The following is a 115343-nucleotide window of genomic DNA, read 5'->3' on the forward strand; positions in this document are numbered from 1 at the left end:
AGGTGTTGTCCCGGTATGCCGTGACGGTCAGCGCCCAGCCGGCGTTCGACGCCGCCTGGGGAAACCCGGGAGGTCTCTATGAGCGGCGCCTGGGGGAGCGGAGCCGGTCCATGAACCCGTTTGCTTCGCTCTACGCAGCCGGCGTGCCCGTATGTTTCGGCAGTGACAGCCCCGTGACGCCACTGCGCCCCTGGTCCAGCGTCAGGGCGTGCCTGGAGCACCATAACGAAAGTGAACGGATTTCCGCCCGCGCGGCTTTCCTGGGCCACACCCGGGCGGGCTGGCGGGCAGCAAGGTACGCCGACCCCATGGCCGGCCAGCTCGTACCAGGCGCTCCCGCAAGCTTCGCTGTATGGGAAGTGGAGGAACTGATGGTCCAGGTTGCCGACGGCCGGGTCCAGTCCTGGAGCACCGACCCGCGGGCGCGCACGCCGCTGCTGCCTGCCCTGGATACCGGCACCGACCCCGTGTGCCTGCAGACGGTCCGCAACGGCGTCGAACTTTACGCAAGTCCGGCGCTGCGGTCCTGACCGGAGCGCGGCCGACCTATAATTGATAGTTGCGCCCTCCGCCGATCCGTTCGCAGCCGGGCGCACTGACCATTTCCCCCAGGAAAGGCCCCCTGTGCGCGTCCTCACCATCATTCCCACCTACAACGAACTGGAATCGCTGCCCAAGACCCTTCAGCGGCTTCGCACGGCAGTTCCGGCGTCGGATGTGCTGGTGGTGGATGACAACAGCCCTGACGGTACCGGGCAGCTCGCGGACGGCTTCGCCGCCGAGGATTCCCAGGTCCATGTCCTGCACCGGAAGGGCAAGGAAGGCCTCGGTGCGGCGTACATCGCCGGGTTCAGGTGGGGCCTAGACGCCGGTTACGACGTCCTCGTGGAAATGGACGCGGACGGTTCCCACCAGCCGGAGCAGCTTCCCCAGCTGCTGGAAGCTGTTGAGCAGGGCGCTGACCTTGCCATGGGTTCCCGCTGGGTTCCCGGCGGGAAGGTAGTTAACTGGCCGCTCTACCGCCAGGCCATTTCCCGGGTGGGAAGCACCTACGCCCGCCTGATGCTTGGGCTGAACATCAAGGACGTCACCGGCGGGTACCGTGCGTTCCGCAGGACAACGCTGGAAAAGCTCAACCTGGACCAGGTCGACTCCGTCGGCTACGGCTTCCAGGTGGACCTCGCCTTCCGCGTGGCCCGGATGGGGCTCCGCATCGAGGAACGTCCCATCACTTTTGTGGAGCGTGAACTTGGAGCCTCAAAGATGAGCGGCAACATCGTGGTGGAAGCCATGATCAACGTCACCAAGTGGGGTCTGCAGGCCCGCTGGAACACGCTGACCCGCAAGAAGGCAGCCGGCCAGCCCTAAGGCTGTACGCACCGCCGCCAGGGCGGACCGCTGAAACAGCAAAAAGGGAGCCGCCCCTGCACGAAGGTGCAGGGGCGGCTCCCTTTTGCTGTCAGGGCGACAGGCCGGAACCTTTACGCGGAGCGGCGCTCTCCGCGGCGTTCGCGCAGGATGGTCAGCCGGTCTTCGAGGATCTGCTCAAGCTCGGGGAGTGAGCGGCGTTCCAGGAGCATGTCCCAGTGCGTACGGACAGCTTTATCGTTGCTGGTGTCCGGCCGTTCGCCATCAACCAGGAGCGCTTCCTTGCCGGTCTTGGAAACCCAGACAGGCGGGATTTCTGCCTCTGAGGAGAAGGTGACGAAGACCTGCTCGCCGTCCTCGCACCGGTACTCGACACGCTGGCGCGGAGCCGGCTCTACTCCGGACTCGGTCTCCATGCTCTGTGCACCAAGGCGCATGCCCCGCAGGCTGCGATCGCTCATGATTTCTCCCTCTGGTCGGTTCGCGGTGTACAACACCGCTCTAGCCGGTGGCGGCAAAGCGCCGCCGGACTACTCTGTGCTCTGTGCTGCATCTTATGATTCAACGCATCGCGAAGCTCTGTTGTTCCAGCGGATCTGCTCCGGCCGGACAAATACACAATTATACCGGCAGCCCGCCAGAACAGCCAAAAGGAGGGACCCGCCGAAGCGGATCCCTCCCTCACAGCCGGTCAGGATGATGAATCCCGGGTGCTGTCCCTGTGCTTAGTGTTCGGACGCTTTCGCGCCGACTTCATCAAACAGCCCGCCGGCGGATTCCGGTGCGGTCCCGCCCAGGGCGCTGCCGATTCCCTTGAGCGCTTCGCCCACCTCACTGGGGATGATCCACAGCTTGTTGGAGGAGCCCTCCGCCAGCTTGGGCAGCGTCTGCAGGTACTGGTAGGCCAGCAGCTTCTGGTCCGGGTTGCCCTTGTGGATGGCGTCAAAGACTTTCTGGATGGCCTGCGCTTCGCCGTCGGCACGGAGGATGGCGGCTTTGGCGTCACCTTCAGCCGCAAGGATCGAGGCCTGGCGCTGGCCCTCAGCGGTCAAAATGGCCGACTGCTTGGTTCCTTCGGCAGTCAGGATGGCCGCGCGCCGGTCGCGCTCGGCGCGCATCTGCTTCTCCATTGAATCCTGGATGGAGTGGGGCGGATCGATGGCTTTGAGTTCCACCCGGGAAACCCGGATTCCCCACCGGCCGGTGGCTTCGTCCAGGACACCGCGAAGCTGGCCGTTGATCTGGTCGCGGGAGGTCAGTGCCTCCTCCAGGTTCAGTCCGCCCACCACGTTGCGCAGCGTGGTGGTGGTCAGTTGCTCCACGGCCTGGATGTAATTGGCGATTTCGTACGTTGCCGCGCGCGGATCAGTCACCTGGAAATAGACGACCGTGTCGATGGAGACCACCAGGTTGTCCTCGGTAATGACCGGTTGGGGCGGGAACGAAACCACCTGTTCACGAAGATCCAGCAGAGGCAAAAGCCGGTCAACGAAAGGTATCAGGATAGTCAGTCCGGGGTTCAGCGTCCGTTGATACTTGCCCAGCCGCTCAACAACGCCTGCGCGGGCCTGCGGGATGATCCTGACCGCACGGACCAGAACGATTATCACAAACACGATCAGGACCACCAGCACTATGGCCAGTGCGGCTCCTCCTGCGTTATCCATACATCTCCTTTTTCCCCAAGTGTTCAGGCTGTATCAGGACTTGCCGTCGGCGTCCGAGGCCGCTGAAACGACGGCGGTGGCGCCGTCTATCGCGGCTACGACTACTTTTTCTCCGGCGGGCAGGACCCCCGCCGCGGAGCGTGCACTCCAGATGTCCCCGCCGATTTTAACCAGGCCGCCGTCGGACGAGACGGACTCCATCACTACTGCCTGCTCGCCGATCAGGCGGTCGACGTTGGTCCGCTGCTCGGACGGCCCCTTCTTCAGGTGCGAGAGGGCCACAGGCCGGACAAACGCAATCATGAGGAGGGAGACGACGCAGAAAACCACGATCTGCAGCCAGGGATCAGCACCAGCGAAGTCCGCCACCAAGGCGGCGAGGGTACCTCCGCCGAGCATGATGAAAAAAAGGTCAAGGGTGATCATCTCGATCACTGCAAAAGCGAGGAAAGCCGAGAGCCACAGTGCCCACCAGTTTTCGCCCAACCATTCGAACATCGTGCTCCCCCTTCGCTACGGGAAGGCCCATTTTGGGCCCGCCAGTAACTGTCCTTCCATCGTAGTGCTGGCACCCGGCTTATGGGGGTTACTGCACTTTTGTGGGGGGATAGTGGCCAAGTCGTTACGCTGGCAGGGTTTACGCCGGCCGGAAGACTGTGAGCCGGAACCTTGCCTCGGAGTGGATGATCCCGGGGTGGTTTTCAAGGCGGCCGGCGATGTCGCTCCGCTCGAGGTGGTGCCCCGCCGGTCCCATGAAGGCAAGGTCTGTTGCCTCCTCGCGGGTAAGCGACAAGGGGAAGCCGATGTCGTGGGTTTCCGTCACCGTGAAGTGGGGGGCCATCGCCCCGGTCAGCCGGCTCTCCTTGTCCTCTTCGATGTGGAGCATGCCCGTGATGCCGGCAAGGGAGCCGAGGTGTCCTGCACGTGGTGTGACAACCACCAGGCGGCCTGTTGGTTTCAGGACGCGTGCGAACTCCGGCGCATTGCGCGGAGCGAAAATGACGGTAACGGCATCAACTGACGTGCCGGCCAACGGCAGTGGCTGCCACACGTCCCAGGCCAGGTTCAGCGCTTCACTGTTAAGCCGGGCAGCGCGCCGCAGGGCAAACTTGGAGATGTCCATGCCCACGGCTGCGACATCCCGGCCGTCTGCTGCCGCATGGTCCAGCAGGACCCGCAGGTAATGTCCGGTTCCGGTTCCGGAGTCCAGGACGACGGCGTGGTCCCTGGGCAGGCAGGGAACGACGGCGGCAGCTACAGCATCTGCGAGGGGCCGGTAGTGCCCGCTGCCCAGGAAGTTGAACCGGGCGTCCACCATCCCGGGGGTGTCAGCCTCGAAGGCGGTGCCCTTGCCCACAAGGAGGTTGTAGTAGCCCTGCCTGGCCGCATCGAAAGTGTGCCTGGAACCGCAGGCAAGGCGCGCCCGGTCCGCGGGGTCCGGCCCTTCCCGCTCCAGCGGCCGGGAGCATACGGGACACAGCAGCGGGAGGTCCGCGGGGGAAGGCATAGGCACTATCTTAGGGCTGTCCACCGGCTTCCAGGCTGGCAGGAGCAGTGGCCCTTGGTTGTGCACGGCTCTGCGTTGCCGGACCTGGATCAGGGGAGGGCGGTGGGGCCGTCGCCGAACCCGAGCCCCTCACGCGCTTTTGCTATTCCGGGCTCCGCCCACCGGGCGGCGTACTCGGCATTGCTGCTGAGCGAGCGCAACTGGGCACGGTCCACGTACAGCACGCCGTTCAGGTGGTCTGTCTCGTGCTGCACAATGCGGGCCTGCCAGCCTGCGAACTCCCTCTGCACGCGTGAGCCCTCCGGCACCTGGAATTCCAGCAGGACTCTTTCCGGCCGGGCAACCACTGCCTGCAGTCCGTTCAGGGAAAGGCAACCCTCGTAAAAGGACGCCAGTTCCGTGCCCACCGGGGTGTAGGTCGGGTTGAGGAGCGCCATGAATTCCAAGGGACTCCGCTTCCGCAGGGCAGCAGCCTCGGGGTCGACATCGAACTGGTCCTCCACGACGGCGATCTGGAGGGGTATGCCAAGCTGCGGTGCTGCCAGCCCCACACCAGGGGCCTCGTGCATCACCTGCCGCATGAGCGCGATGAGCCGGTCCAGCTCCTCGGGGGAAAGCTGGCCGTCAAAGGCGGCCGCGCGCTGGCGCAGGGCGGGATGCCCGGCTTGCACGATGGGCGGCAGTGCCCCGGCCGACAGGATCCGCTCCACGGTTTCCCTGATCTGTTCGTCGCTGAGGGTGGTCTCCGGCGGATTCTGGCTCATGAAGAAAAGCCTACTGGCGGCGGGAGATCCGGCCCGCCTGCCTGGGCTAGTGTCTTTCCCATGGCTGAACACCCTTCCCCGAGCACCCCTGCCCTGGACTGCGTCCTGGGTTTCCTCCGCGTCCTGGAATCAGGTGGAGGATCCGCTGGGATCCGGCCCTTCCTGGCGGAGGCCTTCGTGCTGGTCGAAGCGCCGCACCTGCTGGCGCCGGAAGGTTCCACCCGGACGCTGGCCGCTGTCCTTGCCGGTGCCGACCAGAGCGCGGAGGTGGTGGCAGGCCAGGCGTTCAACATCAGGCGCACCACCTGTGAAGGCGGGAGGGTGGCGGTGGAGGCGGACTGGTCGGCAACAGTCCTGATGGATTTGCCTTACTGGGACAGGGGAGAGACCATCCGCGCCAGGACGTCGTCGGTCTTCGAGGTCAGGGACGGCAGAATTGTGAGCCAGGACAGCTACGACTGCTATTTCCGGGGCGGTTCCTGACCGCCGCGCCTTCAGCGCAGGCCGCTGCTACTGCATGGTGAAGCGCCTGGCGGTCCACTGGTTTATGGCTGGAACCGAGGCAGCGCAGCCAATGGCCAGGTTTCGCAGCTGGAGGAAGGGTGCCGGCAGGGGACGGCCCAGCATCATATTGACCTCGGACTGGCGCCTGGCGATGACGGCGGCGCGCCACCGGCCGGCGTCGAACTCTTTCAGCTGTCCTTCAACTGGCTCTCCAGCCACACCCCTGCGAATCAGCGGCGACAGGGCGTGGGCAGCCATCCAGCCTAGATTCATGCCCTGGCCGCCGATTGGGCTGATCTCGTGCGCAGCGTCGCCGATCAGCAGCACCCGTCCCGCCACGGTGCGGCGGGCAAGCGTGGACCTTACGCTGAAAGCGCTCACCATGGTGTTCGTCTCCACATCGGGCAGGATGCCCGTACGCTGCAGCACCAGGCCGGCCAGCCGATCGGCGTCAGCCGCCTCCGCCGGCGTGCGGAGCCGTACCACCCACCGCCGCAGGCCGCCCGGCAGCGGAAAAGATTCAACGATTCCCCCTGCTTCAAGGAACAGGACAGCCGTCTGCCCCTGGTCGCCGGAATCAGCAAAATCGCCCATCAGGTAGTGGTCCGGATACGCCTTTGTGCGGACAGGCACGTCAAGCGCCTTCCGCAGCTGCGACCTCGCACCGTCTGCGGCAACCACAAAGGATGCGCGGAACTCCCGCTGACCTGCACCTCCGGCAGAAGGTTCGACGGCGACGGCGGCCCTTCCGCCGTCGTCGTACAGTCCTGTGACCCTCGCGCCCCTGACGATGGCTCCGCTGTCCAGGGCAAGGACGCGATCCTCCAGGAGCTGTTCGGTCCGGTGCTGGGGGAGGGCCAGCACAAAAGGAAAGGCCTCCGAAACGGCGTCGAAGGTCATGCTCGCCACCGTTTTCCCGCGGCTGACCGCAAGGCCTGTACGGATCGGCACGCCCTCCTGCACCATGGCGGCGGCCAGCTGTACCTGGTCCAGCGCGTTGAGGGCAGGCGGATGGATTCCGATGGCCCGGCTGTGGAGGTTCCGTTCAGTCCTCTGCTCGAGGACGCGGACCGAGATCCCCTCCTGGAGAAGGGACGCGGCCAGGTACAGTCCCACGGGACCGGCGCCAACGATCACCACGTCTGTGGCCATGTCAGTTTCCCTGGTATTCGAGGACCTGGTGGAAGGCGCTGCCGGTCCGGACCGCCCAGCCCGGGGGAGCGAGGGCCTTCAACTCCCCGTGCGTGTAGCTCCGGCGGATGGAGGTCAGCCCGTCCGCGCGGATGAACGAGTGGCGGAAAGGAAGGGCCGCAGCGCTGAACAGGGCGTAGGCGGCCGGGCTGCGGCGCAGATCGTTGTGCAGCGCCGCTTTCCGGGCGAGCAACTCTGAGTGTGCCAGCAGCTCCTGGAGTTGCCCGCCGCCAAGATGGTGCAGGACATGGTTCGAGATCACGAAGTCGTACTGCCGGCCCTCCTGCACAAGATCGGTGCTGTGGGCCTGCCGGAAACTGACGCCGGGCACGCCAGCCCTGCGGAGGGCGAAGGCGGCGGCGCGGGGATCCGGATCGATGCCCGTGATGAGCAGGGTGAGCCGGTCCCGTGCCGCCCAGCGCGCCAGCATGACGGCAAGGTCGCCGCCACCCGACCCGATATCCAGGACGGTTGCCGGCCGGGAAGTGGCAGCAAGGAACGGGCGCAGGTCCCGCACGTACAGCCGCCGCCATCCCGACAGCACCCGGTTCACCACGGCGAACTGCCGGTACGTGTTGTCCAGCGCCTCAGGGTCACAATCCGGCAGGTCCATGATCTCTGTGGCGCCGGCATCGCGCTGCCGCAGCAGGAAGTCCACGGGGTTCAGGCCACCGGAGCGTCCGCCGGTATCCGTTCCTGCCCCGTGTGCCCGGCCGGGATAACGCCTGGAGCCTGCCGGAGTTTGGTGAACAGTGCGGTTTCCACCGTGAGTCCTGGGCCGAACGCCATGGAGCAGATCCGTTCGTCGCCGGGTTCGGGGGCCTGCTCCAGGATGCGTTTGATGACAAACAGGACTGTTGCGCTGCTCATGTTGCCGTAGTTCCGGAGGATTTCGCGGGCCGGAACCAGTTGCTCCTCCGTCAGGCCGAGCCGCGACTCGACTTTGTCCAGGATGCTCCGGCCCCCGGGGTGGATGGCCCAGTGGCGGATGGATGAGTAGGGGAGTGCAGCCAGTCCAGGGTCCCGGGCCAGGAGCGGCTCCAGCGCCCCGACGATGTGGTCGTCAATGATATGCGGGACGTAATTGCCCAGGACCATTTCAAATCCGTTGTCGCCGATGTTCCATGCCATGGAGTCTTCACCGACGGGCGTGAGGACTGTTTCGAAATGGTCCAGTTGCAGCAGGGCGGTTTCCTCGGCACCTGGCCTGGCTGTCACGATGGCGGCCGCGGCACCGTCGGCGAACAGCGCCGATCCCATAATGGTGTCCGGATCGTTGGAGGTGCGCACGTGCAGCGAGCACAGTTCCGCACAGACAACCAGGACCACCGCGTTGGGGTCGGCCTCACAAAACAGCTTTGCGGCCCGGAGGGCTGGAAAGGCCGCATAACAGCCCATGAAGCCGAGGTGGTACCGCTGAACGGCGGGATCCAGGCCGAGTTCGCGCACGATCTTATAGTCCGGCCCGGGGTTGAAGAATCCGGTGCAGGAGACGGTCACCAGATGAGTTATGTCAAGTAAATCGAGTTCCGGGCAGGCTTCCACGGCGGCACGGGCGGCGGCGACGAACAGCTTGGTGGCCTCGCGGCCGAAGATTTCATTGCGCACTTTGGTGCTGGGATTCAGCAGCAGGCCGGTGGCGGCATCGTAGAACTGCGGGTCTTCAGCCTGGAAATCGTTGGTCATTTCCTCAACGGCAGTAAACCTGGTGTCAATGGCTGCAGCGTCGAAGCATGTGCCCACCAGGCGCGAGCCGAGCCGGGTCAGGCCGGGCTGCGCCGCAAAAACATCCCGGGCCTCGGACTGGATCAGCATCGTTTTCGGAACTGCGGTTTCAAGGGAACGCACGTAGACCGTCATTGGTTCATTCTTGGCGAGTGGCGGCATATTGGCAACGGTGTGCGACGCGCTGACCTGCAGACTTGCCTGTGCAGTTGTCAGCAGACTTGTCTCGGTGCGTGTCCGAACTGTGGAGGAATGCGGCCGCTTCTGCGCTCCTGCCTAAAACGCCGATAATCTACATTATGTAAAGTAATCGTTTGGAGCGGACCCCCGGCCCCTCCCTCTGCCTGGCCCCAGTACCCACGCTCCACACCTCTGTCCGGATGCGCCGCCCGCTAATGTTTTACCCTGACGCCCTTCACAGCAGGACACGGCCGCCAACGACTGCACCAGCAGGCGCCCATGGTGGCAACGTTCCGCCGTCGTCATGCCCACCAGTCCGCGAGCCTGCCAGCGGCCAGGTAGCACCAGCGTAGCCGGCCGATATTCCTGCCCCTACGCAGGGCACGTTCCAGGACTCAATAACCCGCCGCTTCCGCCGCTCCCCCGCGGGAGACGAGGACGGTGCTGCGGCCAGGATCGGGTGCGCCGGCGCGTTTCTAGAAAACCAGGGTCCGGGGGGTCACGGTGAGGTTGATCCCGGCATTCGGGCCCAGCAGATCCTTCGCAAATTCCGGAACAGCGATGTGTCCCCGCCAGCGGGCCGGCGTGTCGTCAACATCCCTGAGCTGGTCTTTGTCCTCGGGATTCCAGTCTCGGACAGCCGTTGAAATGCCACTGTTCCAGGCGGCCCATGCTTTGGGCAGCGGCCGGTCTCTGCCGGGAGGTTCAATATCGACCACCAGGGTGTCCTGCCAGTCCTCTGTTTGCTCCAAATGGTCGTCAAAGAAGAAATGTCCCTCCTTTTCCCTGATGGACATCAGCCGCAGCCTGAGCGCGTGGCGCAGCCGCGGCACTTCCCGGCCGCCCACCCGGGGCCGGGGTGCTTTCGAGGAAAGGAAAGTGGTCAGCAGCGGCAGCGGCGAGTCGATCGGGTCCCCTTCTTTCCAATGCTCAATCTGGACTGGACAGAAGTGCGCGGCGCTCTGTTCATGGACCATGACCGGCAGCCCCCGAATGGCCAGCCCCACATCAAGCTGGAACTCCACCTCCGGGGGTGCAGCTTTGCCAACGGTGAAGCCTGCCAGTTCGACCTCAATCTTGAGGTCGCCGAAGAGGAAGCGCTGGAGGTTCTGGTAGCCCTCCTCGGAATTGACGATGCCGTAGCGGCCGCTGTGGCTCCGGTGCACCACAGCCAGCGGCGCGCCGTGGACTGCGGCGTTGTCTATCTGGACCAGGCCATCGCTTCTTGCTCCTACCGCTTTCGACGAAAGGCCCAAGGCAACGTCATAATCGCCAGGATTCGAGCCGACAAGGCAGAACAGCTCATCCAGCGGGAACCCGTCGTCGGGCATCTGCGTTCCTACGAAGGCCTCGCGGGTCCGCGTCCGCCTGAGGGCTGGCGGAGTGAGGTAGTCATACATCCTGTCCGGCCCGAAGATGTTCGCCCCTTGAACGCCAAGGACGTCGCGGATCTTCTCCAGGAGGCCGAAACCGACGGCGAAACGGATTCCACCATGGGGTGTCGCATAGGTGAACACCCGTGCCACGTATCGTGCCCCGGCCGCAGGGTCGATGGTGCCCTCCTCGCCGGCAAGTGTTTCCGGTATGACCCGCTGCAGCAGCGAGCGGCAGATCAGGCCTCCCATTGAATGGGCCACCAGGAAGACCTTGGGGGCGCCGGTCCTATCAAGCACCAGCTTGATGAGCTCGAACAGATCCCGCGCGGCGTCCTCGAACGAGAAGCTCTCCCCCTCCTCGCCGAAGGTATCCGCGGAGTCATCGTAGAAACGGTGGATCCATACGGATGCCGGGTTTACGGAGCCGGAATCCACGCTGTTCAGGAAGGCCCACTGATCGCCATGGACCGGAACCTCGTACTTGTGGTCGGAAACAAGCCGCAGCATCGGGGACTCGAACTGGTGGAACTTGGCCCGTCCGTTTCCGTCGGCCCGCACGTGGACGGAGCCCTGGCTGAACCCGTAGAACGGATCATCAACGGCATTGTTGATGGCAGAGCCTGTCCCCGCGAATCCGCGCACATAAATCACCGGCAGCCTGCCATCATCGCCGGGGAACCCCATGTCATGTCCCTCCTACGCCACGAAAACAGATCCTTTTGAGTAAGAGGTGCTGTCCCCCTGTTCCGGGCAGTAGACCATTGCGGGCGTTACTGGCGCGTTACGGCTGTGCCGATTTCCTTGTATTCCCGGCCTCAGGCGGTGATAACGCGGCCGTAACGGCACCACAGTGTACTGGTCTGAAGTGACCCGCTTCCAAGGAGCCAGCCATGGATGACCGAGTAGCCGCGAAAAGCCAGCCAGCTGGTCCGCACTGTGACGTAAAGCCGCAGACGCGCCCGGTTCTGCCCCCGGATCTTTCGACCCGCAGGGAGCGCCTGATCCGCCTGCTGAGGCTCAAATGGGTCAACGGTACTGTGCTGCACTACTGGTTCCTGGATGCTCCGGTTCCACAAAAGGAAGCGGTCCGCAAGGCGTTCAAGGAATGGAAGGACCTCGGCATAGGCCTGGAATTCTCCGAAGTGGAAGACCGCAGTGAGGCCGAAGTACGCATCGCCTTTGACCAGGGCGATGGCTCGTGGTCCTACGTCGGGCGCGACGTCCTGGGGATCAGCGCCAACGAGCCCACCATGAATTTCGGCTGGGACCTCACCGACGACTACGGCCGCACCACTGCCCTCCACGAGATCGGCCACACCCTGGGCCTGCCGCACGAACACCAGAATCCTTTCTCCGGTATCGTCTGGGACGAAGCCAAAGTCTATGAATACTTTGGCGGCGCCCCCAACCACTGGCCGCAAGAGCAGACACTGCACAACGTTCTGCGGAAGATTGACGCCAGTGAAGTCGAGGGATCCTCGTGGGACCCTGATTCCGTCATGGAATACTGGTTCCCCGCCGGGCTGATCAAGGAACCTGCCCGTTTCCAGGCGGGGCTCAATCCGCCCGGAGGCCTGTCCCCCGCGGACAAGGAATGGGTGCGGAAATTCTTTCCTGCACTGCACCCCCAGCTTCCCGTTCTCCAACCCTTCCAATCGGTGCCGCTTGCGCTGGTTCCAGGCGGCCAGGCCGACTTTGCGCTGGAACCCCAGGCATCCCGCAAATATGAAATAAGCACATTTGGCGCGGCCGACACCGTTTTGGTCCTGTTCGAGGAAGTGCAGGGCGAGCTGCGCTTCGTCGCCGGAGACGACGACAGCGGGGAAGACCGGAACTCACGGGTGTCCGCCAAGCTCTTTCAAGGCAGGCGGTACGTTGTGCGGGTACGGCTCTACTGGGCCGGCGAGTCCGGACAGACCGCAATCATGCACTGGTGACCGGGCCAGCCATTCTTGCGCCAATATTTCGGAAACGCGAGCGAACTCCTGATTTTCCTCCAGCAAGATCAGATCACCTGAGAAGGACGCATCCCGCCAGGGAAAGCCAGCTCCAGGCAGCTTGGGGAGGCCGGGCCCAGCCCGGCCTTCCCCAGGCATTCAATTAAACCGGGAGGGGCCGAGCGCAACGATGCAAGAGCACAACTGGTCCGAACCGGCCGGGCCCGGCGACCATCCGGATGCCCCCTCCACAGGCCTGCTCATCATCCGCACCTGGCATGAGCCGGGCCATCCCCAGGGCTTCAGGGCACGAATTACCTACTCCCAGAAATCCGGTAGCCGACAGGAAACGGTTGCCACCGCGGACCCAGCCGAGGTACTAAAAGTGGTTAAGCGCTGGCTGGCCACCCAGCCAGGAGTCACCGGCCGAAACTAGGCGTTCCTTAACCAGGTTCTGCTGCCGTTCAAGGACGACAGCCAGGAGCTCCCTGACCGGTTCCGCAGGCAATAACCCCATGTCTTCCTGCAGCTGCTCCCGGTAGCGCTCATAGGCCCGCAGCGCGGCCGCGGGATTGCCTCGCCGCAGTTCGGCCCGGATCAGGAGGGCGACGGCATTCTCATAAAGCGGTTCTATGCCCACCGCAGCCTCAGCGGCCTCCCCTGCCGTCCCGCAGTCGCCCAGGGCGAGCGACCGCGCGGCAATATCCGTGAAGATCCGCAATCGGTCCTGCTGCAGGTGGCTCTGTTCAAACACCACCCAGTCCTCATACCAGCCGGGAAGCAGTTGCGCGTCACGCAATTCGTCCATCAGAGAGGCGGCCCCAGCGCCGAAACCCGCCTGCCCCAGCGCCCGCGCCTGTGCCCGGACCCGGTTCAAATCGACATCAACCTGGTCGTTCAGGGACAGCAACCTGCCTTCGTTGACGATCAGGCCAGGCACCTGGCGCGATGTTAAGTGGACGCTGACCCTCAGGCTTTCCAGGGCTTTCGAATCCGGGTACTCGGGCCACAGCAGTCCTACCAGATAGCTGCGAAGGCGTGGGCCCTTTATGGCCAACGCGGCGATGAGCCGCTGCTGCCGTGTTGCGACGCGGACGACAACGCCGTCATGGCGTAGGCACCAGGACCCGAGCAGGTCCAGTGTTATTTCTCCATAGCCGTCGTCGTCCATGGGAACCTGATTTCGGTACAACTAAATGTGGTGGATCAGTAGAACTGAGGATCCACAATTCGATTGCCCTTGTCAATGCATTCTGTCCCCTTTTTCCAAGAGGAGAGGCCACTATCGGTAGGGCTTCGGCGGGCTGCCAGGGCAACAGCACGGGATGCACGCAAAAGCATGGGCAGAGTCAGCGCGAGGACCCGATCCCGGCCCCTACCAGCGCCCCGACTCCCAGGCCCAGCGCAAAACCGAGGAATGGGCTGTCGAAGACCGCCAATCCAAGCGTTATGCCCACAGCAGCGCCGAGCAGCGAACAAATCCAGAGCGGCTTATTCACATGTCTCCCACTGTCATTGCTGCACCGGCGGCGTCACCCGGCATAGGCCCTTTGCAGTTCCGCGATATCCAGCTTTTGCATGCCCAGCATTGCCTGCATGGCACGATGCGAGCCGTGGGGGTCCGGGCCGGCGATCAACGAGGGCAGGATCGCGGGAACTATCTGCCAGGACACTCCAAAGCGGTCCTTCAACCAGCCGCACTGGCTTTCAGTGCCGCCGTCGGTCAGCGCCGCCCAGTACCGGTCCACTGCGGATTGGTCCTCGCAGTCCACCACAAACGAGACCGCTTCCGTGAAGCTGGAGCCCCTGGCGCCGTTCAGTGCCGTGAACCCTCGCCCTTCCAGTTCAAAGTCGACGGCGATTGCCTCACCGGCGGCCCCAGGTCCGCCCTCGCCGAAGCGCGAAACATTAATGATCCGTGAGTCGTCGAAAACGGACGTATAGAACTGCGCCGCTTCTTCCGCCTGGTTCTCGAACCACAGGCAGGTCCCAATTTTCCGTGGCATACGTGGCTCCCTCCCGGCTCGAGCCTAATGCCGTGATCCACCCCGCACAACGGCTGGCATTAGGCTCGAATCCATGAGTTCCCACACCGTGAAATCTCCACAACCGCCCGCACTCCCCCTTCTGCTGGGAGCCGCAGCAGCGGATGCAGTCCTGATCACGGTGTTTGCCGCCGTGGGACGCGACGCACACCAGCGCGGCGACATCCTGACCGGCGTGCTGCTGACGGCATGGCCGTTCCTGGCCGGCGCGGCCCTTGGTTGGTTGGTGGCCAGGGCATGGCGTGATCCGCTCTCGGTGCGCCGGGCAGGGCTTGCCGTCTGGCTCGGCAGCGTCGCGGGCGGGATGGTTCTGAGGGCCGTGACTGGGCAGACTGTAGTGCTCCCGTTCGTCATTGTTGCGTTGCTCACCCTGGGGCTCCTGCTGGTTGGCTACCGCCTTCTGCTTGCAGGCGTGAGGCGACGCGGCCGTGTTGCGGCACGCGACCGGCCTAATGCCTGACCTGTGCCGGTCCCGAGGCTTGGTGGATGTAATAGGCTGGCAGCAGAAGTCTGCCGGGCATTCCCACGGCGCAACAGATCCGAAAGGGTTCAACGTGATCACCGCATTCGTCCTGATCAAGACTGACGCTTCCCGCATCCCCGAGACGGCTGAGGAGATCTCCGCGATCGAGGGCATCAGCGAGGTGTATTCCGTAACCGGCGAGTGGGACCTGATTGCCGTCGCCAGGGTGCCCCGGCACGAGGACCTGGCCGACGTCATCGCAGACCGGCTTTCAAAGGTCCCGGCCGTTGTCCACACCACCACGCATATTGCTTTCCGCGCCTACTCCCAGCATGACCTGGACGCGGCGTTTTCCCTGGGTTTCGAACAGTAGGAAGACCGAGGCAACCCCTTAGCGGGCGGTGAGGGAAACCCACTTTTCGAGGACGGCTGCAGCGGCGCCGGTATCAATTGATTCGGCTGCGCGGGCAAAGGCTGCCTTCATACGGTCCACGAATGGCCCGTCGGCGGATTCGTCGAAGGCCACGAGTCCGGCAGCAGCGTTAAGCAGGACGGCGTCCCGGGCGGGGCCTTCCTTGCCGGCAAGGACGTCCCGGACAACTGCGGCATTTACCTCGGCGTTGCCGCCGCGCAGCTGCTCCACCGTTGCCAGGCTGATGCCAAGGTCCTGTGGCGAGAACGTCATTTCGCTCACAGCACCGTCCCGGATTTCCCAAACGGTGGACGGACCGGTGGTGGTGAGCTCATCAAGGCCGTCATTGCCCCGGAAGACCAGTCCCCTGCTCCCCCGCTGCGCCAGAACGCCCGCCACCAGCGGCGCCATCCTGGCGTTTGCGACGCCGACAGCAGAGGCCTGCACCTTTGCCGGGTTGGTGAGGGGGCCCAGGAAATTGAACGCCGTCGGAACAGCCAGCTCCCGCCTGGGGACCGCGGTGTGTCGGAATGACGGATGGAACACCTGCGCGAAGCAGAAGGTGATCCCCGCCTCCTCGGCGTTGCGGGCAACTTCCTCGATTGTCAGGTCAAGCCGGACCCCCAAAGCCTCCAGCACATCGGCAGAACCGGACGACGACGACGCCGCGCGGTTGCCGTGCTTGACCACCTTGGCGCCGGCTCCGGCGGCTACAAGGGCCGCCATCGTGGAGATGTTCACCGTATTGAGCTGGTCTCCGCCGGTACCCACGATGTCCAGTTTTTGGCCCGAAATGCCGATGGGTTTTGCGTGGGCCAGCATGGCATCCACCAGGCCGGAAAGCTCCTCAACGGTCTCGCCTTTGGCGCTAAGGGCTACGAGGAATCCCGCGATCTGTGCCGGCGTGGCCTCCCCGGACATGATGGTGTCCATAGCCCAGGACGTGTTCCCGGCAGTAAGGTCGGTCCCGCTGATCAGTGCCGAGATCACGCGGGGCCACGAATTGGCGGACGGTGCGGAAGCCTGTGAAGTCACCTCCTGATGCTATCTAGGGTTGGCGGGGACTGACCAATATGAACCCCCGCGGGAACTTTTCCGCGCGAATTCGCGTCTTTGTAGAAAAAGTCCCCCAAAAAGGCGGTTTGCGTTGGGCAGCACGGACTTTTACAGACATAATGTCTATGTGACATCTGCGACCCATGCCCCCAGTACCCCGGCGCACCCCACGCTGAACCGCCCCAACATGGTTTCCGTTGGAACCGTTGTGTGGCTGTCAAGTGAGTTGATGTTCTTCGCCGGTCTCTTCGCCATGTACTTCACGCTGCGCTCAACGAGCGCACAGATGTGGGCGGACGAGACAGCCAAGCTCAACTTCCCGTTCGCGCTCGCCAATACGATCGTCCTCGTGGCCAGTTCCTTCACTTGCCAGATGGGCGTCTTCGCTGCGGAGCGCCTGCAGCCGCGAAGGACCGGGGGTGTGTTCCAGTTCGCCCGGTGGGGAATGAATGAATGGTTTACCCTCACGTTCCTCATGGGCGCCTTCTTCGTTGCCGGACAGGCCACCGAGTACGCGATGCTGGTCTCCGAGCACGTATCGCTCTCCTCCAACGCCTACGGTTCCGCGTTCTACATGACCACCGGCTTCCACGGCCTGCACGTCATCGGCGGACTGGTCGCCTTCCTGCTCATCATGGGCCGGTCTTTTGCGGCGAAGAAGTTCGGGCACTTTGAAGCCACTTCGGCGATTGTCACCTCTTACTACTGGCACTTCGTGGATGTCGTATGGATCGGCCTCTTCCTGGTCATCTACGTACTCAAGTAGCCAGCTTTGATTCTTTTTCTACAAGAGGCAGAATTTCAGGTAGCGGCTCCCGGAGCCGGCGCAGGATCGAATAAAGGAACCACCACGTGAAGGCACTCTCACAAAAGCGGCGTCACCCACTTGCAGCAATAGCGCTGCTTCTGATGGGGCTCCTCATCACGGGTGGGCTCTACGCCGTGGCTACCACCGTCAACGAGGCCAAAGCCTCCACTACCTCTTACAGCGCAGATGACGTCGAAGAGGGCGGCAAACTTTTCGAGGCCAACTGCGCTACTTGCCATGGCATGGGCGCCAGTGGCACCGAGGCTGGTCCGTCACTGGTTGGCGTGGGAGCAGCCGCTGTTGACTTCCAGGTGGGCACCGGCCGCATGCCGATGCAGATGAACGGTCCCCAGGCGATGAAAAAGCCTGTCCAGTTCAACGATGAGCAGACCAACCAGCTCTCAGCCTACGTCGCGTCCCTGGGCGCCGGCCCGGCGATTCCTGAAGAAGGCCTGCTTGACGAAGGCGGCGATGCCGCCGCCGGTGGCGAGCTGTTCCGCGTCAACTGCGCCATGTGCCACAACGCTGCCGCTGCCGGCGGCGCCCTGACCCGCGGCAAGTTCGCACCTGCCCTCGCAGACGTTTCGGGCAAGCACATCTACGAGGCCATGGTGACCGGTCCCCAGAACATGCCTGTGTTCAGCGACTCCAACATCACCCCCGAAGACAAGCGCGACATCATCACCTTCCTGAAGCAGATCGAGAGCAGCGGTTCCCCCGGCGGCGCCGACCTCGGTTCGCTGGGTCCGGTAGCTGAAGGCTTGTTTGTATGGGTCGCCGGCCTTGGCGTCATCATCGCCTTCACGATCTGGTTGACCTCCCGGACGTCCTGACATCCGCGTCACCGCACACTTCTGCTGATCCGTCAGCAGCTTGATATTAGAAACTAACCCGGTATCCGCCGGGACGAGAGAAGGATGAGGCGAATTATGGGCAACCATAGTGACGGCAGTCCGAACCACTCGGGCACCGTAGCTACGGCTGGTCAGAATGAGGTGGAGAAGTTCCAGGATCCTGGAATTCCTCCGCACCGTTTGCGCCTGGCTGACACGGACCCGAAGGCCGCAAAGCGGGCAGAACGGCAGGTCGCCTTACTATTTGGCATCTCTGTTGTTGGAACCCTGATCTTCCTGGTGGCGTACTTCGCCATCGATCTGGGAGCCGGGGAGTCGAGCATCGACGCCATCCGGCTGCAGAACATGCTCCTGGGGCTGGGGACCGCGTTCGCGATGCTCGGCATCGGTACCGGCATTGTTCACTGGGCCAAAGCCCTTATGCCGGACCACGAGGTTTCCGAGGAACGCCACGCGATCCGATACGAAGAGGACCGCCAGGCCGCGGTACGCATCGTCGACGACATCGTTGAAGAGACGGGCATCAAGCGCCGTCCTCTGATCCGGAACACCCTTCTGGGTGCTGTCGCCCTTGCGCCCCTGCCGGCAGTTGCCATCTTCGGCGACCTCGGTCCGCGTCCGGACAACAAGCTGGCCCACACCTTGTGGGCACCCCAGGAAGGCAAGCTCAAGCGTCTTGCCCGAGACCCCGACGGTACGCCGATCAAGGCATCCGATGTAACCATCGGATCGGCATTCCACGTTATCCCCGAAGGCCTGAACGACCTCCACGAGGGCAAGCTCAACGAAAAGGCCAAGGCCGTTGTGCTGCTCATGCGGTTGGATCCGGCGTCGCTGAACCCCTCAGAAGGCCGCGAGGACTGGGGTTACAACGGCATCGTTGCTTACTCGAAGATCTGCACCCACGTCGGTTGCCCCGTTGCTCTGTATGAGCAGCAGACGCACCACCTGCTGTGCCCGTGCCACCAGTCCACCTTCGATCTCACGCAAGAGTGCAAGGTGATCTTTGGCCCCGCCAGCCGGCCTCTCCCCCAGCTGCCCATCGCAGTTGATGACGAGGGCTACTTGGTCGCTACCAGCGACTTCAAAGAACCTGTAGGACCAAGTTACTGGGAGCGTGATATGCATGAGCGCAGCATCAACAGCTGAGCCCGCTTTCGTCGCCAAAACCAAGACAGGCCGGTTTACCGACTTCGTCGACCAGCGTGTTGGCGGTTCCGGAATCCTCCGCGAATTCGGCCGCAAAGTCTTCCCCGACCACTGGTCCTTCATGTTCGGCGAAGTGGCGCTGTACTCTTTCGTCATCCTGCTGCTCTCCGGCACCTTCCTGACGTTCTTCTTTGATCCGTCCATGGCGGAGACGCACTACGACGGTTCGTATGTTCCGTTGAAGGGCGTGGAGATGTCCGTGGCCTACAGCTCGTCCCTGGATATCTCCTTTGATATCCGTGGCGGACTGTTCATGCGCCAGGTCCACCACTGGGCCGCCCTGCTGTTCGTAGCCTCCATCGCAGTGCACATGCTGAGGGTCTTCTTCACCGGAGCCTTCCGCAAGCCCCGTGAGATGAACTGGGTTGTGGGCGGGGTACTGCTCATCCTGGCCATGGCTGCCGGTTTCACCGGCTACTCCCTGCCGGATGACCTGCTCTCCGGTAACGGCCTGCGCATCATTGACGGTGTCATCAAGTCCATCCCGGTCATTGGTACGTACATCTCGTTCTTCCTGTTCGGCGGCGAGTTCCCGGGAACGGCTGTGATCGGCCGGCTTTACATGCTGCACATCCTGCTGGTGCCCGCACTGATCCTGCTGATGATTGTGCTCCACCTCTTCATGGTGGTCGTCCACAAGCACACCCAGTACCCCGGCCCCGGCCGCAATGACAACAACGTCGTCGGTTACCCGCTCGGACCTGTCTACGCTGCCAAGGCCGGCGGATTCTTCTTCATCGTGTTCGGCGTCCTGGCCCTCATGGCAGGCTTCTTCACGATCAACCCGATCTGGAACTACGGTCCTTACGATCCCTCCCCCGTGTCCGCCGGTACCCAGCCTGACTGGTACATCGGTTTTGTTGACGGCGCCCTGCGCCTCATGCCGGGCACCTTCGGGGATTGGCAAGTGGAGCAGACGTGGCTTGGCTTCGTCTTCTCGTTCAACGTCCTGCTGCCGGCACTGGTCCCGGCCGGAATCCTGTTCACCGTGATGTTCATGTACCCGTGGATTGAACGCTGGATCACCAAGGACGATCGCGAGCACCACGTGCTGGACCGTCCCCGCAACGCCCCTACGCGGACTGCCATCGGTATGGCGGGCTTCGTCTGGTACTGCGTCATGTGGGCCGCCGCCGGTTCTGACCTCATCGCCACGCACTTCAGTGTCTCTCTGAACGACGTTACGTACTGGCTGCGGGCGCTGTTCTTCGTAGGCCCGATCATTGCCTTCATCGTGACCAAGCGCGTTGCCCTGGCCCTTCAGCGGAAGGACCGCGAAATCGCACTCCACGGACGGGAAACGGGCCGCATTGTCCGCCTCCCGCACGGCGAGTTCATCGAGGTGCACGCTCCGCTGGACGAGTACAAGCGCTACAAGCTCGTGGGCTTCGAGTCCCCTGAGGTTCTCCCGGCCTTGCCCAACGAACACGGTGTGGTGACCCGCAAGGAGAAGCGCCGTGCGTTCCTCTCCAAGTGGTTCTTCGAGGACCGCGTGGCTCCGGCCACCCCTGCCGAGCTGGAAGCCGCCCACGGCCACGGCCACGAGGCTGTGGAAGCACCGGAAGCAACCAAGAGCCTGTCCCACTAGGTTCTGACAACCGACGAAGGCCCGGTCCGCATGGACCGGGCCTTCGTTCTTTAAGTTTTACTTGGGAACGGCACCCTTCGAGCGGGTTCTCCTGGCCAAAGCCGCAGACGCCTAGTGGTTTCGCGCCCTGCGGGCACCGGGGCGCTGCAGCGGAACCCACAGCTTGTACCTGTCAGCGCGGTAATACGACACGGAGTAGTCCACCATCGCGCGGGCAACAAAGGCATGGCGCTGGATCTTCAGCAGTGGCGAGCCCACCTCAACGTTCAGCAAGCGGGCAGTCGAGGGCGAGGCAGCCGTGGCCTCAATCATGTCCTCTCCCCACTCCATCACCAGGCCGAACTGTTCGCTCAGGACGTTGTACAGCGACGTGGGCGGTTCCCCGTCCAGCAGCCCCGGCACGCGGTGCGCGGGAATGAAGTTCTCATCAACGCTCATCGGTTCCCCGTCAGCCAGCAGCAGGCGGCGGAACCGCACCAGCGGCGTTCCCTCATCCAGCTGCAGTTCCCGGGCCAGGAACGCACTCGCGGCTATCTGCTCAAAGCTCAGCACCTTTGCAGCCGGGACCATCCCGCGCCGCTGCATCTCTTCGCTGTAGGACGTCAGCTTCACCTGGAGATCAAGCTTGGGCCTGCGGACGAACGTCCCCAGACCCACAACCCTCTCGATCACCTCTTCACCAACCAGGGCATCGATTGCCTGGCGGACGGTCATTCGCGCCAGGCCGAACCGCTCGGCAAGATCACGCTCCGACGGCAGGGCCGATCCCGGCGGGCAAGACTCGGCAATATAGGAACGGAGGATCTCACGGAGCTGGACATAGATCGCCGTTCCGCTGGTCCGGTCGATCTCGCCGGCGATCGCTGCCGCGCTAGATGCCATGGCGGGTCTCCCCTGCGTTGAAGTTCACCCTCCAATTTTAGGTCAGGTCTAGACCAGTAAGGACCGCGCTCCCGCCGCTTGGCAGTGCGGGCCGCCGCACGGCTATATTTGTCAGGCACATGTCATTTGGCGGCAGAAGGCCGCTACAAAGAAGGAGTCCCGTTGCCAACACTCAAGGCAGTGGTCAGAGCCTCGGTGGGACTGCACGCACGTCCTGCCGCCGTCTTCGTACGGGCTGTCACGGAAACCGGCCTTCCAGTGACCATCGCCAAGGACGGTACACCGCAGGTTGATGCGCGGTCACTTCTCCAAGTGATGACGGCAGACTTCCACCACGGCTGCGAGGTGGAACTCGGCATCAGTGAGTCTGCGCTGGAGGGCGCACAGAGCCGTCGGGATGCTGAGGAGGCCCTCCGGGGGCTTAGCGACCTTTTGGAGTCGCAGGGCGCCTCCTGAGACCCGCCGAGACGGTTCAAACAAAACGACGTCGGGCCCCACCTTCTGGTGGGGCCCGACGTCGTTGTTTTGTACTTGTTTGTTGCTAGTGTGCGTGGTCGCCGCGGCTGTACTCGTAGACCCAGCCAATGAGGGCAACAACGGCCATGCCCGCGGCGATGTAGACGATCCAGAAGCCCACTGCAAGGCCCAGGAAGCCCGTGGCGCAGGAGAGGCCCAGGACCAGCGGCCACCAGCTCCAGGGGCTGAAATGCCCCTGCTCGCCGGCGCCTTCATGGATCTCGGCATCGCTGCGGTCCTCGGGGCGGAGGCCAACGCGCTTGCCGGTGAACCCGAGGTATCCGCCGATCATGCCGGCCAGGCCGCCAACGAGGAGAATGCCGAGGATGCCCACCCACTCGCCCCAGTTGGTCAGGAAGCCGTATACCAGGGACACGGGAACGAAGAAGAAGACTCCGGCACCAAAAATCCAGGATTCAATTTTCATTGTCAGTTATCCCTCTGGTCTGCGTTTCCGAGCGTCTGGGCTGCGGGAGCGGGTGACTCAACGGTGTGGACCTGGCGAAGTTCAGGGTGGTGCAGGTCCAGTGCCGGGCGCTCCGAACGGATCCGGGGCAGCGAAGTGAAGTTGTGCCGCGGCGGCGGGCAGGACGTGGCCCACTCCAGCGAGGCGCCGAAGCCCCAAGGGTCATCCACCTGCACCTTCTCCGCGCTGCGCCAAGTGATGTAGACGTTCCAGAAGAACGGGATCAGCGATGCGCCCAGGACAAAGGAGGCAACCGTGGAGAACTGGTTCATCCAGGTGAAGTTGTCTTCCACCAGGTAGTCGGCGTAGCGGCGCGGCATGCCCTCGACGCCCAGCCAGTGCTGGATCAGGAAGGTGCCGTGGAAGCCCAGGAACAAGAGCCAGAAGTGGATCTTACCGAGGCGTTCGTTGAGCATCTTGCCGGTGAACTTAGGCCACCAGAAGTAGAACCCGGCAAACATGGCGAACACTACGGTGCCGAACACCACGTAGTGGAAGTGGGCCACCACGAAGTAGGAGTCCGACACATGGAAGTCCAGCGGCGGCGAGGCCAGGATGATGCCGGTCAGGCCGCCGAACAGGAACGTGACCAGGAAGCCGATGCTCCAGAGCATGGGGGTTTCGAAGGTCAGCGAACCGCGCCACATGGTGCCGATCCAGTTGAAGAACTTCACGCCGGTGGGCACTGCAATCAGCATGGTCATGAACGCGAAGAACGGCAGCAGCACCGAGCCGGTGACGTACATGTGGTGCGCCCACACGGTGACCGAGAGTGCGGCAATGGCAATGGTTGCGTAGACCAGGCCCTTGTAGCCAAAGATCGGCTTGCGGCTGAACACCGGGAAGATCTCCGAGACAATGCCGAAGAACGGCAGCGCGATGATGTACACCTCGGGGTGGCCGAAGAACCAGAACAAATGCTGCCAGAGGACCGCACCGCCATTCTCCGGATCGAAGATGTGGGCACCGAAACGGCGGTCGGCACCGAGGGCAAACAGGGCCGCGGCCAGCGGCGGGAACGCCATGAGGACCAGGATGGCCGTCACGAGGATGTTCCAGGTGAAGATCGGCATCCGCCACATGGTCATGCCCGGGGCGCGCATGCAGATGACGGTGGTGATGAAGTTGACGGCACCCAGGATGGTTCCGAAGCCGGACAGCGCCAGGCCGAACACCCACAGGTCACCGCCGATGCCGGGGCTGAAAGTGGTGTTGGACAGCGGAGCGTAGGCGAACCAGCCGAAGGACGCGGCGCCCTGCGGGGTGATGAAACCGGATACCGCAATGGTGGAGCCGAAGAGGAAGAACCAGAAAGCCAGCGCATTGAGCCGCGGGAAAGCCACGTCCGGAGCGCCGATCTGCAGCGGCATGATGACGTTCGCAAACCCGGCAAACAGCGGGGTGGCGAACATCAGCAGCATCACGGTGCCGTGCATCGTAAAGAGCTGGTTGTACTGCTCCTTGGTCTGCAGGATCTGCATGCCCGGTTCGAACAGCTCGGCGCGGATGAGCAGGGCCATCACGCCGCCCAGGCAGAAGAACACAAACGACGCGATCAGGTACATGTACCCGATGGTCTTATGGTCGGTGGAGGTGATCCAGTTGACGACAATGCGTCCCTTGGACTTCGGAACCACGGGAGCTGGAAGGACTCCGGTGGGTGCGGATTGAGTGTACGTAGCCACGTCGCTCCCCTTACTTAATTTCGTTCACGTTCGGGTTGCGGTCGTACTCATTGCCGAGGAGACCCGTGTTGCCTGCTTCGCGCAGTTCGTCCATGTGGGCCTGGAATTCGGATTCCGACACCACCTTGACGCGGAACAGCATTTCGGAGTGGTACTCGCCGCAAAGTTCGGCACACTTGCCGTCGTAGGTGCCCTCTTTGGTGGGGGTGAACCTGATGTAGTTGGTCTTGCCCGGGATCATGTCGCGCTTCTGCAGGAAGGCGGGAACCCAGAAGGAGTGGATCACGTCGCGTGCGTTGAGCTCGAGGTCAACGGACTTGTTCACCGGCAGGTACAGCGTGGGGAGCTGCTCCATGTCAATGGTGTTTCCGGTGAGGTTCGTCTGCACGCCGGCTTCGTAGACGTCCTCTTCAATGACGTCGCCGGCCTTGTAGTTGAAGTCCCAGGCCCACTGCTTGCCGCGGACGTCAACAACGACGTCGGCCGGCTCGGAGCGGTTATCGATGGCCTGCTGGTCGCGGTCGGTGAAGTAGAAGAACACCACAACCATGAACAGCGGGATGGTCAGGTAAAAGACTTCCAGGGGGAGGTTGAAGCTGGTCTGCCGCGGGAACCCGACGGTGCCTTTGCGGCGGCGGTAAGCGACCAGGCACCAAACGATCAGGCCCCAGGTAATGATGCCCACAACCAGGGCGGCAATCCATGAGTTGACCCAGAGGTCCATGATGCGGTCGGTGTTGCTGGTGGTGCCACGTTCCGTGGGCAGCCACCCTTTCTCTACCTCTGGCGAACATCCGGTCAAAACCAACGCGCCGGCAATTGCCAAGCTTGAGATCGTTGTGATCGTTTTGCGTCGGCTGCCGGTTCGGTTCTGCGAACTCACAGACGGCCCTTCCTACTTGTTGCTGCTGTCCGGGAAGACTCGGCCGCCCCGGGCACACTAAAAGTTTTACTACTCGGTGTAGAGCTTACCGCTCCGCCGGGCGTTTCGCCCACATGTCGGCGCCGCGCCCCCATACCGTTATTTTCGGCAGGTGGCCCGGCGCCGGCATCGGGCGAAATAACCGGCTTAGTGGAACGAATCCCCACAGGCGCAGGAGCCGCCGGCGTTCGGGTTATCGATGGTGAACCCTTGCTTGGAGATGGTGTCCTCAAAGTCAATGGACGCACCGCTCAGGTACGGAACGCTCATCTTGTCCACAACAACTTCGACGCCGTCGTAGTCCCGGACTGCGTCTCCGTCCAGGAGCCGCTCATCGAAGTACAACTGGTAGATCAGCCCGGAGCAGCCGCCGGGCTGCACGGCAACCCGGAGGCGCAGGTCCGTACGGCCTTCCTGCTCGAGAAGGCTGCGCACCTTGCCTGCTGCGACGTCGGTCAGTTTGACCTCGTGGACGGGCAGTTCTTCACTGGCCGTGCTGGTGGTACCGGTGCTGTTCTCATTTGTTGCGGTGCTCATTGGCCTACCTTCTTAGGACGGTCTGGCGGCGCCGCGCTGGCGGTGCCTGCCCCTACGGTTTCGGTATGGGCTATAGCTACATGCTACGCGGGGCGGACGTGTAGCTCTAACTCCTGACGTAACCATGGGTGGTCCCTCCTTGTTCCCGGGGAAAGCCCTTAATTTGGTCCCGGCAGCCCCGGCCGGCGGAGAGCTTAGAGCCCCTGCTCATTGATCCGGGCGAGGAGCAGCGCCTCGGCCAGGATGGCTTTGCGGAAGTCGCCAAGGTGCAGGGATTCGTTGGCGCTGTGCGCGCGGGAGTCCGGATCCTCCACACCCGTCACCAAGATGTGCACGTCCGGATACAGTTCCGTCAGGTCTGCGATGAAGGGGATGGAACCACCTATGCCGGTCTCCACGGCCGGTACTCCCCAGGCCTCCCCCAGCGCCCACATCGCCAGTGAAGCCGCAGGCGATGAGGTGTCGGTCAGGAACGCGTTTCCGCTCTCCCCCGGCGTGAATGTCACCCTTGCACCGAACGGGGCATTCGCCTCCACATGCCTGCGCACGGCATCCATTGCCTCGGCGGGGACCTGTCCAGGCGCCAGCCGCAGGCTGAACTTCGCCCGCGCGCGTGGCAGCAGGGTATTCGAGGCTTCGTCCACCGACGGAGCGTCAAACCCGATGATGGACAGGGCGGGCTTGGTCCAGAGCCGCGAGGCGATGCTGCCCGAGCCCGCCAGCCGGACGCCGTCGAGCACGGATGCGTCAGCCCGGTAATCCTCCTCCGGAAGGTCCACGGCGGCGGTGTCCTTGGCCACCAGGCCCTCGATTGCAACGTTGCCCCGGTCATCGTGAAGCGTGGCGATAAGGCGGGACAGCAGGGTGGGCGCATCCAGCACGGGACCGCCGTACATGCCCGAGTGGACGGCGTGCTCAAGGACCTGGACTTCGATGGTCCCGTCAACCAGGCCCCGAAGGCTGGTGGTCAACGCGGGAACGCCCACCTTCCAGTTGCTCGAATCGGCCACCACGATGACATCGGCGCGCAGCAGCTCACGGTTTTCCTCCAGGAATGACCGGAAGGTGGGGGATCCCGCTTCTTCCTCGCCTTCAAAAAAGAACGTCACGCCCAGGCCGAGTGCGCTGCCGAGCACCTCCGAAACTGCCGCGTAGGCGGCAACGTGTGCCATGATTCCGGCTTTGTCATCCGCTGCGCCCCGGCCGTACAGGCGCCCGTCCTTCTCGACGGCGGTGAACGGATCGGTCTCCCACAGGCCGGTGTCCCCCGTGGGTTGGACGTCGTGGTGGGCGTACAGGAGGACCGTCGGCCTGCCGTCCGCGGCGGGCCTGCGTGCGACGACGGCGGGGCCGCCCGGGGTGCCGTCCGGCTTGTCGCAGGCCAGGATCTGCACATTGTCCAGGCCAACGCCGCGCAGCAGGTCCGCTACGGCTTCGGCACTGCGTTCCAGGGGTTCGCGGTCGAAGCTTGGCCACGCAATGCCGGGGATGGCGACCAGCTCTTTGAGCTGTTCAAGGGTTTGGCCGAAGGACGCGTCGATGGCGGTACGGAGATCGTCCGTCGAGCTGTTTCCGGCAAAGCCCGGGGATGGGCGGGCACTGGGATTCTGCGGCATGGCCGTGGGCGATGAAGTCATGGCCAAAACATTACCCGCGTCACATCCGCCGCTGCGGGGCGCGGCGATGGCCAGGCATCAAATCCGCAGCCCGCCGCAAGGTATTCTGTTCAGGTGTTCGGACGTAAAAAGGAAGCGCCCTCGGCGCAGCAAACAGTAGACCAACAGGCTGCAGAGGCCGCGGCGCGGGCCAACCAATTGAGCGGCAAGGGGGCCCCGACTCCCACCCGCAAGGCACAGGAAGCAGCCCGCAGGCGCCCGCTGGTCCCGGAAGACCGCAAGGCATCGAAGGCTGCCGAGCGCCAGGCCATCCAGGACCAGCGCCTCAAGATGCGCCAGGCGCTGGATACCGGCGACGAGAAGTTCCTGCCCCTGCGCGACAAGGGCCCGCAGAAACGCTTTGCCCGTGATTTTGTCGACGCCCGCTTCAGCCTGGGTGAATACCTGATGTTCGGCGCCCTGGTTTTCGTGCTGGTGTCCCTGGTGGTCCCGGCTTCGAGCGACATGATGATCTATGTGCTGGGCGGATTCTGGGTGATGTTCCTGGCCGTCTTCGTGGACGTGTTCATCCTGTCCCGCCAGCTCCGCAAGCGTCTGACTGCCAAATTCGGCGAGGTGGAGCGCGGAACCGTCTGGTACGGCTCCATGCGCTCCCTGCAGTTCCGCAAACTCCGCCTTCCCAAGCCCCAGGTCAAGCGCGGGCAGTACCCAGCCTGACCGGCAGAGGTTCCATTAACGCGAAACCCCGGCGGTTGATCCGCCGGGGTTTCGCGTTTAAAAGGAGGGCGCAGGGGCGCCGAGTTCCATCAGTCAGGGCCGGCGCTTCTTCGCGAGTTCCCGGTTGATGCCCGCCGCCCAAAAGGGTCCTTCGTAAAGGAACGCAGTGTAGCCCTGGACCAGGGTTGCTCCGGCGTCGAGCCTGTCCTGGACGTCCTGAGCTGTTTCCACGCCACCCACTGCCACCAGGGTAAGGGCGTCGCCGGTGACATCCTTGAGCCTGCGCAGCACGGCAAGGGAACGCTGCTTCAGCGGGGCACCGGAAAGCCCGCCCGCACCGCACTTCTCAACCTGCTCCGCCGGCGAAGCCAGCCCGTCCCGGGCGATGGTTGTGTTGGTGGCGATAATGCCATCCAGCTTGAGGTCGAGCGCGAGGCGGGCGACGTCGTCGATATCCTCGTCGCTGAGATCCGGTGCGATCTTCACAAGCAGGGGCACGTGGCGCCCGGCAGCCCGGTCAGCTTCTTCACCCACGGCGGCCAGCAGGGGCCGGAGCGACTCCACATCCTGGAGCAGGCGCAGTCCGGGAGTGTTGGGCGAGCTTACGTTGACCACCAGGTAATCGGCGGCGGGCGCAAGGCTGCGGGCACTCACAAGATAGTCACCAACGGCGTCGGCCAATTCAACTGCTTTGGTCTTGCCGATATTGACACCGATGACCGGGCGCACGTCCGGGTGCCGGCGCTGCAGTGCGGCACGGGCAGCCTTGAGGCGCGGGGCCACAGCCGTTGCGCCGTCGTTGTTGAACCCCATCCGGTTGATGACGGCGCGGTCCTGGACCAGGCGGAAGAGCCGCGGCTTCTCGTTGCCGGGTTGGGCCTGGCCGGTGATGGTACCCACCTCCACGTGGCCGAACCCGAGTTCGGTCAACGCCTCGATGCCGTGCCCTTCCTTGTCGAACCCGGCAGCAAGCCCGAACGGGGACGGGAACGTTAGGCCGAATGCCGTGGTCTGGAGGGATGGTGCGGGCGCAGTCAGCTTTTCCAGGACTTTTCCCGCGCCGGTACGGTGCGCGAGCCTGATGGCCTTGAACCCGATTTTGTGGGCGCGCTCGGCGTCCATCCATGAAAAGGCAAGCCTGAAGAATGTGGGGTAAACGCGCATGCCTCTAGTTTTCCGTCTCGGAGGGCCCAGACCAAAATGAGCCGGCCGAACTGGGAGCGGATTAGCATAAAGCCATGGAGTGGCAGAAGGACATCCTGGGCGGGGACTTCGAGTCGCACGCCTTCCAGGCCAGGGGTCCGGACGGCGTGGAACGCACGGCCACCCTTGTCCGCTTCCGACCTGCCCTGAAGAGTTTGCCCGCCTCATCCGCGCGCCGCAGGGTGGTCCTTTTCCTGCATGGCTGGAGTGACTATTTCTTCAATGTGGACCTGGCGCGCTTTTGGTCGTCTGCCGGATACGACTTTTACGCGCTGGACATGCACAACCATGGCCGAAGCCTGCGTCCGGAATCACCGGGCGGGTATGTCTCGGACCTTGGGGATTATGACGCCGAAATCGACACCGCGTGCGGGCTGATCGGCCAGGACGGGGCGGACCCGTCCTTGACCCTGATGGGGCATTCGACGGGAGGGCTGGTGGCCGTGCTTTGGGCAAGCCGGCATCCCGGCAGGGTGTCACGCCTGGTGCTGAACAGTCCTTGGCTTGAGATGCACGGCAGTTCATTGGTACGCCGTGCAACGGCGGGGATGGTGGGTCCCGTGGCCCGGTTCCGCCCTGAGGCAGTGCTCCGGCTACCGGAGCGTGGCTTCTATTGGCGCACCATCAGCAGTTCGGCCGACGGCGAGTGGACGCTGGATGACCGCTACCGTCCCCCCATGGCCTTTCCGGTGCGGGCGGGATGGCTCAGTGCCGTGCTGGCCGGGCACGCACGGGTGGCGCGGGGCCTCAACATCGAGGTGCCCATCCTTGTCCTGCTGTCCAGCGGCAGCGCCAACGGGCTCTTCTGGTCTGAAGAGATGCGGCGGACGGACGCCGTCCTCGACGTCAACATCATTGCCGCCCGCGCCCTGACCCTGGGCCGCACCGTCACCGTGGAGCGGATTGACGGCGCCTTGCATGACGTGTTCCTCTCCCCCGCCGCCGTGCGCGCGGACGCCTACGCCAGGCTGGCGCGCTGGCTTCGGGCCTATGGGGACGAGGAACCGGAACCATCCGGCAGCCGGGACAGCGAATGAGCGGCACACAGGTGGGCAGGGAGACGGATGAGGCTCTGTGGACGGCCGACATCCTGGGCCCGCGCTTCGAGCAGCGGGTCCTTCCCCTTGCCCCGGATGACGAGGGCGACGTCTGTGCGACCCTCGTCCGTTGCGGCGCCACGCGGCCGGGGCCTATACCGGCGACGGCAGGGCGGCCCGCCATCAACGTGGTCCTCTACGTCCACGGCTGGGCTGACTACTTCTTCCAGGCGGACGTGGCAGAGTACCTGACCGACGCAGGGTTCCCCTTTTACGCCGTGGACCTGCGCAAGTTCGGCCGCAGCCTCCGCCCTTGGCAGACGCCGGGTTTCACCGAAGATCTGGCTGTCTATGACGAGGACCTGGCCGCCGCCCTCGCGGCGATCAGGGAAGACGTCACCGAACTCCTGGGGCCGGGGGTTGAACCTACCGTCCACGTTCTGGCCCATTCCCTGGGCGGGCTCATCACGGCACTGTGGGCTGACCGGAACCCGACGGCACTGGGCACCCTGATCCTGAACGCCCCGTGGCTGGAACTGCAGGGCAGCAGTATCATCCGCACCATTGCCATGCACCTGGTGGATCCGCTGTCCAGGGCCGACCCCCGCCGTCCCTTGTGGCTCCCGGAGATGCCCGGATACTGGCAAAGCGTCAGCGACGAGGCCCACGGCGAATGGCACTTCGACCCCCGGTGGCGTCCCAGGGCATCATTTCCCATCAGGGCTGGCTGGGCCAAAGCGGTCCTTGCCGGCCATGCCGCGGTGGAGCGCAGGCTGGACATCAGGGCCCCGGCGCTCGTCCTGCTCTCGAACCGCACGCGCATCCAGATCGAGTGGTCCGCGGAGATGATGGAGGCCGACGCCGTGATCGACGTCGAGGAAACGGCCCACCGTGCGCTGCGCTTGGGACGGCGGGTGGCCGTCTTCCGCTATCCGGGCGCCATCCACGACGTATTCCTGTCCCGCCGCGCGGTGCGGGAGGAAGCCTGCCGTGACCTGGCAGCGTGGCTCAGGGCGTACTCAACCTGACGGGTGCCGGCAGGGCCCTGCCGTTTCAAGGGCTTACCTTGACCAGTGGACCCGGGAATCAGGACCCAACCGGTGCGGCCGCATCCACGGCACCGCCATAGCGGCGGTCACGCCGGGCGTATTCCTCAACGGCGGCCCAAAGCGTCCGGCGGTCCACCTCGGGCCACAGGGTATCCATGAACACGAACTCTGCGTACGCGGACTGCCAGAGCAGGAAGTTGGACAGCCGCTGCTCCCCGGAGCTGCGGAGGAACAGGTCCACGTCCGGCAGGTCCGGCTCGTCAAGGTACTTCTGGATGGTCCGCTCGGTAATGGCGCCGGGCTTCAGCCTGCCGGCAGCCACCTCCGCAGCAATGGCGGAAACGGCATCCGTGATCTCTGCCCGGCCGCCGTAATTAACACACATGGTCAACGTGCAGGTGCTGTTGCCCGCTGTGAACTCCTCTGCTTCCTCAAGCTCGCGGATGACCGAGCCCCACAGCCGTGGCCGCCGTCCAGACCACCGTACCCGGACTCCCCAATCATCGAGCTGGTTCCGTTGCCGACGCAGCACATCCTTGTTAAATCCCATCAGGAAACGGACTTCTTCCGGTGACCGGCGCCAATTCTCGGTGGAGAAGGCATACACGCTGACGTACTCGATGCCCAGCTCGATGGCCCCTGCCATCACGTCCAGCAGGGCGGGCTCCCCGGCCTTGTGCCCTTCAATCCTCGGCAGGCCGCGCTGGTTTGCCCAGCGGCCGTTTCCGTCCATCACGATCGCAACATGGCGGGGAATGAACTCCGCGGGGATGGAGGGCGCCACGGCGCCCGAGGGGTGCGGATACGGGGCAACCACCGGGTGGGTGCGCTTCCGTGAGGCGGTGTTCTTCTTCCCGAGTGCCACTGTCAGCTACGCTCCACATGTTTGAGGGACTTCAGCACCCGTTCGAGGTGCCATTGCAGGTATGCGGCCACCAGGCCGGCGGCTTCTTTCCGGTGCAGCGGAAGGGAGCCGTCCGCCGTTGTCCAGTCCCCGGTCAGCAGCGCCGCCAGCAGGACCACCGTCTCCGCCGCCGGAGCCGGCGAGCCAGGGGGCCTGCATGCGCTGCAGACCATTCCTCCCAGCGGAGCGGAAAAGGCGCTGTGGGGGCCCGGCATGCCGCACCGGGCGCAGTCCGTGAAGCTGGGTGCCCAGCCGCCGGTGGCCAGGGCCCGGAGAAGGTAGGAGTCAAGGATCAGGCCGGCGGCATGTTCATCCCTGCTGAGTGAAGCCAACGCACCCACCAGCAGGTTGTACTGTGCTGTTCCGGCCTCGCCGTCCACGTCCGTCAGTTTCTCGGCCGTTTCGGTCATGGCGGCGGCCACCGTGTAACGGCCGTAGTCCGCGGCGATGTTTCCCCCGTACGCCCCTTTGGCCACGGCCTGGGTCACGATGTCCAGCGTTTTGCCGGACACAAGCTGGAGGTCCGCCACCATAAAGGGTTCCAGGCGCGCCCCGAACCGGCTGCTGGTGCGGCGCACCCCCTTCGCGACAGCCCGGACCTGGCCATGGTGCTTGGTCAGCAGGGTGATGATCCGGTCCGCCTCACCCAGCTTGTGGGTACGCAGCACGACGGCGTCGTCCCGGTATGCGCGGGAGGCGAAAGAGTGTTGGGCCACGCCTTTTATCTTCCCATTCTTTGCCGGCCCAGCCGTGCCGCGTGCCGCCGTGCCGCCGGCAGCTTCCTGCGGCACGGCAGTGTGGGGGTCAGGCCTGGGCGTCCCGGATGGCGCGGTTCACGGCGGAGATGACCGCCTTCAGGGAGGACATGCTGGTGTTGGCGTCGATGCCGACACCCCAGAGCACGCGCTCCCCCACGGCGCATTCGACGTAGGCGGCTGCCATGGCATTGCCGCCCTCGGAGAGTGCATGCTCGCTGTAGTCCAGGACCCGGACATCCACGCCGTCTTCCCGCAGGATGCTCAACAGCGCAGCGATGGGACCGTTGCCGGTGCCCGTCCGGCTGACCTGTGCCCCGTCAATGGTGAGGGACGCGTGAAGCGTCATCCCGCCGTCGTCGTCCGTTTCTGTCTTGACCGAGCCGAGGGAATATTGGCCCCACTGGCCGTCCGTCTTGCCTGAGGGCAGGTACTCGTCCTGGAAGACCTGCCACAGCTGGGCACCGCTGACTTCGCCGCCCACCGTGTCCGTGCGCTTCTGTATAACACCGGAGAATTCGATCTGGGCACGGCGCGGCAGGTCCAGGCTGTGCTCATTCTTGAGCAGGTAGGCAACGCCCCCCTTGCCGGACTGCGAGTTGACCCGGATGACGGCCTCGTAGCTGCGGCCCAGATCCTTTGGATCAACCGGCAGGTACGGCACCTGCCAGGTGAAATCGGCAACGTCCTTGCCTGCGGCTGCGGCGTCCCGCTCAAGGGCTTCGAAGCCCTTCTTGATGGCGTCCTGGTGGGAACCGGAGAACGCCGTGAACACGAGGTCGCCGCCGTACGGTGAACGCTCCGGCACGGGCAGCTGGTTGCAGTACTCAACGGTCCGGCGGACGTCGTCGATATTGGAGAAGTCGATCATGGGGTCGATGCCCTGCACGAAGAGGTTCAGGCCAAGGGTCACCAGGTCCACGTTGCCGGTCCGCTCGCCATTGCCGAAGAGGCAGCCTTCAATCCGGTCCGCTCCGGCCATGTAGCCCAGCTCGGCGGCGGCGACGCCCGTTCCACGGTCATTGTGGGGGTGCAGGGAGAGGATGATGCCTTCGCGCGGGTGCAGGTGGCGGCTCATCCACTCGATGGAGTCCGCGTAGACGTTCGGCGTTGCCATTTCCACGGTGGCGGGCAGGTTGATGATGACCTGGCGGTCCGCGGAGGCTTCGAAAACGTCGGCGACGGCGTTGCAGACCCGCACCGCATATTCCAGCTCCGTGCCGGTGAAGGACTCCGGGGAGTACTCGTAGGTCACGTGCGTGTCCGCGAGGGTTTCCTCGTACTTCCTGCACAGCCGGGCACCCTGGAGCGCGATGTCCAGGATTCCGTCCTCATCCTGGTTGAAGACAACGCGGCGCTGCAGAACGGAGGTGGAGTTGTAGAGGTGGACGATGGCCTGCTTGGCGCCGACCAGCGACTCGTAGGTGCGCTCGATCAGGTGCTCCCGGGCCTGGGTCAGGACCTGGATGGTGACGTCGTCCGGGATGTGGTTGCCCTCAATCAGCTGGCGGACAAAGTCGAAGTCCGTCTGCGAGGCGGAGGGGAACCCGACCTCGATCTCCTTGTAGCCCATGCGGACCAGCAGATCGAACATCTTCATCTTGCGCGCCGGGCTCATCGGATCGATCAGGGCCTGGTTGCCGTCGCGGAGGTCCACTGCGCACCAGCGGGGGGCCTTGGTAATGACCTTGTCCGGCCAGGTGCGGTCCGGCAGTTCAACCTTGATCTGGTCCTGGAACAGCGTGTAGCGGTGGGCAGGCATTCCTGAGGGCTTCTGTGCGTTTCGCATTACTATCGGGGCCTTTTCTGTGGTTCTACGTTGAAAGGGTGGCCGGGCAACACAAACTCCGCAGCGAGGGTGGGCCTTGCGCTAGATCGCGTCTGAGGCCTCGCCGCGGCAGCTAAGAAGAAGGAGCTCTGCACGCACCTTTTGAGAGTAACACGGGTGCGTAAGATGAAAGGGCACTACCGTCAGTAAAGTCCACCATGCAGACGCCGCGCGCTGTGTTTCCTGCCGCCGCTCTCCATAAGAAGGAGTTTCAGTGCCCATTTCGGGGATCGACCTGTCCACCATTGATCACACGGTCCGGCCGCAGGATGACCTTTACCAGCACGTTAACGGCGCATGGTTGAAAGCCACCGAAATTCCCGATGACCGGCCGCTCGAGGGCACGTTCACCGCCCTCCGGGACGGTTCGGAGATCGCTGTCCGCGACATTATCGAAGAAGCGGCAGCAAAGGGCGGGGCCGCCAACGGGATCGAACGGAAAATCGGGGACCTCTACAACAGCTTCATGGACGAGGCCGCCGTAGAAGCGAAGGGCCTTGAGCCGATCCGCCAGCGCCTTGCCGAGGTCTTCGCCACCAACACTGTGGAAGAACTTGTGGCGCTTGCAGGGCGGTTGTTCCGTGCCGATGTCGGCGGTCTCTTCTACATCTACCCAGCGCCGGATGCGGGTAACCCCGACCGGATCCTCCTGTACACCGGGCAGGGTGGCCTTGGGCTTCCCGATGAGTCCTACTACCGGGAAGAAAAGTTCGCTCCGATGGTTACCGCCTATGCCGCGCACGTGAAGACGATGCTCGGCCTGGCCGGCGTTGTTGATGCCGGCGCAGCCGCCGGGCGCGTGGTGGCACTGGAGACCAAGCTCGCGTCCCACCATTGGGACAACGTCACCCTTCGGAATCCGCAAAAGACGTACAACCTGAAGACGGCGGACGAGGCCTCAACACTGTTCCCGCTCCTGTCCACCTGGTTTGAGGCCGCCGGCATCGATGCCGGCAAGCGGCAGGAGATCGTCATGAGCACGCCTCCGTTTTTTGAAGGCGCCGCTGCCCTCCTCGGGTCCGAGCCGCTGGCCCACTGGCAGGAATGGCTGGCGATGCGGGTGGTCAGCGCGGCGGCGCCGTACCTTTCCTCGAATGTCGTGGACGCCAACTTCGCCTTCTACGGCACCACCATCAGCGGCACGCCCCGCAACAAGGACCGCTGGAAGCGCGGGGTGGGCGTCGTCGAGGCCGCTTTGGGAGAGGCCGTGGGGCAGATCTACGTGGCCCGGCATTTCCCCGAGACCCACAAAGCCAGGATGCAGGCACTCGTTGCCAACCTCACTGAGGCATACCGCCAGAGCATCAGTGCCGTCGGCTGGATGGGTGACGCCACGAAGGCCGAGGCCCTGCGGAAGCTGGAGGGCTTCCGGGCCAAGATCGGCTACCCGGACCAGTGGATCGACTACTCCGCCGTCGAGATCGATCCCACCGACCTTTTGGGCAACGTTGAGCGGGCACACAATGCCGACGTCGACAGGCACCTTGACGAGGTAGGCAAGCCGGTGGACCGCAACAAGTGGCTGATGACACCGCAGACGGTCAACGCTTACTACCACCCCATGATGAACGAGATTGTGTTCCCTGCCGCGATCCTGCAGCCGCCGTTCTTCACAGCGGATGCCGATGACGCCGTGAACTACGGCGGAATCGGCGCGGTCATCGGGCACGAGATCGGCCATGGGTTTGATGACCAGGGCTCCCAGTTCGACGGCGGCGGCGCCCTCCGGAACTGGTGGACGGAAGAGGACCGGGAGGCGTTCGAAAAGCTGACCTCGAAGCTGGTGGCACAGTACGATGCCCTTTCCCCCTACGCAGCCCCCGGGCATACCGTCAACGGACGCCTCACCCTCGGTGAGAACATTGGCGACCTGGCTGGCTTGGCGATCGCCTACAAGGCGTACCGGATCAGCCTCGACGGGAAGGAACCGGACGTGCTGGACGGCCTCACCGGGGAACAGCGCTTCTTCGCGTCCTGGGCGGCCGGCTGGCGCCAGGTCATCCGGCCCGAGGAAGCCGTCCGCCGGCTCGCAACGGACCCGCACTCCCCCAACGAGTTCCGCACCAACGCCATCGCGAAAAACCTGGATGCCTTCCACGAGGCCTTTGAGGTCACCGAACAGGACGGCATGTGGATGCCGCCGGAGGAACGCGTCAGCATCTGGTAGCACGACGTAAAGCGGGGCCCACCGAATTGAACCGGTGGGCCCCGCTTTATGTCGTTTACCAACGCTCTCCTGGCGCTGTTTCCGCTCCGTGCCGGGCGGCTAATCCTGGACGATGAGCGCAGGATTGGCCTGCTGGCAGGACGCATCCTTCGCCGTCTGGTTGACGATGTCCTCCGGAAGCGCGGCAGGAGCCCCGTACGTCACTCCCGTGGTGAAGTCGGTGCCCAGGTACACCTGGACGCCCGCGACATTGGGGGCCGGCAGCATCTGCGCGGCAGGGATTCCCAGCACCGCGGCGACGTCCGCAGCCACGTCCGCGAAGTCCGTGCCGTAATAGACCACCGACTGCTCCACAGCTGTGGCCTCGAACTGGCCGGCCTGGGTGAAGCCGCCCGAGACCAGGGCCTGCACGATTTCCTGGGCGCGTCCGGGGACGCCGCTTCCGTTGGCCACGGTGACCGGCTGCAGGGATTTGTCGTAGGGCGGCAGCTGGGGTGCGGTCTCGGTGGGGGTGGCTGTGGGGGGTGCAGGCGATTCAGTGGGCGGCTGTGTAGGTGCCGTGGGATCAGTCAGATCCACGTCCTGCCGGAGGGCGGCAAACAGTTGGGAACCATCGGGCTCGGCAATCTGCAGCCTGTTGGGGTCAGCCAGCGCCGGAGCGGTGGGCACGGCCACGAAGGCCACCTTGCTGATGTCGATGTCCTTGAGCCGGTTGCCGATGGTGAGCAGGCTGGGGACCGAGGCCAGCCCTTCGTCCACGGTCAGGTTCTGGGTCACGACGTCGGCGATCTTGAGCATCCGGCCCGGATCGGACAACGTCCCGTCGTCCTTGATTTTGCGGGTCAGGGAGGACAGGAAGCCCTGCTGGGCTTTGATCCGGCCCAAATCGCCGCCGTCGGCAAATGCATGGCGCGTCCGCAGGAACGCGAGGGCCATCTCACCCTGGACTGCCGAGGTGCCCGCAGGCAGCCGAAGGCGGGAATCAGGATCGTAAACAGCGTCACTGATGCAAACCTCAACACCGCCAACAGCGTTGGACAATTCCTTGACGGCGGTGAAGTCTGCCATCATGAAGTGGTCCACTTCCAGGCCGGTGAGCTGGTTGACTGTGTCCACGGCGCAACCGATGCCGGCTTCAGCCATGGCCTCGTTGATCATCACGCCGCTGCGGGCGGGATAGACCTGGTTAGTTTCTTCATCCTTGCATTCCGGAATGTCCACCAGCAGGTCCCGGGGGAAACTGATGACGCTGACGCGCTTGTTGTCCTCGGAGATGTCCATCATCATCATGACGTCCGACTTGCCATAGCCCTTGGAATCGTCCGCTGTGCCGTACTCGGCGTTTTCGCCGTCGCGGGTGTCCGAGCCAAGGATCAGGATCTGCATCCGCCCGGTGGCGTCGCTCACCTGCTCGTTGTTGCCGCCGCCGGCGTTCAGCGGAGCCCTGGAGATGTTGTTCTGAAGGCGCAGGAACCAGAAACCGGCGAAGGCGATCCCGCCAATCATGGCCACGGAGACCACGGCGGTGACGACCTTCAGCCACACCGGCATGCCGTGAAGGGACCCAAGGTGGCGGGCGGCTCCGAGGGTGCCCTCCTCCGCATGCCGTGACGCGGGTCCCCCGGTTGACACTTCAGCTCCGTCGTCGCGCTTATCGCGGCCTAGCCCCACGTGGTGAACCTTCCTCTAAATTCGAAATCCGGCCCATTTTAGTGGTCCAGGCTGGGAAATTGCCGGGCGGCCCAACGGCCGCGCCTCATGAAGGGCTCAGAAACCCAGCTTCACCAGCTGTTTCGGGTCCCGCTGCCAGTCCTTCGCCACCTTCACATGGAGGTCCAAGTAAATGCGGGTACCCAGGAGGGCCTCGATGCCTTTACGCGCATTGGTGCCGACTTGACGCAGCCGGCTGCCGCCCTTGCCGATGATGATCGCTTTTTGGGAGGGGCGCTCCACGTAGAGGTTGACCCGGACGTCGAGCATCGGGCTGTCCTCCGGCCGGTCCTCGCGGGGAACGATTTCCTCCACCACCACAGCGAGGGAGTGCGGAAGCTCGTCACGGACGCCTTCGAGTGCCGCTTCCCGGATGAGTTCCGCCACCATTACGGCTTCGGGCTCGTCGGTGAGTTCACCGTCCGGGTAGAGCGGCGGCGACGGCGGCATGTGGCTGATGAGGACGTCAGCGACGGTGTCCACCTGGAAGCCGTCGGTAGCCGAGACGGGAACAATGTCCTTCCAGCCTTCCTCCCCGAGCACTTCCCGGCCCAGGGCGGCCACGGCCAGGAGCTGTTCCGTCAGGGCCTGGCGGTCTACAGTGTCGGCCTTGGTGACAATGGCGATGACGGGTATGCGGCCCACTGCGGCCAGCTGGGCGGCAATGAACTTGTCCCCCGGGCCGATCTTTTCATTGGCCGGGAGGCAGAACCCGATCGCATCCACTTCCGCCAGCGTGTCCGCAACGAGGTCGTTCAGGCGTTTGCCCAGGAGCGTGCGGGGGCGGTGGAGCCCTGGCGTGTCCACAAGGATCAGCTGCGCGTCCTCGCGGTGGACAATGCCGCGGATGGTGTGCCGGGTGGTCTGGGGCTTGGCGGACGTGATGGCCACCTTCTTGCCCACCAGCGCGTTGGTCAGGGTGGACTTGCCCGCATTGGGCCGGCCCACCAGGACCGAGAACCCTGCGCGGAAACCGCCGAAATCGTCGGGGCTTTCGGCCTTATTTTTCTTGCTCACGTGGAACTCCCTGCTGGGTTGCTTCCGCCTCTTGGAAGAGGTCCTCAAGGTCAGTGTCTTCTTTTGCCACCCGCGCCGCAATGATGTGGCTGACTCGGTTCCGGCGGCCTTCGAGCCTGTCGGCCCGCAGGGACACGCCCTGCACTTCCACCGTGCTTCCCACGATGGGTACACGGCCCAGCGCTTTAGCGAGCAGGCCGCCTACGGTGTCCACTTCGTCATCGTCCAGTTCAATGTCGAAGAGCTCACCCAGGTCATCGATGCCCATGCGGGCGCTGACCCGGTAGGAACCGTCACCAAGCTCCACGGCTTCGGCGCTTTCGGTGTCGTACTCGTCCACGATTTCCCCCACGATTTCCTCGATGAGGTCTTCCAGGGTGACCAGTCCGGCAGTTCCGCCGTATTCGTCGATCACGATGGCCACGTGCGTGGACTCCTTCTGCAACTCGCGGAGCAGGTCGCTGACCGGCTTCGATTCGGGAACGTACCGCACCTCCCGGGCAAGCGACTCCACCAGCGGCGGTTCCTCGTGGGGCGCGAGTTCGTGGATGACGGCGGCAACATCCTTCAAATAGATGATGCCCAGAATCTGGTCCGTGCTTTCGCCAATGACCGGAATCCTGGAGTAGCCGGAGCGGAGGAACAGGGACATCGCCTCGCGCAGGCTGGAGCCCGCCTCAATGGTGAGGATGTCCGTTCGTGGCACCATGACAGCGCGGACCAGCGTGTCACCGAAGTCGAAGACGGACTGGATCATTTCCGCCTCGGTGTCCTCGATCATGTCGGACTCACTGGCGCGTTCCACGAGTTCGCGGAATTCCTGCTCGCTGAAGAACGCCTCGTCTCCGCCGGGCGCCCCGGGCGCGGCCGTGCTGCCGAGCGTGACCAGCCAGCCGGGGATTGGCCCCAAAACCCAGGTCAGGAAGCGGATCATGGGGGCGGTGGAGCGCACAACGGCCGCTGAGTGGAGCCTGCCGAGCTGGCGCGGGGAAACACCCACGATCACGAAACCCAGCAGCGCCATGATGCCGGTAGCGGCAAGGCCTGCCAGCCAGACGTTGTCCAGCAGGCTGTAAAGCAGGACGGCGACCGCAACGGCGGACGCCATCTCAAACCAGATGCGCCAGAACCGCAGTGCCCGGATGTGGGCCACCGGGCGGGAGAGGATCTGCCGCAGGGCGGTCCCGCGGCTCTTCAGCAGGGCTTCTTCCGCGTCGTGGCGCGGAATGAAGTTGAAGGCGGCCTCGGCCGCGGTCAATACAGCCGCAACAGCCAGGAAAGCCAGGGCCATTGCGACAAGGAGCAAAGGCGTCACTGGGTGGTCTCGGCGGGCGCTTCTTTGCCGGTGAAGCCGGACAGCAGCTCACGCTGGAGCCCGAACATCTCGGCCTTCTCCTCGGGTTCTGCATGGTCGTATCCGAGGAGGTGGAGGATTCCGTGCGTGGTCAGCAGGAGCATCTCGTCCTGCAGGGTGTGGCCCGCGTTCTTGGCCTGCACCCGGGCAACCTGGGGGCAAATGGCAATGTCGCCGAGCATGCCCTGGGGGGTGGGCCGGTCCGGTGTTCCGGGGGTCAGTTCATCCATGGGAACGGACAGGACATCCGTGGAACCGGGCTCATCCATCAGCTCGATGTGAAGCTTTTCCATTGCGGGTTCGTCCACCAGCAGGACGGAAAGTTCGGCCTGCGGGTGGATATACAGCTGCTCAAAAATGTACCGGGACAACGCCACGATTTCCGCTTCGTCCACCTGGACGCCGGATTCATTGTTGACCTCGATGCTCACGCGTGTTCCCCCCGTTTGGCGGCGCCGGCCGAGTGCTTCACCCGGCTGCGCTGGGTTTCATCCCAGATGCTGTAGGCGTTGACGATATCGCCTACGAGCCTGTGCCGGACGACGTCTGCCGCGTCCAGGACCGAGAAGCTGACGCCTTCGATGCCCTGGAGGATTTCCTCGACGATGCGGAGTCCGGATCGGGTGCCGAAAGGCAGGTCCACCTGGGTGACGTCGCCGGTGACCACCATCTTTGACCCGAAGCCGAGCCTGGTAAGGAACATCTTCATTTGCTCCGGCGTGGTGTTCTGCGCCTCGTCAAGGATGATGAAGGCGTCGTTGAGCGTCCGCCCGCGCATGTAGGCCAGGGGCGCCACTTCGATGGTGCCGGCCGCCATCAGGCGGGGAATGGATTCAGGATCCATCATGTCGTGCAGGGCATCGTAGAGCGGGCGCAGATAGGGATCGATCTTGTCGCTGAGGGTTCCGGGAAGGAAACCCAGCCGCTCCCCCGCCTCTACAGCGGGACGGGTCAGGATAATGCGGCTGACCTCTTTCTGCTGCAGTGCCTGGACGGCCTTTGCCATCGCGAGGTAGGTCTTGCCGGTTCCTGCCGGACCGATGCCGAAGATGACCGTGTTGGTGTCGATGGCATCAACATAGGTTTTCTGGTTCAGCGTCTTCGGGCGGATGGTTTTTCCGCGGCTGGACAGGATGTCGTGGGTCAGCACGTCCACGGGGTTCTGCAGGGACTGGGTGCGGAGCAGCGCGACAAGCTGTTGCAGCACCGCCGGGCTGATGACCGTGCCGCGGGCCACGAGGCCGCGGACCTCGTGGAGGAGGCGCATGATGCGGGGCACGTCGCTGGCGGGCCCGGTGATGGAGAGCTCGTTGCCGCGGACATGGAAGTTGACGTCCGGGAACTGTTCCTCGATGTACCGCAGGGCCTCATCGTGGCTGCCAAGGGACTGGACCATCTGGTCGGAGTTGTCGAAAAGGACTACCTCGGTACGGCTGCCGGGGAGGGTATGGGGAAATTCCCCCGCAGCGCCTTCTCCCGTGTTGAGCCGGCGCTTGCCATTCGCTGATTCAGTCATAGTGATGGCCCGCAGGCCCGTGATCCCCTCAAAGTCCGGAACAATTCCCGCTGCCGGCGGCCGGACGTTGTACTTGGACGATGTACCGGTTGCGCCTTGACCAGCGATCCTTCCATCTTACGCCAGGACCGCATCAACGACTGAAAAGGGAATGGCCGGCGGCTTCCGGCAACATGGCAGGGCCGTTGGTTCCGCCATTAGGTATCAACTTCATATCGGCCTCATATCGTTCCCGTTGCAGTTCCTCCCCGCGGCCCGATTCCGGCCCTTCAGCTCCAGGCCCTGTGCCATGCTGGAAATCCAGCCACTGCTGGATCTGCCGCTTGGGGAGCGGCCCGTCATTCATTGAAAGGACAGGCAACAAACGTGCCGGAATCTGCTGCGCCCCGCAGGGCAGGACGACCTGGCGGCACTGTGCGCCCTGGCGTCCTGGCAGTGGTTCTGATGGTGGCTCCGCTCCTGGCGGGCTGCCTGGCCGAGCCGAGTCCCTCACCCACCAGCGCGCTGGGCTCCGTCCCCGCCGCGACCGGGACCGCGCCTTCCACGAGCGCGCCGCTGGAGACGACGCAGTCGTCCAACAAAGCGCCCGTCTACTGGATTGGCCGGAGCAATAGCAGCGTCTTCCTTTACCGTGAATTCCGGGATGTGCCCGAAAATGAGAACCCGGTGACGCGGGCCTTGCGGGCGATGATGTCGGACAAGCCCCTTGACCCGGATTTCTTTACCCCGTGGCAGAGCCCGGGCCAGCTGGCCACGTCCATCTCGGGAAAGGACGTCATCACCGTGGATGTCTCCGAGGACGCTTTCAACAGCAACCTCGACGCCGACATGGCCGGCCGCGCTGTCCAGCAGCTGGTGTACACGGCCACCGCCGCTGCGGCGAGTTCAGGGCTTATCGATTCCGGGCAGCAGATCCGGGTGCGGATCCTGGTGGATGGGCACACCGATTACGTCGCTTTCGGCCACATCCAGCTGGGTGAGCTGATGACCAGGGCCAGCGGCATGGTGGCCCCTGTCTGGATCATTGATCCGCAGGAAAACTCAGAAGTGGCCGCCGGGAGTGTCAAGATCACCGGCCGCAGCACGCTTTCCGGGGGGAAGCTCCGCTGGCAGATCCTGCGGGCGGAAGAGGACGGCACTAAGGTGCCGTTCCTGACCGGGGAGACGACGGCGGCAGCGGAGCCGGGCCAGGCCGGCCTGTTTTCGCTTGCCCTCACGCTGCCGGCCGGCGACTACGAACTGAAGGTGGCCCAGGCCGGCGCCGGCGATCAGCCGGACCAGAATGAAGACTCCCGGGCCTTTAAGGTCCGGTAGCTGCCCAGCCGGATAAAAACCGGCAGGTTTAGGGCAGGGGTGCGGTCCAACGGCCTAAGACGTCGCTGGCAAGGACAACGGCGGCCGGCCCGGCGGTTGATGAGCGCAGGACATGGTGCCCCAGCAGGGCGGTGAGGGCGCCCTTGCCGCAGAGCCTTGTTACTTCCCTGGGGCTGATGCCGCCTTCCGGCCCGACGATCAGCAGCACTTCGCACGGTTCCGTTCCATCCCGGCCCTGCCAGGTTTCCAGTACGGTGCGCAGGGGGCGCACGGCGTCTTCATGGAGGATAATGGCCAGCCCTGCGGCCTCTACGAGTCCGGCCAGCGCGGCAGTGTCAACGGCGGGCCGCACCTCGGGGACCCACGCCCGGCGTGCCTGCTTGGCTGCCGCCGCCACAACGGACTGCCACTTTGCGTGGGCCTTAGCTGCCCGGTCGCCCTTCCACCGCACGATGGACCGTTCGGACTGCCAGGGTATGACGGCGTCGATTCCGAGTTCGGTGGCCGTTTCGATGGCGAGTTCATCCCTGTCGCCCTTGGCCAGGGCCTGCACCAGCACCAGCCTTATGGCCGGCCGCTCCTCCACAGCAAGGGAGGTGCACTCCACCTCGAGGGCGGCGGGCGACGCCGTAAGCACCCGTCCGCTCATCCGCGTCCCCGCGCCGTCAACAATGTCGACGGGCTCGCCCGGGGCGAGCCGCTTGACCGTGACGGCGTGCCGCGCCTCGGTCCCGTCGAGGACAAAGGCCCGCCCCGCCGTCATGTGGTCCAGGGACCCGGGCGGGGTGAAGAAGACAGGGTTGCTCACCGCTACAGGTTACCGAGCCGGTCCCGGAGCTTGGCGAACATGCCGCCGCTGGCTGCAAGCTTGCCCTCGGTGATCTGCTCACCGCGCATTTTGGCCAACTGCCGCATGAGCTCTTCCTGCGCGGCATCAAGCTTGGCGGGTGTTTCAACCTGCAGGTGAACCTTGAGGTCGCCGCGGCCGTAACCGCGCAGGTGGGTCACGCCAAGTCCGCGAAGGGTAATGATTTCGCCGGACTGGGTGCCGGGCTTGACGTCGATTTCCTGTGGCCCGTCGAACGTTTCCAGGCTTACTTCGGTGCCCAGGGCGGCGGCCGTCATGGGGATGTGGAGGGTGGCGTGGAGATCGTCGTTGTCGCGGACGTAGGTGGCGTCGTTGTTGACGCGGATCTCAACGTACAGGTCACCGGAAGGTCCGCCGGCCGGGCCTGCCTCCCCCTGGCCGGAAAGCTGGATGCGCGTTCCGGTGGCTACGCCGGCGGGAACCTTGATGGTCAGCGAACGGCGGCTGCGGATGCGCCCCTGGCCGCTGCATTCGTTGCACGGGTCCTTGATGACGGTGCCGAAGCCTTCACAGGTTCCGCATGGGGCCGCGGTCATGACCTGTCCCAGGATGGAACGGACGGCGCGCTGGACCTGGCCGCTGCCGCCACAGATGTCGCAGCGTTCCGGATGGCTGCCGGGCTGGCAGCAGGAACCCTCACAGGTTGGGCACGTGACCGCAGTGTCCACTTCGAGCTTCTTATTGACACCGAAGACAGCGTCGCGCAGTTCGATCCGCACGCTGATGAGGGCATCCTGCCCGCGCCGCACGCGGGAAGCCGGGCCGGTGGAACCGCCGGCGCCAAAGAAGGTGTCGAAAATGTCCTGGAACGCGAACCCCTGGCCGGCGTAGCTGCCTCCGCCGAAGCCGTTGTCCGTGCCGTTTTCGTTGCCTGTGGTGTCGTACACCCGGCGTTTCTGCGGGTCGGACAGGACTTCATAGGCATGCGTTACAGCCTTGAAGCGGTCCGACGCATCCTCACCCGGGTTGACGTCCGGGTGCAGGGTGCGTGCCAGCTTGCGGTAGGCCTTCTTGATCTCTTCTCCCGTGGCCTCCGGTGAGACTCCAAGGACGTCGTAGTGGCTGCTCAAAGTTCGTATCTCTTCCTTGTTGTACTGCCTGCAGTTGGACTGCTGGAAATGCTGTGGGTGTCCAGTGGCCCGGGATGGACCTCAGGGGCCCAGGATCCGGGAAAGGTAGCGGGCAACTGCCCTGACGGCGGCCATGGTGGTGGGATAGTCCATGCGTGTTGGCCCGAGCACGCCGATTTTCGCTGCGCTGTCCGGGCCGTAGCCTGTGGCTACAACCGATGCCTCGGCCAGCCCGTCGTAGGGATTCTCGCGGCCAATGCTGACAGCCACCCCGCGGTGGTCCTGCGCCATCTCGCTCAACAGGCGGAGCATAACAACCTGCTCCTCAAGTGCTTCCAGCACTGGGCCGATGCTGAGCGGGAAGTCCACGTTGGACCTTGCCAGGTTGGCTGTGCCCGCCATGACCATGCGTTCCTCGCGGCTGCTCTGTGCCAGCGCCTCCAGGCCGATAGCGAGGGCCTGGGCCGCCTGCCGCTGCCCCGGGGCGGCCATGGCCACCACCGCTGGCAGGGACTGGGACAGATGGCTCAGTGGTGTTCCGGCAAGCGAGCCAAGGAACCGGGACCGAAGAGCCGCCAGGGCTTCGTCCCCCAGGTCCTGTCCGACGTCGATAACACGTTGCTCCACCTTGCCGCTGTTGGCGATCAACACCACCAGCACCTTCCGCGGGGCCAGGAGGACGAATTCGATATGCCGGACCAGTGCCCTGCTCAGGTGCGGGTACTGGACCACTGCAACCTGGTTGGTGAGCTGCGACAGCAGCCGGACGGTCCGGTCCAGGACGTCGTCCAGGTCATCCGATCCTTCCAGCAGGGACTGGATGGCGCGGCGCTCCGCTTGGGACAGCGGCTTGACGGCGGAGATCTGGTCGACGAACAGCCTGTAACCCTTGTCCGTGGGGATCCGGCCGGCGCTGGTGTGCGGAGCCGTGATCAGGCCCTCTTCCTCCAGGGCCGCCATGTCATTCCTGATGGTTGCGCTGGACACACCGAGATGGTGGCGCTCCACCAGGGCTTTGGACCCCACGGGCTCGCGGGAGTGGACGTAGTCCTCCACGATGGCACGGAGTACTTCAAGTTTGCGTGGCTCGCTCACACTCCACCTCCATCCAGGGTTCGGGGCGGCCGCGCCGCCCGCGCTGTGCCGCTCATCGTTTAGCACTCGACATGCCCAAGTGCTAACAGTTTATTATGCCTCTCCCCGTTGCTAGCATTGGTACCGCTCCGGGCGAAATTCCGGACCTGTGATCGAGCGCTAGGCGGAGTGAATCATGCAGTACCAGAACTGGGGTCCCCAGGACATGTCCGCTCCGTCAAAGGCTGAACTGCCTGAAGTTCCTATTGAACGGGGAATGGTGCTGGAGGACGTCCAGTCCGGCTGGGTGGGCGCCGTGACACGCGTGGAGAAATCCGGGGGCATGCATGTGGTGGCTCTGGAAGACAGCCGCGGCAAATCAAGGTCTTTCCGCCTGGGCTTCGGCTTCCTCCTCGAAGGCCAGGCCATTAAGCTTCTTCCCCCGGCGCCGCGGCAGGCACCCGCCGCCACCGGCAGGACAGCATCAGGTTCAGTCCGGGTGGCCGGCCAGCGCGCGCAGGTGGCCAAGGCCAGCCGGATCTGGGTGGAGGGAAAGCACGACGCCGAACTGGTGGAGAAGGTCTGGGGAGACGACCTTCGGGTGGAAGGCATCGTCGTCGAACCCCTCCACGGCATCGACGACCTTGCCGCGGCAGTGGCAGACTTCAGGCCCGGTCCGGGCCGGCGCCTGGGCGTCCTGGTGGACCACCTGGTGCCGGACTCCAAGGAGTCCCGCATTGCGGACGCCGTGATGGCCTCACCGGGGGCTGCCGGGAACGTGCTGATCGTGGGCCACCCCTACGTGGACGTCTGGCAGGCGATCCGGCCTGCCGTGCTGGGCATCGAAAAATGGCCGGTGGTGCCGCGCGGGCAGGACTGGAAGACCGGGATCCTTGCCGCGTTCGGCTGGCCCCACGCCACCAAGGAGGATATTGGGCTTGGGTGGCAGAAGTTGCTGGGTGCTGTCCGCACCTACGCGGACCTGGAAGCCTCCCTGCTGGGGAGGGTGGAGGAAGTCATTGACTTCCTGACGGTTCCCTGACCGGACCGCCGCGCCGCCGTGCGCGGAGCCCCGGACCAGCATCCGCGCCTCCAGCCAGTATTCTTGGTACTGCGGATCTGCGTCATTTGCAGTCCGTCTCAACTGATATGCATTCTTAGCCAGCACCATTGCACTTTTAGAAGGAACAGACTGTGGCAGAAAACGCACGCGATCACAGGGACACCCAGGGCGGCCAGGGCCGTTCGGAATACCATGGCGTTCCGGCGAATGCGCTGCCCCTGACAGCCAGCGAAGACCGGCAGTGGGCCACCATGGCGCACTTTGGCGGAATCCTTGGCTGCGTTCCTGCTCTTCTGATCTACCTCATTTTCCGGGACAGGGGCCCTTTCACGGCGCAGGAGTCCAAGGAAGCGCTGAACTTCAGCCTGCCTCCCACCATCGCCGCCGTGGTGGCGAACATCCTGGTGTTCGTTCCGGTGATCGGCAACATCTTCGCCGTGATTGCCACCCTCATCTGGATTGCCCTGACCTGTTTCTCCGTGGCGGCCGGCATCCATGTGAACAAAGGCCAGCCGCACCGTTACCAGTACAACCTGCGCTGGATTAAGTAGTCCCCTCCGGCTCCCAGCACTCGCAAGCTCGTGCCGGGGCCCTCGCCGGCGTGGGCCCACCGCCCGCAGCCCAGCACTGAAACTGCTAGTCCGGCAGGACCCGGCGCACCACGGCGTCAGCCAGCAGCCGGCCTTTCAGCGTGAGGACCAGGCGGCCTGCGAAGGCGGCGGCGGGATCAATCAGTTCCTCCGCGATGAGCCCGGCCACCTCGCGCCGTCCTGCGGTGCCCAGCGAGGAGATCTCGAGGCCGGATTGAAGGCGGACCTCAAGCATCACGCGCTCCATGTTCCGTGTTTCCGCATCCAGGGTTTCCCTGCCGGCCGCCGGTGACACTCCCTGCGCCAGGCGCCCCGCGTAGGCAGTGGGGTGCTTGACGTTCCACCACCGCACACCGCCCACATGCGAGTGGGCCCCCGGCCCAATCCCCCACCAGTCGTCGCCGCGCCAGTAGGCCAGGTTGTGGCGGCAGGCCTGTCCGGGCGTGCGCGCCCAGTTGCTGACCTCGTACCAGCCCAGGCCGGCCTTGGTGATCAGCTCATCGGCGAGCTCGTACTTGTCGGCGTGGTCGTCGTCGTCGATCCCGGGGACTTCACCACGGCGGATCTGGGCGGCAAGCTTCGTTCCGTCTTCGATGATCAGCGCGTAGGCGCTGATGTGGTCCGGCTGGTAGGAAAGCGCCGTCTCGAGCGAGTACCGCCAGTCCTCCAGGGACTCCCCGGGCGTGCCATAGATGAGGTCCAGGCTGACGGCCAGTCCGGCGTCGCGGGCCCACTGCACAACCTGCGGCACGCGGCTGGGCGTGTGGGTCCTGTCCAGGACCTTGAGGACGTGGGGAACAGCTGACTGCATGCCGAACGAGATCCGGGTGAAGCCGGCGTCCTTGAGGATGGCAAGGGACTCGGGGGTGACGGAGTCCGGGTTCGCCTCCGTGGTGACCTCGGCGCCCTCCTCGATCCCCCACAGGTCGATGGCGCGTCCCAGGATCAGGGCCAAGTCCTCCGCGGGAAGCAGGGTTGGCGTGCCGCCCCCGAAGAACACCGTGCTGAGCGGCCGCGCGGGCAGGCCTGATTCCGTGAGGACTCTGGCTGCCAGGGACACTTCCGAGGCCGCGGTGGCGGCATAGGCGTCCTGGGAGGCACCGCCGCCAAGTTCCGTGGCGGTATAGGTGTTGAAATCGCAGTACCCGCAGCGGACCGCGCAGAACGGGATGTGTACATAAAGCCCGAACGCCCGCTCCGCCGCACCATCGGCTGCCTGGTGGGGCAGCAGACCGTCCGACGGCGCCGGGTCGCCAAGGGGAAGAACGCTAGGCACTGCAGGGGCCTCCGGCAGTACCGGCTGCTGTAACCACTACTTCCTGGCCTTGTCCTTGGACTCGTCGGTGGTGAGCGCAGCGATGAAGGCTTCCTGGGGGACCTCGACGCGCCCCACCATCTTCATGCGCTTCTTGCCTTCCTTCTGCTTCTCCAGCAGTTTCCGCTTACGGGAGATGTCACCGCCGTAGCACTTGGCCAGGACGTCCTTGCGGATGGCGCGGATGCTTTCGCGGGCGATGATCCTGGAACCGATGGCCGCCTGGATGGGCACCTCGAACTGCTGGCGCGGGATAAGCTCGCGCAGCTTGGTGGTCATCATGACGCCGTACGCGTAGGCCTTGTCCCGGTGGGTGATGGCGGAGAAGGCGTCAACCTGTTCGCCCTGGAGCATGATGTCCACCTTCACAAGGTCGGCCACCTGGTCGCCGTCGGCCTTCCAGTCCAAGGAGCCGTAGCCGCGGGTCTTGGACTTCAGGATGTCGAAGAAGTCGAACACGATCTCGGCCAGCGGCAGGCGGTACCGGATTTCCACCCGGTCCTCTGACAGGTAGTCCATGCCGCCCATCACGCCGCGGCGGCTCTGGCACAGCTCCATGATCGCGCCGACAAATTCGTTGGGAGCCAGGATGGTGGCGGCCACCATGGGCTCGCGGACTTCGGAGATTTTGCCGGACGGGTATTCGCTGGGGTTGGTCACGTGGACCACCTTCTTGTCCTCCAGCGTCACCTCGTATTCCACGTTGGGTGCGGTGGAGATCAGATCCAGGTTGTACTCGCGCTCGAGCCGCTCGCGCGTGATCTCAAGGTGGAGCAGGCCCAGGAAGCCTACGCGGAAACCGAAGCCCAGCGCGGCAGACGTCTCGGGCTCGTATACCAGGGCGGCGTCGTTGAGCATCAGCTTCTCCAGCGCATCGCGCAGCACCGGGTAGTCCGTGCCATCCAGCGGATAGAGGCCAGAGAAGACCATGGGCTTGGCATCCGCGTAACCGGGAAGAGAGTCTGCGGCAGGCTTGGCCATGTTGGTGACGGTATCGCCCACCTTGGACAGGCGGACGTCCTTCACACCCGTGATGAGGTAGCCCACTTCGCCGACGCCCAGGCCCTTGGAGGGTGTGGGTTCCGGTGAGCTCACACCGATTTCGAGGAGTTCGTGGGTGGCCCGGGTGGACATCATCTGGATGCGCTCACGGGGATGCAGCATGCCGTCCACCACCCGGACGTAGGTCACCACGCCGCGGTAGGTGTCATAGACGGAGTCAAAGATCATGGCGCGGGCGGGGGCATTGGCGTCGCCCTGTGGCGCTGGAAGGTCGCGGACAATCTTGTCCAGCAGCGCCTCGACGCCCATGCCGGTCTTGCCGGAAACGCGCAGGACGTCCTCAGGTTCGCCGCCGATCAGGCTGGCCAGCTCGGCCGCGTACTTCTCCGGCTGCGCTGCCGGAAGGTCGATCTTGTTCAGGACCGGAATGATGGTGAGGTTGTTCTCCATCGCCAGGTACAGGTTGGCGAGGGTCTGGGCCTCGATCCCCTGGGCAGCGTCCACCAGGAGGATCGCTCCCTCACACGCCGCGAGCGAGCGGGAGACCTCGTAGGTGAAGTCGACGTGTCCGGGCGTGTCGATCATGTTCAGCGCGTAGCTGGTGCCGTCCAGTTCCCACGGCATACGGACTGCCTGGGATTTGATGGTGATGCCGCGTTCGCGCTCGATGTCCATCCGGTCCAGGTACTGTGCCTTCATGTCACGGGACTGGACTACGCCGGTGAACTGCAGCATCCGGTCGGCCAGGGTGGACTTACCGTGGTCAATGTGCGCGATGATACAGAAATTCCGAATAATGGCCGGATCTGTCGCGGCGGGCACCGGTGCGGTGCGGGCCATGGGAGACACGCAGGGGTCCTTACTCTTGGCATTCACACGGCCACCGCCGGGCCCGCCGTGGGCGGCCCGCGGACAGGCCGCACATTTTCAACCTCCAGTGTCCCACGTCGGAAGCTGCCACACCGCATCCTGGACGGAGTAGCCGCCTTCATTCTCCCGTGCGCGAGGCAGCTATAGGGTGGCTGGATGGTTTTCAATCTCCGATCACTGCAGGACGCGGTCAGGACAGGACTGCGAACACTCCGAAAGGCGCGAAGGGCTGCCGGGGCTGCTGGCCACCCCTCCCCCGGCCGGGCCACGCCGGCTTCCGGCAATGGACAGGCTGGGGGCGGCGCCGCTGCCGCTACCACCTACCCCGGGGACTTCCACGGAAAGTTCACCGTTAGGTATGCAGCCAGTCCGGATGGCGAGCCCGATCCGGGGGAAGTGGTGTGGGCCTGGGTGCCGTACGAAGAAGACCACAGCCGCGGGAAGGACCGGCCAGTCCTGCTGGTGGGCCGCAACGGCGGCTACCTGCTCGGACTGATGCTGACCAGCAGGGACCGGGTTCCTGATACTGCAGCCTCAGCGGACTACGTGGACATCGGAGTTGGAGGCTGGGACCGTCAGGGCCGCCCCAGTGAAGCCCGGCTGGACCGCGTCCTCCAGCTCCGCCCGGACGGCATCCGGCGGGAGGGTGCCGTACTGGACCGCAACCGTTTCGAGCGGGTGGCCTCCTCCTTGCGCCGGCGACACGGCTGGGCCTGAGCCTGTGAAATGGCAGGAGTTGCCCCTGACCTGCTATTCTTTATAGCTGTGTGTCCGTGCAGGTCGACGGCCACTGATGGTTGGCCGCCATAGGTATCCCCACGCCGCTCAGTCAATGGCCAACCTGAAAGCCCTCTAGACCATTTCCGCATTAAAAAGAGAGTTCACACGTGGCGAATATCAAGTCCCAGAAGAAGCGCATCCTTACCAACGAGAAGGCACGGCTGCGCAACAACGCAGTCAAGTCCGAGCTGAAGACGGCCATCCGCGCCGTCAACACCGCCGTTGAGTCCACGGACAAGGATGCAGCTGCTGCTGCCCTGGTTACTGCCAGCCGCAAGCTGGACAAGGCTGTTAGCAAGGGTGTTCTGCACAAGAACAACGCAGCGAACCGCAAGTCGGCGATCTCCAAGAAGGTCAACGCACTGTAAGGTTTCCAGTTCGTTTGAACTGATGGTTGTGGCCGGTACCCTCGGGTGCCGGCCACACATCTTTAAGTGCAGAGTTAGGTCCGTTGCCTAACCTCATGCGCGGACTAAGGCCTTGTAGCTTCCGGCCCGCTCACAAGCTTAGGAAATTCGGCTGACCGGCGTCCCGGGAAAGTTTCGCCGGGGGCCTGGTCGACGGTCAGCAGCCCTGGACAGACATGGCAATGACCGTAACCGCGTGCTCCACGGCATAGACGGGGTCGCGCGAAAGTCCTTTGACCTGCGCGTCGGCCTCGGCGGTGGCCTGGATGGACCGGACCAGCCCGTCCGGCGTCCATCGCCGCACGTCCCGCTGCGCCTGCTCAACCAGCCAGGGTTGCATGCCAAGCTCTGCGGCTATCTGGGCGGAGGATCCGGATGCGCCGGCAACCCGCGCCACCGTTCGGAGCTTTGCGGCCAGCGCGGCCACCAACGGTACGGGATCCGCTCCGGTGGCCAGGGCATGTCGGAGGGTGGACAGGGCCAAGGGCGCATTGCCCGCCATGGCAGCGTCAGCCACCTTAAATGCTGTCGCCTCGATACGGCCACCGTAGTAGCGGTCCACGATGTCCGAGGTTACGGTGGTTCCCGCGTCGGCGATGAGCTGGCTGCATGCGGCGGCAAGTTCTGAAAGGTTGGCTCCAACCGCGTTGACCAGGGCCTGGACGGCGTCCTGCTCAATACGGCGGCCGCCCGCCTTGAATTCGGCCGCCACAAAGGCCACCTTGTCTGCGTCTTTCTTGAGCGGCTGGCAGTCCACCACCGGCCAGCCGCCCTTCTTGACGGCGTCCAGGAGCTTCTTTCCCCGGACTCCCCCGCCGTGCCGGAGGACCAGGACGGCATCGGGTTCCGTGTGTTCCACGTACCGAAGCGCATCAGCGAGGAAGGCATCGTTCATGGCTTCGACGGCTTCAACCTCGATGAGCTTGCTCTCACCGAACAGCGAGGGACTGACCTGCATCAGCAGGGTGCCGGGCTCATAGGCAGCCGCGTTGATCCGGCTGACCTCCACGTCGGGTGCCGCCGCCCGCACCTGCGCGCGGATGCGGTCCATGGCCCTGATGCCCAGATACTCTTCCGGGCCGCTGACCAGCACCACCGCTGCAGGCGCTACGTCCCGCCAGGTGGCCGCATTGGATGCCGGGGAACGGGTTGCTCGCTTCTGCGCAGCGGCCATCGTGGGTTCCTTCCGGAAAGTATTGTGGAGTATCCCAGCCTGCCACGTCCGGCTCCCCGCTCCAAGCCGGGGCCGGGCTGCCGCGCCATCTTCCACATCGTCCCGGGCTCCTGCCGGAAGCCCCAGCGGCGGAGCGACAGGACAGCCCTATCCTCCAGGGCTTCGATGAGCGAAACGAGATGCCGGTGACAGGACATGACCAACCCGCCGGCCTGGCGCGGCCGGGCACAAGCCCAGACGGTTCCATACGTCAGAACAGACAGGAACAGCATGGTCAGCAGCCCGTGAATGCCTTCCGGCCAGGGCAGCGATGCTCCCGGGAGCTGTGACGTGAACCTTGCCACGGCGGCGACGCCGGCACTGAACGTCCCGGCCACCGCGATGAGGGCGGTTGCCGCCCACGGGGCAAGAACCACCAGGGGAACAGCTGCCGTCCCCAGCAATGTCACAGGAGCCACCAGGGGCGAGGCGATAATGTTTGCCAACAGCGAGTAGGTGGAAAACTGGGGTTGCAGGATCACGATCACCGGTCCGCAGAGTAGCTGGGCTGACAGCGGGACGGCCACCGCTGCTGCCGCCCAGCGCGGAACGAACCCGGGCATCCAACTGATGATTCGCCGGCCAAGGACAATGATTCCCAGGGTGGCCAGAACGGACAGGAGAAACCCGAAGCTGGACCCCAGGCCAGGGTCTGTCAGCAGCAGGCCGATCACCGCAAGGCACAGGAAGCTGAGGCCCCGTCCGGAACGCCCGCCGGCCAGTGATATGACGGCGATGGCACCCATGAGGGCTGCCCGCAGGACGCTGGCGTCCGGCCCCACGAGGAGCACGAAGAGCCAGAGGCCGGCGCCGGCCAGGGCAGCGGCGGGGAGGCGCGGCAGGCGCAGGCCCCGGCAAGCCAGCAACAGTGCCCCAAGGACCAGGCTGCAGTTGGCGCCGCTGACGGCCGTCAGGTGCGTCATGCCCACCCCCTTCATGGCAGTCTCCAGTCCCTCGTCCAGCGCCGTGGTGTCTCCCGTGACCATGCCCGGCAGCAGGCCGCGGGGATCGGGGGTGAGGAAGGAGGACGCGGCCACGAATTGTTCCCGAAGTTCTTTGGCCGATCCCTCCAGGATTGGCACGGCGGTGGCCTGGCCCGGGCCTGAGGAGGCCGTGAGAATCGCGGCTTCCTCCGTTCCTGGCACTGGCGGCCGAAGCTTTCCCGTTGCGCGGACCAGCTGGCCGGTCACCACACTGCCCCAGTCGCCGCCGCCCATAACCACAAGCTGAGCCCGGGTTCGGAGCAGGACACCGCCGGTGCTGACGTCGCGGGTCCAGACAGGCACTGACCAGCGTTCCGGCGTTCCCGCCTGGCCTGGTGCAGTGAGCGCCCGGGGGCCGCCGGCCACTTCGACGACGGCCACTACTGATTTCCCTGCAGCAACAGCCTCAGCCAGGGGCCCCTCGTACCGCTGGCTGGCTGCCGCAGCCGAGTGTGCGGCCGCGGCCGCCGCCAGGAAGAGTGCTGCCGCGCAGGTGGACAGGAAACTGCGCCGGGCGCGCGGGCGTTCTGTCCTTGGTGTGAATCGCAAGCGGCTCCGGCGTATCAACAGCATCCCTGCAAGAGCAAAACTACAACAGAGTGCCGCCAGTGCCAGCGGCTGCAGCCAAAGCCCCGCGATGGAGGCCGCCCATACGGCCACAGCCGGCACGGCGAGACGGACGTCGGTGCGGCGGCGGGACTCCTCGCTGCCGGCAGCTGCGTCTTTCCCTCCATTCCCCTTCGTTTTTCCCTGCCAGGCAGAACCCCGCACCCCGTCCCACTGCTCTTGGACACGCTGCCCTAAAGTCGCGGGAACCGTGAAGTTCCGGCGCTGTCCCGGCTCTGTTCCGGAACCCGATTTCGTCGTATCCCCGGTCCGCCGGAGGCTTCCTTCGGCGCCAGTTGTGCGCGCTGGTCCGGGCACAGCTGTGGGTCCCCTGACTGCAGACTCCACATACCGCTGCCATGGGCTGCCCGGGGGCTTCTCCCTGCGGCTACCCATCAGACACACCCCTCACGTCGTCCCATCACACCGTCACCAGCGGCAGCAATGCCTCAAGCATCTTGGGTCCAACGCCGTCTACCGCGTCCAGCTCCTCGACGCTTTTGAAGGCCCCATGCTCGTTGCGCCAGTCCACGATGCGCTGGGCAAGCACCGGCCCGACCTTGGGCAAGGTATCCAGCTCCTCCACGCCCGCCGTGTTGAGGTTGATTTTCGCTCCCGCAGCGTTTCCCGCGTTACCCTCGGCCACACTTCCGGCTCCGGGTTCCGGACCTGTGCCTCCGATTCCTGCTGCCGGCAACTGCTCGCCTTCGCGCGGCACATGGATCTTTTGGCCGTCCTCCACCACGAGGGCCAGGTTCAGCCGGCCAAGGTCCGCGCCGGGGATTGCGCCTCCAGCGGCCGTGATGGCCTGGTGCACCCTGCTTCCCGCCGGCAGCTGCACCACTCCGGGACTGGTCACGGCTCCGGCAACATGGACCACCACCGCAGCGGCGGTCTCAGCCTCCGCGTTCTCAACGCCCGGCCCACTGCCACCGGCCCCCTCATCTCTCGTAACGGTGGCCCTGGCTGAAGGGTTAGCGGCAGGGCTGCCGGGGCTTACGCCGCTGAGCGGAAGGATCTCCGGCCGGCCCGCCGCCACCTGCCACCAGAACCACGCCGCGGCAGCAACAGCAAGGACGCCAAGAAGGACCGCCAGGCGGGGGCCCAACCGCCAGCGGAGTGCCGGCCCCAGGGCCGTGGACGCGGTATCCGCGTCCTGTCCGGATTCCCCGGGCGACGCCGTGCCGGAAGCGTCCGGATCGTGGCCGCCGGCACCCTGGTACTCAAAGAGCTGATTCCCGTCGGTGTCCAGCAACAGGCCGGACGGCGCCTCGCCCAGGGCTGCCTGCAGCCGGGTCCTGGCATGGCGCGCCGAGTGACCTGCTGCTCCAGCGTCCCGGCGTGACATAGCTTCACGCTAGGGACCACTGCGCGGGGGCAACAGGGCAGCCGCATCATATGTGGAAAAGCTCCTTTCAGCCGGACCGGCAGCGGGCTGACCTCCATGCGGCAAACACTCCAGGTCAGCGGCGGGAGCGTGGATTCTTCGCGGATGCTGTCCCAGATGCGCTCCGGGACAGCCGGCCAGAACCGTTAAGCCCTCACATTCGACGCAGTAGGCATGGCCGTCCTTCTCGCGCGCCTTCTGCGAACGGTGCCGGACCAGAAAGCAGGAGTAACAGGTGAACCTGTGACGGGGCCTTTCAGAACACCTGCGACTCCAGGAAGCCGTAGACGAACCAGATCAGGACGCCGGAGGTGATGGTGAGGGCGATGGTGCCTGGAACGCGGCCACGGCGACGTACGAGACTGACGACACCCAAGGCAATAGTGGCGAGGGCTGCGGGGAAAGTAACGCTGAAGAGGTAGTAGAACAGGCCAATCCCGGAGTCGACACCGCCCCCGACGGCCCACACAGCCCAAAAGACTCCTGCGGTATTGAGCACCAGGATCAGCAAGGCAAGAAGACCTGCATTCAACTTTCGGCCACTTGATTCGGCGTCGTCTTGGCCATGGCCCTTCTCTGTCATCCCCATCCCCGTGACGTTACCTCCCGCAGAGACTATCTGGTCCGGGTCTGGAAGTGAACGCGGAGAAGACCTAAAGCCCCACAATCGTGTAGCGGCGCTCGATCCCGGCCGTGGCCCGCCCCCAGATGCTGCCCGCCACCCGTTCCTGGTGAAGCCTAAAAGCATGGGGGTCGCTGAAATGTTCGTCGACCTTCCAGACCAAGGGGTCGCCGGTAGGCGTCACGCTGAAGGAGACACAGCCGGGTTCAGCCCGGGTCAGCGTGACGTGCCGGTCGAGATGCTGAACCACGACGGCAACCTGGTTGTTGTTACGGCACACGAGCTGTCCGCTCAAATAGACAGCAGTCACTGGCCAATCCTCTCGACTCTCGGGCATCCCAGCCTTCCGGTGTTCACCCACCGGTCAACTTTCCGGATTGGGCAAGTGACCGGCGGATACCCACGATCCTGACGGCCACCCCCGTCAGGACCAGGCCAATTCCCAGCGCCATCAAGATCCATACCGGTACAGAAGCGGCATCGATGTTCCGGTAGCACTCCGCCGCCAGCCCCGTAGTCCGCATCTGGATGTCGGCCTCTTCAGCAGCACTGCTTTGCGGAAGCAGCGGGCTGCCGCACAGCGGCCCCACTGTCTTCATTCCGATAACAAAACTCAGGATGTGCAGGGCAAACCCGACGGCAATTGTCAGAATCCAGCCGCGCCGCTGGCTAAGCTCCTGGTTGATGTCCACAGTCGAATTTCCCGGCGAATCCCGAACCTCCATGTTCAGAGCCTAATGGAAGTTCCCCACGGAGACGCCGTACGGTGTTTCAACAGGTCATTTCCAGGAGGCGGTTCGGCGTGGACGACTCAGTGTTCGTTGACTATGTGGCCGGTCACCTGGCCGCTCTTCCCGGGGTTCTTGCGGTAACTCTCGGGGGGTCACGGGCGACCGGCACCCACAGCCCGTCCAGCGACTGGGATTTCGCCCTGTACTACCGGGAAAATTTTGATCCTGATGACTTGAGGAACATCGGCTGGCAGGGAACGGTTTCCGAGATTGGCGGCTGGGGCGGCGGAGTCTTCAACGGCGGGGCGTGGCTGGAAATCGACGGCCGCAGCGTGGATATCCACTACCGGAACCTCGACGTTGTTGAGCATGAGCTGGCCGAGGCGCAGCACGGCAGGTTCCACATTGAGCCGCTTATGTTCCACCTGGCCGGGATCCCCAGCTATCTGGTCGTGGCCGAACTCGGCATCAACCGCGTCCTTCGCGGGGATGTGCCGCAGCCGGAGTACCCGCAGGTCCTCCGCAGGACCGCCCCGAGCGTCTGGATGGACCGGGCCCACATGACGCTCGGCTACGCGCGCCGCGCATACGCCGCCAACGGGCGCCTGACGGAACTGGCCGGCGCCCTGGCCATCTCCGCTGCGATGGCAGCACACGCCGTGCTCGCCGCCCGGGGCGAGTGGATCACCAACGAGAAGCGGCTACTGGAGCGTGCCGGGTTGCGCCACATGGACGAGCTCATCTTTGGGCTGGACCGGGAGCCACCCGTTCTTGGAGAAACCATCGATCAGGCAATCCAGCTCTTCAACGATGCTTTGGCCGAAGCAGTGCCCTGATTCCCTTCTGCTCCGGCTCACGGCCAAGTCTGAGCCAATGCCTGCTACGAGGAAAGCGTTCCCGGAAAAGTGCCGGTATCCCCCGGTTCCTCCCCCACGATGACGGCCAGGACGCCCAGGCCCGCGTGGGCAGCCAGTACGGCCGGAAGGGAACTTGCCTGGGCCGGGGGGCACAGCGGCAATTCGCGCGCCAATCGTTCGGCGAGGCTCTTAGCCTCGTCAGGATTCCCAAAGTGGTGGACGGCCAGCCGAACGGCCGGGGCAGGACGGGCGCCGGCATCAGCGGCAACAATCTCTTCCAGCCGGGCTACAGCCTTTGCGGCCGACCGCACCTTTTCCAGCGGCACGATTTTGCCGCCCTCCACCGCCAGGATGGGCTTGATCGCCAGCATGGTGCCCAGCAGCGATGCCGCAGCACCGATGCGGCCCCCGCGCCGCAACTGCTCCAGGCTGGGAACGTAGAAATACACTTTGGTCCGCGCTGCCTGTTCCGCGGCGGCAGCGGCAACGGCGTAGGCATCCCCGCCGTCGGCCGCGGCCCGGACAGCCGCCTGCACCGCCATGCCCTGGGCCATCCCGACAGTCCGCGAATCGACTACCTCCACCGGGATGCCCACCCGGGCCGCTGCAAGGCGGGCAGCATCAGCCGTCCCGGACAGTTCTCCGGAGATGTGGACAGACACCACCGCTTCGAACCCGCGCTGCCAGGCCGCACGGTAAGCCTGCTCGAACTGGCCGGGTGACGGCCGCGAGGTCTTCACGGACGTTCCGCTCGCCAGCGCCAGGGCGATGGTTTCGGAGATGTCATCCTCGCCCTCGCCATAGATCTCATCCCCCACCATCACGGGCATGGGTATCACAGCCAGCCGCCCGTCACCGCTGAGCCCGGCGGTCCAGTCAGCAGGCAGCGCCGCCGCGGAGTCGGTCACCACGGCAGTGCGTACGACGGCGGCGGGCTGGCTCCCAGGGGCCTCCTGCCCGCGGCGGCGTGCCAGCAGGCGTGCACGGACCCAGGGCCAGGCGGGGTCACGGTCGGGCAAGGGGGCCTCCTGGGATCACAGCAGGCCGCCGGAGGGCTCCGGCGGCCTGGTCCGGCCTAGGCCGGGACGATGTTGACCAGTTTAGGGGCGCGGACAATAACGGTGCGGATGCCACGGCCGTCGAGGGCGCGCTGGACGTTCTCCGAGGCCAGCGCCAGCTCGCGCAGCTGGTCCTCGGTCACGGAAGGAGGAACCTCCAGCCTGTCACGCACCTTGCCCTGTACCTGGACCACGGCGGTGACGGTGTCCTGCACCAGCAGGGACTCGTCGTGCGCCGGCCAGCCCGCATTGGCCACCGAGGCAGGGTACCCCAGCACGTTCCACATGTCCTCAGCCGTATACGGGGCGAACAGGCTCAGGATCACGGCAACCGCCTCCGCCGCCTCACGGACAGCCGGGTCAGTTCCGCCTGCGCCGGAGTCGATGGCCTTCCGGGTCGCGTTGACCAGTTCCATCAGCTTGGCCACCACGACGTTGAACTTGTTGGCGTCCAGGAGTTCGGCGGCGTCTGCGATGGTCCGGTGCGTGACGGAACGCAGGGCGCGGTCGCCGGTGGCCACGTCAACACCGGGTTCGCTGGCCACGTCCTGGGCGAGGCGCCAGGCGCGGGCCAGGAACTTCGCAGAGCCCGACGGCGAGACGTCAGCCCAGTCCACGTCGTCCTCCGGCGGGGAGGCGAAGATCATGGTCAGGCGCACCGCGTCCACGCCGTACTTGTCCAGCTGCTCCCCGAGGTCCACACCGTTGCCCAGCGATTTGCTCATCGCCTTGCCGCCGTTGAGGACCTGGCCCTGGTTGAGCAGTGCGGTGAAGGGCTCGTTGGCTTCGATCAGGCCGAGGTCGTTGATGACCTTGGTGAAGAACCGGGCGTACAGCAGGTGCAGGATCGCGTGCTCCACACCGCCGACGTACTGCCCCACCGGCATCCAGTCGTTGATCTTCTGGGGATCGAAGGGGCCCTCGGTGTAGTGCGGTGAGACGAAACGGAGGAAGTACCAGGACGAGTCCACAAAGGTATCCATGGTGTCCGTGTCGCGCTTGGCCGGCCCATGGCAGGTGGGGCACTCGACGTTCACCCAGGCCTCGGCCGCGGCCAGGGGCGAGGTGCCCTTCGGTGACAGGTCCTCGCCGCGCAGGTCGGAGGGCAGCTTAACGGGCAGCTGCTCATCCGGCACCGGAACTTCGCCGCAGGACGGGCAATGGATGATCGGAATGGGAGTACCCCAGAACCGCTGGCGGCTCAGCAGCCAGTCCCGCAGCCGGAAGTTCACGAACTTCTCGCCCGTGCCCTGCTTCTCCAGCACGGCGATCGCGGCCGGGATGGCCTCGGCCTTGGGCAGGCCGTCCAGGTCGCCTGAGTTGATCAGGGTCCCCTCGCCCGCCGTCGCGGTACCGGACACGGCCGGGTCTTCCTCGCCGGTGTCCAGGACGGCCCGCACGGGGAGGTCGAACTTGCGGGCGAAGTCCAGGTCGCGCTGGTCGTGGGCGGGCACGGCCATGATGGCCCCGGTGCCGTAGTCGGCCAGGACGTAGTCCGCCGCCCATACCGGCAGCTTCTCGCCGTTCAGGGGGTTGATGGCGTACCGGCCGGTGAAGACGCCCGTCTTTTCGCGTTCGGTGGACTGGCGTTCAATTTCGGAGAGCGCCTTGACCTGTTCGCGGTAGTCGTCCAGGGCGGCGGCGTGCTCGTCCGTGACGAGTTCGACGGCGAGCGGTGCGTCTGCGGCCACCACGAAGAACGTTGCGCCGTACAGGGTGTCCGGGCGGGTGGTGAAGACCGTGACCTCCTTGGCGGGCCTGCCGCCGTCGGCCTCAATCACAAAGTTGACGTGCGCACCCTCGGACCTGCCGATCCAGTTTTTCTGCATGGCCAGCACGCGCTCAGGCCAGTGGCCGCGTAGCTGCTCCATGTCATCGAGCAGCCGGTCCGCGTACTCGGTGATTTTGAAGTACCACTGGTTGAGGGACTTCTTGGTGACGGTGGTGCCGCAGCGCTCGCAGGCGCCGTTGACTACCTGTTCGTTGGCCAGCACGGTCTGGTCCTTGGGGCACCAGTTGACCGGGGAGTTCTTCCGGTAGGCCAGGCCGCGCTCGTAGAAGCGCTTGAACAGCCACTGGGTCCAGCGGTAGTACTCCGGATCGGAGGTGTGCAGCCGCCGGGACCAGTCCGCGGAGATGGCGTAACGCTTGAAGGACGCGGCCTGGGTGTCGATGTTGGCGTACGTCCACTCGCTGGGGTGGGCGTTGCGTTTGATCGCGGCATTCTCCGCTGGCAGGCCGAAGGAGTCCCAGCCGATGGGGTGCAGGACGTCGTAGCCCTTCTGGCGCAGGTAGCGTGCCACGACATCGCCCATGGCAAACGCTTCCGCGTGGCCCATGTGCAGGTCACCGGATGGGTAGGGGAACATGTCCAGCACGTAGCGGCGCTCGCGCGACCCGTCGTCGACGGGGGTGAAGACCCTAAGGTCCTCCCACACCTGCGGCCATTTGGCCTCCATCGCCGTGAAGCTGTAGGTGCCCTCCTCGGGCACGTCCGCTGACACTGTTGCTGCTGTTCCGGTCTCTGTCTCCGGCTGAACGCCCACTGCTGCCCTCTTCTGTTCTGTTACGGCATCGGTGCTGCCATAACGGCCTGATCCTCCTGCTGCCACCGGAAATGCTCCCGGACACACAAAAGCCCCTCACCATGGAGGGGCTGCCGCACGCTATCCGTTGTTTCGGATACCGGGCGGCTGGCTAAGCAGAAGGATCGCACGCATGCAACCACTTTAGCGCACCTCTGCCGCCCCTAAGCGTCAGTTGCACACGGGCGGCGGAGGTTAGCAGCGAAGACCCTCTGTTTGTGGATGGAGGGTGACTTAAGCGAAAGCAAGGAAGGCGGCCCCTCGCCGGGGTGTGGTGGGCACCGCGGAGCGGGCGGGGCAGGGGCCGCCTTCCTTGCGTGGTGCGACGGGGACCGCCGCAACCACGAACTGCTGTCTGGCTGGGCTACTTCACGTCCTCGTCAACCCAGTCCATGGACTTCGTGACGGCCTTCTTCCACAGGCGCAGCTGGCGGTCCTGCTCAGCCTGGTCCATCTGCGGCTCCCAGCGCTTGTCCTCGGACCAGTTGGCCGAGCACTCCCCCAGGTCCTTCCAGAAGCCGACGGCGAGGCCGGCCGCGTAGGCCGCACCCAGGGCGGTGGTCTCCACAACCTTAGGCCGGATGACGGGAACGCCCAGGATGTCCGCCTGGAACTGCATCAGGGCATCATTGGCCACCATGCCGCCGTCGACCTTCAGCTCGGTGAGCGGAACACCCGAGTCCGCGTTCACGGCGTCCAGCACCTCGCGGGTCTGGAAGGCGGTGGCTTCCAGCGCGGCACGGGCAATGTGGTTCTTGTTCACGAACCGGGTCAACCCGACGATCGCGCCGCGGGCATCCGAGCGCCAGTACGGCGCGAAGAGGCCGGAGAACGCGGGCACGATGTACACGCCGCCGTTGTCCTTCACGGACGCGGCGAGGGTTTCCACTTCGGGGGCGCTGCTGATCATTCCCAGGTTGTCCCGCAGCCACTGGATGAGCGAGCCGGTGACGGCGATGGAACCTTCCAGGGCGTAGTGCGGGGCAGCATCGCCGAGCTTGTAGCCGACAGTCGTCAGCAGCCCGTTCTTGGAATGGACGATCTCCTCGCCGGTGTTGAAGATCAGGAAGCAGCCCGTGCCGTACGTGTTCTTCGCCTCGCCGGCCTCGAAGGCTGCCTGCCCGAACGTGGCCGCCTGCTGGTCGCCCAGGATCCCGGCAACGGGAACTTCCCGCAGGAGCTGGGAGGTATGCACGGTGCCGTACACCTCGGAGGAGGACTTGATCTCCGGCATCATGGTCCGGGGAACACCGAAGATGCCAAGGATCTCGTCGTCCCACTGCAGGGTTTCCAAGTCCATGAACAGCGTGCGGGAGGCGTTGGTGACATCGGTGACATGCACTCCACCATTGACGCCGCCGGTCAGGTTCCACAGGACCCAGGAGTCGGTGTTGCCGAACACCAGGTCGCCGGCTTCGGCTTTGGCCCGGGCACCCTCCACATTGTCGAGGATCCACTTGATCTTGGTTCCGGAGAAGTAGGTGGCAAGCGGCAGGCCCACTTTTTGCTTGAAGCGGTCAGCCCCGCCGTCCTTGGACAGCTGGTCCACAATGTCCTGGGTGCGGGTGTCCTGCCAGACGATGGCGTTGTAGACGGCCTCACCTGTGGTCTTGTCCCACACCACGGCAGTTTCGCGCTGGTTGGTGATGCCGACGGCGGCAATATCGTGCCGTGTCAGGTTCGCCTTTGACAGGGCGGAGGCAATGACCTCGCGGGTGTTGTTCCAGATTTCGGCGGCGTTGTGCTCAACCCAGCCGGCCTGCGGGAAGATCTGTTCGTGTTCCATCTGCCCCGAGGACACGATGCTCCCGCTGTGGTCGAAGATGATGGCACGGGTGCTGGTGGTTCCCTGGTCGATGGCGATTACGTACTGGTTCATGATGGACGTCCTTGTCTGTATCGGTGCTATGGGCAGGGTTTGTTAATGGGTCAGGCTGCGGCGGTAACGATGATGGGCGCGAGGTTGGCCACGATGCCGGCAAGGGCACCGCCTACCAGCGGGCCTACCACCGGGATCCAGGAGTATCCCCAGTCGCTGGAGCCCTTGCCCTTGATGGGGAGCAGGGCGTGGGCGATGCGGGGACCGAGGTCACGGGCCGGGTTGATGGCGTAGCCGGTGGGGCCGCCGAGGGACACGCCGATGCCGACGACGAGCAGGGCGACAGCGAGCGGGCCCAGGCCTGAGGGGGTTCCGCCGAAGGTAAGGATGACGAACACCAGGACAAAGGTGCCGATGATTTCGGTGACCAGGTTCCAGGGGGTGGACCGGATGGCGGGCCCGGTGGAGAAGACGCCGAGCTTGCTGGCAACCTCCGGCTCCGCATCAAAGTGCTGCTTGTACGCCAGCCAGCACGCCACGGCACCAAGGAAGGCGCCCAGCAGTTCGCCGCCGAAGTACGTCAGCGTGGAGGCGAAGTCCACCGGTACGTCCGGGGCGTATTCGGCTTTTCCGTTGACCAGCAGCCCGAGCGTGACGGCTGGATTCAGGTGGGCACCCGATTTCGCGGCAACGAAGACGCCGGCGAAGACAGCGATGCCCCATCCCCAGGTGACCATTAGGAACCCACCGCTGTTGCCTTTAGTCCCCCGCAGGGCAACGTTGGCGACGACGCCGCAACCCAGGAGGGTCAGCATCGCCGTTCCGAATACTTCGGAAAGGAAAACTATTCCAAGAGACATCTTTGACTCCTTTATTTTCTGATGGAGGTCCTTCGTGGGTTGAAGGACCGTGGGCCGGGGCGGGTTGCCGCCCCGGCCTGCAACCGGGTGCTAGGCGACCAGGCTGTGGGTTTCTACACGGTGGAACTTTTGCAGCACATCTTGCGCGTGCTTGATCTCTGCAGCGCGGACCGCGGCGTTCCAGCCAAGGGGAACGGCCAGCACATCTGCCACCTCGTTCAGCAGTTCGCCCGTCACCAGGCCCCTGAATGCCAGGGAAGTCCGGCGGATGAGGACGTCCACGAGGTGCCCCACCTGTTCGTTGGCGGCCATGAACTCCAGTTCACGGACGCTCAGCTCGCGGGTGGAATGCAGCAGCCTGTCGGGTCCGGCGTCGAGGTGCTCCATGACGGTTTCGGCACGGGTCCCGTACCTGGTCAGTAGTACCGCGGTGCGGTCGGCGTCACGGCCGGAGGCCATGTGCGCCTTGATCCACTTCTGCACGCCGGGCTCGTCAGCGGGGAAGCCTGCGCCGCCGCCGATGGGGAGCTGGGCGGTGGAGACCTTGCGGCCCATCCCGATCTCGGCCAGCACGTCGTTGGTCATGTGTTCTGCCAGGGCACGGAAGGTCGTCCACTTGCCGCCGACGAGGCTCAGGACCACGGCGCCCTTTCCGTTACCGTCCTGTCCGGGTTCGCGGCGCTCGATGCGGTAGTCGCGGGACACGAAGCCGGGCTGGGTGGCGTCATGGCGTGGCAGCGGCCGGACTCCGGAAAAGGTGTAGACGATCTGGTCGCGCGTAACGGCGACGTCCGGGAAGACGTGGCCCACCAGGTCGAAGAAATACTCGATTTCCTCGTCGGTGCAGACGGCGTCCTGTGCCATGTCAGCGTCCACGTCGGTGGTCCCCACCAGGACCCGGTCCCCCATGGGGTAGATCAGGACGATGCGTCCGTCCGTGTGCTCGAAGAAGATTTCCCTGCCGTTGCAGGCTTCCAGGAGAGCAGGGTTGTCCAGCACGATGTGGGAGCCCTTGGTGCCGCCCATGAAAGTGGAGGCCGTACCCATTGCCTCGTTGGTAAGGTCCACCCAGGCGCCCGTGGTGTTCACGATGACGTCTGCGGTGAAGTCGAATTCCTCGCCCGTGAGTTCGTCCCGCAGCCGGACGGTGCTTCCCTTGCCGGTGCCCGGATTGGGCTTACCGGTCATGGACTGCAGGGAAACGTAGTTGCTGGCACGGGCCGTGTAGCCCTGGGCGTTGCCTTCGCCCGCCGCCGCACGGCCGGCCTTTTCACCGTCCTGGAGGACGTCCAGCGTGAGCCGCTCCGGGTTGTGCACGGAAGCGTCAAAGTAGGTGGCGGTGTACTTGACGTCGGGGCGGAGGGCCGGCAGTTCCGCACGGGCCCGCTGGCCGCTGCGGAACTGGTGCCGCGGGACCGTGCCGCCGTCGCGGGAGAACGAGTCGTAGAGGCTCAGGCCAAGCTTGATGAGGAAAGCGCCGCGTTCCTTGGGCTTGCCCTGCTGCTTGTGCGTCAGGAAGCGCAGGGGTGCGGACAGCACACCGGAAAAAGTGCTGAAGATGGGAATGGTGGTCTGCAGCGGTTTCACGTAATGCGGGGCGATTCGCAGCAGCCGGTTGCGTTCCACCACTGATTCCTGGACCAGGCGGAATTCGCCGTTCTCGAGGTAGCGGATGCCGCCGTGGATCATGTGCGAGGAGGCCCCGCTGGCTCCCTGGCAGTAATCTCCGCGTTCAACGAGCGCAACGTCCACACCCTGCAGCGCGAGGTCACGGAAGGTTCCTACGCCGTTAATGCCGCCCCCAACCACCAGCACCTTCGCGTGCGGCCGGCGCCGCAGATGGTGGACGGAACTGCGTTCGGCTCCCGGCTTCTCCGCAGGTGTTGCGGAAGGTCGGCCGGTTAAATCCTTGGGTCCCAAAACGACTCCCTTGGGGCTTTGTGTGGCGCGGGCAACCGAGTGGGCGGGCCCGCCGTTCTCCACTATTGTTTGGACTAATGGAAAATGGAGTCAAGCACTATGCACAAACGTGCACGAGGGAGCGGTAATGGACCCGTCAAGGCACTCTGAAGCCCTCCGAGCTGCACAAATGTATTATCTGCAGGACCTGACCATGGATGCGATAGCCCGCGAACTGCGGACCTCCAGATCCACCGTGTCCCGGCTCCTGTCCTCCGCACGCGAATCCGGACTGGTCCAGATCCAGATCCGCAACCCCCTGGACACCGGTCCGGAGCTCGAGGGTAGGATCCGGCACCATTATGGGGTCGACGTCCATGTAGTGCCGGTCCTGGAAACACTGAATGAAGCCGAGACCCTGGACCGCGTGGCTATGCAGGCAGCGCGCACCATCGGACCCCTGGTGGATTCGAACGCCATCATCGGCGTGGCCTGGGGATCCACGCTGAGCGCAGTCAGCCGCCACCTCACCCGCAAGATCACCCATGACAGCGTGATCGTGCAGTTGAACGGCGCCGGCAACATGCACACCACCGGCATCACGTACGCCAGCGACATCATGCGGCGGTTCGGGAGCGCCTACGGGGCGCGAGTGGAGCAGTTCCCCGTACCGGCGTTTTTCGACCACGCCGCCACCAAGACCGCCATGTGGAATGAGCGCAGCGTGCAACGGATCCTGGAACTCCAGGCCAAGATGAGCATTGCCATTTTCGGTGTGGGATCAGTGGATGCGGACTACCCCAGCCACGTCTACGCGGGTGGATACCTGGATGAGACGGACCTGAACATCCTGGCCACGTCCGACGTCGTGGGTGACGTTGCCACCGTCTTCTTCCGCGGCGACGGATCCTCCGACGGCATCGTCCTCAACGAAAGATCCACGGGGCCGGCCCTCGCCGAACTGCGGCAGGTCCGGCGGAGGATTTGCGTGGTGTCCGGGGTCTCCAAGATCAACGGGCTCCGCGGGGCCCTGGCCGCCGGCCTGGCCACCGACCTGATCCTGGACGAGGCCACCGCGCGGCGCCTGGTGGATTTCGAGGGCCTCACGGCGGCCAATGGGTAGAGTCGTGGCTATGAGAACCTCACCGCGGCTCAGCCTGAACAACGGCGTGCTGATCCACCAACTCGGCTTTGGACTGTACAAGGTCCCCGCCGCGGACGCGGAAGGGCTCGTTGCCACCGCGCTCGCTGCCGGCTACCGCCACTTTGACACCGCAGCCATGTACGGCAACGAAACCGGAGTGGCCCGCGGGATCAATTCCCAACTGGGCGGGTACGCCGGCAGCGGCGGCTCCGGCGAGCTGTTCCCGGCGTTGTCCAGGGAAGACGTGTTCATCACCACGAAGGTGTGGAACGACCACCACGGCTACGACGCGACGCTGAGGGCCTTCGACGACTCCATGGTCAACCTCGGCCTGGATTATGTGGACATGTACCTCATCCACTGGCCCTGCGCCAGGCGCGGGCTGTTTCCCGATACCTACCGGGCCCTGGAGACCCTGTACCGGGAAGGGAAGGTCCGTGCCATCGGTGTCAGCAACTTCCAGCCGTCCCACCTTGACCGGCTGCTCCAGACTGCGGAGGTGGTTCCCGCCGTCAACCAGATTGAGCTGCACCCGTGGCTGCAGCAGGCGGAACTGCGCACGCTGCATGACGGGCTGGGGATCAGGACGGAGGCATGGAGTCCGCTGGGCCGCGGACAGGTCCTGGCCGATCCCGTTGTCCACGCCTGCGCTTCTGAACACGGCAAGACGCCCGCCCAGGTAATCCTGCGCTGGCACATGCAGCTGGGGAACATTGCCATTCCGAAGGCCAGCACCGAGGGGCGCATCCGAGAAAACCTCAACATCTTCGACTTCGAACTCTCGGACCGGGACATGGCTGCGCTTGCAGGCCTGGACCGGGGGCACCGCACCGGCTCGCACCCGGACCACGTCAATTAAGGCAGCACCGATGACCACAGCACGGCCCGGGCCTGCCTCGCCGGCCTACTTCAGCCATGGACTTGAGTCCCGCACGTCATCCTCCTCGGTGGAGATCGACGGCGGGAAGGTTGCGTTCTGGACGTACGAACCGCTGCATGCCGGTCCGGAAACGCGAACGATCCTGGTGATCCACGGCTTCCGCGGAGACCACCACGGACTCCTGCGCGTGGCAGACCAGCTTCCGGAGATGCGCATCATCATGCCGGACCTGCCCGGCTTCGGCGGCTCCGAGGCGTTCACGTCCGGCCAACATTCGGTGAAGCAGTATGGCTCCTTCATTACCGGATTCATGGCAGCCCTTGGCCTGGGCCCTGAGACGGTCCTGCTGGGACACTCCTTCGGCTCGATCATTGCCGCACACTTCGTGGCCGACCATCCGGGATCGGTGAACCCCCTCATCCTCATCAACCCCATCGCGGCACCGGCGCTGGAAGGGCCCAAGGGAGTGATGACCCGGCTCGCGGTCCTCTACTACCGGCTTGCCGCGCGCCTTCCCAGGCACCTGGGACTGGCTTTGCTGCGGAGCCCGCTGATCGTCCGGATCATGAGCGAAACCATGGCCAAGACAGCCGACAGGGACCTGCGCCGTTTCATCCACGGCCAGCACAGCGCCTACTTCAGCGCTTTTGCCAGCCGTGACAGCCTGCTTGAATCCTTTACCGCGTCGGTCAGCAGCCATGTTGCCGAGGTGGCCGGCCGGCTCACCCTCCCGGTGCTGCTGATCGCCGGCGAAAAGGATGAGATCGCAGTCCTCCCCGACCAGCGCCGCCTCGCGGAGCTGCTGCCGGACGGCGAACTCAAGGTGATTCCCGGCGTCGGACACCTTATCCACTACGAAACCCCCGAACCGGCAGCCTCGTTCATCCGCAGCTTCCTTAAGGACCACCCCGCGTGAAGATTGTCATCGACGCACGTTTTACCCGGACCGACCACCACGACGGCATCAGCCGCTACGGGGCAAGCCTGATCGCAGCCACCGCGAAGATCGCGGACGTTTCCATGCTCGTCTCGGACGTCCGGCAGCTCCGCCTGCTCCCCGATGTTCCCTACACGCTGATCAGCAGTCCGTTGTCGCCGAGGGAGCTTTTTGTGGCGCGCACCATCAACAGGCTTGGCGCCGACGTGGTGGTGTGCCCCATGCAAACGATGGGCACCTGGGGCCGCAAGTACGGCCTGGTGCTGACGCTCCACGACCTCATCTACTACGAGCACCCTGCCCCGCCCGGGTTCCTGCCTGCACCGGTCCGGCTTCTGTGGCGGCTGTACCACAAGGCTTTCTGGCCGCAGCGCCTGCTCCTCAACCGGGCCGACACGGTGGCCACCATCAGCCGGACCACCGAGGCGCTGATCGCAAAGTACCGCCTGACGCGCCGCCCCGTGCGGATTATCAGCAATGCCCCCCAACCGGAGCAGGAGCACGGGCCCCGGCCAGCCGGCGCCGGGGAAGACCGCGCGCTGGTCTACATGGGCTCTTTCATGCCGTACAAGAACGTTGAAACCATGGTGGCGGGAATGGCGGGCCTGCCGGGCTACACCCTCCACCTGCTGAGCCGCATCACCCCCCAACGCCGCGCCGAACTGGAACGGCTGGTTCCGCCAGGGGCGCATGTGGTGTTCCACAACGGCGTCACGGACGGGGAGTATCACGAATTCCTGCGCTCGGCTGCTGCACTGGTAAGCCTTTCCCGGGCCGAAGGCTACGGGCTTCCCCTGGTGGAAGCCATGGCGCTCGGCACTCCCGTTATTGCCAGCGATATCCCCATCTTCCGCGAGGTGGGCGGGGACGCCGCGCTCTACGTTGACCCGGCATCCCCCCGGCAGTTTGCCGAAGCCGTGCACACGCTCCAGGACAATGCCCGCTGGGAGGAACTGTCGCGGCGCTGCGTTGCCCGTGCCCGGGAGTTCAGCTGGGACGAGTCAGCACGGCAGCTGGTGGATGCAGCCCACGAAATTGTGGTCCGGCGCCGCCGCTAAGGTCCCGCTCTAGAGGACGTCGATGCCGTCCAGCCGGAGCTGGAAGGGCTCGCTGGAGCGTTTTGCCGCGGCCGCGGCCCTGGTGACCCGCAGGACACGGGTGACGGTCCCAGCCTGTCCATAGGGGAAGAAGAGCAGGGTGCGCACATCCTCAGCTGACCTGCGGGGCGATGGCGGACCGTTCAGCACCACGGGTGCCGGTCCGGCTGTCCGCAAGGTGATCCCCCCGGAGGCCAGGTCCGCTGCCACGGCCGCCGTGTAGTGCTCGACGGCGGCGCGCTGCCCGGTAACGGACGCGGTGCGGACCGCGGGGGGAAGCTGCAGCTCCGCCCGCAGCGACAGTTCCCGCTCCGCAAAGCCAGCGGGATCCCAGCGGAGCAGGGCACCCACGGCAGCTGTATCCGCGGCGGTGACCACCACCAGCCCGCCGTCCGATGCAGGACGCACCAGTGCGGCCGCATTGAACCACCGCCGCACGGTGTCCTCGCCGGCGCGCAGTGTCTCACGGCGCAGGAGGGAATCGCCGTCCAGGAGCAACGCTGCCGCGTATCCCCCATCCGCCACGGGTTCGGCACCCACCGTGGCCACCACCAATGCCTTGCCCGAACCCACGGCAGCCTTCACCTGGTCCCCCGAGGAAGTGATGACGGCCTTGCCGGGAAAGGCGCGGCCGAGCTCCTCGGCTGTCCTGATGACTCCGGTGGCGCCCTTGCGCAGGCGCCGGCCGCCGCAGTGCACGCAGTGCCAGTCCGGCGCCGGCGTGGAGCACCAGCGGCATTGGGGCATTGCGGACGTGCCGCTGGCGCCTGCTACGGCCAAGGGTCCCTGGCAGCTGCCGCAGCGGGCCGGCTCGCGGCACATCTCGCAGGCGAGGGACGGCGCATATCCCGCGCGGGCCACCTGGACAAGGACCGGTCCGCGCTCGAGCCCTTCCTTGGCGGCCCGCCATGCGGCACCGGGCAGGCGGGCAATCCTGGCCAGCGGGTCCCGCTCCTGCTCGAAGCTGTCAGCAGTGTTGACGACGCGCGGGACCGTCCTGCGGACGTCATGGCGGCCGGCTTCGACAGCACGTGCCCAGCCTGCCGCCACCAGCCGCTGGGCCTCCGTGCTGCGGGAGTGGCCCGCAAGGAGGCAGGCGGCATCTTCCTGTTCGGCCCGCAGGAGCAGCACCTCGCGGGCGTGCGCATACGGGGCACGTTGCTCGATGTGGAGGTCGTCGCCGTCGTCCCAGCAAACCACCAGGCCCAGGTCCCGGACCGGGGCAAAAGCTGCGGACCTTGTCCCGATGGCAACCCGGGCGGTCCCCGCCAGGAGCCGAAGGAAATTGCGGTAGCGCGGGGTGGGACCGTCGTCGGCCGCCAGCCGGGCAACGGCGTCTTCGGGCAGCAGGGCATGGAGCGCCTCTTCAAGGCGGTCAAGGTCACGGTAATCGGGTACCACCACCACGGCGCCCCGCCCTGAAGCGTAGGCGGCGGCCACCGCTTCCGCCAAGAGCCGGGGCCATCCCCCCGGGCCGTATCCCTGCAGCGGGTTCAGTACGGCCCTTGGGGAACCGCCCCCGGCCAGGTGGTGGAGGAAGGCCTGGCCGTTGTGATAGGCCGCCCAGGCACCCGGCAGGGTGGCCGGCGAGGGACCGGCTTGAAGCTGTGTGGCCTCGCGCGGTTCTGCCTTGTCCGGCGCTGCCGGCGCGTCCGGTTCCGCCGCGACGAACTCCTTTTCCAGTTTCGCGACGCGGGGCGGGACGGCGACCCGGAGGACGTCGCTGACCGTACCGGCGTACCGTGCGGCGACGGAAGAAACGAGCTCCCGGACAGCGGGCGTGAGCACGGAAACCGGGGATACAACCTTCGCCAGGGGCACCAGGGTGTGTCCGGCGTCGGACGCGGCAACGCGTTCCATCAGGAAACCGCTGAGGTCCTGGCCGTTGAACTTGACCTTGACCCTGACGCCCGGCATGGCCGCTTCGTCGAGGGTGTCCGGAACCCCGTAGTCGAAGAGCCGGTCCAGGTGCGGCAGGGAGGATTCCACCAGTACCCGGGCTACGGGCAGGTGCCTTGCCAGTTGCGGCCCAGCGGGCCTTGTGGTGGACGGAAAGCCCTGCAGGAGTGAGGGCTGCACGGCGCCGGGGAGCTCCGGGGACGGGCGGGCAGGACTGTCAGCAGCGATGGCAGTAACCTCCGTTCGGCTCCCTGATGGACAAATTCAGCCAAGCACAGGGCACTGACATTGCGTCGCAGGCAAAGATGCAAGCCGAGATGCAGGCGAAGTTACAGGCAGCCAGTCCGGCGGTGCGGGGCCTAGGCGTTGAAGAACGCCTTGAGGTCGTCCACGCGGTCCAGCCGCTCCCAGGTGAAGTCAGGCTCGTCGCGGCCAAAGTGTCCGTGCGCCGCGGTCTTGGCGTAGATGGGCCGCTTCAGGTCCAGTGCGTCGATGATGGCGCGGGGGCGCAGGTCGAAGATCTCCGCGATGGCGGCACTGATCCGGGCCGGGTCAACCGTTTCCGTGCCGAACGTTTCCACGTAGGTGCCCACCGGACGGGCCTGGCCGATGGCGTAGGCAATCTGGATTTCTGCACGCTTGGCCAGCCCCGCGGCAACCACGTTCTTGGCAACCCAGCGCATGGCATATGCGGCGGAGCGGTCAACCTTGGACGGGTCCTTGCCCGAGAAGGCGCCGCCGCCGTGGCGGGCCATGCCGCCGTAGGTGTCAACGATGATCTTGCGCCCGGTCAGGCCGGCATCACCAACGGGGCCGCCGATGACGAACTCGCCGGCCGGGTTCAGGATGTTGCGGACGCGGGAGAGGTCGAGGTTGGCCCCTGCCAGCACAGGCTTGATGACGATGGCGGCAAGGTCTGCGCGGAGCTGGTCCAGGCTTGCGCCTTCGGCATGCTGGCTGCTGATGACAACGGTTTCCACGGAGACCGGGACATCCTTGTCATAGCCGACCGTCACCTGGGTCTTGCCGTCGGGGCGGAGGTAGGCCAGTTCGCCTGATTTGCGGACTTCGGTGAGCCGTTCGGAGAGCCGGTGTGCCAGCCAGATGGGCAGTGGCATGTAGGAGGGTGTTTCGTCGCTGGCGTAGCCGAACATCAGGCCCTGGTCGCCGGCGCCCTGGAGGTCGTAGTCGTCTTCCTGCCGCCCTTCGCGGGCTTCGAGCGAGTTGAAGACGCCGCCGGCGATGTCGTTGGACTGCTGGCCGATGGACACGGACACGCCGCAGCGGGCGCCGTCGAACCCGTTGGCCGATGAATCGTAGCCGATGCCCAGGATGGTTTCCCGCACGATCTGGGGAATCTCGACGTAGGCATCAGTGGTGACCTCGCCCGCAACGTGGACCAGGCCCGTGGTGGCCATGGTTTCCACCGCAACCCGCGATTCGGGGTCAGCAGCCAGAAGCGCATCCAGGATTGCGTCACTGATCTGGTCGCAGATCTTATCCGGATGGCCTTCGGTAACCGACTCGGAAGTGAAGAGCCGCAGCGCGCTGGGGGTGGCTCCGGACGTGTGGGGAAGGTGCAGCGGTAAAGTCACTCAACTACCTTACTGGTTGGAATCCGGACTCCCCGAAGGGAAGCCTCTGGAGATGTCTCCGTACTAAGCAAACGTGGCGTGGAACACTCAGGCGCGCGGCGACACAGAATTCAGTTCGTGGCCGATCCGGCTGATGACGGCTGCGGAAACCTCCGTCTTGGTTCCGGACGCCTCCTGTGGTTCGGAGCCGGAGCGGGCCAGGATGACAACGGAATTGGTGTCCTGCCCGAAGACCTTGTCCGTTCCCACGTGGTTGACCACCAGCAGGTCGCAGCCCTTGCGCTGCAGCTTCGCCCGGGCGTGCGCCAGGACATCACCGTCGCTGTCTCCGGTCTCAGCCGCAAAACCGACAATCAGTTGCTGCCGCCCGCCCGGGGCGGCACTGTTCCGGCGTTCCACAAGTTCGTGCAGGATGTCCGGGTTGCGGACCAGCGTGATGACGGGGTCGTCGCGGTCGTCGCGCTTCTTGATCTTGGTGTCGGAAACCGCCGCGGGGCGGAAGTCCGCAACGGCCGCGGACATGATGACGACGTCGGAGTCAGCTGCCGCCGCAAGCGCGGCTTCGCGAAGCTGCAGGGCGGTTTCAACGGGCACAACCTCGACGCCGGAGGGAGGGGGAACATCCATGTGTGCTGCCAGCAGGCGGACGGTGGCGCCGGCGTTCCTGGCGGCTACGGCCAGGGCGACGCCCTGCTTGCCGGAGGACCTGTTGCCCAGGAAGCGCACCGGATCCAGGGGTTCACGGGTTCCACCGGCACTGATGGTGACAATCCGGCCTGCCAGCGGCAGCTGGAAGTCCGCCTGTCCGTCCACCAGTGCCATGGCGGCATCGAAAATCGCATCCGGTTCCGGAAGCCTGCCCGGACCGGAATCAGCGCCCGTGAGCCTGCCGCTGGCAGGTTCCAGGACGGCTGAGCCGCGGCTTCGCAACGTTTCCACGTTGGCTTGGGTTGCCGGGTGCTGCCACATCTCGGTGTGCATGGCCGGGGCAAACAAAACGGGGCCGCGGGCCATCAGCAGGGTGTTGGTCAGCAGGTCCCCCGCCTGTCCGGTGGCAGCCTTGGCCAGGAGGTCGGCGGTGGCCGGGGCGATGACGATCAGGTCTGCCTCGTGGCCCAAACGGACATGGTTGACCTGGTGGACGTCGTCGAAGACGCTGTTGCTGACCGGATTTCCGGACAACGCCTCCCACGTGGCAGTGCCAACAAACCGGGTGGATGCCTCGGTGGGGATCACCGTGACATCGTGGCCGGCTTCAGTAAAAAGCCGGAGGAGCGATGCCACCTTGTAGGCGGCAATCCCTCCCCCGACTCCGAGGACTATGCGCACGTGACCTCCGTCAACAGCAAGTCAGTTCGGCGGCAGTCTTACTCTGCTGCTTCAATCGGCGTGGAAACCAGCTTGCCTTCGTTGATCTCGCGCAGTGCGATCGAAAGCGACTTCTCGTTCAGCTTGGTGTCAACCAGCGGGCCGACGTATTCGAAAAGGCCCTCGTGCAGCTGGGCGTAGTAAGCGTTGATCTGACGAGCACGCTTGGCACCGAAAATCACCAGGCCGTACTTGGAATCGGCTGCCTCAAGCAGCGAGTCGATCGGCGGGTTGATGATGCCTTCAAGGTTCGTGGACACGAATTCTCCAAAGTTCTAGCGGGCTGACGGTTCCGGCGCTCCATGCGGGTGCGGGGTCAGCCCCATGAGTGAAACAAGCTCGTCCGCTGCCCGGCGAACGTCGTCATTGATGACGGTGTAGTCGAACTCCGGTTCAGCAGCAAGTTCCAGTTTAGCGGTTTCCAGCCGGCGCTGCTGTTCCTCCGGTGTTTCCGTGCCGCGACCCACCAGGCGGCGGACCATTTCGTCCCAGCTGGGCGGGGCCAGGAAAACGAACTGTGCGTCCGGAACAGCGGCCTTCACCTGCCGGGCACCCTGCAGGTCGATTTCCAGGAGCACGGAACGGCCCTCGGCGATGGCCTGGTTGACGGTGCTTTTCAACGTCCCGTAGGTGTTCTGCCCGTGGACCACGGCCCATTCCAGGAGTTCACCGTCGGCAATGAGCTGCTCGAACTCCTCCTTGGACTTGAAGAAGTAGTGGACGCCGTCCTGCTCGCCGGGGCGGGGCGCCCGGGTGGTGGCGGAAACGGACAGCCACACCTCGGGATAGTTGTCGCGGATGTAAGTGGACACGGTGCCTTTGCCAACAGCCGTCGGACCTGCGAGGACTGTCAGTCCAGGTTTCTTGCTCACGTATTCCTTTGCCGGGGTATGGGGTGGGCGGGCCTGGCGGCCCGGCCTAACTCTCGTCTATAAAATCTACCAGCGCGCGGCGCTGGTGGATGCCCAGGCCGCGGACCCTGCGGGAGGCCGCGATTCCCAGCTGGTCCATGATGGCCGCCGCCCGGACCTTTCCGATGCCCGGGAGGGCCTCAAGGAGTTCGGAGACCCTCATGCGTGCCAGCGCCTCGTCCTGCAGCGCGGAGCTGATGATGTCCGCGGCGGATCTCTCGCCGTTTTTGAGGCTTTCCTTGGCCGCCGCGCGGGTGGCCCTGGCTGCTGCTGCCTTGTTCAGGGCCTCAGCCCGTTCCGACGCGGATAACGGTCGCAGGACCATGGTGCACACCCCCGGATTCGGTGGACGGGTCCAGGGGCGACCGCCCTTGGACCTGTCCTGAAACTACCCTTTGGTGCTGCCCGAATCAATGCATGCGGTGAAACGAACCACTATTCCCCGCGGAGCCCATCCAGGGTCCGTTGCGCCGCGTCCCGCAGGCCGCGCCGCTCCGGCCCCGCGGAGAGGATGTCCCTGCTTGAGGTGCCCAGGACCTGCGGGTACGCCGCGCCGAAGGTCGCGCGGAGGTCGGCCGGTGTGGCACCCTGCGCGCCGAGCCCCGGGGCCAGGACCGGTCCCCGGACGGCGGCCAGGTCCAGGTCCAGCTCGGACAGGGCAGAGCCCACGGTTGCCCCCACCACCAGTCCCACGGAGCCGAGGCTCCCCTGGTAGCGGCGGTTTTCCACGGCAGCCGCCTGGGTGATCCTGCGGGCAACGGAATCCGCTCCCCCGACGTGCTGGACAGACGCGCCCTCGGGGTTGGACGTCAGTGCAAGGACGAAAACGCCGCGGCCGGTCTCGGCTGCCAGGTCCAGCGCGGGGCGCAGCGACTCGAAGCCAAGGTAGGGACTGAGCGTTACCGAATCGGCCGCCAGGGGTGAATCGTCCCGGAGCCAGGCGTCGGCATAGGCCGCCATGGTGGAGCCGATGTCACCCCGCTTGGCATCGGCGATGGTGAGCACCTGCTCGTCGCGTGCTTCTGCGAGAAGCTCCTCAAGGACAGCCATCCCCGCGGAGCCGTGGCGTTCGTACAGCGCCACCTGGGGCTTGATGGCGGCAGCGAGCGAAGCGACGGCCTCCAAAACCGTCAGCGAGAAGCGCCTCAGGCCGGCGGCGTCGTCGTGCAGCCCCCAGCCCTTCAGCAGGGCAGGGTGGGGATCGATGCCGACGCACAGCGGACCGCGTGCGGCCATGGCGGCACCCAGCCGGGAGCCGAATGACTCCCGGCCGGGTGCTTCACGGGACGGCGCTGCCTGCTCAGGCATGCTGCAGTGCCGCCTTCTGAGACGCGGCTTTCTGCGATTCGGCCAAGGAGGCGGCGTGCTCCTGCAGGCTGGTGACCGACCACTCGTAGGTCCGCATGGCCTCGATGGCCTGGACCGCGGCGTTGAACTCAGCCACCGTGGTGATGCAGGGAATGCCGATGGAGGTGGCGGCTGCGCGCAGTTCGTAGCCGTCGCTGCGGGCCTCGCCACCGGACGGCGTGTTGAAGACCATGTCGATCTCCCCGGCAATGACCAGGTCTGCAATGGTGCCTTCACCCTCGGCGCTGCTGCCCTCGGCAACCTTGCGGACAGGGGTGGCCTGGATGCCGTTGCGGCGCAGGACGTCCGCGGTGCCGCCGGTGGACACGATCTCGAAGCCGAGGTCCGAGAGCCGCTTGACGCCCATGATCACGGAGCGCTTGTCCCGGTTGGCCACGGAGACAAAGATCTTGCCTTCGGTGGGCAGGGCATTGTTGGCTGCGGCCTGGCTCTTGGCGAACGCGGTGTCGAAGTGCTTGTCGATGCCCATGACCTCGCCGGTGGAGCGCATTTCGGGGCCGAGCAGGGAGTCAACCACCTTGCCCTCAAGCGTGCGGAAGCGGCTGAACGGCAGGACTGCCTCCTTGACGGACACCGGGGCATCCAGCGGAAGCGTGGAACCGTCGCCCACCTCGGGCAACATCTTGTAGGCGCTGCGGAGCTGGTTGATGGTCACGCCGGTGCCGATCAGGGCAGCTGCCTTGGCCATCTGCACGCCGGTGGCCTTGGAGACGAACGGCACGGTCCGGGACGCGCGGGGGTTTGCTTCCAGGACGTAAAGGACGTCTGAGGCCAGGGCGAACTGGATGTTGATCAGCCCGCGGACGCCCACGCCTTCGGCGATGGCGCGCGTTGCCGTCCGTACCCGTTCCAGGACGTTGGTGCCCAAGGTGATGGGCGGCAGGACGCAGGCGGAGTCGCCGGAGTGGATGCCGGCTTCCTCGATGTGCTCCATGATCCCGCCGAGGTACATGTCGGTCCCGTCGAAGAGGGCGTCGACGTCGATTTCGACGGCGTCCTCCAGGAACCGGTCAATCAGCACCGGGTGGTCCGGGGTAATTTCCGTGGCGTTGGCGATGTAGCGGGACAGGTTGGGCTCGTCGTAGACGATCTCCATGCCCCGGCCGCCGAGGACGTAGGACGGGCGGACCAGGACAGGGTAGCCGATTTCGTCAGCGATCTTCTTGGCATCCTCGAAGGACACGGCGGTGCCGTTCTTCGGGGAGATCAGGCCGGCCTTGTCCAGGACGCGGGAGAACATGCCGCGGTGCTCGGCGAGGTCGATGGCCTCCGGCGAGGTGCCGAGGATGGGAACGCCCGCGTCGGCCAGCTGCTGCGCCAGCTTGAGGGGGGTCTGGCCGCCGAGCTGGACGAAGACGCCCATCACGCCGCCGGTGCGTTCCTCGGCGGCGATGACCTCCAGCACGTCCTCGAGCGTCAGGGGCTCGAAGTACAGGCGGGTGGAGATGTCGTAGTCCGTGGACACGGTCTCCGGGTTGCAGTTGACCATAACGGTCTCGTAGCCGGCCTTGCGCAGTGCCATCGAGGCGTGGACACAGGAGTAGTCAAACTCGATGCCCTGGCCGATCCGGTTGGGACCGGAGCCGAGGATCAGGATGGACGGCTTGGAGTGCAGCGCAACCTCGTCCTCTTCGTCGTACGCCGAGTAGTGGTACGGCGTGTAGGCGGCAAACTCCGCCGCGCAGGTGTCCACGGTCTTGTAGACCGGACGGATGCCCAGGGCCTGGCGGACGCCGCGGACCACGGCTTCGGAGTTGTGCGTGAGGGCGCCGATCTGCTCATCGGAGAAGCCGTGGCGCTTGGCGCGCTTCAGCATGTCAGCCGTGAGCGCACCGGCCTGGCGGATTTCCCGGGAGATCTCGTTGAGCAGCTGGAGCTGGTCCAGGAACCAGGGATCGATCTTGGTGGCCTCAAAGAGGTCCTCCACGGTGGCGCCGCCCAGGAGTGCTCGCTGGACCTGGTGCAGGCGTTCCGTGGTGGGACGCTTGGCCTTCTCGATGAGCTCCGGAACTTCCCATTCAGGGACGGAGCTGAAGTCCAGCTGCGAGCCCTTCTGCTCCAGGGAGCGCAGGGCCTTCTGCAGGGCCTCGGTAAAGTTGCGGCCCATGGCCATGGCCTCGCCCACCGACTTCATGGTGGTGGTCAGCGTGTTGTCCGCTGCCGGGAACTTCTCGAACGCGAACCGCGGCACCTTGACCACCACGTAGTCCAGGGTGGGTTCGAAGGACGCCGGGGTCTTCTGGGTGATGTCGTTGGGGATTTCGTCCAGCGTGTAGCCCAGGGACAGCTTGGTGGCGATCTTGGCAATCGCAAAACCTGTGGCCTTCGACGCCAGCGCCGAGGAGCGCGACACGCGCGGGTTCATCTCGATGACCACAACGCGGCCGGTGGCGGGGTCGATGGCGAACTGGATGTTGCAGCCGCCGGTGTCCACGCCCACTTCGCGGATGACAGCGATGGAGATGTCGCGCAGCCGCTGGTACTCGCGGTCGGTGAGGGTGAGAGCGGGGGCAACCGTGATGGAGTCGCCGGTGTGGACGCCCACGGGGTCGAAGTTCTCGATGGAGCAGACCACCACGACGTTGTCGTTCTTGTCACGCATCATCTCGAGCTCGTATTCCTTCCAGCCGAGGATGCTCTCTTCGAGCAGCACCTCGCTGGTGGGGCTGTACTGCAGGCCCTGGCCCACGATGCGGCGGAGGTCGTCCTCGTTGTAGGCAAGGCCGGAGCCCAGGCCGCCCATGGTGAAGGAGGGGCGGACCACCATGGGGTAGCCGAGGTCTTCGGCGGCCTTCAGGGCCTCGTCCATGCTGTGGATGATGTGGCTGCGGGCGGATTCGGCGCCGCAGCGCTCCACCACGCCCTTGAACTTCTCGCGGTCCTCGCCGAGCTCGATGGCTGCGATATTGGCGCCGATGAGCTCCACGTTGTACTTCTCGAGCACACCGTTCTTATCCAAGGCGATGGCTGTGTTCAGCGCGGTCTGCCCGCCCAGCGTGGGCAGCACGGCGTCGGGGCGTTCCTTGGCGATGATCTTCTCCACCACCTCGGGGGTGATGGGCTCGATGTAGGTGGCGTCGGCGAACTCGGGGTCGGTCATGATGGTGGCCGGGTTGGAGTTGACCAGGATGACCCGCAGGCCCTCCTCCTTCAGGACGCGCAGCGCCTGCGTGCCGGAGTAGTCGAACTCGGCGGCCTGGCCGATGACGATCGGGCCGGAACCAATGACGAGGACGCTCTTGAGGTCTGTACGTTTCGGCATTACTTCTTGTCCTCAGTCTTGTTGTCGTTTTTGTGGTCAGCGCCTGCGTTGTCCGGCTGGGCGGGATGTGCAGAGTCCACCGGGTCCTTGGACAGGTTGGCGGTCCTGCCGTCCCGCGTTCCCTCCATGAGGTCGATGAAGCGGTCGAACAGGTAGGCGGCGTCGTGCGGGCCGGCCGCTGCCTCGGGGTGGTACTGCACGGAGAAGGCGGGGATGTCCAGGCAGGCGAGGCCTTCCACGACGTCGTCGTTGAGGCTGACGTGGCTGACCTCCACGCGGCCGTAGCGCTCCTCGGGAGCCATCGTGGCGCCGTCGAGCGGTGCATCCACGGCAAAGCCATGGTTCTGGGAGGTGATTTCCACCTTGCCGGTGCGGCGGTCCATCACGGGCTGGTTGATGCCGCGGTGGCCGTAGCGGAGCTTGTAGGTGCCGAAGCCGAGCGCGCGGCCCAGGATCTGGTTGCCGAAGCAGATGCCGAAGTACGGCAGCTTCTCGTCCAGGACGGAACGGAGCAGCTTGACCTGCGCGTCTGCCGTGGCGGGGTCACCGGGACCGTTGGACATGAAGAAGCCGTCCGGGTTTACGGCTTTGACGTCCGCCAGGGTGGCGGTGGCGGGCAGGACGTGGACGCGGACGCCGCGCTCGGCGAACCGGACCGGAGTCATAGCCTTGATGCCAAGGTCGATCGCCGCGATGGTGAAGCGGGGCTCACCCTCCCAGCCGTGGTCCTTCGGCTCCACCACGTAGGCCTCGTCAACGCTGACTTCCTCGGCAAGGCGGGAGCCCTCCATGGGTGCGCTGGCCAGGACAGCATCAACCAGTTCCTTGTCCGTAGCCTGGGCGGCCTCCCCGGAGAAGATGCCCGCGCGCATGGTCTTGTGCTCGCGCAGGTGGCGGGTGATGGCGCGGGTGTCCACACCCTGGATGCCCACGATCCCCTGGGCCACCAACTCCTCGTCCAGTGAGCGCTCGGAGCGCCAGTTCGAGGGGCGGCGGGCGGCGTCGCGGACAATGTAGCCCGCAACCCAGATGCGCCGGGACTCAGCGTCCTCGCTGTTCACGCCGGTGTTGCCGATGTGCGGGGCCGTCTGGACCACGAGTTGGCGGGCGTAGGAGGGGTCCGTGATGGTTTCCTGGTAGCCGGTCATGCCCGTGGCGAAGACTGCTTCTCCGAGGGCGGTTCCGGTGGCGCCGTAGCTGCTGCCGCGGAAGATGCGGCCGTCTTCGAGCACCAGCGCAGCTGGAGCGTAAACAGAAGTTGATACTGGGGCGGTTGTTGCTGTGTTTGTTGTCACTGTCTTACTTTCCACTGTTGGCGTCAGCCGCCGGGGCTGAAGAAATCAAATCCTGAAGTGCTTCGAAGAGCCGGTCCTTGTCCGCCGCGCGGCGGGTGCGAAAGCCGGAGTCCAGTTCGTGGCTGCCATGCACCCACGCCAGCACCACGAGTCCGTCCTTTTCCACGAACTTACCTGCCATGCCGCTGTCCTGCCGGACTCCGGTGAGCGACGCGGCCGGAATGTAGAGGGCGGGAGCACCGGACCGGTCGAAAAGGACGCCGTGCGGAAACACCTCGAGCGTGGCATTGGTGCGGATGCCCAGGCCGTGCACGGCGATCCGGTCCAGCCAGTCCCCCGCGGTGGTGGTGGCCACGTACTGGCCTTCCGCACCGGCGATCGGCTCCCCCGGTTCGGCGGGCACGGCAGGCAGCCGGTCGACGTCGGACTGGCGGCGGAGCCTGCTGCGCCAGCCGATGGCGAGGAGGACAAAGACGACGGCGATGATCGCCAGCATCGCCAGTCCGGGAAGGATTTTGTCCATCAGGCGACGCCTGCGGTTGCGTCGGCGTACGGGTAGGGCGTGTTGAGTTCACCGTCAAGGACGGTGGGGTGCCCCTTGAAGAACGTGGCCACCACTTTGCCGGGCAGTTCCCGTCCCTTGAACGGCGAGTTCCGGCCCATGGTGGCCATCCGGAACGGATCAACGGTCCAGCGCGCCGCCGGATCCACCAGGATGACGTTGGCGGGCTCCCCCGCTGCCAGCGGCCTGCCCTGGTCGGCCAGACGGCCGATCTTCGCCGCGGCGGTGGAGGTGACACGTGCGAAGTCCGCCCACGTCATGAGGTCGGTTTCGATCATGGTGTGCTGGACCACCGAGAGGGCGGTTTCCAGCCCGGTCATGCCCATGGCAGCCTGCGCCCACTCGCACTCCTTGTGCTCGCTGGGGTGCGGGGCGTGGTCCGTACCCACGACGTCGATGGTGCCGTCCGCCAGGCCTGCACGCAGCGCCTGGACGTCCGCGTCGGTGCGCAGCGGCGGATTGACCTTGAAGACGGGGTCGTAGCTGCGGACAAGGTCATCGGTCAGCAGCAGGTGGTGCGGGGTAACCTCCGCCGTGACGTTGATTCCGCGCTCCTTGGCCCAGCGGATGATTTCCACGGAGCCGGCGGTGGAAACATGGCAGACATGCAGCCGGGAGCCCACGTGCTGGGCCAGCAGGACGTCCCGGGCAATGATGCTTTCCTCGGCGACGGCGGGCCAGCCGGCGAGGCCGAGCACGGCCGACACCTCGCCCTCGTTCATCTGCGCGCCGGCGGTAAGGCGCGGCTCCTGCGCGTGCTGGGCCACCACGCCGTCGAACGCCTTGACGTACTCAAGGGCGCGGCGCATCAGCACGGGGTCGTGGACGCAGATGCCGTCGTCGGAGAACATCCGGACCCGGGCACGGGAGTCTGCCATGGCACCGAGTTCGGCGAGCTGCTCGCCTGCCAGGCCGACGGTGACGGCGCCGACGGGCCGCACATCCACCCAGCCGGCGGTGCGGCCGAGGGTGTAGACCTGTTCCACCACGCCTGCGGTGTCTGCCACAGGCGTGCTGTTGGCCATGGCGTGCACCGCGGTGTAGCCGCCAAGCGCCGCTGCGCGGGTGCCCGTTTCCACGGTTTCCGCGTCCTCCCTGCCGGGCTCGCGCAGGTGGGTATGGACATCAACCATGCCCGGCAGTGCCACCAGGCCGGCGGCATCGATCACGGTGGCCCCATCAGCTGACAGGCCGGTTCCGGCCTCGGCGATGACGCCGTCACGGATCAGCAGGTCCGCCGGTTCACCGCCCAGGATTGAGGCGCCGCGGATCAGGTAGGTTCCGGTGTTGCCTGCCATCAGTTGCTCTCCTTGGTGGAATGGGTGCCGGCATACGCCAGGGCGGGGGTCGCTGCTGGTTCGCGGGTATCCCCGGAAAGCAGCAGGTAGAGGGCGGCCATCCGTACCGAGACGCCGTTGCGGACCTGGGCCAGCACGGTGGAACGGGGTGAATCGGCGGCGGCGGCGGAAATTTCCAGTCCCCTGTTCATGGGACCCGGGTGCATGATGATGGTGTCCTTCATGCCCAGCGTATCCAGGGCTTTCAGGCGGTTGTCATCGAATCCCCACCGCCGGGAGTACTCGCGGGTGCTGGGGAAGAAGGATGCGTTCATGCGCTCGCCCTGGACGCGCAGCATCATGACGGCGTCCACGCCCTGCTTGAGCGTTTCGTCCATGTTGTAGCTGACCTTGCAGGGCCACTTTTCGACGCCGATGGGAAGCAGCGTGGGCGGGGCCACCAGGGTGACTTCCGCTCCGAGGGTGCGGAGCAGCCAAACGTTGGAACGGGCAACCCTGGAGTGCAGGACGTCGCCGGCGATGGCCACGCGCATACCCTTGAGGTCCGCGCCTTCGGAGCCGGTGCCGGCCAGGCGGGCCCAGTGCCGGCGCATTGTGAATGCATCCAGCAGGGCCTGGGTGGGGTGTTCGTGGGTGCCGTCGCCGGCGTTGATGACGGCGGCGTCAATCCAGTCCGTCGCTGCGAGGCGGTGCGGTGCGCCCGAGGCCCAGTGGCGGATGACGACGGCGTCCGCTCCCATGGCGGACAGCGTCTGGGCAGTGTCCTTGAGCGACTCACCCTTGGACACCGAGGAGCCCTTGGCCGCGAAGTTGATGACATCCGCGCTGAGACGCTTGGCGGCAGCTTCAAAGGAGATCCGTGTGCGGGTGGAGTCCTCGAAGAAGAGGTTGACCACGGTGCGTCCGCGCAGGGCCGGGAGTTTCTTGACCTCGCGGTCCCCTACCGCGGCCATCTCCTCGGCGGTGTCGAGGATCCGGATTGCATCGGCGAGGCTGAGGTTTTCGGTGGAGAGCAGGTGTTTCATGAGCGGCCCTCGATGACTACCTCGTTGACGGGCGTGCCGCCGGGGGCGGTGTCCGTCTCAGCCAGCCGGACCCGGACCTTCTCCGCCGACGATGTGGGCAGGTTTTTGCCCACGTGGTCCGCACGGATGGGCAGTTCGCGGTGGCCGCGGTCGATCAGCACGGCGAGCCTGACGATGCGCGGACGGCCGAGGTCGACGAGTGCGTCAAGGGCGGCGCGGATGGTGCGGCCGGAGTACAAGACGTCGTCAATGAGGACAACCACCTTGTTGTCGATTCCCGTCCGGGGCAGTTTCGTGGGGTACGGCGGCCTGGTCCCTTGGTGCGAGAGGTCGTCGCGGAACATGGTGACGTCCAACTGGCCAACGATGGCGGCGGCATCAACGCTGCTGTCCGCGGCGGCGATTTTTTCGGCGAGCCGGAGCGCCAGCGGGTAACCGCGGCGCGGGATGCCCAGCAGGACGAGGTCCTGCGATCCCTTGTTCGCTTCAAGGATCTCATGGGCGATACGAGTGAGGGCCCGGTCAATATCCGCCTGGCTGAGGACAACCCTGGCTGGAACCGGTGCGCTGGTGACAGAAGTCAACGCTCGTCTCCCCTTTCCCCGCCTCACAGGACGGAATTAAAAAAGGATCATGTGCGGTTCAAAATTACCACACGGGTTTCCCCGGGCCCCTGCCCGGAGGACGCGGTGCTGGTCACACTGCAGCGTGCCGGTACCGCGGTCCTTGGAGGCGCCGCGACTCGCACCTAGGCTTTCGTTATGCCGACGAATCCGCGACACCCCGCCTCCGGGCATCCCGACGATCCCTGGCTGCGCGGAACTGCGCCGCTCCCGGGCGAAGCCAACCCGAGCTGGATGGGGCACGTGGAGCCGGGAAACTACCGCCCGGCGCCGGGGCACGTTGGCAGGCCGGTGGACACTGTAGTGCCGCCACAGGTCCAGGGAGCCATGGTGAAGTCAGGCCGGTCCCGCAGCGGCCTGGTGGGATTGACCGTTGGCGGCAGTACCCTTGCCTTCCTCAGCCTGTTCCTGGTGATCCCGTTCCTGCTGTCCAATACAGGGCCGGCCGGGTTCCTGGTGGGTTTCCTCGCATCCCTGGTGCCCCTTTCCGTGGTTCTTTTGGCCGTGCACATCATCGACAAATGGGAGCCTGAGCCGAAGCGGCTCCTCTTCTTCGCCTTTACCTGGGGCTCTGCGGTGTCCATTGCAGTCACCCTGCTGATCCAGCCGTTCTTTGTCCTGGCGTTCCAGTTTTCCGACGAAGCCGACCTTCAGGCGTATATGGCCACGGTGCAGGCGCCCATCGTGGAGGAGTTCGCAAAGTCCCTGGGGCTGCTGATAATCCTCCTGCTGGCGAGGAAGCACTTTGACGGGCCCGTGGATGGTGTGGTTTTTGCCTTCACCATCGCCGGAGGTTTCGCTTTTACGGAGAACATCCTGTACTTCGGCCGGGCTGTAGCGGAGTCCGCGGATCCCGCCAGTGATTTCGCCCAGGTCTTCTTCCTCCGCGGCGTCATGTCCCCTTTTGCCCACGCCATCTTCACCGGCACCACGGGGCTGGTCATGGGGTTCGCGGCCCGGCGCTGGCATGTTGGGGCCTCGGTGGCCGCCTTTTTCGTGGGGCTGCTGCCGGCCATGTTCCTGCACAACCGCTGGAACAGCATGGGGCAGGGCTTCCTGGCGGAGTACATCATGGTCCAGGTGCCCATCTTTTTCCTCGCCGTGGGCGGCATCATCCTCTTGAGGGTGGCGGAAAAGCGCCTGACCCGGCAGCGCCTGCTGGAGTACTCCGCAGCCGGCTGGTTCACGCCGGCAGAGGTGGAGCTGATGGCCACCCTGGGCGGCCGGCGCACCGCCTTGGGCTGGGCTGGAAGCTACGGCAGGAAACGGCAGATGAAGGAATTCCTCAAGGCCGCCACCCGGCTGGCCAACACGCGCCAGCGTATCCTGAGCGGCCGTGACGTGCAGCTCCACCAGGCCGAGGAGCGGCAGCAGCTGCAGCGGATCCTGGCCCTGCGGGCCGCCGTCGCACGCTGAAGTCCGTCCGCTCACGCGGACTGTAACGCCAGAAGGCCGGCCGCCACATGTGTGGCGGCCGGCCTTCTGGCGTTGCTGCGTACAGTTGTGTGCTGCTGGTGCTTAGGCGAGCAGCGACGGCTTCAGCTGCTGCAGGCGTCCCAGCAGTCCGTTGATGAACTGCGGGGATTCGTCCGTGGACAACGTCTTGGCCAGCGCCACAGCTTCGCTGACGGCGACGCCGTCCGGGACGTCGTCGTTGTACAGGAGCTCCCAGGTGCCGATGCGGAGGATGATGCGGTCCACGGAGGGCATCCGCTCCAGGCTCCAGCCCTGGGAGTAGGTTTCCAGGAACTCATCGATGGCTGCCTGCTGGGAGACAACGCCCTCCACAATTTCGATGGTGTAGGGATTGACCACCTGGTCAGTCTTTTCGCGCCGCGAGCGGATCACGTCAAAAGCCGAAACCGAGCGCTGCTCAGCTTCGAAAAGAACATCCAGTGCCCTGTTACGGGCTTTACCGCGGGCGCTCACTACTCGGTGACCCGGCCCAGGTAGCTGCCGTCGCGGGTGTCAACCTTGACCTTGGTGTTGTTCTCGATGAACAGGGGCACCTGGATCTCGTAGCCCGTTTCCAGGGTTGCGGGCTTGGTGCCGGCGGAGGAGCGGTCGCCCTGCAGGCCCGGCTCGGTGTAGGTGATTTCGAGGACAACGCTCGGGGGAAGTTCGATGTACAGCGGGGTGCCCTCGTGGATGGCGATGTTGACCATCTGGTTCTCGAGCATGAAGTTGGTGGCGTCGCCCACGGTGGCGCCGGAGACCGTGATCTGGTCGTAGTCGGAGGTGTCCATGAACACAAAGTCCGCACCGTCCTGGTACAGGTACTGGTAGTCGCGGCGGTCCACGGTGGCGGTCTCGATCTTGAGCCCGGCGTTGAACGTCTTGTCCACAACCTTGCCGGACATCACATTGCGCATCTTGGTGCGGACAAACGCACCACCCTTGCCTGGCTTGACGTGCTGGAATTCAATGATGTTCCAGAGCTGGCCCTCAAGCTTCAGGACCGTTCCGTTCTTGATGTCGTTAGTGGTTGCCACTGTTTCCTCTGGTTTCTCTGTCTGGTCGCGTTGTCAGACGTTGTATGCCGGGCAGACAGGCCAAACGGACTGCCAGCGCGTGTTTGTCAAAAATCGGGAGCTTAAAAATTCAAGAACCATTCTACCGGTAAATTGCGGTCACCTTGGGGCCAAGGCGCAAGCGGGGATCCCGGCAGCGTTCAGCAGGCAAGCTCCAGCACGTCCCGGGCACGCTGCAGCGCCACTGTGGATGAGTAGATCTGCGCCGCGTCGGCGGACTGTGCCACCCGAAGGTCCAAGGCCCGTGCAAAGGATTCAACGGCCGCGGACGTCTGCCCGGCGCTGTACTGGGTCTTGCCCAGGAACTGCCATACGAGGGCCTCCCGCGGCGTTCCCTGCACTTCGGCGAGGAGTTGGCGGAACAGTTCAACGGCGCGGTCCAGCCGGTTGGAGACGCGAAGCACTTCAGCCTCGAAGGTGCGCAGCCGGAAGGACTCCGGATCCTTGAAGCGCGCCTCTGCCAGCAGTTCGGCGGCCTCGGACGCATGTCCTTCCACCAGGAGTACAAAAATATGGTCGGCGGGGTCCGTGGATACCGCCAGCGCCGCCCGGCAGGCGTCCTGGTTCACAATTTCCGGCAGCAGGGATTCCGGGTTGATCCGGATGCCCGGGAAGCCGGCATCCGGCCAGTCTGCTGTTCCTCCCATGTCGCCCTGCATCAGGAAGCAATTTCCTGGTAGGCCGCGAACAGCAGCGAGGTGTCCGGGACGTCAAGGATCCCCGGCTTTGCAACGCCGTCCAGGACGACGAACCGCAGCAGGTCCCCGCGGGACTTCTTGTCCCGGCGCATCCCGTCCAGCAGCCCCTGCCAGCGGTCCCGCCGGTAGGTGACCGGCAGCCCGAGGCTCTCAAGGATGCTTCGGTGCCGGTCGGCGTCGGCATCGCTGAGGCGGCCAACGCTGCGGGCCAGTTCGGCGGCGAACATCATGCCCACCGAAACTGCGGCACCGTGGCGCCACGAGTACCGCTCCACCAGTTCGATGGCGTGGCCCAGGGTGTGCCCGTAGTTCAGGATTTCCCGGAGCCCGGATTCCTTCAGGTCCTCGGAGACCACCCTGGCCTTAACGGCGATGGCACGCTCGATCAGTTCACGGAGGACGTCCGACTGGGGATCCACTACTGCCGTGGGGTCCTTTTCCACGAGGTCAAGGATGGCGGGGTCGGAGATGAAGCCGCACTTGATGACTTCCGCCATACCGGAGATCATTTCGTTCCGAGGCAGTGTCTCAAGGGTGTCCAGGTCGGCCAGGACCGCGGCCGGGGGGTGGAACGCGCCCACAAGGTTCTTGCCCTCCGCGGTGTTGATTCCGGTCTTCCCGCCCACGGACGCATCCACCATGCCGAGCAGGCTGGTGGGCATGTGGATGACCTTGACGCCGCGCAGCCAGGTGGCGGCAACGAAGCCGGCGAGGTCCGTGACCGCGCCTCCCCCCACGGCGACAATGGCGTCGGAGCGGGTGAAGTCGTTCTGCCCAAGGACCTGCCAGCAGAAAGCTGCCACCTGGATGTGCTTGCCCTCTTCGGCGTCCGGGATTTCCGCAGTCAGCGAGGTGAATCCGGCGGCAGCCAGTTCGTCGCGGACGGTGTCGCCGGTCAGCCGCAGGGCACGCGGATGGACCACGAGGACACGGCGGACGCGTTCCCCCAGCAAAGCTGGCAGGTCACCGAGGAGCCCCCGGCCGACGACGACGTCGTAATTCTCGGCAGCGGTACCGCCGGTGACGCTGATGACTGTTGATTGGGTGCTCACTTTTCAACTTCCTGTTTGGCAGCTGCGTAATCGCGCAGTGCTGCTTCGAGCCGGCCGCCCAGCTCGGAAACCGAGCCATGGCGCACGTCCAGGGTGATGTCTGCAAGCCGCTCGTAGACCGGCTTGCGGGCGGCGAACATAGCCGTCCAGCGGCCCATGGCGTCCCCGGCCAGCAGCGGCCGCCCGGAGTTCCGGGCGATGCGGCCGGCGACAGTTTGTGCGTCGCATTCGAGGTACACAACGGTGCAGCGGCTGATGAGCTGCTGTGTCCCGGAGTCCAGGACCGCACCGCCGCCCAGGGAGACGACGGTGACAGTATCGTCTGCGGCTTCGACGACGGCGGCTACCGTCCGTGCCTCGATCTCACGGAACGCGTGCTCGCCGCGGCCGGCAAAGATGTCCGCAATGGATCCGTGCCCTGCAACGATAACAGCGTCCGTATCAACGAAGGGAACTCCGAGCTGCAGCGCCAGCTGCTGCCCGATGGCCGATTTTCCGACCGCCATAGGCCCGATCAGGACGATGGGCCGCCCTGCGGGTCCGGTCTTGCTGCGGTGGGGCACTTACTGGCCGATCGAGTCCAGGGACGCCGGAATGTTGTCCAGGTAGCCCTTGATGTTCCGTGCGGTTTCGGCCACTGAGTCGCCGCCAAATTTCTCGGTGACTGCCTCGGCCAGCACCAGGGCGACCATGGCCTCGGCCACCACGCCGGCAGCCGGCACAGCGCACACGTCCGAACGCTGGTGGTGCGCCTTGGCGGGTTCGCCCGTGCTGACGTCGATGGTCTTCAAGGCACGCGGGACGGTGGCAATGGGCTTCATGGCTGCGCGGACACGCAGGACGTCGCCGATGCTCATGCCGCCTTCGATGCCGCCGGCACGGTTGCTGGTGCGGATGATCCGGCCGTCGGCGTCCCTGACGATTTCGTCATGGGCGGCAGAGCCGCGGCGGGATGCGGTCAGGAAGCCGTCACCGACCTCCACTCCCTTGATGGCCTGGATTCCCATCAGTGCCGCGGCAAGGCGGGAATCAAGCCTCCGGTCCCAGTGGACGTAGCTGCCCAGTCCCGGCGGGAGCCCGTAGGCAAGGACCTCTACCACGCCACCCAAGGTTTCGCCCTCCTTGTGCGCCGCGTCCACCTCGGCCACCATGGCGTCGGAGGTTTCCCGGTCGAAGCAGCGCAGTGGATCGGCGTCGAGCGCAATGACGTCGGCCGGCACGGGGAGCGGGCGCCCTTCGGGAACCGTGACGCTCGCAATGCTGACGGTGTGGCTGACCAGCTCGATGCCGAGGTGCTTGAGGAATTGCGCCGCCACGGTGCCCATGGCCACCCGTGTTGCAGTTTCGCGTGCGCTGGCACGCTCCAGGACGGGCCGGGCCTCGTCAAAGCCGTACTTCTGCATACCCGTGAAGTCCGCGTGGCCGGGACGGGGGCGGGTCAGCGGCGCGTTCCGTGCCTGGTCCGCAAGGACTTCCGGATCCACGGGGTCGGCAGACATGATCTGCTCCCACTTGGGCCATTCGGTGTTTCCCACCTGGATGGCCACGGGCCCGCCCTGCGTCAGGCCGTGGCGGACGCCGCCGAGGATGGTCACGACGTCCTGCTCGAACTTCATGCGTGCTCCACGGCCGTAGCCCAGCCGGCGGCGCGCCAAGGAGTCTGCGATGTGCCCGCTGGTGATTTCCACACCGGCGGGGACGCCTTCAATAATTCCCATCAGAGCCGGACCATGGGATTCACCGGCAGTCAACCAACGCAACATATCTTCCATCCTGCCACGGGGGGCGGTTACAAAGCCCGTCGGGGAAGGCCGACTGAGGCGCACATCACATCTATGACGGCCGCATTGACGTCATCGCCGCGGCGGGTAAAAAGGCGTACCTGTTCCACTGCCTGGTACAGCAGCATCTCCAGGCCGGGCACCACGGTTCCGCCTCCGGCCTGCCATACCGAGGCCAGCAGGCTGGGCCACGGATCGTAGGCAACGTCCAGCAGGACACCGGGCAGGCTGGTCTTCAGGGAAGCCAGTTCAGCCGCCAGTCCGTCCGCCGCACGCGGCGGGAGGGTGGATATGACGACGTCGGCCGCTGACGTGGGACGGGCCGCCTCAGCCAGGGTGAGGATCTCCAAGGAAAAGTCCAGGCCCGCCGCAGCAGCGCGGACATCGGCCGTCCGGGATGTGTCCCTGACGAAGACCCGGGCATGGGTGGCACCAAGCTCCTTGAGCGCCGCGACGGCCGAAGCGGCCGTTCCCCCTCCCCCAAGGATGACCGCGGCCGGGGCCTCACCGGAGCCCGCGTGCCGCAGTGCATTCACGATGCCGGCAACGTCGGTGTTGGAGCCAACGGCGCGCCGCGTGCCCCCGTCCTCCTCAAAGGTGACGGTGTTCACCACACCCAACGTCCTGGCAACCCCGCGGACTTCATCCACCTGCCCGAGCATGGCCGTCTTCAACGGCATTGTCACTGAGAGGCCGCGCCAGCCCGGCTGGTCGCGGATCTGCCCCATCAGGGATGGCAGCAGTTGCTCCGTGACGTCGATTGCCGTGTAGCTGATCCCGATCCCAAGCTGGCCGTAGGCAGCCAGGTGCAGTGCCGGGGACTTTGAGTGGCTTATCGGATGGCCCAGGACGGCAGCCCGAAGGCTCACGTGCAACGTCCCACGTTGGCCGTGCACCAGGCGTTGTACTGCTCAACGTAACGGTTGTGCTCATCCAGCGTCTTCGAGAACTTGGTCTCCTTGGTGTCCAGGTTGATGGTCACCCAGTACAGGTAGTCATTGGTCTTGGGTTTGGCGGCAGCGTCGATCGCCGTCTTTCCCGGAGACCCGATAGGTCCTGGCGGCAGGCCGGGGTTCGCATAGGTGTTGTATGGATTGGACTTGTCCTGGCGCTGTTCGTCAGTGAAGTTGTAGCTCTTCGTTCCCAGTCCGTAGGTCACGGCGGAGTCCACCTGCAGGAAGCCGCCGGTCTGGTCGTTGGGCTTGAGCCGGTTGTAGATGGCACCGGCCACGTCCCCGTACTCCGCCTGGCCGCCCTCGGCCTGGACGATGCTGGCGACGATCACGGCCTCGTACTGCTTGGCCGGGTCCGTGATGCCCTGCGACACAAGTTCGTCAGTTGTGATCTTAACCAGGGACTGGAGGATGTCCTTTGCCGGAGTGCCAAGGGGGAAGCGGTGCTCCCCCGGCGCCAGGTATCCCTCGAGGTTTTTGGCATTGGCCGGAAGACCGAACTGGGCCGGCTCGTTGCTGAGGGCCTGCAGGTCCTGGAAGGAAATCCCGGACCCCTGCGAGATCGCCTGCAGTGACTCCCCAATGCGCAGTCCGGCGCTGAGCGCGAAGTAGATGACTTTTTCCTGGTCCTTGCCCAGGAGGACGTTCACGGCGTCGGAGTTCTTCATCTCCGACTTGAACGTGTAGTCACCCGGGGAAAGGATGCCGCCGGATGCGCTGAAGCTCTGAAGGAACGTGTCGGCGTTGGCTACCACCCCTTCGGTTTCCAGCTTGGAGGCGACGGACCGCGTGCCTTCGCCGTTTTCGACGGTAACCATCACTTCTCCGGAACCAGGGCCGGGGAAGTCGCTGGGCTTGTCGCTGCCAAGCAGCGGCTTGAGGAACTGCGCTCCGACGGCGACAGCCGTGACAAAGACGGCAAGGGTCAGGAAAAGCGCCAGGAGCCGCCGGCGCCGGCGCACCTTCTTGGAGGGTTTACCCACTACGGTTGCTGCGGCCGAGGCGGGAAGAAGTTCATGGTGGTGTGCATCGTCGTCGTGCCCCTCTTCAAAGTGGGTCCCGTCGCCGTGCCCTTCCTCGTAGTGCGTCCCGTCGTAGTGGCCATCGTGCTGGTGCACGCCTGCCGCATAGCCGTGACTGTCCGCGTAGGCGCGTTCGTCATAGTGGGATTCGTCGTTGTGGTGCACGTCAGCTGCGTGCTGGTGCCCTGCCAGGGCCGGCTCCCATGAATCATGCCCGGCGGGTTCGTGGGGCTCGTCCTGGATGGACGGCGGGGTGGCAGGAGCAGCCGGAATCACGGGCTCGTCCGCCCGGTCCTGCGGTGCCGGTTCTTCACGCAATGGTTCATCCTGACGCCGGGGGTCTGCTTCTGCGGCCGCGGGGGGTTCCGTGGGCAGCGGTGGAATGTCGTGGCCGGTCTCGTATGCCTGCTCCGGAACGGCGTCGTGGCCGCCGGTGTTAAGGGTCTTCTCCCGTGCGCGGACTTCCTTGCGGGTGAGCGGTCTTCCTGCCCCCGCGTCCAGAGGGCTGGAAGAGTCGTCAATGTTGGCAGGGCTCACTGGTGCCTTCCATTATCTGAAGATCGGTCCGTATCACCGGGTGCGGCGGGGGCTGTTTCCGGCCCGCTGCCTTCCATGTCCACGGAAGGGGGTGGCGCCGTCACTCGTGAGCCGACGTCCGCTCCCCTGGCTTTCTGCATGTCGATGGCGTGCTGAAGGATACCTGCCGCCGCGACCTGATCAACTACTTTACGGTGGTTCCTGCTGCTCATGCCAGCTTCGTGCAGGCTCCGGTGGGCACTGACACTGCTCAGGCGTTCATCCACCAGGTTCACCGGCACCGGCAGGTCCCGGGCAGCGAGCTCGCTAACCAGCAGGAGTGCGTAGTCCGTGGCCATCACGGCAGAGGACCGTTCCTCACCCTTCATGGTGCGTGGCAGGCCCACAAAAACCTGCACGGCGCCGAGTTCCTGGACCAGTTTGGCGATGACCCGGACGTCCGAGTTCTTTTTCGCGTTGCGGTCCAGCGTCTTGTACGGGGTGGCCAGGATGGATTCCCGGTCGCAGATGGCAACCCCCACCCGGACGGTGCCGACGTCCACCCCCAGTTTGATGCCCTGGGGGTAGTCGCCGGCAGCAGCAGGATCGGTCATCGGAGGGTTAGCGCCGGGAAATGGCGTCAACGACGGCGGAGAGCGCCTGGCCTACCTGGCCGGCGTCGGTTCCGCCGCCCTGGGCGACGTCGTCCTTTCCGCCGCCGCCGCCACCGAGGATCCCTGCAGCCAGGCGCACCAGGGCTCCGGCTTTGACCCCTGCTTCCCGGGCGGCCTCGTTGGTGGCCACCAGGATGACGGGACGGTCGTTGGAGACTCCGGCTACTGCCACGGCCGCGGGTGCCGAGCCCAGGCGGTTCCGGAGGTCCAAAGCCAGGCCGCGGATGTCGTCAGCGCCGCTGACCTGGCCTGCGTCGTGGGCGATGACACTGACGCCGGAGGCATCCTTGGCGGTGGTGACCAGCTGGGCAGCAGCTCCTGCAAGCTGTTCCTTGCGGAGGCGGTCCAGTTCCTTCTCGGTCGCCTTGAGCTTCGCGAGCGTGGTGGCTATGCGGTCTGCAAGCTGGCCGGAGGGAACCTTCAGCATGTCGGTGAGCTCGGTAACCAGGGCGCGCTCAGCTGCCAGGTGGCGGAACGCATCCATGCCCACGAAGGCCTCCACGCGCCGGTTTCCCGACCCCACGGACTGCTCACCCAGCAGGGAAAGGCTGCCGATCAGGGAGGTGTTGGACACATGCGTGCCGCCGCAAAGTTCCCGCGACCAGGCGCCGTCGATCTCGACGACCCGGACTTCACTGCCGTAGTTCTCGCCAAAGAGCGCCATGGCGCCGAGCGCCTTGGCCTCGGCCAGGCCCATAACCTTGGTTTCCACGCGGAAGTTGTTCCGGATGGCCAGGTTGGAGACTTCCTCGATCTCGGACCGCGTGGCCGTGCTCAGCCCCTCGCCCCAGGCGAAGTCGAAGCGCAGGTAGCCGGCCTTGTTGTAGGAGCCGCGCTGGGTGGCCTCGGGGCCGAGGATCTGGTGGAGTGCGGCGTGCACGATGTGCGTGCCCGTGTGCGCCTGTTCAGCGGCGTGCCGGCGTTCGCGGTCGACGGCGGCACGAACCAGCGAATCAGCGCCGATTTCGCCTTCGCGGACGATCGCCTTGTGGACGCTCAGGCCCTTCAGGGGGCGCTGGACGTCGAGCACCTCCACGACGAACCCGTCACCGGTGATCAGGCCGGTATCGGCGGCCTGGCCGCCTGCTTCGGCGTAGAAGGGGGTTTCGGAGAGGACCAGCTCGATTTCGTCGCCGGTGGAGGCCTGCTGGACCGCGCGACCGCCGGTGAGGATGCCGCGGACGCGGGACTCGCCGTCGAGCTCGGTGTAGCCGGTGAAGACCGTCTCGCCCTGGGCCAGGATGTCCTGGAAGGCACTCAGGTCCGCGTGGCCGCCCTTCTTGCCCTTCGCATCGGCCTGGGCGCGCTGGCGCTGTTCCTGCATGAGGCTGCGGAAGGCGGCCTCATCCACTTTGAGCCCGGCTTCCTCGGCCATTTCCAGGGTGAGGTCGATGGGGAAACCGTAGGTGTCGTGCAGCGCGAAGGCATCGGCCCCGGACAGGGGCTTGTTGGCGGCCTTGGACTCCTTGACGGCGTCCTCAAGGCGTGCGGTTCCGGAGGCGATGGTCCGCAGGAAGGCCTTCTCTTCGGCGTAGGCAATCCGGCTGATCCGGGCGAAGTCGGTGTCCACCACAGGGTAGACGCCCTTCATGGCATCGCGTGAGGCGGGCAGGAGTTCGGGAAGGCAGGCCTGTTCAACACCCAGGAGGCGCATGGAACGGACGGCACGGCGGATGAGCCTGCGCAGGACGTAGCCGCGGCCTTCATTGGAGGGGGTCACGCCGTCGGAAATCAGCATCAGGGCGGAACGGATGTGGTCGGCGACCACCCGCATGCGGACATCGTCCGTGTGGTGCGGATCCTCATCGGTCTCGGCGGACGTGTATTCCTTGCCGGAGAGTTCGGCGGCCTTGTCGATGACGGGGCGGACCTGGTCCGTCTCGTACATGTTCTCGACACCCTGGAGGATCATGGCCAGGCGTTCCATGCCCAGGCCGGTGTCGATGTTGCGCTTGGGCAGTTCGCCCACGACGTCGAAATCTTCCTTGGAACGCACGTTTTCGATCTGGTACTGCATGAACACCAGGTTCCAGATTTCGATGTAGCGGGTCTCGTCAGCCAGCGGTCCGCCTTCAACGCCGTACTGGGGGCCGCGATCGTAATAGATCTCGGAGCAGGGCCCGGCAGGGCCGGGCTGGCCGGTGTGCCAGTAGTTGTCCGACTTCCCCATCTTCTGGATGCGCTCGGCAGGAACACCGGTGTTCTTGAGCCACAGGTCCTTGGCTTCGTCGTCCTCTTCGTAAACCGTCACCCAGAGGCGCTCCGGCGCCAGGCCGTAACCGCCGTCGTCAACGGCCTTGGTCAGCAGTTCCCAGGCGAACTTGATGGCGTCTTCCTTGAAGTAGTCGCCGAAGGAAAAGTTGCCGCACATCTGGAAGAACGTTCCGTGGCGGGCCGTCTTGCCCACTTCCTCGATATCACCGGTGCGGATGCACTTCTGCACGCTGACGGCGCGCGAATAGGGAGCTTCCTCCCTGGCGGTCAGGTAGGGAATGAACGGCACCATGCCGGCAACCGTGAACAGCAGCGAGGGGTCGCTGGAGACCAGCGACGCGGAGGGAACCGCGGTGTGGCCCTTGCTGACAAAAAAGTCCACCCAGCGCTTTGTGATCTCCTGCGACTTCATGAGCTGTGTACTTACCCTTCTTGCTCCGCGCCCTGTGGGTCGCGGAGGTTCTTTCGCTTGGCGGTCCCGTTGGGGTCCCCGCCGGTATGGTTCTAACGAGTGGTGCGCGGGCCGGCCGTGGCCGGTCAGCGGGATGGTCAGCGGCGGACCAGGTCTGCCGATTCGACGCCGAGGGCGGACCGGAGGTCGGTTTCCCGCTCCCGCATTCCGGAGCGGACGGCGTCGGCGAAGTCGTAGAGACCGTCGGCGAGGCGGTTGACGGAGCGGTTGAGGCCCTCCGGGCCCAGCGATGACTGCATGCTGGCCTGCACTTCGGTCACCTTGCGGAAAGCGATCACTCCGATCGCCACACCGATTCCCATCCAGACAATACGTTTCATTTTCTTCTCCCGGGTGTTAGCGGCTGCGGCGGCCGGCGGCAGGCTTCTTGCGGCCGGCCAGCGCGGTACGGACGCCGTAGCTGAAAGCTGCCACCTTGATCAGCGGCGACCCCACGGTGGCGGCCACCAGGGAGGACAGGGCGGAAAGGTTCGCGGATGCGTCCGAAACGTTGGACGAGATGCCGTCCACCTTCTTCAACTGCTGGTTGGTGGTGGAGACCGTGGCGGTGACTTCGTCCATGAGCGGTGTGGCGCCGTCACTCAGGGAACGGATGGAGGTCCGGACCTCGTCCAGGACCCGGCCCAGCTTAAGGATGGGCACCGCGAGCAGCAGCACCAGGACTGCAAACACCCCGGCAGCGATCAGGCCGGCAATATCGCCACCAGACATAGACGTTCATCTCCTCGAAATTCTGTGGTTCGGTTGCATCCCGGCGGGTGCGCGTGAAGCACATTCCGCAGATGTCCCCCAAGTACCTTACATACAAAGAAGCCCGCGGCGCTTGCCACGGGCTTCTTTGGATACGCTGCCGGAATTTAGCGTGCGTAGAATTCGACGACCAGCTGCTCTTCGCAGGTCACGGGGACCTCGGAGCGCTTGGGGCGACGGACCAGGCGGGCCTGGAGGGCTTCCAGCTTGACGTCCAGGTAGGCCGGAACGGCAGGCAGGACGTCGCGGTGGGCGCCGGCTGCTGCAACCTGGAGCGGAACCATGGTCTCGCTGCGGCTGTGGACGTGGACCAGCTGGCCCTCGCCGACGCGGAACGACGGGCGGTCAACGCGGACGCCGTCAACCATGATGTGGCGGTGCACAACCAGCTGGCGGGCCTGGGCGATGGTGCGGGCGAAGCCGGCACGCAGGACCAGGGCGTCAAGGCGCATTTCGAGCAGTTCGATGAGGTTCTCACCGGTCAGGCCCTTGGTGCGGCGGGCTTCTTCGAAGGCACGGGTCATCTGTGCTTCGCGGATGCCGTACTGGGCGCGCAGGCGCTGCTTTTCGCGCAGACGTACGGCGTAGTCGGAGTCCTGCTTCTTGCGGGCACGGCCATGCTCACCGGGGCCGTACGGGCGGCGCTCCATGTACTTGGCGGCCTTGGGGGTAAGAGCAATGCCGAGGGACCGCGAGAGGCGGGCCTGACGGCGAGCACGAGTGTTGTTAGCCACTTGTGTCCTTCCAATATCTGCGGTGTGTCAGTGTTACTGGCCTCCACGATGGAGAGCATCGGCCAACCGCTGCCTTTTGCTACTGGGCGCAGGGCATAACCTTCTCAACGTAAATTGGGGAGATTGTGCGTCTGTGCCTTGCCAGACAAACATCTATCTTACCACGGCAGTCACTTGCCCCGGACAATCCTGCGCAGCCGCTCCAGGCGCATTGCAATGTCACGCTCGGCGCCGTTGGCCGTGGGCTGGTAGTAGTCCTTCCCCACCAGGTCATCCGGCGGGTACTGCTGGGTGGCCACCGCGTGGGGGGCGTCGTGGGCGTATTTGTAGCCGAGGCCGTGTCCCAGCTGTTTGGATCCGGGGTAGTGTGCGTCCCTCAGGTGGGCGGGAATCCCGTTCCCCAGCCCTGCCCGGACATCGGCGATGGCCTTGTTAATGCCCATGTAGGCGGCGTTGGACTTGGGGGCAGTGGCCAGGTGCACCACGGCCTCCGCCAGGATGATCCGGCCTTCGGGCATGCCGATCAGCTGCACCGCCTGCGCCGCTGCCACTGCCGTCTGCAGTGCTGTGGGATCGGCCATCCCAACGTCTTCCGCCGCGGAGATCACGATCCGCCGGGCGATGAAGCGCGGGTCCTCCCCCGCCTCGAGCATGCGGGCCAGGTAGTGCAGGGACGCGTCCACGTCGGAGCCGCGGATGGACTTGATGAACGCGCTGATGACGTCATAATGCTGGTCGCCGGCACGGTCGTACCGGACGGCGGCAACGTCCAGGGCACGCTCGGTGTGTTTAAGTTCGACGGCGACGGGCCCGTCCCCTGCGTCGTCCGCATCCCCGAACGCAACGCCGGCGGCGGCCTCCAACGCCGTCAGGGCACGGCGTGCATCGCCTCCGGAAAGCCTGACGAGGTGTTCGAGCGCTTCGTCGCTGAGGGCTACCTTGCCGCCCAGCCCGCGGGGGTCGGTGACGGCGCGCTGGATCAGTCCTTCAATGTCCGCGTCGGTCAGCGGGCGGAGCGTCAGGAGCAGGGAGCGGGACAGCAGCGGTGACACCACGGAGAACGACGGGTTCTCGGTTGTGGCGGCCACCAGCACCACCCAGCGGTTTTCGACTCCGGGCAGCAGGGCATCCTGCTGGGCCTTGTTGAAGCGGTGGATCTCGTCCAGGAACAGGACCGTGGTGGTCTTGTAGAGGTCGCGGGCAGTCAGGGCCTCGTCCATCACGCGCCGCACGTCCTTGACACCGGCGGTGATTGCGGAGAGCTCCACGAACTTTCTGCCCTGTCCGCGGGCAATAACGTGCGCGAGGGTCGTTTTGCCGGTTCCCGGGGGGCCCCAAAGAATGAGCGAGGTGGGTCCCGCAGGGCCTGTTGTGTCTGCGCCGGCTCCTGCAGCCAACTGGCGCAGGGGCGACCCCTGGCCGAGGAGGTGCTGCTGGCCCACTACCTCGTCAAGGGTGCGGGGACGCATCCGGACGGCGAGCGGACCGCGGGGGGAAGAGATGGTCCCTGGCCCGGCAGGCCGAACGGCGGCGACGGAACCGTCGTCGTCGTCATCATCATTGCCGCGGCCGTGCCCGAAGAGATCTTCCACATAGATAGGCTACTTCGAGTTCACTTCCGGATTTTCCCCGGGAGGCCGCCCAGTGAAGGAATGCAACCATGTCCGCACGCAGCACCGGCGGAGCCAGGCCGGCCTCCGTGCGCAACGCTTTCATTCCCGGCGGCCGGCTGGCCGGATGGGCGGACAGGTTCGGCGCAGCGCACGGCGGATACCAGCTCAGTGATGACGACGACGGCCTCCGCCTCCTGGCGGCGGACGGCGCCGAAGCTCTCCTGCAGTCCCCCTGGCCCGTTGACGGCCGGCCGGGCCGCGGCGCGGATGCCCTTGAGCGGCTGGCCTCCCTGGCCTCGCAGCCGCGGCGGCTGGGACTGCTGCTGGCCAGGCGCGGAGGCTACGGCGTGGCAGTGGTGGCTGAGGGCCAGGCCCTGGCGGCGAAGGTGGGATCCACCTATGTGCAGTCGCGGACGGCCGCGGGCGGACAGTCCCAGCAGCGGTTCGCCCGGCGGCGGTCCAACCAGGCGGACGCCCTGGTGGATGCTGTCGCCGAACAGGCTGCCCGCACCTTCAGCAGTGAGCCCTTTGAATACATGTTGCCCGGGGGTGACCGGGCCTTGGTAGGGCTTGTCCTCCAGCACCCCGCCCTGCAGGGCTACGCCGCCATGCCACGGCTGGCGTACCTTGACGTCCCGGATCCCAAGGCCGCAGTGCTGCGCAAGGCAGCCGCGGATTCATGCGCGGTGCGGATCCAGGTCACCGACGCCCCCTGAACTAGCAGCCTGTCAGCGCCCGGCGGGGGCGCTCCTGGCGGTAGAGATAGCTGCCTGCTTCCTCGAACCCTGCCTGCTGGTAGAGATCCCGGGCGCCGGAGTTGGCAGCAGTAACCAGCAGCCAGAAGCATTCCACGTTCCGTGCGTTCCCGGCGGACAAGAGCGCCTGGAGCACCGCCGTCGCATAGCCCCGCCTGCGGTGCGCGGGCGATGTCGCCATGCAGTAGATTCCTCCGGTGGCGCCCACCAGGGCGAGGCGCCCGACGGCGGCCGGGCCGCCGTCGTCGTCCCTGGCGAGGGCATACAGCCCAGGGCACCCCGTTAAGATCGCGCGCGCTGCCTCCCGTTCCTGCCTACCGCCCCTGCCGTCCACGCTCCACCAAAGGTGCAGCCACTCCTCACTGGGCTCGTCGAGGATCTCCACTCCTGTGCCTTCCGGATGCCCGGCCTGGGATCGGGAAGGCCGGGCCATGATCAGTGTTTCGGATTGGCGGGTGAAGCCCTGGGCGTCCAGCAGCTGGTTGAGCCCGGTGTTGGCCGGCGTGTCCGCTACCTGGAAGATCAGCGGGAGGCGCCGCGTGCGGTACCACCGCGCAGCCTCCCGGAGTGCATCCTGCGGCTCTTGTGCAGGGTCCCGCGGCCACACGGAGTTGGCACGCTGCGTAACGCCGTCGGCAGCCCGCAGGACCCACTCCCCCAGGTCATGGCGTTCGGGGGCGGGCCAGGCCGCATCCATCAGCGCTTCGTAGGTAGGGGCGGGCTGGTTCGAACAGTTGAGGGCCACGGGGACTCCTGGTTTTGGACAGACCGAAGCCCCCCCCTTCCAGGAGGGCCTTCAGGCCAAACGGACAGTGCCTACTTGCCCTCTTCCGGCTTCTTCGCCTCAGGCTTGAAGTCAACGCCTGCTTCCTTGCGCTGCTGCGGCGTGATGGGCGCCGGAGCTGCGGTCAGGGGGTCGTAGCCGTTGCCGGTCTTGGGGAAGGCGATGACGTCGCGGATGGAATCCACGCCGGACAGCAGCGCCACGACGCGGTCCCAGCCGAAGGCGATGCCGCCGTGCGGAGGTGCACCGTACTTGAAGCCTTCAAGCAGGAAGCCGAACTTTTCCTGGGCGTCCTGGTGCGAGAGGCCCATGACCTCGAAGACCCGTTCCTGAACATCGCTCTGGTGGATACGGATGGAGCCGCCGCCGATTTCGTTGCCGTTGCAGACGATGTCGTAGGCGTATGCCAGCGCGGACTCGGGGTCCGTATCGAAGCTGTCCATGAACTCAGGCTTGGGGGACGTAAACGCATGGTGCACTGCGGTCCACTGGCCGGCGCCGACGGCCACGTCGCCGGAAGCCACAGCTGCTGCTGCCGGCTCGAACATCGGCGCGTCCACCACCCAGCAGAAAGCCCAGTCGTCCGGGTTGATCAGGCCGGTGCGGTGGCCGATTTCAACACGGGCCGCGCCCAGCAGGGCGCGGGCGGAAGACTTGTCGCCGGCGGCGAAGAAGATGCAGTCGCCCGGCTTGGCTCCCACGGCATCCGCCAGTCCTGCCCGTTCTGCCTCGGTGAGGTTCTTGGCCACGGGGCCGGCCAGTTCGCCGTCTTCCTTAAAGAGGACGTACGCCAATCCCTTGTGCCCGCGCTGCTTGGCGAACTCCTGCCAGCCATCCAGGGTCCGGCGCGGCTGCGAAGCGCCGCCCGGCATCACCACGGCACCGACGTAGGGCGCCTTGAAGACACCGAAGTTGGTGTCCTTGAAGAACTCAGTCAGCTCCGTCAGCTCCACGCCGAAACGGAGGTCCGGCTTGTCCGAGCCGAAGCGTGCCATGGCGTCGTGGTAGGTGATGCGCTGGATCGGCGTCGGAATTTCGACGTCGATGAGCTTCCACAGTGCCTTGACGATGTTCTCGCCCAGGGCGATGACGTCGTCCTGCTCCACGAAGCTGGCTTCGATGTCCAGCTGCGTGAACTCCGGCTGCCGGTCCGCACGGAAATCCTCGTCACGGTAGCAGCGGGCAATCTGGTAGTACTTCTCAAAACCGCCCACCTGCAGGAGCTGCTTGAACAGCTGGGGCGACTGCGGCAGCGCATACCAGGAACCGGGCGCCAGGCGGGCCGGCACAACAAAGTCGCGGGCACCTTCAGGTGTTGAACGGGTCAACGTCGGGGTCTCCACCTCAACGAAGCCGTCCTGGTGCAGCAGTTCGCGGGCCACGCGGTTGGCCTCGGAACGCAGCCGCAGGTTGCGGGCGGGGCCCGGGCGGCGGAGGTCCAGGTAACGGTGCTTCAGGCGTGCTTCCTCGCCCACTTCAACATGCTCGTCGATCTGGAACGGAAGGGGGTCGGAGGTGTTGAGGATGGTGACCTTTTCGGCCATGACCTCGATCTCGCCGGTGGCCAGGGCCGGGTTCTCATTGCCCTCCGGCCGCTTGGAAACGGTGCCGATGATCTGCAGGACGTACTCGTTACGCAGGCCGTGGAAAACTTCTTCCTCGCGGACCACCACCTGTGCCACGCCGGAAGCATCACGCAGGTCCACGAAGGCCACACCACCGTGATCACGGCGGCGGCCAACCCAGCCGGCCAGGGTTACGGTTTGTCCAATGTGCTCGGAACGTAGGGATCCGAGGTCATGTGTGCGCAGCACAGCACGCCTTTCTGCGGGGTTACGGCGGGAAGTCGATCGGGAAGTTAAATAAGATCGTTTCGGGAACAATCCCGTTCGAGTTTACCCGCTGCAAAGGGACTGCCACCGCATGAGCGCACACCAGCAACTTCAACGCAGGCTTGGCACGTTTGATGCCACGGCCATCGGACTCGGCTCAATGCTGGGAGCGGGGGTCTTTGTTGTCTTCGCGCCTGCGGCCGCGCTGGCAGGCCAGTTGCTGGCCCTGTCGGTGGTCATCGCCGGGGTGGTTGCCTACTGCAACGCCGTCGCCTCGGCCGCCCTCGCCGCGAAGTATCCCACCAGCGGAGGGACCTACGTTTATGGCCGCGAACAGCTTGGCCAGTGGCCGGGGTTCCTTGCCGGCTGGGGCTTCGTCACCGGGAAGACTGCGTCCTGCGCCGCCATGGCACTGACGTTCGGCAGCTATGCCTGGCCCGGCTACGCAGTGCCGGTGGCCGTGGCGGCCGTGGTTGTCCTCACCGGCGTCAACCTGCTGGGCATCACCCGCACGGCGCTGCTCACGCGGATCCTGCTGTGCATCGTGTTGGCCACCCTCGCCTTTGTTGCCGTAGCCTCAGCCGTGGGCCCCCATCCCGCCGCCGGCAGCGGCGGCCCTGCGGTCGAAGCGTCGCTGGGCGGGGTGCTGCCGGCAGCCGGACTGATGTTCTTTGCCTTTGCCGGCTACGCGCGGATCGCCACGCTGGGCGAGGAAGTCAAGGATCCTGCCCGGGCCATCCCGCGCGCAATCATTGCCGCCCTGGCTGCAGCGTTCGCGATCTACCTGGCCTTGTCGCTGCTCCTGCTGAACCACCTTCCCGGCGGGCAGCTCGCCGCAACCCGGACGCCGCTGCTGGACGCGGTGCTCGAGTCACGGTTTGAGGGCGGTGCAGTAGTGGTGCAGGTGGGCGCCGCCGCCGCCTGCCTGGGAGCCCTGCTGGCACTGATCACCGGCGTGGGCCGGACCACCATGGCCATGGCACGGGAACGGGACCTGCCCTCGCCGCTGGCGAAGGTGGGGGGAAAACACACTGTTCCGTACGTTGCCGAACTCGCCGTGGCCGCCGTCGTTATCCTGCTTCTCCTCACCACGGACGTCATGACGGTGGTGGGCTTCTCCAGCTTTGGCGTGCTGATTTACTACGCTGTGGCCAACGCTTCCGCGTACACCCTGGCGGCGCACCCGGGATACGCCCCCAAGTGGCTGAACGCCGTCGGCTTCGGAGCCTGCCTGCTGCTGGCCTTTACCCTGCCGCCGGCGTCCGTCCTGACCATGGTGGCCGTGCTGGCAGCGGGCGTGGCCGGGCGGTGGCTGGTGCTGCGGCTGCGGCACTAGCGCCGCCCACGGCGCGGAGCGGGACAGTCGCGGGGCACTTTGGTCGGCCCACAGGCCGTCTGCGGAAGAATCGACGGCGGGTCTGTGCCAAAGTGCCCCACGACGGCGGCGCAGGGCGCCAAGGGTCCGGTGCGGCTAAACGGCTGCTGGTGCCGGCTCTGCAGCCGTAGACACCTGCACTGCCAGGTCTTCGGCCGGCGGCATCCAGGTTTCCGGTGCTGCGACTACCTGTTCGCCGGTGCGGAGGTCCTTGACCTGGTGCGTGCCGTCGTCGTCCGTGAACCAGACGAACGGGATGCCGCGGCGGTCGGCGAACTTGATCTGCTTGCCGAACTTTTCGGCCTTCGCGGCCACTTCGGTGGGAATTCCGCGGCTGCGCAACTGGGCGGCCACGTCCTGCGCAGCGTCCCAGCTGTCATCGTGTGTGAGGGCCACCAGCACGGCAGTGGGAACCGAACGTGAGGCCTTGGCCAGGTCCTGGCTGAGGATGCGGGACACCAGCCGGGTGACGCCGATGGAAAGTCCGACGCCCGGGAACTTCCGGTTCCCCTTCGAGGCCAGCGCGTCATACCGGCCGCCGGAGCAGATGGAGCCCAGCTGTTCATGCCCCACCAGCACGGTTTCCACCACTGTCCCGGTGTAATAGTCCAGGCCGCGGGCGATGCTGAGGTCCGCCACCACCTTGCCCGGTGCCCGCTGGACGGCCGCCTCAATGACCTGTTCAAGCTCGCTGAGTCCCTCCTCCAGCAGATCATTGGTGACACCCAGCGCGCGGACCTGGGTCACGAACGAGGTGTTCTCGGTGCGGATTCCGGCCAGCTGCAGGGCCTTCTGCGCCTGGTCATCGGTGGCGCCCAGTTCCGACTTCAACAGTTCCGCGACCTTCGCCGGGCCGATCTTTTCGAGTTTGTCGATGCTCCGCAGCACACCCGCCGTGTCATCCAGGCCAAGACCGCGGTAGAAGCCCTCGGCGAGCTTCCTGTTGTTGATGCGCAGGCGGAAGTCCGGGATGGGGAGGGCGCTCAGCGCCTCAGCGATCACCAGGGCAATCTCGACGTCGTAGCGGAACGGCAGCTCGCCGTCTCCCACCACATCGATGTCCGCCTGGGTGAACTCGCGGGCGCGGCCTTCCTGCGGGCGTTCGCCGCGCCATACCTTCTGGATCTGGTAGCGCCGGAAGGGGAACGCCAGGTAGCCGGCGTTTTCGACGACGTAGCGGGCGAACGGGACAGTGAGGTCGAAGTGCAGGGCAAGTGCGTGCGCATCGCCTTTGCCTTTTGCCTCACCTTCGTCCTCCTGGAGGCGGCTCAGCCCGTACACCTCCTTGTCGATCTCACCCTTGCGCAGCAGCTGGCCAACCGTTTCCACGGCCCGGGTTTCAATGGAGGAGAAGCCGTGCAGCTCGAACACCCGGCGCAGGGTATCCAGCACATGGAGCTCCACCAGCCGCTCCTCGGGAAGCCACTCGGGGAATCCGGACAGGGAGGCGGTGCGTGCCATGGTGGAGTTTCTCCTCTTGGTAAAGGGCGGCAGGGAGGGGCGCGGCAATTGGCCCGAAACGGGCTTACGGCGGCGGCACCCCGGCCAGTCATGCATAAACTATGTGCGGCAGTCAGTTTATGTCGTCTCCCGCCGGCTTCTCTAATGCGGCGGACCGGCAGGCCCGGCCGCCCCACGCCAGCACACGCGGTGCACAGCCGCGCGTGCTGCAGCCCGACTATGAGGAGGACCCTTGGCGGCCAGTTCACGCAGTGCCCGCGAAACGAGACGGCGCATCCAGCAGATGGAAGCCAAGCGGGCCATGCGACGGGACCAGGAAAGCAGGCGCAAGCGCGACAACCTTATCGCCGCCGGTGCCGGAGCGGCCGCCGTTGTTTTCGCCGTCGTCCTCCAACTCACTGCTTTTGCCGGCAACCCCAGCGAGGAAGAGTTCGCCGCCGCAGAAGCCGGGCTGAGCAGCCCGTCCGCGTCTGCGGAGCCGTCCGCCAGCCCGTCCGCGCAAGCAACCAACGGCCCCAACATCCCTGCCGCGGATACCGCCGCGGGGCAGACCTTTACCGGCGAGCTCGTGCTGAACGGCAGCGCCCTCGGCGTGGAACTGAACGGAACGGACGCTCCCCAGGCAACAGCGGTGTTCAAGTCGCTCAGCGATGAGGGCTACTTCAGCGGCAAGACCTGCCACCGCCTCACCACAGGCGAGACCTTCGGCGTCCTGCAGTGCGGCTCCCCCACCGGCGACGGGCAGGGCGACCCGGACTACACCTGGGGTCCGCTGGAGAACACGCCGGAGGACAATGCCTATCCGGCCGGAACCATCGCAGTGGCCCGGACCGGCAACAACGCGTTCGGAAACGGCACCCAGTTCTTCATTGTCTACAAAGACACGGTCATCCCCGCGGACAGCGCCGGCGGCTACACCGTGGTGGGGAAGGTGACATCGGGGCTGGACGTGGTGTCCAACCTGGCCGCCGCCGGCATCACGCCGGGCAGCAGCGACACGGACGGCGCGCCCGTCGAACCAGTCACGATAGACTCGTTTTCTCTGAAGTAGGAAGCCCGGCCGCTATGGCCGCGGTGCAGTACGTGAGTATTTCCCTCCAAGCGAAAGACTTTTAGCGGTGACAGACAGTCAGAAATCCGACGAAACGGCAACAGACCTGACCGAAACGGCGGCCCCCGCGGCCGACGGCGCAGGCACTGAGGCATCCGGTACGACCGCAGTGGAAGCTCCTGAAGCCGTGGCTGCGGCAGCAGAACCTGCTGAAAGCGAGGCTGGCCCCTCCGCTCCCGCCGATGACACTCCTGCTGATGGCACTCCCGCGGATGACAATTCCGTGCCTGCCCCCGCACCGGCAACTGCACCGGCCCCCTCACCCTCCCCCCGGGCGGCGGCACCGTCCCCCGCCGCGTTCGCTTCCCGCCCCAAGCCTGCCGCTGCCGCCCCCGCTGCGGCTGCTGTTCCGGCAGCGCCTGCCACCTCTTTGGCGGAGGCCTCGAAGTGGGGCCGGGTTGAAGGCGACGGCCACGTATTCCTGACCATTGACGGCAGCGAGCATGCCGTCGGGCAGTACCCGGGCGTCAGCGACGACGAAGCCCTTGCCTACTTTGCGCGCAAGTATGACGACGTCGTAGCCCAGATTGTGCTGCTCGAACAGCGCGTCAGCTCCAAGGCACCCAGCACGGACATGCAGAAGACCGTCACCCACCTCCGCGAACAGCTGGCGGAACGGAACATGGTGGGCGACCTCCGTGCGGCCGAGGCGAGGCTGGACAAGCTGGCCGAGCAGATCAGTGAGCTGGAGAAGGCCGAAAAGGCCGAGCACGAGGCCGTCCGCGCCTCTGAACTTGCAGCCCGTGAGGCAATTGTTGCCGAAGCTGAGCAGATCTCCGGCCAGGACCCCGCACAGACCCAGTGGAAGACCTCCAGTGCCCGCATGAACGAACTCTTCGAGGGCTGGAAAGCAGCCCAGAAGAGCGGCGTGCGCCTGGGCCGCAGCAACGAAGACGCCCTGTGGAAGAGGTTCCGGGCTGCGCGGACTGTATTCGACCGCCACCGCCGCGCCTACTTCTCGCAGCTGGACAGCAATAACTCCGCGGCGAAATCCGCCAAGGAAAAGCTGATCGCCGAGGCCGAAGCATTGTCCACCTCTACGGACTGGGGTTTTGCCGCCGGCGAGTACCGCAGGCTGATGGACCAGTGGAAAGCATCACCCCGCGCCAGCCGCAAGGACGACGACGCACTCTGGGCACGGTTCCGTGCGGCCCAGGATGTGTTCTTCACCAACCGCCAGGCTGCCAACGACGAGATCGACCAGGAATACTCGGCGAACCTCACCGTCAAGGAGGCACTCCTGGTGGAGGCCAACGCCATCCTTCCAATCAAGGACCTGGCGGCAGCCAAGAAGGCACTGCAGTCCATCCGTGACCGTTGGGAAGAAGCAGGCAAGGTCCCGCGCGGCGACATGGGCCGCATCGAGGCCGGGCTCCGGAAGGTTGAAGATGCCGTCCGCAACGCTGAGGAAGAGCAGTGGCAGCGCTCCAACCCGGAGCGGAAGGCGCGCACCAACAGCGCCCTGTCCCAGCTGGAATCCGCGATCGCAGGCCTTCAGGACGATCTTGCCAAGGCAGAGAAGACCGGCGACCAGCGCAAGATCAAGGCCGCCCAGGAAGCCCTCGAGGCGCGGCAGGCCTGGCTCGACCAGATCCAGCGCTCGGCCAGCGAACTTTCCTAAGCCACCACGCTCTGGCTCGTCCGCCTGCTTCGCAGGCCGGCGTCTGCGGCAGGCCCGGCTCGGTTATCCACATAACCGGACCGGGCCTGTCCCTGTTAAGGGCCTGCGCGGCAGGATGGACGAATGGCGACTCCATCGGCTTCCGCGGGCAATGACCAACCCCCTGCAGCAGAAGCGGCAGCACCACGCTTCCCTGATCTCTACGTCCCGGACATGCCCTTCGCCATGCCGGAACTGCAAACCCTTGCCGCGGACGGGCTCCTGGACCGGCTGTACCACCGTGGGTACACGCTGCCCGGGGTGGCCGCGTCCCCGCAACTGCGTGCACGGGCAGCGGCCGGGGCGGTACCGTTGCCGGTCAGGCAAAGGGTGGTTGCCGGCCGCATGACAGCAGCCTGGATCTACGGCTGCGCGGCGGAACCGGACAGACTTGCCCTGTTGGTGGATGCCAAACGGAGGGTCTCAAGCCTCCGGAACACCAGGGGCTGCACCCTGCACGAGGTGAAGCTTGGACCCTTTGACGTGGTCAGCCTCGGCGGCCTGATGGTCTCCAGCCCGCTGCGGACTGCCCTGGACATTGCCCTGCACGTGGAGGCAGGCAGGGCTATCCCCGCACTGAAGGGCTTGCTGGCACGCCCGCAAAAGGACGTCCGCCTGCGCCTGCTGGTCCTGGCCATAGAAGCTACGCCCCGCGTGCCCCACAAGCGCGCCGCCCTGGAAAAGCTCGCCGCGCTAGCTCCGGCGCTTGTTGCCGGTGGTCCGGTAAACGTCGAACACGCCGTCGATCCTGCGCACAGCGCTGAGGACGTGGCTCAGGTACTTGGGGTCGCCCATCTCGAAGGCAAACTTTGAGATTGCCACCCGGTCCGTGGAGGTATGCACGCTGGCCGCCAGGATGTTCACGTGGTTCTCGGACAGGACCCGGGTCACGTCAGACAGCAATGACTTGCGGTCCAGCGCTTCCACCTGGATCTCGACCAGGAAGACGCTGGACTGCGTTGGCGCCCAGTCCACGTCCACAATGCGGTCGGGCTGGTCCTTCAGGTCCGAGATGTTAGTGCAGTCCGTCCTGTGCACGGAGACTCCCGAGCCCCGGGTCACGAAGCCAAGGATCGGGTCAGGGGGGACGGGCGTGCAGCAGCGGGCCAGCTTGACCCAGACGTCGCCTACTCCGCGGACCACCACGCCCGAGTCGGAGAAGCGTGCCTTGGTGACCTGGGTGGGGATACTGACTTCGGTGATGTCGTCGTCGGCGCTCTCATTGCCGCCGAGGCTTTCCACCAGCTTTTCCATGACCGACTGGGCGGACGTATGCCCGTCGCCCACTCCGGCGTAGAGGCCTGAAATGTCAACGTACTTGAAATCCTCTGCAACTGCGGCGAGGGCTTCGTGTGTCATCAGCCGCTGCAGCGGAAGGTTCTGCTTCCGCATTGCACGGGTCAACAGTTCCTTGCCGCGGTCGATTGCCTCTTCCCGGCGTTCCTTGCTGAACCACTGGCGGATCTTGTTGCGGGCCCGGGCGCTCTTGACGAAGTGCTGCCAGTCCTGGCTGGGGCCAGCGCCCTCCGCTTTGGAGGTGAAAATCTCCACCCAGTCACCGTGGTTCAGCTCGCTGTTAAGCGGAACCAGTTTGCCGTTGACCCGGGCACCGATGGTCCGGTGCCCGACTTCGGTGTGGACTGCGTACGCAAAGTCCACGGGAGTGGACCCGGCGGGCAGCGCCATGACTTCGCCCTTGGGGGTGAAGACAAAAACTTCCCGTGCGTTGATTTCGAAGCGGAGGGAGTCCAGGAATTCACCCGGATCCGAGGTTTCCTGCTGCCAGTCCACCAGCGAACGCAGCCAGCCCATGTCCCCGTCCCGGGGGCTGCCGGGACCAACCGCGGTCCGGTTGGGCTGGTCCTTGTACTTCCAGTGCGCAGCCACGCCATATTCAGCACGGCGGTGCATCTCATGGGTACGGATCTGGATCTCAACCGGCTTGCCGCCGGGCCCGATCACCGTGGTGTGCAGTGACTGGTACATATTGAACTTGGGCATCGCGATGTAGTCCTTGAACCTGCCGGGCAGCGGGTTCCAGCGCGAGTGCATGGCGCCCAGGGCGGCGTAGCAGTCACGGACGGAGTCCACCAGGACACGGACACCCATGAGGTCGTTGATGTCGTCGAAGTCCTTATCGCGGACGATCATCTTCTGGTAGATGGAGTAGTAGTGCTTGGGGCGGCCGGTGATGGTCGCCTTGATCTTGGCGGTACGGAGGTCCTCGGTGATCTGGTCCCGGATGACACTCAGGCTCTTCTCCCGCTCGGGGGTCCGGTCCCCCACCATCCGGACGATCTCTTCATAGACCTTCGGGTACAGCGCCGCGAAGGAGAGGTCCTCCAGCTCCCACTTGATGGTGTTCATGCCCAGCCGGTGGGCCAGGGGCGCAAAGATCTCGAGCGTCTCGCGGGCCTTCCGGGCGGAGGATTCCGCGGAGACGAACCGCCAGGTCCGTGCGTTGTGCAGCCGGTCCGCCAGTTTGATCATCAGGACACGGATGTCCTTTGCCATGGCAACAACCATTTTGCGGACGGTCTCGGACTGCGCGGCCTCACCAAAGCTGACCTTGTCCAGCTTGGTCACACCGTCCACCAGCATGGCCACTTCGGGACCGAAGTCCCGCTTCAAGTCGGCGAGGGTGTAGGGCGTGTCCTCCACCGTGTCGTGCAGCAGGGCCGCGGCCAAGGTGGTTCCACTCAGCCCAAGTTCGGCCAGGATGGTGGCCACGGCCACGGGATGCGTGATGTAGGGGTCGCCGCTCTTGCGCTTCTGCCCGCGGTGGCTTTGCTCCGCAACGTCGAAGGCCCGCTGGATGAGGTCGAAGTCCTCTTTGGGGTTGTTGGCCCGGACAGTCCTTAGCAGGGGCTCAAGGATGGGCGAATACGTCGCTGTGCTGCGCCCCGTCAGCCGGGCGAGCCTGGAGCGGGTCCGTTCCCGGCGGCCGGGAAAGGTGGGGCGTGAGCCGGAGTTGTCGACCGGAACCAGCGGACCAGGGCGCGCGGACGAGGCCACCCCGGCCTGCGTACCGTTGGCAGCACTCTTGTCTCCTTGTGCCGCTGGCGCTGACGCCGAACGCTCTTCCAATGAAGTACCCCTCACCACCGTTTAATTACTTCAGTCTATTCCCCGCGGCGGTGAGATTTATAACCAGCGCCTTAAACACGGACGGGCCGGCCCTCGCCAGGATTCTGGCGGTGGCCGGCCCGTGGAATCTGGCTTACGCCTTGGCTGTTTCTACTACTGAGGAGCCGGAGCCTGACCCGGCACCGGCACGCCGGTGCTCAACCCGTTTCGCCTGCCTGGCGAGGTCGGGTTCGTTCTGGCGCAGCCACGCATACAGTGGGGCTGCCACGAAGATGGTGGCTGCCGTGCCGATCAGGATTCCGACAAACAGTGCCAGCGAAAGGTCGCGCAGCGTACCGGCACCCAGCAGCCCGGCACCGATAAACAGGATGGCGCCCACGGGAAGGATCGCCACCATCATGGTGTTGATCGACCGGACGAGGGTCTGGTTCACGGCGAGGTTGACCTCCTCGGTGAACGTGCGGCGGGTGGACGCATCGAGATCGGCGGTGTTCTCGCGGATCTTGTCGAAGACCACCACCGTGTCGTACAGGGAGTAGCTGAGCACGGTGAGGAACCCGATGATCGCGGACGGAGTGACCTCGAAGTCGCTGAGGGCGTAGACGCCGGCGGTAATGAACATGGTCACCGCCATGCCCGCGATGGCGGACAGGGACATCTTCCACGTGCGGAAGTACAGCGCCATCAGCACTGCCGCGAGGAGGACGAACACCACAAGGCCAATCAGGGCCTGCTTGGTGACGTCAGCGCCCCAGGTCGGACCGACGAACGTCGAGGTCACCTCATTGTCGGTGACGCCGTAGGCGCTGGTGAGCCCCTCCTTGATGCGGAGCGTCTCATCGTCCGTCAGCTTGTCCGTCTGGATCCGCATGGTGGTGCCGGCGACGTTCGCCACGCGCGGCACGCTTCCCTGGACCACGTCAGTAACGGCCTTCTCCCCCAGCGCTGCATCGGTGGTCTGCACGTTGGAGACCGTGAATTCGGACCCGCCCCGGAACTCGATGCCGAGGTTGAAGCCGCCCTTGGCCAGCGGAATGATGATGGACAGGACAACGGCCACGGCCGCGATGATGAACCAGAGTTTCTTGGCACCTACAAAGTTGTAGGAGCGCTTTCCGGTGTAGAGCTCGTTGCCGAAGTTGGCGAAGCCTGACATTACTTGTTCTCCTTCGCTGAGGACTTCGAGGAGCCCGCGAGCTGCTCCTGCTTCTCCGCCAGGCGGCGTTCGGCGATGGTCATCCTGCGTTCCGCTTCGGCGGCCGCACCGGCGTTCTTGGTACGGACAGCGGCGGCAGGCTTGTCTGCAGGTGTGCGGACACGGCCGGCGCCGCGGTACAGCGGCACTGCTCCCAGACGTTTCGGATCAAGGCCGGACAGCCGGTGCCCCTCGCCGAAGAACCTGGTGCGCGCCAGCATCTGCAGCGTCGGGTGGGTGAACATGAACACCACAATGAGGTCTGCAATGGCGGTCAGGCCAAGGGTGAAGGCGAAGCCCC

General features: G+C 65.3%; 107 protein-coding genes and 1 pseudogene (2 of these 108 only partly in view). 31 read left to right on the forward strand and 77 right to left on the reverse strand.

Annotated elements, in window-relative coordinates:
* Positions 1–530: the final stretch of an amidohydrolase family protein gene (locus tag ABRP28_RS05100; RefSeq protein WP_350003283.1), read on the forward strand. Its footprint begins 1126 nt before the window's first position; only the last 530 of its 1656 coding nucleotides appear in the window; its start codon lies beyond the left edge, outside the window; it ends in the stop codon at positions 528–530.
* A 94-nt stretch (positions 531–624) separates the two neighbouring features.
* Entirely contained in the window at positions 625–1368 is a 744-nt protein-coding gene (locus ABRP28_RS05105) for a polyprenol monophosphomannose synthase (protein ID WP_350003281.1), read from the forward strand.
* Positions 1369–1481: 113 nt separating this feature from the next.
* On the opposite strand, the gene ABRP28_RS05110 is transcribed toward ABRP28_RS05105, so the two are convergent.
* The 5 genes from ABRP28_RS05110 to ABRP28_RS05130 all read right to left on the reverse strand — a co-directional run bounded on the left by ABRP28_RS05110 (position 1482) and on the right by ABRP28_RS05130 (position 5306).
* Positions 1482–1829 (reverse strand): RNA polymerase-binding protein RbpA, encoded by a 348-nt coding sequence (locus tag ABRP28_RS05110; protein WP_013600997.1) that lies wholly within the window; start codon positions 1827–1829, stop codon positions 1482–1484.
* A gap of 264 nt (positions 1830–2093) precedes the next feature.
* Complete coding sequence (locus ABRP28_RS05115) at positions 2094–3035, reverse strand: SPFH domain-containing protein (RefSeq protein WP_350003279.1); 942 nt, start codon at positions 3033–3035, stop codon at positions 2094–2096.
* 33 nt (positions 3036–3068) lie between these two features.
* A complete protein-coding gene (locus tag ABRP28_RS05120; protein ID WP_350003277.1) occupies positions 3069–3533 on the reverse strand; it encodes an NfeD family protein in 465 nt (154 codons plus the stop codon).
* Positions 3534–3672: 139 nt separating this feature from the next.
* On the reverse strand, positions 3673–4542 hold the full coding sequence (locus tag ABRP28_RS05125) for a putative RNA methyltransferase (protein WP_350003275.1): 870 nt from the start codon (positions 4540–4542) through the stop codon (positions 3673–3675).
* An 89-nt stretch (positions 4543–4631) separates the two neighbouring features.
* On the reverse strand, positions 4632–5306 hold the full coding sequence (locus tag ABRP28_RS05130; protein WP_350003274.1) for a peptide deformylase: 675 nt from the start codon (positions 5304–5306) through the stop codon (positions 4632–4634).
* Between the two features lie 60 nt (positions 5307–5366).
* Here ABRP28_RS05130 and ABRP28_RS05135 point away from each other — a divergent pair, with 60 nt between their 5' ends.
* Positions 5367–5789: a nuclear transport factor 2 family protein gene (locus ABRP28_RS05135; protein WP_350003272.1), complete on the forward strand. Its 423-nt coding sequence runs from the start codon at positions 5367–5369 to the stop codon at positions 5787–5789.
* Positions 5790–5816: 27 nt separating this feature from the next.
* Here ABRP28_RS05135 and ABRP28_RS05140 read toward each other — a convergent pair whose 3' ends face one another.
* From ABRP28_RS05140 to ABRP28_RS05155, 4 genes are all read right to left on the reverse strand, one after another.
* Positions 5817–6962: an NAD(P)/FAD-dependent oxidoreductase gene (locus ABRP28_RS05140; protein WP_350003270.1), complete on the reverse strand. Its 1146-nt coding sequence runs from the start codon at positions 6960–6962 to the stop codon at positions 5817–5819.
* A gap of 1 nt (position 6963) precedes the next feature.
* Positions 6964–7659, reverse strand: a complete 696-nt coding sequence (locus ABRP28_RS05145; protein WP_350003269.1) for a methyltransferase domain-containing protein — start codon at positions 7657–7659, stop codon at positions 6964–6966.
* Positions 7660–7664: 5 nt separating this feature from the next.
* Entirely contained in the window at positions 7665–8861 is a 1197-nt protein-coding gene (locus tag ABRP28_RS05150) for a type III polyketide synthase (protein WP_350003267.1), read from the reverse strand.
* Between the two features lie 521 nt (positions 8862–9382).
* Positions 9383–10966 carry a hypothetical protein gene (locus ABRP28_RS05155; protein ID WP_350003265.1) on the reverse strand — a complete coding sequence of 528 codons (1584 nt, stop codon included), beginning with the start codon at positions 10964–10966 and terminating at the stop codon, positions 9383–9385.
* Positions 10967–11172: 206 nt separating this feature from the next.
* On the opposite strand from ABRP28_RS05155, the gene ABRP28_RS05160 reads away from it, so the two are divergent.
* On the forward strand, positions 11173–12219 hold the full coding sequence (locus ABRP28_RS05160; RefSeq protein ID WP_350003264.1) for a M12 family metallopeptidase: 1047 nt from the start codon (positions 11173–11175) through the stop codon (positions 12217–12219).
* A 379-nt stretch (positions 12220–12598) separates the two neighbouring features.
* On the opposite strand, the gene ABRP28_RS05165 is transcribed toward ABRP28_RS05160, so the two are convergent.
* Together ABRP28_RS05165 and ABRP28_RS05170 are read right to left on the reverse strand one after the other, a co-directional pair.
* Positions 12599–13390, reverse strand: a complete 792-nt coding sequence (locus ABRP28_RS05165) for a BTAD domain-containing putative transcriptional regulator (RefSeq protein ID WP_350003262.1) — start codon at positions 13388–13390, stop codon at positions 12599–12601.
* A gap of 361 nt (positions 13391–13751) precedes the next feature.
* Complete coding sequence (locus ABRP28_RS05170; RefSeq protein ID WP_350003260.1) at positions 13752–14225, reverse strand: VOC family protein; 474 nt, start codon at positions 14223–14225, stop codon at positions 13752–13754.
* A gap of 73 nt (positions 14226–14298) precedes the next feature.
* Between ABRP28_RS05170 and ABRP28_RS05175 the strand changes: the two genes are divergently transcribed.
* Together ABRP28_RS05175 and ABRP28_RS05180 are read left to right on the forward strand one after the other, a co-directional pair.
* A complete protein-coding gene (locus ABRP28_RS05175; protein ID WP_350003259.1) occupies positions 14299–14724 on the forward strand; it encodes a DUF3054 domain-containing protein in 426 nt (141 codons plus the stop codon).
* Between the two features lie 94 nt (positions 14725–14818).
* Positions 14819–15100: an Lrp/AsnC ligand binding domain-containing protein gene (locus tag ABRP28_RS05180; RefSeq protein ID WP_350003257.1), complete on the forward strand. Its 282-nt coding sequence runs from the start codon at positions 14819–14821 to the stop codon at positions 15098–15100.
* Positions 15101–15118: 18 nt separating this feature from the next.
* Here ABRP28_RS05180 and trpD read toward each other — a convergent pair whose 3' ends face one another.
* On the reverse strand, positions 15119–16174 hold the full coding sequence (gene trpD, locus ABRP28_RS05185; protein ID WP_350003255.1) for an anthranilate phosphoribosyltransferase: 1056 nt from the start codon (positions 16172–16174) through the stop codon (positions 15119–15121).
* 112 nt (positions 16175–16286) lie between these two features.
* Between trpD and ABRP28_RS05190 the strand changes: the two genes are divergently transcribed.
* The 4 genes from ABRP28_RS05190 to ABRP28_RS05205 all read left to right on the forward strand — a co-directional run bounded on the left by ABRP28_RS05190 (position 16287) and on the right by ABRP28_RS05205 (position 20654).
* Positions 16287–16961 (forward strand): heme-copper oxidase subunit III, encoded by a 675-nt coding sequence (locus tag ABRP28_RS05190; protein ID WP_217432071.1) that lies wholly within the window; start codon positions 16287–16289, stop codon positions 16959–16961.
* Between the two features lie 86 nt (positions 16962–17047).
* Entirely contained in the window at positions 17048–17836 is a 789-nt protein-coding gene (locus ABRP28_RS05195) for a c-type cytochrome (RefSeq protein ID WP_350003253.1), read from the forward strand.
* Between the two features lie 96 nt (positions 17837–17932).
* Entirely contained in the window at positions 17933–19006 is a 1074-nt protein-coding gene (locus ABRP28_RS05200) for a ubiquinol-cytochrome c reductase iron-sulfur subunit (protein WP_231454298.1), read from the forward strand.
* Positions 18984–20654 carry a cytochrome bc complex cytochrome b subunit gene (locus ABRP28_RS05205; RefSeq protein WP_350003252.1) on the forward strand — a complete coding sequence of 557 codons (1671 nt, stop codon included), beginning with the start codon at positions 18984–18986 and terminating at the stop codon, positions 20652–20654. The genes ABRP28_RS05200 and ABRP28_RS05205 overlap by 23 nt, the downstream gene beginning before the upstream one ends.
* Before the next feature lie 111 nt (positions 20655–20765).
* Here the strand turns inward: ABRP28_RS05205 and ABRP28_RS05210 are convergent, their stop codons facing one another.
* Positions 20766–21536 carry a GntR family transcriptional regulator gene (locus ABRP28_RS05210; RefSeq protein ID WP_350003250.1) on the reverse strand — a complete coding sequence of 257 codons (771 nt, stop codon included), beginning with the start codon at positions 21534–21536 and terminating at the stop codon, positions 20766–20768.
* 162 nt (positions 21537–21698) lie between these two features.
* Here ABRP28_RS05210 and ABRP28_RS05215 point away from each other — a divergent pair, with 162 nt between their 5' ends.
* Entirely contained in the window at positions 21699–21992 is a 294-nt protein-coding gene (locus tag ABRP28_RS05215) for an HPr family phosphocarrier protein (RefSeq protein ID WP_350003248.1), read from the forward strand.
* Positions 21993–22077: 85 nt separating this feature from the next.
* Here the strand turns inward: ABRP28_RS05215 and ABRP28_RS05220 are convergent, their stop codons facing one another.
* The 5 genes from ABRP28_RS05220 to ABRP28_RS05240 all read right to left on the reverse strand — a co-directional run bounded on the left by ABRP28_RS05220 (position 22078) and on the right by ABRP28_RS05240 (position 27299).
* Positions 22078–22479 carry a cytochrome c oxidase subunit 4 gene (locus tag ABRP28_RS05220; RefSeq protein WP_231454294.1) on the reverse strand — a complete coding sequence of 134 codons (402 nt, stop codon included), beginning with the start codon at positions 22477–22479 and terminating at the stop codon, positions 22078–22080.
* A gap of 2 nt (positions 22480–22481) precedes the next feature.
* A complete protein-coding gene (ctaD, locus tag ABRP28_RS05225) occupies positions 22482–24203 on the reverse strand; it encodes a cytochrome c oxidase subunit I (protein WP_350003246.1) in 1722 nt (573 codons plus the stop codon).
* A gap of 10 nt (positions 24204–24213) precedes the next feature.
* On the reverse strand, positions 24214–25086 hold the full coding sequence (coxB, locus tag ABRP28_RS05230) for a cytochrome c oxidase subunit II (protein ID WP_231454292.1): 873 nt from the start codon (positions 25084–25086) through the stop codon (positions 24214–24216).
* Between the two features lie 186 nt (positions 25087–25272).
* Positions 25273–25662 carry an iron-sulfur cluster assembly accessory protein gene (locus tag ABRP28_RS05235; protein WP_188808880.1) on the reverse strand — a complete coding sequence of 130 codons (390 nt, stop codon included), beginning with the start codon at positions 25660–25662 and terminating at the stop codon, positions 25273–25275.
* Between the two features lie 194 nt (positions 25663–25856).
* The gene (locus tag ABRP28_RS05240) at positions 25857–27299 is read right to left on the reverse strand and encodes a dipeptidase (protein ID WP_350003240.1); all 1443 of its coding nucleotides are present in this window, start codon (positions 27297–27299) and stop codon (positions 25857–25859) included.
* A 93-nt stretch (positions 27300–27392) separates the two neighbouring features.
* On the opposite strand from ABRP28_RS05240, the gene ABRP28_RS05245 reads away from it, so the two are divergent.
* The gene (locus ABRP28_RS05245) at positions 27393–27995 is read left to right on the forward strand and encodes a DUF3043 domain-containing protein (RefSeq protein ID WP_350003238.1); all 603 of its coding nucleotides are present in this window, start codon (positions 27393–27395) and stop codon (positions 27993–27995) included.
* Between the two features lie 93 nt (positions 27996–28088).
* On the opposite strand, the gene ABRP28_RS05250 is transcribed toward ABRP28_RS05245, so the two are convergent.
* On the reverse strand, positions 28089–29159 hold the full coding sequence (locus tag ABRP28_RS05250; RefSeq protein WP_350003236.1) for a quinone-dependent dihydroorotate dehydrogenase: 1071 nt from the start codon (positions 29157–29159) through the stop codon (positions 28089–28091).
* A 74-nt stretch (positions 29160–29233) separates the two neighbouring features.
* On the opposite strand from ABRP28_RS05250, the gene ABRP28_RS05255 reads away from it, so the two are divergent.
* Entirely contained in the window at positions 29234–30235 is a 1002-nt protein-coding gene (locus tag ABRP28_RS05255; RefSeq protein ID WP_350003235.1) for an alpha/beta hydrolase, read from the forward strand.
* Complete coding sequence (locus ABRP28_RS05260; protein WP_350003233.1) at positions 30232–31263, forward strand: alpha/beta hydrolase; 1032 nt, start codon at positions 30232–30234, stop codon at positions 31261–31263. Before ABRP28_RS05255 ends, ABRP28_RS05260 begins: the two co-directional genes overlap by 4 nt.
* A 58-nt stretch (positions 31264–31321) precedes the next feature.
* Here the strand turns inward: ABRP28_RS05260 and ABRP28_RS05265 are convergent, their stop codons facing one another.
* From ABRP28_RS05265 to leuA, 3 genes are all read right to left on the reverse strand, one after another.
* A complete protein-coding gene (locus ABRP28_RS05265) occupies positions 31322–32149 on the reverse strand; it encodes an isoprenyl transferase (protein WP_350003232.1) in 828 nt (275 codons plus the stop codon).
* 2 nt (positions 32150–32151) lie between these two features.
* Positions 32152–32904, reverse strand: coding sequence for a DNA repair protein RecO (gene recO, locus ABRP28_RS05270; protein ID WP_350003230.1), 753 nt, complete (start codon positions 32902–32904; stop codon positions 32152–32154).
* 88 nt (positions 32905–32992) lie between these two features.
* Positions 32993–34732 (reverse strand): 2-isopropylmalate synthase, encoded by a 1740-nt coding sequence (gene leuA / locus ABRP28_RS05275; RefSeq protein WP_350003229.1) that lies wholly within the window; start codon positions 34730–34732, stop codon positions 32993–32995.
* 253 nt (positions 34733–34985) lie between these two features.
* Here leuA and ABRP28_RS05280 point away from each other — a divergent pair, with 253 nt between their 5' ends.
* Positions 34986–36938 carry a M13-type metalloendopeptidase gene (locus tag ABRP28_RS05280; protein WP_350003227.1) on the forward strand — a complete coding sequence of 651 codons (1953 nt, stop codon included), beginning with the start codon at positions 34986–34988 and terminating at the stop codon, positions 36936–36938.
* Positions 36939–37037: 99 nt separating this feature from the next.
* Here ABRP28_RS05280 and ABRP28_RS05285 read toward each other — a convergent pair whose 3' ends face one another.
* The 5 genes from ABRP28_RS05285 to ABRP28_RS05305 form a co-directional block, all read right to left on the reverse strand.
* Positions 37038–38489 carry an LCP family protein gene (locus ABRP28_RS05285; protein WP_350003403.1) on the reverse strand — a complete coding sequence of 484 codons (1452 nt, stop codon included), beginning with the start codon at positions 38487–38489 and terminating at the stop codon, positions 37038–37040.
* Positions 38490–38705: 216 nt separating this feature from the next.
* A complete protein-coding gene (gene era / locus ABRP28_RS05290) occupies positions 38706–39665 on the reverse strand; it encodes a GTPase Era (protein WP_350003225.1) in 960 nt (319 codons plus the stop codon).
* Positions 39649–40980, reverse strand: coding sequence for a hemolysin family protein (locus ABRP28_RS05295; protein ID WP_350003224.1), 1332 nt, complete (start codon positions 40978–40980; stop codon positions 39649–39651). The genes era and ABRP28_RS05295 overlap by 17 nt, the downstream gene beginning before the upstream one ends.
* Positions 40977–41450: an rRNA maturation RNase YbeY gene (ybeY, locus tag ABRP28_RS05300; protein ID WP_231454280.1), complete on the reverse strand. Its 474-nt coding sequence runs from the start codon at positions 41448–41450 to the stop codon at positions 40977–40979. Before ybeY ends, ABRP28_RS05295 begins: the two co-directional genes overlap by 4 nt.
* Complete coding sequence (locus ABRP28_RS05305; RefSeq protein ID WP_231454279.1) at positions 41447–42535, reverse strand: PhoH family protein; 1089 nt, start codon at positions 42533–42535, stop codon at positions 41447–41449. The genes ybeY and ABRP28_RS05305 overlap by 4 nt, the downstream gene beginning before the upstream one ends.
* Before the next feature lie 366 nt (positions 42536–42901).
* Here ABRP28_RS05305 and ABRP28_RS05310 point away from each other — a divergent pair, with 366 nt between their 5' ends.
* Complete coding sequence (locus ABRP28_RS05310; RefSeq protein WP_350003221.1) at positions 42902–43849, forward strand: GerMN domain-containing protein; 948 nt, start codon at positions 42902–42904, stop codon at positions 43847–43849.
* Positions 43850–43877: 28 nt separating this feature from the next.
* Here the strand turns inward: ABRP28_RS05310 and ABRP28_RS05315 are convergent, their stop codons facing one another.
* The 3 genes from ABRP28_RS05315 to hrcA form a co-directional block, all read right to left on the reverse strand.
* Positions 43878–44657, reverse strand: coding sequence for a 16S rRNA (uracil(1498)-N(3))-methyltransferase (locus tag ABRP28_RS05315; protein ID WP_350003219.1), 780 nt, complete (start codon positions 44655–44657; stop codon positions 43878–43880).
* 2 nt (positions 44658–44659) lie between these two features.
* Entirely contained in the window at positions 44660–45787 is a 1128-nt protein-coding gene (gene dnaJ, locus ABRP28_RS05320; protein WP_350003216.1) for a molecular chaperone DnaJ, read from the reverse strand.
* A gap of 81 nt (positions 45788–45868) precedes the next feature.
* Positions 45869–46882, reverse strand: a complete 1014-nt coding sequence (gene hrcA, locus ABRP28_RS05325) for a heat-inducible transcriptional repressor HrcA (protein WP_350003215.1) — start codon at positions 46880–46882, stop codon at positions 45869–45871.
* Between the two features lie 175 nt (positions 46883–47057).
* On the opposite strand from hrcA, the gene ABRP28_RS05330 reads away from it, so the two are divergent.
* Positions 47058–47903 (forward strand): DUF3097 domain-containing protein, encoded by an 846-nt coding sequence (locus tag ABRP28_RS05330; RefSeq protein ID WP_350003214.1) that lies wholly within the window; start codon positions 47058–47060, stop codon positions 47901–47903.
* Positions 47904–48055: 152 nt separating this feature from the next.
* On the forward strand, positions 48056–48475 hold the full coding sequence (locus tag ABRP28_RS05335; protein WP_350003213.1) for a DUF4870 domain-containing protein: 420 nt from the start codon (positions 48056–48058) through the stop codon (positions 48473–48475).
* 85 nt (positions 48476–48560) lie between these two features.
* Here the strand turns inward: ABRP28_RS05335 and hemW are convergent, their stop codons facing one another.
* On the reverse strand, positions 48561–49790 hold the full coding sequence (gene hemW / locus ABRP28_RS05340) for a radical SAM family heme chaperone HemW (protein ID WP_350003211.1): 1230 nt from the start codon (positions 49788–49790) through the stop codon (positions 48561–48563).
* Positions 49791–49826: 36 nt separating this feature from the next.
* Positions 49827–51680: a translation elongation factor 4 gene (lepA, locus tag ABRP28_RS05345; protein WP_231454271.1), complete on the reverse strand. Its 1854-nt coding sequence runs from the start codon at positions 51678–51680 to the stop codon at positions 49827–49829.
* Positions 51681–51857: 177 nt separating this feature from the next.
* Between lepA and ABRP28_RS05350 the strand changes: the two genes are divergently transcribed.
* Together ABRP28_RS05350 and rpsT are read left to right on the forward strand one after the other, a co-directional pair.
* Positions 51858–52418: a type II toxin-antitoxin system PemK/MazF family toxin gene (locus tag ABRP28_RS05350; protein WP_350003209.1), complete on the forward strand. Its 561-nt coding sequence runs from the start codon at positions 51858–51860 to the stop codon at positions 52416–52418.
* Between the two features lie 170 nt (positions 52419–52588).
* Entirely contained in the window at positions 52589–52849 is a 261-nt protein-coding gene (gene rpsT / locus ABRP28_RS05355) for a 30S ribosomal protein S20 (protein WP_056739236.1), read from the forward strand.
* A gap of 196 nt (positions 52850–53045) precedes the next feature.
* Here rpsT and holA read toward each other — a convergent pair whose 3' ends face one another.
* From holA to ABRP28_RS05390, 7 genes and pseudogenes are all read right to left on the reverse strand, one after another.
* Positions 53046–54062: a DNA polymerase III subunit delta gene (holA, locus tag ABRP28_RS05360; protein WP_350003208.1), complete on the reverse strand. Its 1017-nt coding sequence runs from the start codon at positions 54060–54062 to the stop codon at positions 53046–53048.
* A complete protein-coding gene (locus ABRP28_RS05365) occupies positions 53996–55633 on the reverse strand; it encodes a ComEC/Rec2 family competence protein (RefSeq protein ID WP_350003206.1) in 1638 nt (545 codons plus the stop codon). The genes holA and ABRP28_RS05365 overlap by 67 nt, the downstream gene beginning before the upstream one ends.
* Positions 55634–56111: 478 nt before the next feature.
* Positions 56112–57038 (reverse strand): helix-hairpin-helix domain-containing protein, encoded by a 927-nt coding sequence (locus tag ABRP28_RS05370; RefSeq protein WP_350003204.1) that lies wholly within the window; start codon positions 57036–57038, stop codon positions 56112–56114.
* A gap of 189 nt (positions 57039–57227) precedes the next feature.
* Positions 57228–57317, reverse strand: a pseudogene (locus tag ABRP28_RS05375) (DUF4193 family protein); the annotation flags it as partial.
* A gap of 16 nt (positions 57318–57333) precedes the next feature.
* Complete coding sequence (locus ABRP28_RS05380) at positions 57334–57609, reverse strand: hypothetical protein (protein ID WP_350003202.1); 276 nt, start codon at positions 57607–57609, stop codon at positions 57334–57336.
* A 121-nt stretch (positions 57610–57730) separates the two neighbouring features.
* Positions 57731–58009, reverse strand: a complete 279-nt coding sequence (locus ABRP28_RS05385; RefSeq protein ID WP_350003201.1) for an antibiotic biosynthesis monooxygenase — start codon at positions 58007–58009, stop codon at positions 57731–57733.
* A gap of 43 nt (positions 58010–58052) precedes the next feature.
* A complete protein-coding gene (locus tag ABRP28_RS05390; RefSeq protein ID WP_350003199.1) occupies positions 58053–58424 on the reverse strand; it encodes a hypothetical protein in 372 nt (123 codons plus the stop codon).
* Between the two features lie 77 nt (positions 58425–58501).
* Here ABRP28_RS05390 and ABRP28_RS05395 point away from each other — a divergent pair, with 77 nt between their 5' ends.
* The gene (locus ABRP28_RS05395) at positions 58502–59266 is read left to right on the forward strand and encodes a nucleotidyltransferase domain-containing protein (protein ID WP_350003197.1); all 765 of its coding nucleotides are present in this window, start codon (positions 58502–58504) and stop codon (positions 59264–59266) included.
* 44 nt (positions 59267–59310) lie between these two features.
* On the opposite strand, the gene ABRP28_RS05400 is transcribed toward ABRP28_RS05395, so the two are convergent.
* From ABRP28_RS05400 to ABRP28_RS05420, 5 genes are all read right to left on the reverse strand, one after another.
* Positions 59311–60306, reverse strand: a complete 996-nt coding sequence (locus ABRP28_RS05400; RefSeq protein ID WP_350003196.1) for a DegV family protein — start codon at positions 60304–60306, stop codon at positions 59311–59313.
* 56 nt (positions 60307–60362) lie between these two features.
* Positions 60363–62891 carry a leucine--tRNA ligase gene (gene leuS, locus ABRP28_RS05405; protein ID WP_350003194.1) on the reverse strand — a complete coding sequence of 843 codons (2529 nt, stop codon included), beginning with the start codon at positions 62889–62891 and terminating at the stop codon, positions 60363–60365.
* 403 nt (positions 62892–63294) lie between these two features.
* Entirely contained in the window at positions 63295–64809 is a 1515-nt protein-coding gene (glpK, locus tag ABRP28_RS05410; protein WP_350003192.1) for a glycerol kinase GlpK, read from the reverse strand.
* Between the two features lie 50 nt (positions 64810–64859).
* A complete protein-coding gene (locus ABRP28_RS05415; protein ID WP_350003191.1) occupies positions 64860–65609 on the reverse strand; it encodes an MIP/aquaporin family protein in 750 nt (249 codons plus the stop codon).
* Between the two features lie 90 nt (positions 65610–65699).
* The gene (locus ABRP28_RS05420) at positions 65700–67529 is read right to left on the reverse strand and encodes a glycerol-3-phosphate dehydrogenase/oxidase (protein WP_350003189.1); all 1830 of its coding nucleotides are present in this window, start codon (positions 67527–67529) and stop codon (positions 65700–65702) included.
* 127 nt (positions 67530–67656) lie between these two features.
* Here ABRP28_RS05420 and ABRP28_RS05425 point away from each other — a divergent pair, with 127 nt between their 5' ends.
* From ABRP28_RS05425 to ABRP28_RS05440, 4 genes are read left to right on the forward strand one after another with little or no spacing between them, the layout of a single operon-like run.
* Entirely contained in the window at positions 67657–68631 is a 975-nt protein-coding gene (locus ABRP28_RS05425; RefSeq protein ID WP_350003187.1) for a sugar-binding domain-containing protein, read from the forward strand.
* Between the two features lie 10 nt (positions 68632–68641).
* Positions 68642–69511, forward strand: a complete 870-nt coding sequence (locus ABRP28_RS05430) for an aldo/keto reductase (RefSeq protein WP_350003185.1) — start codon at positions 68642–68644, stop codon at positions 69509–69511.
* Between the two features lie 10 nt (positions 69512–69521).
* Positions 69522–70448, forward strand: a complete 927-nt coding sequence (locus ABRP28_RS05435; protein WP_350003184.1) for an alpha/beta hydrolase — start codon at positions 69522–69524, stop codon at positions 70446–70448.
* Positions 70445–71527: a glycosyltransferase family 1 protein gene (locus ABRP28_RS05440; protein WP_350003183.1), complete on the forward strand. Its 1083-nt coding sequence runs from the start codon at positions 70445–70447 to the stop codon at positions 71525–71527. Before ABRP28_RS05435 ends, ABRP28_RS05440 begins: the two co-directional genes overlap by 4 nt.
* Positions 71528–71536: 9 nt before the next feature.
* Here the strand turns inward: ABRP28_RS05440 and ABRP28_RS05445 are convergent, their stop codons facing one another.
* From ABRP28_RS05445 to pyrR, 13 genes are all read right to left on the reverse strand, one after another.
* Positions 71537–73645: a primosomal protein N' gene (locus ABRP28_RS05445; RefSeq protein WP_350003181.1), complete on the reverse strand. Its 2109-nt coding sequence runs from the start codon at positions 73643–73645 to the stop codon at positions 71537–71539.
* Positions 73646–73824: 179 nt separating this feature from the next.
* Complete coding sequence (metK, locus tag ABRP28_RS05450; RefSeq protein ID WP_350003179.1) at positions 73825–75060, reverse strand: methionine adenosyltransferase; 1236 nt, start codon at positions 75058–75060, stop codon at positions 73825–73827.
* Positions 75061–75147: 87 nt separating this feature from the next.
* Positions 75148–76389 (reverse strand): bifunctional phosphopantothenoylcysteine decarboxylase/phosphopantothenate--cysteine ligase CoaBC, encoded by a 1242-nt coding sequence (gene coaBC / locus ABRP28_RS05455; RefSeq protein ID WP_350003177.1) that lies wholly within the window; start codon positions 76387–76389, stop codon positions 75148–75150.
* A gap of 38 nt (positions 76390–76427) precedes the next feature.
* Complete coding sequence (gene rpoZ, locus ABRP28_RS05460; RefSeq protein ID WP_003800778.1) at positions 76428–76688, reverse strand: DNA-directed RNA polymerase subunit omega; 261 nt, start codon at positions 76686–76688, stop codon at positions 76428–76430.
* 15 nt (positions 76689–76703) lie between these two features.
* A complete protein-coding gene (gene gmk / locus ABRP28_RS05465; protein WP_350003174.1) occupies positions 76704–77300 on the reverse strand; it encodes a guanylate kinase in 597 nt (198 codons plus the stop codon).
* 46 nt (positions 77301–77346) lie between these two features.
* A complete protein-coding gene (mihF, locus tag ABRP28_RS05470; RefSeq protein ID WP_174174766.1) occupies positions 77347–77664 on the reverse strand; it encodes an integration host factor, actinobacterial type in 318 nt (105 codons plus the stop codon).
* 110 nt (positions 77665–77774) lie between these two features.
* The gene (pyrF, locus tag ABRP28_RS05475) at positions 77775–78647 is read right to left on the reverse strand and encodes an orotidine-5'-phosphate decarboxylase (protein ID WP_350003172.1); all 873 of its coding nucleotides are present in this window, start codon (positions 78645–78647) and stop codon (positions 77775–77777) included.
* Positions 78640–81969 (reverse strand): carbamoyl-phosphate synthase large subunit, encoded by a 3330-nt coding sequence (gene carB, locus ABRP28_RS05480; protein ID WP_350003170.1) that lies wholly within the window; start codon positions 81967–81969, stop codon positions 78640–78642. The genes pyrF and carB overlap by 8 nt, the downstream gene beginning before the upstream one ends.
* Positions 81969–83264, reverse strand: coding sequence for a glutamine-hydrolyzing carbamoyl-phosphate synthase small subunit (gene carA / locus ABRP28_RS05485; RefSeq protein ID WP_350003168.1), 1296 nt, complete (start codon positions 83262–83264; stop codon positions 81969–81971). Before carA ends, carB begins: the two co-directional genes overlap by 1 nt.
* 4 nt (positions 83265–83268) lie before the next feature.
* Positions 83269–83787: a hypothetical protein gene (locus ABRP28_RS05490; RefSeq protein ID WP_350003166.1), complete on the reverse strand. Its 519-nt coding sequence runs from the start codon at positions 83785–83787 to the stop codon at positions 83269–83271.
* Positions 83787–85124, reverse strand: a complete 1338-nt coding sequence (locus ABRP28_RS05495) for a dihydroorotase (protein WP_350003160.1) — start codon at positions 85122–85124, stop codon at positions 83787–83789. Before ABRP28_RS05495 ends, ABRP28_RS05490 begins: the two co-directional genes overlap by 1 nt.
* Positions 85124–86149 carry an aspartate carbamoyltransferase catalytic subunit gene (locus tag ABRP28_RS05500; protein ID WP_350003158.1) on the reverse strand — a complete coding sequence of 342 codons (1026 nt, stop codon included), beginning with the start codon at positions 86147–86149 and terminating at the stop codon, positions 85124–85126. The genes ABRP28_RS05495 and ABRP28_RS05500 overlap by 1 nt, the downstream gene beginning before the upstream one ends.
* The gene (pyrR, locus tag ABRP28_RS05505) at positions 86146–86733 is read right to left on the reverse strand and encodes a bifunctional pyr operon transcriptional regulator/uracil phosphoribosyltransferase PyrR (RefSeq protein WP_104185926.1); all 588 of its coding nucleotides are present in this window, start codon (positions 86731–86733) and stop codon (positions 86146–86148) included. The genes ABRP28_RS05500 and pyrR overlap by 4 nt, the downstream gene beginning before the upstream one ends.
* Before the next feature lie 177 nt (positions 86734–86910).
* On the opposite strand from pyrR, the gene ABRP28_RS05510 reads away from it, so the two are divergent.
* Positions 86911–88188 (forward strand): PrsW family intramembrane metalloprotease, encoded by a 1278-nt coding sequence (locus tag ABRP28_RS05510; protein ID WP_350003156.1) that lies wholly within the window; start codon positions 86911–86913, stop codon positions 88186–88188.
* Between the two features lie 102 nt (positions 88189–88290).
* Here the strand turns inward: ABRP28_RS05510 and nusB are convergent, their stop codons facing one another.
* From nusB to ABRP28_RS05580, 14 genes are all read right to left on the reverse strand, one after another.
* Positions 88291–88701 (reverse strand): transcription antitermination factor NusB, encoded by a 411-nt coding sequence (gene nusB, locus ABRP28_RS05515; protein WP_231456291.1) that lies wholly within the window; start codon positions 88699–88701, stop codon positions 88291–88293.
* Positions 88701–89264: an elongation factor P gene (gene efp, locus ABRP28_RS05520; protein WP_050054941.1), complete on the reverse strand. Its 564-nt coding sequence runs from the start codon at positions 89262–89264 to the stop codon at positions 88701–88703. The genes nusB and efp overlap by 1 nt, the downstream gene beginning before the upstream one ends.
* 179 nt (positions 89265–89443) lie before the next feature.
* Positions 89444–89962 (reverse strand): tetratricopeptide repeat protein, encoded by a 519-nt coding sequence (locus ABRP28_RS05525; RefSeq protein ID WP_350003155.1) that lies wholly within the window; start codon positions 89960–89962, stop codon positions 89444–89446.
* A complete protein-coding gene (aroB, locus tag ABRP28_RS05530) occupies positions 89962–91053 on the reverse strand; it encodes a 3-dehydroquinate synthase (RefSeq protein WP_350003153.1) in 1092 nt (363 codons plus the stop codon). Before aroB ends, ABRP28_RS05525 begins: the two co-directional genes overlap by 1 nt.
* Positions 91050–91616 (reverse strand): shikimate kinase, encoded by a 567-nt coding sequence (locus ABRP28_RS05535; protein ID WP_350003151.1) that lies wholly within the window; start codon positions 91614–91616, stop codon positions 91050–91052. The genes aroB and ABRP28_RS05535 overlap by 4 nt, the downstream gene beginning before the upstream one ends.
* Positions 91617–92816 (reverse strand): chorismate synthase, encoded by a 1200-nt coding sequence (gene aroC, locus ABRP28_RS05540; protein WP_350003149.1) that lies wholly within the window; start codon positions 92814–92816, stop codon positions 91617–91619.
* Positions 92817–92842: 26 nt separating this feature from the next.
* Positions 92843–93703: a shikimate dehydrogenase gene (locus ABRP28_RS05545; RefSeq protein WP_350003147.1), complete on the reverse strand. Its 861-nt coding sequence runs from the start codon at positions 93701–93703 to the stop codon at positions 92843–92845.
* On the reverse strand, positions 93700–95346 hold the full coding sequence (gene mltG / locus ABRP28_RS05550; protein WP_350003145.1) for an endolytic transglycosylase MltG: 1647 nt from the start codon (positions 95344–95346) through the stop codon (positions 93700–93702). The genes ABRP28_RS05545 and mltG overlap by 4 nt, the downstream gene beginning before the upstream one ends.
* Complete coding sequence (gene ruvX / locus ABRP28_RS05555; RefSeq protein WP_350003144.1) at positions 95343–95939, reverse strand: Holliday junction resolvase RuvX; 597 nt, start codon at positions 95937–95939, stop codon at positions 95343–95345. The genes mltG and ruvX overlap by 4 nt, the downstream gene beginning before the upstream one ends.
* A 7-nt stretch (positions 95940–95946) precedes the next feature.
* Entirely contained in the window at positions 95947–98625 is a 2679-nt protein-coding gene (gene alaS / locus ABRP28_RS05560; RefSeq protein ID WP_350003142.1) for an alanine--tRNA ligase, read from the reverse strand.
* A gap of 137 nt (positions 98626–98762) precedes the next feature.
* Positions 98763–99005: a hypothetical protein gene (locus ABRP28_RS05565; protein WP_350003140.1), complete on the reverse strand. Its 243-nt coding sequence runs from the start codon at positions 99003–99005 to the stop codon at positions 98763–98765.
* A gap of 16 nt (positions 99006–99021) precedes the next feature.
* Positions 99022–99396, reverse strand: coding sequence for a DUF948 domain-containing protein (locus ABRP28_RS05570; protein WP_066276226.1), 375 nt, complete (start codon positions 99394–99396; stop codon positions 99022–99024).
* 146 nt (positions 99397–99542) lie between these two features.
* Positions 99543–100169 (reverse strand): 30S ribosomal protein S4, encoded by a 627-nt coding sequence (gene rpsD, locus ABRP28_RS05575; RefSeq protein WP_066276228.1) that lies wholly within the window; start codon positions 100167–100169, stop codon positions 99543–99545.
* Between the two features lie 170 nt (positions 100170–100339).
* Positions 100340–101761 carry a replication-associated recombination protein A gene (locus tag ABRP28_RS05580; protein ID WP_350003138.1) on the reverse strand — a complete coding sequence of 474 codons (1422 nt, stop codon included), beginning with the start codon at positions 101759–101761 and terminating at the stop codon, positions 100340–100342.
* A 68-nt stretch (positions 101762–101829) separates the two neighbouring features.
* Here ABRP28_RS05580 and ABRP28_RS05585 point away from each other — a divergent pair, with 68 nt between their 5' ends.
* Positions 101830–102498, forward strand: coding sequence for an acVLRF1 family peptidyl-tRNA hydrolase (locus tag ABRP28_RS05585; RefSeq protein ID WP_350003136.1), 669 nt, complete (start codon positions 101830–101832; stop codon positions 102496–102498).
* 1 nt (position 102499) lies between these two features.
* Here ABRP28_RS05585 and ABRP28_RS05590 read toward each other — a convergent pair whose 3' ends face one another.
* Both ABRP28_RS05590 and aspS read right to left on the reverse strand, forming a co-directional pair.
* The gene (locus ABRP28_RS05590) at positions 102500–103234 is read right to left on the reverse strand and encodes a GNAT family N-acetyltransferase (RefSeq protein WP_350003402.1); all 735 of its coding nucleotides are present in this window, start codon (positions 103232–103234) and stop codon (positions 102500–102502) included.
* A 119-nt stretch (positions 103235–103353) separates the two neighbouring features.
* Positions 103354–105135: an aspartate--tRNA ligase gene (gene aspS, locus ABRP28_RS05595; RefSeq protein ID WP_350003134.1), complete on the reverse strand. Its 1782-nt coding sequence runs from the start codon at positions 105133–105135 to the stop codon at positions 103354–103356.
* A 109-nt stretch (positions 105136–105244) separates the two neighbouring features.
* Between aspS and ABRP28_RS05600 the strand changes: the two genes are divergently transcribed.
* Positions 105245–106489, forward strand: coding sequence for an APC family permease (locus ABRP28_RS05600; protein ID WP_350003133.1), 1245 nt, complete (start codon positions 105245–105247; stop codon positions 106487–106489).
* Positions 106490–106624: 135 nt separating this feature from the next.
* On the opposite strand, the gene hisS is transcribed toward ABRP28_RS05600, so the two are convergent.
* Positions 106625–107989: a histidine--tRNA ligase gene (gene hisS, locus ABRP28_RS05605; protein WP_350003131.1), complete on the reverse strand. Its 1365-nt coding sequence runs from the start codon at positions 107987–107989 to the stop codon at positions 106625–106627.
* Positions 107990–108221: 232 nt separating this feature from the next.
* Here hisS and ABRP28_RS05610 point away from each other — a divergent pair, with 232 nt between their 5' ends.
* From ABRP28_RS05610 to ABRP28_RS05620, 3 genes are all read left to right on the forward strand, one after another.
* Positions 108222–109040, forward strand: a complete 819-nt coding sequence (locus ABRP28_RS05610; protein ID WP_350003129.1) for a peptidylprolyl isomerase — start codon at positions 108222–108224, stop codon at positions 109038–109040.
* Positions 109041–109107: 67 nt separating this feature from the next.
* On the forward strand, positions 109108–110721 hold the full coding sequence (locus tag ABRP28_RS05615; protein ID WP_350003127.1) for a DUF349 domain-containing protein: 1614 nt from the start codon (positions 109108–109110) through the stop codon (positions 110719–110721).
* A gap of 123 nt (positions 110722–110844) precedes the next feature.
* On the forward strand, positions 110845–111573 hold the full coding sequence (locus ABRP28_RS05620) for a hypothetical protein (RefSeq protein WP_350003126.1): 729 nt from the start codon (positions 110845–110847) through the stop codon (positions 111571–111573).
* Here ABRP28_RS05620 and ABRP28_RS05625 read toward each other — a convergent pair.
* The 3 genes from ABRP28_RS05625 to secD all read right to left on the reverse strand — a co-directional run.
* A complete protein-coding gene (locus ABRP28_RS05625; protein WP_350003125.1) occupies positions 111454–113847 on the reverse strand; it encodes a bifunctional (p)ppGpp synthetase/guanosine-3',5'-bis(diphosphate) 3'-pyrophosphohydrolase in 2394 nt (797 codons plus the stop codon). The genes ABRP28_RS05620 and ABRP28_RS05625 overlap by 120 nt on opposite strands.
* A 133-nt stretch (positions 113848–113980) precedes the next feature.
* A complete protein-coding gene (gene secF, locus ABRP28_RS05630) occupies positions 113981–115003 on the reverse strand; it encodes a protein translocase subunit SecF (protein ID WP_350003123.1) in 1023 nt (340 codons plus the stop codon).
* A protein-coding gene (secD, locus tag ABRP28_RS05635) for a protein translocase subunit SecD (RefSeq protein WP_350003121.1) crosses the window boundary here: on the reverse strand, positions 115003–115343 show its end. Its footprint extends 1420 nt past the window's final position; 341 of the gene's 1761 nt are visible here — the last part of the coding sequence; its start codon lies beyond the right edge, outside the window; its stop codon occupies positions 115003–115005. The genes secF and secD overlap by 1 nt, the downstream gene beginning before the upstream one ends.

The organism is Pseudarthrobacter sp. WHRI 8279, from assembly GCF_040224115.2.
Classification (GTDB): Bacteria; Actinomycetota; Actinomycetes; order Actinomycetales; family Micrococcaceae; genus Arthrobacter.

Coding starts and splice junctions, on each gene's coding strand:
- ABRP28_RS05120 (WP_350003277.1), bottom strand. CDS start 3,533: ATGTTCGAATGGTTGGGCGAAAACTGGTGGGCACTGTGGCTCTCGGCT.
- ABRP28_RS05175 (WP_350003259.1), top strand. CDS start 14,299: ATGAGTTCCCACACCGTGAAATCTCCACAACCGCCCGCACTCCCCCTT.
- ABRP28_RS05350 (WP_350003209.1), top strand. CDS start 51,858: ATGGTTTTCAATCTCCGATCACTGCAGGACGCGGTCAGGACAGGACTG.
- ABRP28_RS05370 (WP_350003204.1), bottom strand. CDS start 57,038: ATGTCACGCCGGGACGCTGGAGCAGCAGGTCACTCGGCGCGCCATGCC.
- ABRP28_RS05390 (WP_350003199.1), bottom strand. CDS start 58,424: ATGGAGGTTCGGGATTCGCCGGGAAATTCGACTGTGGACATCAACCAG.
- ABRP28_RS05220 (WP_231454294.1), bottom strand. CDS start 22,479: ATGAAAATTGAATCCTGGATTTTTGGTGCCGGAGTCTTCTTCTTCGTT.
- ABRP28_RS05150 (WP_350003267.1), bottom strand. CDS start 8,861: ATGACGGTCTACGTGCGTTCCCTTGAAACCGCAGTTCCGAAAACGATG.
- ABRP28_RS05590 (WP_350003402.1), bottom strand. CDS start 103,234: ATGGATGCGGCCTGGCCCGCCCCCGAACGCCATGACCTGGGGGAGTGG.
- ABRP28_RS05490 (WP_350003166.1), bottom strand. CDS start 83,787: ATGGACAAAATCCTTCCCGGACTGGCGATGCTGGCGATCATCGCCGTC.
- ABRP28_RS05235 (WP_188808880.1), bottom strand. CDS start 25,662: ATGAGCACCGCAACAAATGAGAACAGCACCGGTACCACCAGCACGGCC.
- secF (WP_350003123.1), bottom strand. CDS start 115,003: ATGTCAGGCTTCGCCAACTTCGGCAACGAGCTCTACACCGGAAAGCGC.
- ABRP28_RS05210 (WP_350003250.1), bottom strand. CDS start 21,536: ATGGCATCTAGCGCGGCAGCGATCGCCGGCGAGATCGACCGGACCAGC.
- ABRP28_RS05500 (WP_350003158.1), bottom strand. CDS start 86,149: ATGAAACACCTGCTCTCCACCGAAAACCTCAGCCTCGCCGATGCAATC.
- ABRP28_RS05255 (WP_350003235.1), top strand. CDS start 29,234: ATGGAGTGGCAGAAGGACATCCTGGGCGGGGACTTCGAGTCGCACGCC.
- ABRP28_RS05125 (WP_350003275.1), bottom strand. CDS start 4,542: ATGCCTTCCCCCGCGGACCTCCCGCTGCTGTGTCCCGTATGCTCCCGG.
- alaS (WP_350003142.1), bottom strand. CDS start 98,625: ATGAAGTCGCAGGAGATCACAAAGCGCTGGGTGGACTTTTTTGTCAGC.
- pyrF (WP_350003172.1), bottom strand. CDS start 78,647: ATGCCTGAGCAGGCAGCGCCGTCCCGTGAAGCACCCGGCCGGGAGTCA.
- ABRP28_RS05565 (WP_350003140.1), bottom strand. CDS start 99,005: ATGAAACGTATTGTCTGGATGGGAATCGGTGTGGCGATCGGAGTGATC.
- ABRP28_RS05200 (WP_231454298.1), top strand. CDS start 17,933: ATGGGCAACCATAGTGACGGCAGTCCGAACCACTCGGGCACCGTAGCT.
- ABRP28_RS05305 (WP_231454279.1), bottom strand. CDS start 42,535: ATGACTGAATCAGCGAATGGCAAGCGCCGGCTCAACACGGGAGAAGGC.
- ABRP28_RS05430 (WP_350003185.1), top strand. CDS start 68,642: ATGAGAACCTCACCGCGGCTCAGCCTGAACAACGGCGTGCTGATCCAC.
- ABRP28_RS05130 (WP_350003274.1), bottom strand. CDS start 5,306: ATGAGCCAGAATCCGCCGGAGACCACCCTCAGCGACGAACAGATCAGG.
- ABRP28_RS05155 (WP_350003265.1), bottom strand. CDS start 10,966: ATGGGGTTCCCCGGCGATGATGGCAGGCTGCCGGTGATTTATGTGCGC.
- ABRP28_RS05620 (WP_350003126.1), top strand. CDS start 110,845: ATGGCGACTCCATCGGCTTCCGCGGGCAATGACCAACCCCCTGCAGCA.
- ABRP28_RS05435 (WP_350003184.1), top strand. CDS start 69,522: ATGACCACAGCACGGCCCGGGCCTGCCTCGCCGGCCTACTTCAGCCAT.
- hisS (WP_350003131.1), bottom strand. CDS start 107,989: ATGGCACGCACCGCCTCCCTGTCCGGATTCCCCGAGTGGCTTCCCGAG.
- ABRP28_RS05135 (WP_350003272.1), top strand. CDS start 5,367: ATGGCTGAACACCCTTCCCCGAGCACCCCTGCCCTGGACTGCGTCCTG.
- ABRP28_RS05140 (WP_350003270.1), bottom strand. CDS start 6,962: ATGGCCACAGACGTGGTGATCGTTGGCGCCGGTCCCGTGGGACTGTAC.
- ABRP28_RS05330 (WP_350003214.1), top strand. CDS start 47,058: ATGCAGTACCAGAACTGGGGTCCCCAGGACATGTCCGCTCCGTCAAAG.
- ABRP28_RS05250 (WP_350003236.1), bottom strand. CDS start 29,159: ATGCGCGTTTACCCCACATTCTTCAGGCTTGCCTTTTCATGGATGGAC.
- glpK (WP_350003192.1), bottom strand. CDS start 64,809: ATGAACCAGTACGTAATCGCCATCGACCAGGGAACCACCAGCACCCGT.
- ABRP28_RS05205 (WP_350003252.1), top strand. CDS start 18,984: ATGAGCGCAGCATCAACAGCTGAGCCCGCTTTCGTCGCCAAAACCAAG.
- ABRP28_RS05525 (WP_350003155.1), bottom strand. CDS start 89,962: ATGCAGGGCGACATGGGAGGAACAGCAGACTGGCCGGATGCCGGCTTC.
- ruvX (WP_350003144.1), bottom strand. CDS start 95,939: ATGACCGATCCTGCTGCTGCCGGCGACTACCCCCAGGGCATCAAACTG.
- ABRP28_RS05240 (WP_350003240.1), bottom strand. CDS start 27,299: ATGACTTCATCGCCCACGGCCATGCCGCAGAATCCCAGTGCCCGCCCA.
- ABRP28_RS05425 (WP_350003187.1), top strand. CDS start 67,657: ATGGACCCGTCAAGGCACTCTGAAGCCCTCCGAGCTGCACAAATGTAT.
- mihF (WP_174174766.1), bottom strand. CDS start 77,664: ATGGTCCTGCGACCGTTATCCGCGTCGGAACGGGCTGAGGCCCTGAAC.
- ABRP28_RS05170 (WP_350003260.1), bottom strand. CDS start 14,225: ATGCCACGGAAAATTGGGACCTGCCTGTGGTTCGAGAACCAGGCGGAA.
- ABRP28_RS05570 (WP_066276226.1), bottom strand. CDS start 99,396: ATGTCTGGTGGCGATATTGCCGGCCTGATCGCTGCCGGGGTGTTTGCA.
- ABRP28_RS05165 (WP_350003262.1), bottom strand. CDS start 13,390: ATGGACGACGACGGCTATGGAGAAATAACACTGGACCTGCTCGGGTCC.
- ABRP28_RS05415 (WP_350003191.1), bottom strand. CDS start 65,609: ATGTCTCTTGGAATAGTTTTCCTTTCCGAAGTATTCGGAACGGCGATG.
- ABRP28_RS05260 (WP_350003233.1), top strand. CDS start 30,232: ATGAGCGGCACACAGGTGGGCAGGGAGACGGATGAGGCTCTGTGGACG.
- ABRP28_RS05115 (WP_350003279.1), bottom strand. CDS start 3,035: ATGGATAACGCAGGAGGAGCCGCACTGGCCATAGTGCTGGTGGTCCTG.
- aroC (WP_350003149.1), bottom strand. CDS start 92,816: ATGTTGCGTTGGTTGACTGCCGGTGAATCCCATGGTCCGGCTCTGATG.
- ABRP28_RS05285 (WP_350003403.1), bottom strand. CDS start 38,489: ATGCCGGTGTGGCTGAAGGTCGTCACCGCCGTGGTCTCCGTGGCCATG.
- ABRP28_RS05495 (WP_350003160.1), bottom strand. CDS start 85,124: ATGGCAGGCAACACCGGAACCTACCTGATCCGCGGCGCCTCAATCCTG.
- ABRP28_RS05510 (WP_350003156.1), top strand. CDS start 86,911: ATGCCGACGAATCCGCGACACCCCGCCTCCGGGCATCCCGACGATCCC.
- ABRP28_RS05585 (WP_350003136.1), top strand. CDS start 101,830: ATGTCCGCACGCAGCACCGGCGGAGCCAGGCCGGCCTCCGTGCGCAAC.
- leuA (WP_350003229.1), bottom strand. CDS start 34,732: ATGCGAAACGCACAGAAGCCCTCAGGAATGCCTGCCCACCGCTACACG.
- carB (WP_350003170.1), bottom strand. CDS start 81,969: ATGCCGAAACGTACAGACCTCAAGAGCGTCCTCGTCATTGGTTCCGGC.
- ABRP28_RS05600 (WP_350003133.1), top strand. CDS start 105,245: ATGAGCGCACACCAGCAACTTCAACGCAGGCTTGGCACGTTTGATGCC.
- holA (WP_350003208.1), bottom strand. CDS start 54,062: ATGGCCGCTGCGCAGAAGCGAGCAACCCGTTCCCCGGCATCCAATGCG.
- ABRP28_RS05110 (WP_013600997.1), bottom strand. CDS start 1,829: ATGAGCGATCGCAGCCTGCGGGGCATGCGCCTTGGTGCACAGAGCATG.
- ABRP28_RS05160 (WP_350003264.1), top strand. CDS start 11,173: ATGGATGACCGAGTAGCCGCGAAAAGCCAGCCAGCTGGTCCGCACTGT.